Genomic DNA, 115,343 nt, shown 5'->3' on the forward strand with positions numbered 1-115,343 from the left:
GGCTCCGCCCTGGCAGGCGCAGGCGCAGGCGCAGGCGCAGGCGCAGGCAGGGTTGCAGGCACTGGCGCGGGGATCGGAGCCGGGACCGGCGCTGCGGCCACCGGGGCCGCGACCACGGCGGCCTCCGAGGGGGCTGCGCCCTCGATCGCGATCTCGATCAGGGCCGATCCCACACGCATCACCGTGCCGGCTTCCGCGCCCAAGCGTTGGACCACGCCCTTGACCGGAGAGGGGATCTCCACCGTCGCCTTGTCCGTCATCACGTCCGCGACGACCTGGTCCTCGCGCACCACATCACCCGGCTTCACATGCCAGGCCACCAGCTCGACTTCGACGATGCCTTCGCCGATATCGGGCATCTTGATCGTATGAATGCTCATCAAACCTCCTGCCGGGCCGCCACATCGCGACCCTGCTGCGCCCTGCGGCGCGATTGCTCTTGGGGGACAGCGCGGGGGCTGTGCCGCTCGACTCGATCCATGCTCAGGACTCCATGACCCGGCGCAGCGCCGCCGCCACGCGGGCTGGCCCGGGGAAGTAGTCCCATTCCTGGGCGTGCGGATAGGGCGTGTCCCAGCCGGCAACGCGCTCGATGGGCGCCTCCAGATGGTAGAAGCAGTGCTCCTGCACCAGGGCCGAGAGCTCTGCGCCGAAGCCGCTGGTGCGGGTCGCCTCGTGCACGATCACGCAGCGCCCCGTCTTGCGCACCGACTCCACAACGGTCGAGATGTCCAGCGGCCACAAGGCGCGCAGGTCGATGATCTCGGCGTCCAGCCCCGTCTCCTTCGCGGCGGCCTCGGCAACGTAGACCATGGTCCCGTAGGCCAGCACCGTCAGCTGCTGCCCGGGGCGGTACACCGCCGCCTTGTCCAGCGGCAGCGTGTAGTAGCCCTCGGGCACCTGGGCCTTGGGATGGCCGCTCCAGGGGGTAGCCGGGCGGTCGTGGTGACCGTCGAAGGGGCCGTTGTAGAGGCGCTTGGGCTCCAGGAAGATCACCGGGTCGTTGCACTCGATGGCGGCGATCAGCAGGCCCTTGGCGTCATAAGGGTTGGACGGCATCACCGTGCGCAGGCCGCAGACGTGGGTGAACAGGGCTTCCGGGCTCTGGCTGTGCGTCTGCCCGCCGTAGATGCCGCCGCCGCAGGGCATGCGGATGGTCAGCGGCGCGGTGAAGTCCCCGGCCGAGCGGTAGCGCAGGCGTGCCGCTTCCGAGACGATCTGGTCGGACGCCGGATAGAAGTAGTCGGCAAACTGGATCTCCGCCACGGGGCGCAGGCCATAGGCACCCATGCCCACGGCCACCCCGACGATGCCGCCCTCGGAGATGGGCGCGTCAAAGACACGCTGCGAGCCGTACTTGGCCTGCAGGCCGTCGGTGCAGCGGAACACGCCGCCGAAATAGCCCACGTCCTGGCCGAAGACAACCACGTCCGGGTCGCGGGCCAGCATCACGTCCATGGCCGAACGCAGGGCCTGGATCATGGTCATGTTGGCGGACACTCCCTGCACATCGGCAGCGTCCGCCATGGGTAGTTGTTCAGCCTTCATTGACGGCCTCCAAACGCTTGGGCCTCAGCCATCTGCTCGCGCAGGTGCTGAGGCATGTCTTCGTAGACGTCCTCGAACATGGAGGCGATGCTGGGGATGTGGCCATCGGCCAGGCTGCCGAAGCTCTCGGCATGCTTCTGCGCGGCCAGCACCTCGGCTTCCAGCTCCTCCTGCTGGGCGGTGTGCTGTTCCTCGGACCACAGGCCGCGGCGGATCAGGTGCTGCTTCAGGCGAGCGATGGGATCGCCCAGGGGGAAGCGGGTCCAGTCGTCCGAGGGGCGGTACTTGCTGGGATCATCCGAGGTGGAGTGAGGCCCGGCGCGATAGGTCACCCACTCGATCAGCGTGGGGCCCAGGTTGCTGCGGGCGCGCTCGGCGGCCCAGCGGGTCACCGCGTAGACGGCCAGGAAGTCATTGCCGTCCACGCGCAGGGAGGCAATGCCTGCGCCCACGCCGCGCGCGGCGAAGGTCGTGCCCTCGCCACCGGCAATGGCCTGGAAGGTCGAGATGGCCCACTGGTTGTTGACCACGTTAAGGATCACCGGCGCGCGGTAGACGTGGGCGAACACCAGGGCGTTGTGGAAATCGCTCTCGGCTGTGGCGCCGTCGCCCACCCAGCCCGAGGCGATGCGGGTGTCGCCCTTGATGGCGCTGGCCATGCCCCAGCCCACGGCCTGCACGAACTGCGTGGTCAGGTTGCCGGAGATGGAGAAGAAGCCGGCGCGCTTGATGGAGTACATCACCGGCAGCTGGCGGCCCTTGAGCGGGTCTTTCTCGTTGGAGAGCAGCTGGCACATCAGCTCGGACAGCGGCACGTCGTCACGTCCGACCAGCAGGCTCTGCTGGCGGTAGGTCGGGAAGCACATGTCGCCCTCGTCCAGGGCCATGCCGTGTGCGCTGCCGATGGCCTCCTCGCCCAGGCTCTGCATGTAGAAGCTGAGCTTCTTCTGGCGCTGCGCGATCAGCATGCGGCCGTCGAAGATGCGGGTCTTCATCATGGTGCGCAGGCCACGCTTGAGCTGGGCCTCGCTGAGCTCGGGGGCCCAGGGCCCGCAGGCCTCGCCGTCCTGGTCAAGCACACGGATCAGCTTGTGGGCCATGTCGCCGGTATCCACCGGCGCCACGTCCACCGCCGGTCGGGGCACCTCGCCCGCCGCGCTGATCTTGAGATAGGAAAAATCGGTGTGGCAGCCCGGCCGCCCCGTGGGCTCCGGCACGTGCAAGCGCAGCGGTGCGCGCACGGCACCGGGCTCGTTCTTGTCGCTCATACATCGCTCCCGCATGGTGATGCCATGCAGAAATTCAGGCAGTTGGCAGCCACCGGGTCGGGCGCTGCCACCCACACCGGACAGGCCTGGGATCGCCAGACGCCGGTGCGCCTGGGCAGCGTACCGCATCCATCGGCCATTCCCCATGATCCAGGCTATGAATCAGGGAAAGCCTGGAGCGCCGCAGAGGCCGGGATGCGACGCCCGTCTGCGCTACCCTCGCCCCATGAAAGACCGAGCCCCCTTCCCTCGCACCACCTGGCCGCGCCGCGGCGCCATCGCTGCCCTTGGCCTTTGCCTGGCCACCGGGCTGCAGGCCCAGACCCTGAAGCTGCGCCTGCTGGAGACCAGCGACATCCACATGAACCTGCTGGCCTACGACTACTACCAGGACCAGCCCAGCAGCACCCAGGGCCTCTCGCACACCGCCCGCCTGATCGCCCAGGCCCGCGCCGAGCAGCCCAACCACCTGCTGCTGGACAACGGCGATCTGATCCAGGGCTCGGCCATGGGCGATGTGGTCGCGAAGCAGGGCCTTGCGGCGCAGGCGCATCCAGCCCTGCAGTCCCTGCGCCTGCTGGGCTATGACGCGGCCAATATCGGCAACCACGAGTTCAACTTCGGCCTGCCTTTCCTGAAGCAGGCCTATGCCAATGCCGGCTTCCCCGTGATCAGCAGCAATCTGCGAGAGGCCCGCAGCGGCAAGCCGGTCTTCACGCCCAGTGTGCTGCTGCGACGGGATTTCACGGACGAACACGGACGGCCGCAACGCCTGCGCATCGGCGTGCTCGGCCTGCTGCCACCACAGATCCTGCAGTGGGACCGCCAGCACCTGCAGGGCCGGGTCGTCGCCGAAGACATGGTGGTGGCGGCCCGGCGCGAGATCCGCCACCTGCGCGCGGCAGGAGCAGACCTCGTCATCGCCCTGGCCCACACCGGCTACAGCGCCGAGCCCCAGCCCGAGGGCGCCGAGAACCGCGCGGGTGACATCGCCCGGCTGCCCGGCCTGGATGCCCTGCTGCTGGGCCATGCCCATGCCGAGTTCCCCGGCCCCGCCTTCGCCCGGCACGCGGGGGCAGATCTTGCCCTTGGCCGCATTCATGGCGTGCCGGCGGTGATGCCCGGCAGCTGGGGCAGTCACCTGGGCGTAATCGACCTGCGCCTGGAGAAGCAGGCCGGCCGCTGGCGCGTGGTGGACAGCCGGGGCAGCCTGCGCCCCCTGCGCGACGCCCGGAGTGCGCAGGCCCCGGCCGAGCCCGACACCGCCCTGGAAGCCCTGCTACAACCCGCGCACCAGGCCACGCTGACGCTGATCCGCCAGACCGTGGCCCAGGCGCCGCGACCGCTGCACAGCTATTTCGACCTCGTCCAGCCCTCCGAGAGCCTGGCCTTGGTCGCCCGCGCCCAGCGCGCCTACGCCCGCGAGGCCCTGCGCGGGACGCGCTGGCAAGACCTGCCCCTCCTGAGCGCCGCCGCCCCCTTGCGCAACGGCGGGCGCCAGGGCTGGAGCAGCTATGTGGACATCACGCCCGGGCCCATGTCCATCAAGCATGTGACCGAGCTCTACCCCTACCCCAACACCCTCAAGGTGCTGCAGCTGAGCGGCGCCGAGGTGCGTGAGTGGCTGGAGCGCTCCGCGGCGCAGTTCCGGCAGCTCCAGGCCGGCCTGGACGAGGCTCAGGCCCTGATCGACGAGGCCCAGCCCAGTTTCAACTACGACGTGATCCTGGGCCTGGACTACGCGATCGATCTCGCCCAGCCCGCCCGCTACGGCACGGACGGCAAACGCCTGCCGGCCGTCAGCACCCATCGCATCGGCGAGCTGCGCTACCGCGGCCAGCCCGTGCGGGACGATCAGCTTTTCCTGCTGGCCACCAACAGCTACCGGGCCGGCGGCGGCGGCAACTTCCCTGCAGCAGGCCCGGAGCGCATCGTGCTGGACGCCGCGGTCGAGAACCGCGAGGCTCTGCAGCGCCTGCTGCAATCAGGCCATGCCTTCGAGGCTGAGGCCGACGAAGGCCGGTGGACACTGACGTTGCCAGAGGGCACGCGCGCACAGTTCCGCTGCGGCCCGGCCGCACGAGGCCAACTGCCCGAGGCCGGCCGACTGCGCTGGGTGCAGGACTCGCCCGAGGGCTTTGCCGTGTTCGAACTTCGCCCCTGAGCCCCGCGCACTGGGGCAGCAACGGAGGGGCAGCGCGGGCCTGGAGCGCTATGCTGCCGCCTCGCGCCCGAACGGGGCGCACGACTTCCAGAAAGCCCCCATGCGCGCTGCCCAGCCTTCCTCCTGCTCGCCTCTCAGCTCTTCGTGGTCCCGCCTGGGACTGCAGCTGGGCACGCTCAGCGCCGCCCTGGCCCTGGCCTGGGCGGCGCCCGCTCTGGCCGCTTCGGCCGCTTCGGCCGCTTCGGCCAAGAGCCCTCCCCATCAGGTCAAGGCGGCCCACGCCGGGACGCAGCAGGCCGCCGACCGCGCCTTCGACCGCCTGTCGCACCAGTTCATTGAGGCCCTGTGGACGCTGGACCCCGATGCCGCCCTTATCGCCGGCCGCTATGACGGCGCCGCCCGCCTGCCCACACCGGATGCCGCCGGCCGCCAAAAGGCCCTGGCTTTCGCCCAGCTGTGGCAGGCCCGCTTCGCCGCGGTGAAGCCCGAGGCGCTGTCCGACCGCGCACGCACCGACCTCGCCCTGCTTCAGAACAAGGTCGCCTCCGACGCCTGGTCCCTGCAGACCCTTCGCGAATTCGCCTGGAACCCGTCCAGCTACAACGTGGCCGGCGCCATGGACCTGATCCTGAACACCGACTACGCACCCAAGCCGCAGCGCCTCAAGGCCCTGCTGTCGCGACTGAAGGCCGTGCCCGCCTACTACGAGGCCGCCTATGCCAGCATCGAGACGCCCACCCGCGAGCACACCCAACTGGCCGTGAGCCAGATCGACGGCACCCTGGCCGTGTTCGACGAGATCGACAAGGCAGCAAAGGCTGAGCACAAGCTCGCTGCAGCCGACCGCAAGGCCCTGGCATCGGCACTGGCCGCCGCGCGCAGTGCCGTCAAGGGCTACCAGCAGCGCCTGCAGGCCTTGGACGAGAAGCTGGCCGCGGCCCATGGGAAAGAGGGCCAGGCCCGCTCCTTCCGCCTGGGCCGCGAGCTCTACGAGCGCAAGTTCCAGCTGGACATCCAGTCCGCCAGCAGCGCCGAGCAGACCTACCAAAAGGCCCTGGCCACGCGCGAGCAGCTGCTGGCCAAGATGGAGGAACTGGCCGACCAGCTCTGGACCAAGACGCAAAGCGATGCGCCCCGGCCTGCGGACCGCATCGAGAAGATCGACCGCGTGATCAAGGCGCTGTCGGTGAAGCATGTGAAGGCCGAGAACTTTCTGGCCGAGATCCGCCAGCAGATCCCGCAGCTGCAGGCCTTCGTGCAGGACAAGGACCTGCTCACCATTGACCCGAAGAAGCCCCTGCAGGTGCGCGAGACCCCGGCCTATCAGCGCGGCGTGGCCGGCGCCAGCATCGAGGCGCCCGGCCCCTACCGCCCGCAGGACCGCACCTACTACAACGTCACCCCGCTGGACGACCTCAAGCCCGAGCAGGCCGAGAGCACCCTACGCGAGTACAACCACTGGATCCTGCAGATCCTGAACATCCACGAGGCCATCCCGGGCCACTACACCCAATTGGTCCATGCCAACAAGTCGCCGTCCCTCGTCAAGGCCCTGTTCGGCAACGGCGCCATGATTGAAGGCTGGGCCGTGTATGGCGAGCGCATGATGCTGGAGGCCGGCTACGGCGAGCACGCGCCCGAGATGTGGCTCATGTACTGCAAGTGGAACCTGCGAAGCGTCACCAACACCATCCTGGACTACAGCGTGCACGTGCTGGGCATGACCCAGGACGAGGCCATCGCCCTGCTGACCCAGCGCGCCTTCCAGACCGAGCAGGAGGCGCGCGAGAAGTGGCGCCGCGTGCAGCTGACCTCGGTCCAGCTCACCAGCTACTTCAGCGGCTACAGCGAGATCATGGCCCTGCGCGAGGAACGCCGCCAAGCCCTCGGCGAGCGTTTCGATCTCAAGGCCTTCCACGACCAGTTCCTGAGCTACGGCAGCGCGCCGGTGGCAGTGATCCGCGAGCTCATGCGCTGAGCCACCCCCAAGCGTCCACAGCTTCTGTGGACAAGTCTGGGGACGGTCCTTGGAGCGCCTGCCGCAGCCCCGATGCCTACGGGGCTGAGCCTAGGCTGCTGCAAGATGAGGCAGCACCGCCGTCGGCGGCCTGCCTAGCACGGAACAGTGCCGCCAAGCGCTGCGCCCATGCGACTGAGGCTGGCAAGCGACAGCGGGCTGGATCAGTTCGAGATCCCTCCCTTCGGTCCGCCTGGTCCGCCCGCCCCTTCCCCCGGCAGCGCTCACTCCCCTGTTGACGCCCTGATTGACGCCCTGAGCGGGGCCTGTCAGCGCTTACAGATTCCCTCCCTGCCACCGTATGCGAGCCTGCGGACCGCGGGCACGGCTCAGCCCTGCCGCAGCGGCCGGGATGGCCTCCCCGTGCGCGCTGGCATCAGGAAGGCATGCATGCTGCGCCCTGGTGTTCGCCCGCAGCGGGAGCGCCTATCAACAAAGCGTCTGCTGTCATCACTTGGGAGACCCACGATGAACCTCATGCAAGCCTTGTCGGCGCACTCGCGTGCCGCTCGCCGTCCGAGTCCGTCGATCGCCTGCGCCGCGCTGGCCGCAGCGGCGGCTGCGCTGTGCCATGGACCTGCGATGGCGCAGACCGCGCCGGCCGCAGCCTCGGCAATGCCGGCCGCCTGCAGCCTGCCCATGAAGCCGGCCGCCACACAGGAGGAAACCGCCTGGCAGCTTTTCGTGGCCGCCCACTGCACGGTCAACACCCCGGGGGGCCAGAAGCTCAACTGGGAGACATGGACCGAGCAGACCTGCTGGCTCAACCCCGGTGCGCCGGGCTGCAAGACCGGCGAGCAGAGGAAGCGTTTCAGCCACGCCATGAGCCTGCTGGCGACCCGGGGCAAGCTGCACGCCCCTGCCGCAAGCACCGCCGCCACCGGCCTGCCGGGCTGCCAGCCCATGACGGCCAAGTCCAGCCAGACGCCCAAATCCCTGCTGCCCTTCGTGCCCGGAAACCTCAGCGCCAATCCGCAGTTCTGCGAGGAGGTCTACGTGAACGCCTCCGAGGCCGCCTTCGTCACCTCGCCACCGGGCGGCAAGCCGGGGGGCCACGCTGACCACGCGCACCGGGCAGGCCGACTACATCGCCACGACGGGCAAGCCGCTGGACTTTCCCAAGGAAGCGGTGGAGATCAAGGCTGACTGGATTGCCGCCAGCTCGCTCAACGCAGCCAGCTTCTTCAACTGCAGCGACAAGAAGCCGGCCGGGGTCTACGTGCAGACCATCGATGGCGTCTGCTACGCGCTGGTCGGCGTGCACATCTCGTCCAAGCTGTATCCCAACTGGCTGTGGGCCACCTTCGAGCCGCAATCGCCCGTGACCAACCCCAACCGCTGCAAGCCCTCGCTCTACTCGCCCTGCAACGATCCCTGGGGTTCCAACCCGGCGCTCAGCACGGGCCAGGCCACCGCCGCGACGAAGAACCTGACGAACCTGATGGACCAGGCCGGTCTGCCGCCCGAGTTCCGCAACTACCGGCTGGTGGGCACGCAGACGCAGTACGAGCAACCCCTGGCCAGCAAGGGCATGCTTGGCAACTCCTTCGTCGAGTTCAACGCCCTGGTCCTGCCCCAGCAGGCCTCCTGCATCACCTGCCACGGCTATGCCGCCATCAACGTGGCCCTGAATCCTCCGGGCACCGGCAATGGCAGCCCCATCGGCAATGGGCCGTCCATCGGCAAGCCCGTGATCCCGCCCACCATCCCCGGCCGCCATTGGGAGCCGGTGGATTTCTCGTGGATGCTGGGCTTCATGCCGGGGAAGTAAGGCTGGCTGTCCGGGGGCGTGTCGCGGCGGCTCATGCTTGCTTCGCGCCCCTGGAGTCCGCATCCGGCTCAAGCGCTTCCTTGACCTGATCTCTGACTCGAGCCGGCGCTCGCGCAAGGGGCGCCAACAATACCTGGGTGGCTCTCCCGCGAAGGTGAGCTCGTGGATCCGTCACGTGGCCGCCAAGCGGCTACCGACAACGATCAAGGGCGCCGCTCCTGCAGCCGCCCACAGCATGGCCATCAACGTCGCGCAACCAGGCCAACTGCCCGGCCACCGCAAGGCGCCCCGCAAGGCCTTCAGCCCACCCCGCCGTGGAGCGGCCTGGCGGCACGCCGACGCATCCCCCGGCTGTCTGGCGCGACAGCGCTCGACGAGGCGTGTTTCAGCCCGTCAAGCCCCCATCGGCCACGATCACCTGGCCTGTGATGTAGCTGGCTTCATCACTGAGCAGGAAACGCACGATCTGCGCAATTTCCCCGGGATTCCCGAAACGGCGCAGCGAGATTCGGTCCACCATCTCATCGACATAGTCTTCCGAGAGAGATGCTGTCATGTCGGTGTCGATGAAACCGGGGGCAAGCACATTGACTCGGACGCCCCGTGGCCCCAATTCCTTGGACAGGGACTTCGTCAGGCCGATCAGGGCGGATTTGCTTGCAGCGTAATTGCTCTGCCCCGCCACCCCGACAATGCCGGAAATCGAGGCGACATTCACGATGGAGCCTTGCCGTGCCGACGTCATACCGGGCACCAGCATTTTGCAAGCCTGGTAGACACTGTTGAGATTGCAGTTGATCACGTCCGCCCAGGCTTCGTCACGCATGGCGGCGAAGGACTGGTCCTGGCGGATGCCGGCCGAATTCACCAAGCCTTGCACGGTGCCCAGTGTCTCCTGGAGCGCGCCCAATGCTGACTTGATCGACTCGGGAGAGCGCAGCTCCATCTTCGCGCAGCAGACGCGATGCTTTCCAAGCTCCTCGACCAGGGCCAGGGCTCGCGATTCGCTTTGAAAGTAGGTGAAGCCCACGCGGTAGTCATGGCGGACCAGCTCCCTGACCACGGCCTCGCCGATACCTCGCGCACCGCCGGTGACGATTACATTTCCTCGCATGAAGGCTGCTCCAGTTCCATGGTTTCTCGGTTGCTGATGGTCCCGTCCACCAGACCAAAACCAAAATAGGCTTTGAATTCGTCAACGCCCTGCACCGGCACGCCCGATTCCCTTGAAAGCACCGTCTGCATGACCTGCGCAGGGAGCGGCACAATGGATGCGCCCGGCGCGACATGCACGGCGGATGCGCCGGCGGCAAGCGCAATGTAGGCGCCGCCCGACACCGTGGATTCAAAAACCACCTCAATAGGCAGACCGGCGTGCACCAGCTTGCGCATCACCGCAGCCAGTTGCACCAGGTACTGCGACTGGGCAACGGCCTCGTCACGCAGGTCAAAGCTATGGCTCGGACAACGGACCCTTAACTCTGCGACCGTACCGGCATGATCATGGGCGGCGTCGAGGCAACTGATCAGTCGCAGGCAATGGGTCGGCGTCAAGCCCGACGGCGCGTTCACCGTAATCCGCAGCACATTGCCGACGCGCCTCACGCTGATGTCGTCGTCACTGACACCACTGCCTGGCCGATAGCCCTGCAAGCGATCGTGGAGCAGCTTCCTGCAGTAGAAATCGCCGGTTGACGCTCCATCCGCGGCGCGAAGGACCGCGCTCCGGGCCAGGGCGAGATAGTCGTCCACCCCGCCCCAGTTGACGGCGTCGGCGCGGTTGAATTCGTACCGCCGACTGTCGATGACCGCGTAGCTGGCCTGCGCCAAGGTGACGCCTTGGGGCGCACCCGCCACCAGCGCCTTCGGACCGGTCATGGCGAAAGCGGAGCTCCGTTCGAAAACGCGGACATCAGCGGCATAGGCCAGCATGCTCGCTGAGCCGAACGCATGTTTGCCGACCAGTGCGACGACGGCCCCACCCCCCGCCTTGATGTCGCACAGGGAGCGAAATGCCTTGCGAATGGCGCCGAGCGCTTCAATGCCCTCGGAAAGCCGGGTTCCAGCGGAATCCAGGCCGAGAACCATCACATGCCCCCCTTTGCTGGCCCGCAGGGCAGCAGCCTCCAGCGCATCGCATTCTCGACAGCCCAGGGTCCCCAGCTTGGCTTTCGAATCGGTGAACACGGCGGTCACGGCCCGCCCTGAGACCAGGCCTTCAGCAATGAGAAGGTCCGACTTTGAATCCAGCCTGCGTACATCTTGGCCGCCGAACAGCAAATGCAGCTGCCGGCTTGCCGGCAAGTCCATAAAGTTCATGAGGAGATGAAAGTAAAGAAAGGTTTGGTAGACCTTGGAGAAGCCCTACCCTGCAAGCGGCCGTCACGTCTGTGGATCCACGACCTTCATGGGGTTGAAAAGCCATTTCGGATCGACCGCCTTTTTGATGGCACGCATCAGGTCGATGCCCCGATCACCGACTTGGCGACGGAGAAATTCCTTCTTGTGCAGACCTATGCCGTGCTCACCGGAACAGGTTCCTCCCAGGCGGATGGCCCGGTAGACCATCGCCTCGTTGAGGCGCTCGGCTGCCAGACGCTCAGCGTGAGAGGCTGGGTCGATCAAATAGCCGAAGTGGAAATTGCCGTCGCCCACATGACCGACTAGGAAATATGGAATGCCCACCTGTCGCGCGTCGTTCTCGGATTCGAGAATGACCTCAAGAAGCTTGCTGATCGGGACGCAGACATCCGTTGAAATCGCCCTCGCGCCAGGGCGACTCTGGATTGCCGCGAAGTAGGCGTGGTGACGAGCTTCCCACAACTTCGTTCGGTCTTCTGGCCGCGTTGCCCAGTCAAACCCCAGGCAGCGGTTGTCCGTGGCGATTTCCCTGAACTCCGCCACCTGGCATTCGAGCTCCTCCTTGCGGCCATGGAATTCCACAAACAGCGTGGCGGCCTCGACATAATCTGCCTTTCGATAGCGATTGACCATGCCGATGGTCTCTGCATTCAAAAGCTCCATTCTCGCGATGGCAATGCCAGCCTGTTTGACCTGGATGGCCACGTTCACCGCATCTTCAAGCGACTGGAAGGTGCAAACCGCCGCCGCCACCTCATTGGGCAGGGGGTGAACGCGCAAGGTGACCGAGGCGATAATCCCCAAGGTACCCTCACTGCCGATGAACAGCTTGGCCAGGTCGTAGCCGGCGCTGCTTTTGCGAACTCCGCGTCCCAGTTCCATCGCCTGCCCATCTGCCAGGACGACCACCATGGCCAGGACGTTCTCCTTCATGGTTCCATACCGGACCGTGGTCGTGCCGCTGGCAGAGGTGGCGCACATGCCGCCAATGGTGGCATCGGCGCCGGGATCAACAGGGAAGAACAGCCCGGAATCCCTGAGCGCCGCATTCAGTTGCTTGCGCGTCACCCCGGCCTGCACGGTCACCGTCATGTCCTCCGCGCAAATATCGAGGATTTGATTCATGCGCGTCAGGCTGACGGTCACCCCCCCCCGAACCGGCAGGACGTGGCCCTCAACAGACGAGCCTGCCCCGAAGGGAATGATCGGCATGTCGCGCTCGTAGGCGAGGCGCACCACCTGTTCAATTTCCTCGATTGACTCCGGAAACACCACCACATCCGGCATGCCGATCACGCCATAGGAGGATTCGTCTTGCGCGTGCTGCAAGCGCACCGCCTCTGAAGCGTCACATCGCCCGCCAACGATCGCTCGCAATTCATCAAAGATTCGTGGTTTCATCGGAAACATGAAAAAGAGTCATGGAAGAGACGGGGCCTACACCCCATGTCGCCACGTGGGCATGCGCACGCTGCGTCCGGCCTGCACGGCCAGCAGCTCTTCTCTGATCTTTTCCGTCACCGAACCGGGCTTGGTGCCGATCCGATACTCCCGACCTTTGAATACCAAGGTACCCACAGGGGTGACACTTGCCGTCGTCCCACAGCTGAAACACTCGACCTGCTGACCGGACTCAATGGCAGAGAGGAGTTCCTGGATGGCGATCTTCCGCTCTACCGTTGGCACGCCAAGCTCCCTGGCTAGATCCAGGACACTGGCGCGTGTGATGCCTGGCAGGAAGGCGTCATTGAGCGACGGCGTCAGCAATTCGTCTCCCAGCACAAAGAACACATTGCTGGTACTGAATTCCTCGATCCATTGCTGTGTGGGCCCGTCGAGCCAGAGCACCTGATCGCAGTCCGCGCCCGCAGCATTCTCTTGGGCAAGAATGGTCCCGGCGTAGTTGCCGGCGCACTTGGCAAACCCAACGCCACGAGGGAAGGCCCTGCTGAATTCGTCTTGCACCAGAACTCGCAGCATTCTCGTGCGGTCTCCGAAATACTGCTGCATGGGCAGTGCCAGCACCATGAACGCAAAATCGCTGGATCGGCCGTAAAAGCCGAGGCTGGGCTCGGTGGCGACAATAAATGGCCTCAGGTAGATGCTTTCGGGCCGCGCAGGATCATCCAGGGCGTCAAGATTTGCTGCCACGACACTCGTCACGGCGTCGATAAAGGACATCGTCGGCAGCTCGGGAATAGCCATGCGCGCACAGGAACGCTGGAACCTCTTGGCGTTTTCATCCGGCCGAAATACAGCGTATCGCCCATCGTCCTGCCGGTAGGCCCGAACCCCTTCAAACACGGCCTGCCCATAGTGGAATACCTGCGCCGCCGGACTTACTTCAATGTTCCCATAGGGAATCAAGGCTGGCCTTGACCATCCATCCCCAACGCTCCAGTCCATGCGAAGCATGGTGGGAAGCATTTGGCTCCCGAATCTGCTCATGTTTTCCTCCCTTGCATCACTTATTTATCAACTGACCTGCGATCAGAATCACGAAACGCCCAGCAAGCGCAGCCCTGCGGTGACGGCAGCCGCCGTCACCACCACGGTCATGAACCCAAAGCCCCGAAGCGCCAGGCCACCGCCCGCAGCGACGCCCACGACGCGCGCCCAGCCGGCAAACTCATGAGATTCCACCAAGGTCGAGAGCGCCACCAGGGCAAAAAGAAGGGCGGCGATTGTCGCGGACAGAATGTCCTTCCCTCTTTCACTGAGTGCCGTCCTGTTGCCGAAAATGCTTCCGGACAGACGCAGCAAATACGTCCCAGCAGCAAGAACAACAATTGCAATCGCGAAATTCATGCGGCCTCCTTCGTGGGGGTGATCCTGCGATACCAAGCAAACACCAGCACAGGCAACAGGGACAGCAGGACTGGTACACCACCAGGCAAGTGCTTCTCAAGAATCACCGCAATAGCAGCACCTGTGATAGCGACGGCCGCAAAATCCTTGCGCTTCAAGTAACTGATCACTAGAGCGAGCAGAACCATGGGACCTGCGGCATCGAGGCCATAGGCGTTCGGATCGCCAATCAGCGCACCTGCACTGACGCCGACGATCGTCCCTCCCACCCAGCAAAAATACATGAGCCAGCAGAAAAAGGCATACACGGCGCGCTTCATTTCCAGCGTCTTCTGCCCCACGATGAAAGCGACCGACTCATCAGTCAGCGCAAAGGGGGCCAGATATTTCCATGCGCGGCTGACAGTGAATATCTCCGCCATGCCCGCACCATAGACGAAAAGTCTCAGATTGAGTGCAAGAGCCGTCAGCACGGCAGACCAGATTCCACCCCCTGCCATGAAAACACCGACGAAAGCAAACTGCGCCCCTCCCGCAAACACGATCGACGAAAGAAGGATGGGTACCCACCATGGCAGTCCATTCGCTATCGCGACGGCACCAAATGAGGCTCCGATCAAACCATCGGTGAGGCACACCAGCACCACACCTCGCTTCACGGACGCTTCCAAGCTCAGGATGTTTCTGTAGATACTCATTCGCGCTACCTTGGTGAAAATGCCATTCAACCTTCCATGGCCTCGCAGACCAGCTTCTGCATGCCAAGCCCGGTAATGCCGCTTTCAAGAACATCGCCGGATTGAAGATAACTCTGCCCCGGCCGCCCCAATGCGACACCCGCTGGACTTCCACAAAAAATGGTGTCGCCCGGCGCCAAACTCATGAAAGTTGCAATGTAGGTGATGAGCGCATGCGGCGTGAAGATCATCTCGGAGGCTCGGGCTGATTGCATCAGCTGCCCGTTTACCGAACAAGTCAGCGTCATCTCATGCAGCGGAAGTGCGCTCTGCGGGGTCACAAGCATTGGCCCCAGCCGACCGAATCCATCAGAAGACTTTCCCTTGACCCACTGCCCCCCACGCTGCAACAACCAATCTCGATCAGAGATGTCATTGGCAACGCAATAGCCTGCCACATGCTCGTCAAAGGAAATCTCTGTACTGCCTTGGCGAATTGCTTTTCCAATTACAAGCGCCAATTCGACCTCCCAATCCACGCGTGCACTACCCTTGGGGAGTTTCAGTACTCCATAAGGTGGCGCCGCAGCACCCATGGACTTCATTGCCAAAATGGGCTCAGGTGGCAGGGGTATGCCGACCTGCTCCGCATGACATCGGAAGTTGCCCCCGACCGTGATGAGCTGCCGTGGCTGATAGGGAATATCGAGCTGCTCAGGGACATAGGGCACGACAGCCAAGGATTGCCAGCGCTCCTCAAACCTCTCGCCCGCCGGCCTTAGCAATTCCGGCGCCATCCAGGTTCGGTCATCGCGAACCTCCAGCATCGCCGAGATGTCACGAAGCGTCCCGTCCTGCGCCATCGCGCAGGTCAGCAACTCGCCCTCATGCCGCGTTCGCAACAGCTTCATCTTCGCTATGCAGGTAACGTTCGAAAAATGCCGACTCCTGTGGGGTCAGGCGTCGCGGGCGACGGGATGCATAGTCGTAGGGCGCCATCCGCGTCGTGGCCCGGGACACCACGTCCTGTCCGCATCGGATGACACATTCAATCGTCACCACTGCTGCCTGGATGCCTGACACCCACATGTCAATTGGCACCGGTTCATGCTGGTGGACCAGAGGAGCGATATAGCTGATCTCATGGCTGACAACCACGGACCCACCTGCGAAGAAGGCGTCGCCATCCTGCCTGCCAAGGCGCCATATAAAATCAACTCGGGCTTCTTCCAGCAGTCGCAAATGGGAAACGTTGTTGACGACGCCGTAGACGTCCATATCAGACCAGCGTACCGGGCAGAGATAGGTATGTTTCAACATTTGTCTTTTTCGTTGTCGCTTGCGTCCTGAAATCCGGCAGTACAACCCGGCTCAGTTGTACAGGTATTCCGGCTGGCCACATGCCCGCGTAAAGCTAACGGCATAGTTGGACGCCGCCAACGGCGCACGCAGGAGTTCCTCACTGATCCCGAAGCCATCAATGATGCCTTCATAAGAAGTCAACAGCAGGTCATAGCATTCCAGAATCTGCCGCTGGATGGCGTTCAGGTCTGCCGCTTGCAAAAGACCGTTTGCAATGCAGAAGACAGCACTCCGCTCGATTTCCACCAGGCCAAACAGCTTGATGAGCGCCTCCAGCCCCTGCCTTGTCTGGGCATCCCTGACACGCGTGCAGGCCTCCACCATTTCTCGGCTGCCCAAGGACTTCGCCATGGAAGTGCCCAGGTCGATGGCGTCCTCGATGGCACTGTTCCAGAGTGAGGTGAAGTCGGCGTCCTCGTCCTGCCGCAGTTTGTTTCTGAGCGCGACCTTTTTGTGTTCCTGGATGAGATCCAGGAGGACCGGAACATCGCCTGCCGAGATGTGACCCACCGCCTTGAGTTTGGCCGGCGCCTCAGGGCTTGAGTCCCCGAGCAACTGGCTGATCGCCGTGGACATGAGTACCGCGTTGTCTCCCTCCGCGGTCACGAGACCTTGCAGCAGGGAAACGTAATCGGCAATGCGATTGACACTGAATATGCCCTGCGCACCGCAACGCTCCCGGCAGGTATTGATGATGCTGGTGGCCTCCCAGGTGGCGGCGCACTTCACGACCGAAATGAGCGCGGAGAGCTTGGTCGGCACATGGCTGGTGTCCGTCACATACTCCCTCTTCACGCGATTGAGCAGCGCGGTCATGCCGACGCCATTGGCAAGCGCGCGGAACAAGGGGCCATGATGGCTGCGATAGGCGATGATGGGCGCGTCGCCCTGTGCAGGAAAATTGGTCAAGCGGCGCCCGGCATATTTCAGCGCCAGATAGACCGAGGCGCGTGCCGAGCCGAGACCGGCACTTGCCACGCAGAGTCGCCCGGGAACGATGCGCGACATGGAGCTCAGAAACCTCGTGCGGGAATTGTTGGACTTCAGGTGCAGTTGCCCATCCTCTCCCACGTATTCGCCCTGACCCAGCAGTGCATTGCCAGCGGGGATCTGGACGTTGTCAAACCAGGTCAGACCGTTGTCCAGCCCTTGTACAGGCTTCTCCGGACAGGGGCTTGCGATAATGCCGGGCCGCATGCCGTCTTCATTGCAGAGTGGCACTGCAAAGGGGTAGACGCCATGGTCCTTGCCGGCATACTTTAGGCGGGCCATGACGACTGCGGTTTTCTGGATGTCTGAAAACCCGGAATACGACATGTACTTCTGAGCCAGTACGTCGGGCGTATTGATCCTGAACGTGCGGGTCGCCGGATCATATTCAGCCGTCGTGCGCAAGGCAGCGACGTTGTTGCCATAGCCGAGCTCCGTCGCCATGAACGGCCCGAAATGCTGGAGTTCGTTCAGATTCTTGATGTGCGGTGCAAGGCCCGGCCGATCCAGGCCATGGTCAAAGAAAGAGCCAAGCGTCAGGTTGTAATGCACCATCAGAACGGAAAATGCCGCCACATCCATGAGGGCCGGCCATTCCGCGAGCGCGAACAGACGGTAAGGCTGGCTCAGCACCTCCAGCGGAGACTCAATCCGGGCATGGACGAAGCGACTGCGCTCGTAGGTCAAATGGCCGGCCTGGCTCTGGTTGAGACCTGCCTGATAGTTGAATATTGGGTCTTCAAGCAATTTTGCCAGGTCCGCGTGATACCTTTCGAATTTACCATCAAAAACAAAGTCCAGCACCTGACCGCGGACATCTTCCCTCGATTCCATAATATTCACCAATATTGTTCGTTACCAGAAGCGCCTGACACACAAACCCTTAAAGGGTTGCATGCTCAGCAAACAGAAGAGAGACATTCTGACCACCGAAACCGAATGAGTTCGACAGGGCGTATTGCACCCGACTGCTACGGGCCTCGCCGCGTACGAGGTCAATGGAAATACTCGAATCCGGTTTCTTCAGATTGGCTGTGGGGGGAATGACCCCATGCTGAATGGTGAGCGCAGTGAAGGCGGCCTCAATGGCACCCGCCGCACCCAGGAGGTGGCCCGTGACCCCCTTTGTGGAGCTCACAGCGACCTTTTCTCCGAAAACGGAATGGATGGCTGCCGCCTCGATGACATCATTTCCAATCGTGGACGTGCCATGGGCATTGATGTAATTCACGGAACCCGCGGAAATACCGGCGTCGCGCAGGGCGCCCTGCATCGCCAGCTTGGCACCACGCCCATCGGGATGGGGATTCGTGACATGATGGGCATCCGCCGAAGCGCCGTAGCCGATCAACAGGCTGCGCACGCGAGCGCCGCGTGCCATCGCATGCTCAACGCTCTCAAGGACCAGGATGCCGGCCCCCTCGCCGATCACGAAGCCATCACGATTGGCATCAAAGGGACGTGAAGCCGTGTCAGGATCGACGCACCGGGACAGCGTGCGCATCCGCGCAAAGGCGGACACATACAACGGCGTGATGGGCGCCTCTGCACCTCCAGCAATCACGATATCCGCGACGCCAGAACGAATCAGCTCACGGCCGATGCCGATGGCTGACGCCCCGGAGGCGCAGGCCGAGCAAGGCGCGAAGCAGGGGCCCCTTGCGCCTGCATACATGGCCACCTTGCCGGCGGCCATGTTCAGCAGGCCCATCGGCAGCGTGGACGAGGACACGCCATTGGGTCCATCCTCCAACAGCGCCGCATGCTGCTCCTCGAGGGTTGCCGTGCCCCCTGCCCCTGAACCGATGACCACGGCCACGCGGCTTTCATCTGCCCACATGTGAGGCCGCAGGCCGGCATCCGCAAGAGCATCCGCCGCCGCAACGGCAGCGAACTGGCTGTATCTGTCCCACTGCCAGGCATTCTCGATGCCGAATTCCGCCAGATCCGTATCTGGCGCCTGGCACGAAATCCTGACGGGCAAGTCGGCCAACTTCTGATCGAAGCTGGCAACAGATCGACCCGACAGTATTCTCGCAAGGCTATCGTCGATCCCTCGCCCAGCAGGAGAGATCAGCCCGATACCGGTGACCGCGGCCGCCCTATTCACACCAGCTCCGCATTTGCAAATTGCAGAATGTCGCCGATGGAGTTGATTTTTGCCAACTCAGCATCGGGAATCTTGATGTCAAGCTTCTTTTCCAGCAGCAGTGCCAGATCCACCTGGGACAGGGAATCGAAACCCAGCTCTTCCAGCGTGGCTTCTTCCACGATGCGTTCGATTTTGAGCTTAAACCTCTTGGCAACGACTTCAGCCACTTGCTCCAGGGTGATCGCCCCCACCTTGTTTTCAACATTGCTCATTTCACATCCTCCTATTGAAGTTAGTTCCAAATCATGGCAAAAGTGCCCCAGGAAAGGCCAGCGCCAAAGGCACTGACAAGAATCCTGTCTCCAGCCTTGAAGGCATTCGATTCATGCAGTTCGTGAAGCAAAGCAGGAATTGATGCCGCCAAGGTATTCCCGTAATGCTGGATATTCAGAGCCATCCTGGATGGCGGAATCCCCGTCTCATAAGCAACCGCCTCAAGGATCCGCCGATTGGCCTGGTGCCCGACAAAGTGCTGGATCGACTCGGGAGACCAGTTGCAAGCAGCCATCACCCGGCTTGCCGACTCGGTCATGCGGGCAACCGCCTGGGTGTAGATCGCTCGACCATCCATGTGCAGGAAGAAGTCTTCGCGTGGGGTGGCGGCCAGATCGTGAGCCATGCGCGACCGCTGCCGGGATCCACCAGCATCCACAGCCAGCAGGTCCGCCTTCTCACCATCCGAGCCCAAGTCAAAGGCCACCAACTCGCCAAACCCCTGGCCCGGACCGTCTGCGACGAACAGGGCAGCGCCGCCGCCATCGCCAAAGATGGGCCGCGTGGTCCGGTCAAGCGGATTGACAAAGGTCGAAAACGCTTCGGCGCCGATCAGCAGCACGGCTTTGGACGTTCCAGCACGAATCAAGCCATTGGCGATCGCCGTCCCGTACACAAATCCGGAGCAGGCCGAGGTGATGTCGAAGGCTGAGATGTTGCCCAGGTTCAGGCGCGCGGCCACTTCCGGTGCGCCGGCCGGGCAGGTTCGGTCCGGGGATGTTGTCGCCAGGATGAGTGTGTCGATCGCAATGCCCTTGGCGCGATCCAAGACGCTTTCCCCTGCCTTGACGGCGATGTCGACAGTCGATAGACCATCGCTCACGAACCGACGCTCACGAATGCCGGTTCTCGCCTCGATCCATTCAGGACTCGTGTCCAAGCCCACCGAGATTTCTTCATTGCTGATGCGAAGTGAGGGAAACCAGGATCCCAATCCGACAAGTGCAGTCACCGTGCGCTCCAGAGGCCAATACAGACGAACTCCCGCACCGAGGCGCAGATCCAGCCGCTGATTTCGCGAGTGAACCGCCCCGGCAGACAGGGATACCAACGTTGTCAACATGAACCCGACTTAGGCGGGTACCTCCGGCGTCTTTCGACCAAGAAATTCGCCAGGAATCTCAGCGCATCCACCGTGTTAGTTACGCACCACAAGCGGGAGACCCATGCACCAGAATGGGCTACCACAACTGCGCCACTACGGCTTGGCTGAGATCAACATTTGTTTGACAACGCGGACTCTAACGCTCTGAACATGCGCACGTGTTCGCATTCGGGCGGAATACGCACCGCAACCGCGAACCTGTCAGGGTTTACAGGTCACCTCTCCTGCAGATCTCATCCATCCCCACACGGGTCGCGGTTTGGCAAAGCTGTGGGGCGTCACGCTTGTCCAGCGGACACGGCGCACTGCGCAGGCAGGGCCGGGAGACGCAATGCATGAGGGCAGAACCCAATGCAATGCCGGACGCCCCCCCGAAGCAAGCAAGCTACGGGGCGGGCCGCCACATGCACTTGATCACGCCGCCACGGCCAGGTGAAAAGAGCACGCGGCGATCCGCCTCGGCAGTTCAGGACTGAGCTGGCCGCACCCCGGCGTCGCCCCCCAGCGCCCGATACAGCGCCGCATGGTTGAGCCAGGCCTGCAGCTGCAGCTGCACGAGCGATTGCTTCGCTTCCAGCAGGGCCACGCGAGCCTGCAGCCAGTCGTGGCGGCCGATGGCGCCGACTTCCAGGCGCAGCGCGGCCAGGCGCTCGTTCTCCTGGGCCTCGGCCACGCGCCGGGCCTGGGCCTCGGTCTGGCGCTGCAGCTTCTCGCGCTGGGTCCACTGGGCTTCGGCATCGACCAGGGCCTTGTGCACGGTGTCGCGCAGGCCCAGGGCGGACTGCTCCAGGGCATTGCGGGCGCCGTCGCGCTCCAGGTTGAGGCGGCGCCAGTCGATCAGCGGGATCAGCAGGGAGGAGCTCAGGGACAGCACGGGCTGGCTGAGCCAGTCGCCCATCTTTGACCCGCCGGTGCCCACCGAGGCGCTGAAGCTCAGGCTGGGATAGCGGCTGGCCTCGGCCACGGAGAGCTGGGCCAGCGCAGCATCCACCTGCAGCCGGGCCTTCTGCACATCGGGGCGCGCGCCCAGCACCTGGGCGGGCGAGCCCAGGGTCCAGGCCGGCGGGCTCATATCAGGCAAGCGGCCGCGCGCGGCCGGCGAGGCGCCCTGCTCCAGCTGGTCCATCAGCAGGGCACGCTGCTGGGCCTGCAGCTGCTGCTCGGCCTCGAGGTCGGCCAGGCGATGCTGGGCCGCCAGCACGGACTGCGCGGCGCGGTCGGACTCCACCGGCAGCAACTTGCCCTCGCGCACCCGCAGCTTGACGATGCGCAGCAATTCCTCGGCCGCCTCCAGCTGATCGCGGGCCAGGGGGCGCAGGCGCTCCTGGGCGCCGAGCGTCCAGTAGATCTCGGCCGCGCGGGCCTCGATCACCACGCGGGCCGCGGCCACGTCGGTCTGCACCTGCTCGCGCTGAGCCAGGAGGCCGCGGTCACGCGCGGCCAGGCGGCCCCACAGGTCCAGCTCATAGCTGGCCGAGAGCGAGGCGCTGTAGCTGTGGCTCCAGCCGACCCGCGTCTCCACCGGCACTGGCCCGCCGCGGACGTCCACCGTGCGACTGCTCCCGCCGGAATCCAGCGGGCGATTGGCCGATTTGCTCAGCGAGGCCGAGGGCTGAAGGCGCAGGCCCTGCTGCTCCAGCTGGCGCTGGGCGTCCTTCAACCGCAAGGCCGCCAGAGCGATGTCGCGGTTGCGGGCCAGGGCTTCGCGCTGGAAGGCGCGCAGCTCCTCGTCCATGGCCTGGGACCAGGCTCCGGCCTGCGCCGAGGCTTCCGGGCTGTGCTGCCACTGGGCCGGCAGCGTGGGCTCGGCCGGACGCTGCAGATCGGCAGTCGCGGCGCAGCCGCCCAGCAAGGCCAGGGTCGCGGCGGCCAAGGCCAGCGCGGACAGGCGCAGGCCCTTCGTCGTCATCAGGGGATTCGTCTTCATGGTTTGTGCCTTCATTCACTCACGCGCCAGGGCGTCGACCGGGCTCAGCGCCGCCGCGCGGCGGGCCGGCAGCGTGCCGAAGAGCAGGCCGATGCCGCCCGAGACCGCGAAGGCCAGGGCCACCGCCTTGCCGCTGACATCCAGCGTCACTTTGTCCTGCGCCGCATTTGCGCCCTGTGCGGCCAGCCACGACAGGCCCAGGCCGGCCAGGCCGCCCAGGCAGCACAGCATCACGGCCTCGATCAGGAACTGCATGCGCACGTCGCTCTGCCGCGCGCCGACGGCCATGCGGATGCCGATCTCCCGCGTGCGCTCCGACACCGAGACCAGCATGATGTTCATCACCCCCACCCCGCCCACCAGCAGGGCGATGGCGCCCACGCCGGTGAAGATGCCCGCGATGATGCCCATCACCTGCTGCACCTGGCGGAACATGGCGTCCCCGTTCCAGAGCCCGAAGTCCTGCTGCCCATGCAGGGCCTTGAGCCGGTGCCTGACCTGGGCCTCGATGCTGGCAGGATCGAAGCCCTTGGCCACCAGCACGCGGAAGCTGCTCACCGCCGGCTTGGCGTCGATCTTGCTCAGGTAGGTGCTGACGGGCAGGTAGAGCGTGGCGGAGCGTCCGTCGTCCCCGTCGCCGTCGCGCTTCTCCTTGAGGATGCCGATGACCTGCACGGGCAGCGCCGCGCCCACCTGGGGCTGAGCCGCCGCGCCCGGCAGGGCGCCTTCCATGGGGGCGGGCAGGGTGTCAATCAGCATCGTGGCGCCCATCGCGGACGCCCGCCCCTTGAACAGGTCCTGCCACAGCCGGTGACTGATCACCACCACCTGCGCGCGGGCCTGGAGGTCGGCGCTCGTGAAGTCGCGTCCCAGGGCCAGTGTCAGCTGGTTGCTCTTGAGCGTGTCCGTCGTCGCGGCCACGGTCTGCCCGTTGACCTGCTGGGTGCCCTGGCGCAGGCCGCCCATCATGCGGCGCTCGCCCTGCACGTCCTGCACGCCCTCGATGGCGCGGATGGCGTCCAGCTCGTAGGGGCGGAAGTCCCGTGGCAGAGCGCCTGGTGGCAGCTTGCTCGGGTCGGACCAGACCCACAGCTTGCTCGCCACCGCCGCGCCCAGATTGCCCTCGATGCCCTGCCGTGCCGCATCGCCCAGCGCCGCGGTACAGACCACCGCCGTGATGCCGATGCAGATGCCCAGCATGGACAAGCTGGAGCGCAGCCGGTTGGCCGAAAGCGCGCCCAGGGCGGAACTGACGGCCTCGCGCAGCTGTCCGCGCCAGTGCGCCCAGAAGCTGCCGGGGCCGGCGGCCATGGACAGCGCCTCGGCGGGCACGGCATGGTCGGCAGGCGTACCGCTGTCGCGCAGCACCCGGCCATCGGACAGCTCAATGACGCGGCGTGCGTGCGCCGCCACCTTGGCATCGTGGGTCACCAGGATGATGGTGTGCCCTGCCGCATGCAGGGCGTCCAGCTGGCGCAGCATTTCCTGGCCGCTGGCCGAATCCAGCGCACCGGTGGGCTCGTCAGCGAGGATGATCTGGCCGCCGTTCATCAGCGCCCGTGCAATGCTTACCCGCTGCTGCTGGCCACCAGACAGCTCGTTGGGCTTGTGGTGCATGCGTTCGCCCAGGCCCAGGTCCGCCAGCAGACGGGCGGCACGGCCCATGCGCTTGCCGGTGGCGATGCCGGCGTAGACCGCGGGCAGCGAGGCATTGGCCTGCGCGTCCATGCCGGGCAGCAGGTGATAACGCTGGAAGATGAAGCCGAAGCGCTCGCGGCGCAGGGCGGCGAGCTCGTCGGCATCCAGCTCGCTGGCGTCCTGGCCGTCGATGAGAAACTGGCCTTCGCTGGGATTGTCCAGGCAGCCCAGGATGTTCATCAGCGTGCTCTTGCCTGAGCCGGACTGGCCGATGATGGCCACATACTCCCCGGCCTCGATGCGCAGGCTCACGCCCTGCAGCGCCGGCACGATGACGGCGGCCGGGTCGTCCGCCTTGCCCATCACGTAGCGCCGGGCGACGCCGCGCAGCTCGATCAGGGGCGGACCGTCTTGGTGCGATGTGCTCATGGCGGCCTCAGTCGATGACCACGCCGAAGTCGCCATCACCCGTCTTCTTGGCAACGGGCGCCAGCAGCAGCTTCTCGCCGGGCTTCACGCCGTCCAGCACCTGCGCCTTGCCGCCGTCCTGCAGGCCGATGCGCACCTTGCGCGTCTCCGGCTTGTGGGCCGGGTCCTGCTCGCTGCCGGGCTTGTGGATCTGCACCTCGTAGCGGCCTTGCGCATCACGTTCGCCCAGGGCGACCATGGGCAGGGTCGGCACCTGCTTCGCGCTGCCGGTCTCGATGTTCACCTGCACCGTCATGTCGGACAGCAGGCTGCGGTCCCTGTTGTCCACCTCGAAAAGCACGTTGTAGTAGACGGCATTGCCCATGCGCTCCGGCACCGGCTGGATGACGCGCACACGGCCCTCATACTGACGCCCTTCGCCGGACAGCGTCGAGAAGCGCGCCACCTGCCCCACCTTCACCGAGGAGACGTCGGCTTCGGGCACGCGGGCGCGGACGGTGATGGTGTCCAGCTGCGCCAGCGTCACCATCACCGGGGTGATCTGCACGGCAATGACGGTCTGGCCGGCCTGCACCGGGATGTTGACCACCGTACCGTCGATGGGCGCGGTGATGCGGGTGTAACCCAGGTTGAGCTGGCGCTTGGCCAGGTCCGCCTGCAGGCGCTGCATGCTGGCCTGCTGGCCGCGGTAGTCTGCCTGGAGCTTGTCCAGCTGGGCCTGGGCGTTCTCGGCCTCCTGGCCTGCGGTGGCGCTGCCGGCCAGCAGGCGCTGCTGGCGCTGGACTTCGCGCTGGGTCTGCTCGATGTCCACCCGCATGCGCTCCAGCTGCGCCTTCTGCTGCGCGACGGCGGCCTCGGCCTGGGCGAGGTCGCTGCGGGCGATCTCGGGGTCCAGGCTCACCAGCAGATCGCCCTTCTTCACGTTCTGGCCCAGCTCCACGTGCAGGGTCTGCACCTGGCCGCTGACCTGGGCGCCTACGTCCACCTTGGTGCGGGCCTGCAGGATGCCCGAGGCCTGGACGACCTGGGTGATGTCCGCCAGCTTCACCTCGCCCACGGGCGGCGGGGCGGGTGGCTTGGGCGGGTGCGTCAGGCGCCAGCCGCCGGCCACCACCGCCAGCACGGCAGCGACGATCAGCGGCGTGCGCCAGCGGCGCCAGCGCGAACGCCCCCTCTTGGGCGCCGATGCCGGCCCCTGAGGCCCGGAGGGGCTGACGGCAGGGCCGGCCGGCGGATCAACGGAATGGCTGGATGGCGCATCGGTGACGCGCGTGGTGGCAGGATGGCTGCCCGGTGGGATCACCAGGGTGTTGGAGGCGCAGTCGCTCACGGTCTCTCCCGTCGTTCTTGTCCGAATGGCGGGCAGCCGAGTAAAGGTGCCCGAAGTGGGCGAAGTCTAGAGAGCGGACGCGAGCAGCGCGGGTGCCAAAAGACAGGGTCGGGATGACCCGTCGATTCGATGGGACGAGCGGTGCAGGCGCCCGATGGATGAGCCGGTCATTGCCGTAGCAAGACTTGACCCCTCACTTCACCCGCTGCTTCTCCAGCTTCCTCGCCAGTGTGCGGCGGTGCATGCCCAGGCGGCGGGCGGTCTCGGAGATATTGAAGCCGGTTTCGGCCAGGGTCTCGTGAATGCGCTCCCACTCCAGGGTCTTGATGGAGGTGGTGCGCTCGGTGAGCTCGACCTCGGCGTCGCCCTCGGCCTTGTCGAAAGCGGCCTCGATGTCGTCGGTGTTGGCGGGCTTGGCGAGGTAGTGGCGGGCGCCCAGCTTGATGGCCTCGACGGCGGTGGCGATGCTGGCATAGCCGGTCAGCACAACGATGACCATGGTCTCGTCATGCGCATGCAGGGCCTGCACGCAGGCCAGGCCGGAGTCGCCCCCGGCGAGCTTGAGGTCCACCACCGCGAAGGCCGGCTGGTACTGCGCGAGCTTGGCCTGCACCTCCGCCAGATTGGCCGCGCGCAGCACTCGATAGCCGCGCCGTTCGAAGGAGCGGATCAGGGTGCGGGCGAAGCTGTCGTCGTCCTCGACGATGAGCAGCAGGCGGTCTTCAGCGTTCACGCTGGCCTTTCTTGGAGGAACTCGGGCGCTGCACACTGAGGCTGGACAGGGGCAGGCGCATGCTTACCTCGGCCCCGCCCTCCCAGCCGTTGCGGGCCTCGATCTTGCCACCCAGGCTGCGGGCGACGTTGACCGAGAGGAAAAGGCCCAGGCCGCCGCCGGGCTTGCCCTTGCTGCTCTGGTAGGGCTTGCCGAAGCGTTCCAGCATCTCGGGGGCAAAACCTGGCCCCTGGTCCAGCACGGTCAGGGCGAGGACTTCGCCGTCCTGCTCCAGCGCGGCGCGCAGGGTGATCTCGCCGTGCGGACAGGCTTCCAGGGCATTGTCCAGCACGTTGTCCACCATCTGGCGCAGAGCGAAGTCCGAGTACATGGGCACATCGGGCAGGTCCTGCGACTCGAAGTGCAGGGCCCTGGCCGGCCGCGTGCGGCGCCACTGAGCCACCAGCTCGTCGAGAAAGGCGTGCAGATGCGTCTGCGCCGGCGCCTCGCCGCGCGCCTCGCCGGCCGAGAGCAGGATGCCGCTGACGATGGTCTTGCAGCGCTTGAGCTGCAGCTGCATCTCCTCGATCTCCTCGCGCAGCTCGGGGTCCCCCGCGAAGGGTGCCATGCGGGCCCAGTCGCCCAGGATCACCGACAGCGTGGCCAGCGGCGTGCCCAGCTCGTGCGCCGCGCCCGAGGCCAGCAGGCCCATGCGCACGATGTGCTCCTCCTCCGCCGCGCGCTGGCGCAGCTTGGCCAGACTAGCATCGCGCTGCCGCAGATTGCGCACGATGCGGTGCATGAAGACCACCAGCAGCACCGCATTGAGCAGGAAACACAGCAGCAGCCCGCCGATGAAGTGCACCGAGAGCGCCGGCACGTCCACATCGGGCAAGGCCACGGGACGGTACACATGGGTCAGCGTCATGAAGCTGACGCTGGCGATGAAAACCATGGCCCAGATGTAGGCCGGCCGCAGCAGCACCGTGCCCACCGCGATCTGCAGCAGGAAGAGAAAGCAGAAGGGATTGGTGATGCCGCCGCTGTAGTAGAGCTGGCCGCTGAGCACCGCCACATCGATCAGCACGCCGCCGAAGAGCGCGCCATTGCTGACGTCCCGCCCGCTGCGGCTGTGCAGCCAGCTGGCCACGTTAAAGAGGGCCAGGGCACCCAGCAGGGTCAGCATCTCGGCCAGGGGCAGGCGGATGGCCAGCAGGAAGTGCACGGCCAGGATGGTGGCCAGCTGCCCCGCGACGGCCAGCCAGCGCAGCTGGATCAGCTGCAGCAGGTTGCGACGCCCAGCCAGGGTCTCCGAGGCACGGCCGGCTGCACCGAGGTGGGCGACCTCGGCCTGCTCCTGCGCTTCAAGCGTCGGGTTCAACAGCGGCCGCTCCAGGGACTCGGCGCCTCTCGAAGCGCCACACGAACACCAGGGCCCCGATCACCATGGCCGCCAGGGCGAACCAGGTCAGGGCATACATGAGGTGATTGTTGCTGAAAGCCAGAATGGTCAAGCCGGCACGCGGCCACTGGCCTTCGCTGCCCTCGCTGGCATCCACGAAGAAAGGCGCCACCTCGCCCGGCAGTTGCTGCGCGGCGGCGATGCCCTCGACGTCGCGGGAATACCAGCGCCCCGTCCCGGGATCGTTGTGCTGCCAGAGCCGGCCTTCGGGCTCGGTCACGCGCAGCAGGCCCAGCAGCGTCACCTCGCCCTGCGGCTCGGGCCGGGTGGCGGGATCGCGGTGCTCGGCATCGACAAAGCCCCTGTTGACCAGCACCCAGCGGCCGTCCGAGGTTCGCAGCGGCGTCAGCACCCACCAGCCCGTGCCCAGCACGGTGCTGGCCTGGACCCGGGTCTCGCGGCCATGATCGAAGTGACCGGACAGCTGCAGGCGCTGGTACTCGTGCGTGTCACGCTGGACACGGGGCCAGTCCTGCGGCGCCGGCAACGGCTGGGGATCGCTGCGCTGGCTGGCCTCGATGCGGGCCAGCAGCGCCTCCTTCCAGGCCAGGCGCTGGACCTGCCAGAGGCCCAGGGCCAGGAAGACGCCGATCAGGACGAAGCCGCCCAGCGTCACCGCCAGCAGCCGCCACAAGGGGCGGTGCGGGGCGACGAAGGTGGGCGGCTTGTTCATGGCAGCTGGATCGGCGGCAAGGCTCCGATCCTCTCGCATCAGGGCAGATTGCGCATGTCGTGCACGGGCATCATGTTGGCGTTCATGTGGTACATGACCCAGATGGAGCCCGCCAGCATGATCAGCACCAGCGCGGCGGTGAAGATCAGGGCCAGCAGGGACCAGCCGCCCTCGACCTTGCTGTTCATGTGCAGGAAATAGATCATGTGGACGACCATCTGCACGGCCGCGAAGGCCAGGATCACCAGCGCGGTGGTGTTCTTGCTCGGCAGCACCTGGCCCATGACCAGCCAGAAGGGAATCGCCGTCAGCACGACGGACAGCAGGAAGCCGACCACATAGCCCTTGACCGTGGCGTGGTAGGCCAGGTCATCGTCGTGGTGGCCGTGATCAGCGTGTTGATCGTGATGTTGTTCGCTCATGTGACTTCTCAATCAGTCTTAGCAGTAGGCCTCCCAAGCCCAGCGGCGCTTGTAGATCCGGCTTTGCCGGGCTGCCAAGCGCGCCCCCTCGAGGGGCGGCCGCAGGCCGTAGGGGGTGGGTCACATCGACCCCATGAGGTAGACGAAGGTGAAGACCCCGATCCACACCACGTCCAGGAAGTGCCAGAACATGGACAGGCAGATCAGGCGGCGCTTGTTCTCCTTGATCAGCCCGTGCTTGCCGACCTGGATCATCAGCGTGACAAGCCAGATGATGCCGAAGGTGACGTGCAGGCCGTGCGTGCCCACCAGCGTGAAGAAGGCTGACAGGAAGGCGCTGCGCTGCGGGCCGGCGCCTTCGTGGATCAGGTGCGCGAACTCGTAGAGCTCCAGGCCCAGGAAGGCCGCGCCGAAGAGGCCCGTCACCGCCAGCCACATCAGCAGGTGCTGCTTCCTGCCGTGGTTCATCGCGATCATGGCCATGCCGTAGGTGATGGAGGAGAACAGCAGGAAGCCCGTATTCACCGCCACCAGGGGCAGGTCGAAGAGGTCGGCGCCCGAGGGGCCGGCAGCGTAGGACTTGCCCAGCACCGCGAACACCGCGAACAGCACGGCGAAGATGAGGCAGTCGCTCATCAGGTAGAGCCAGAAGCCCAGCAGGGTGCCCTGCTGCGGGTGATGCTCGCCCTTCAGGTCATAGAAGCGCGGCGCGCCGTCGGCTTCGGTCAGGGAAATGGTGTGACTCATGATTCGGTCCTCCAGGCGATCAAGGGGCGGCCAGCGCCGCCAGATGGGCAGTACGGGCGTCCTCGCTGCGCTTCACGGCATCGGCCTGGATGTAGTAGTCGCGCTTGTAGTTGAAGGTATGGACCAGGATGGCCACCAGTGTCACGAGGAAGCTCAGGCCGGCCACCAGCCACATGTGCCAGATCATCGCGAAGCCGAACAGGGTCGACAGGCCGGCGATCACCACGCCTGCGGCGGTGTTGGCGGGCATGTGGATGTCCACGAAGCCGCTGGTGGGGCGCTTCACGCCCAGCTTCTTCATGTGGTGCCAGGCGTCCAGCTCGTGCACCACGGGCGTGAAGGCGAAGTTGTAGTCCGGCGGCGGCGAGGCGGTGGACCACTCCAGGGTGCGGGCATCCCAGGGGTCGCCGGTCTCGTCACGTAGCTGGTCGCGGCGCAGGTAGCTCACCACCAGCTGGATCAGGAAGCTGCCGATGCCCAGGGCGATCAGCACGGCGCCCAGGGCCGCGATCTGGAACCAGATCTGCAGCGAGGGATCCTCGAAGTGGCTCATGCGGCGGGTCACGCCCATCAGGCCCAGGACGTACAGCGGCATGAAGGCGAGGTAGAAGCCCACGAACCAGAACCAGAAGCTGCACTTGCCCCAGAACGGGTCCAGCTTGTAGCCGAAGGCCTTGGGGAACCAGAAGGTGATGCCTGCCATCAGGCCGAAGAGCACGCCGCCGATGATGACGTTGTGGAAGTGAGCGATCAGGAAGAGGCTGTTGTGCAGCACGAAGTCCGCCGGAGGCACGGCCAGCAGCACGCCGGTCATGCCGCCGATCACGAAGGTGACCATGAAGCCCACCGTCCACAGCATGGGCACCTCGAACTGGATGCGGCCACGGTACATGGTGAAGAGCCAGTTGAATATCTTCGCTCCCGTCGGGATGGAGATGATCATGGTCGTGATCCCGAAGAAGGAATTCACGCTGGCGCCCGAGCCCATGGTGAAGAAGTGGTGCAGCCACACGAGGTAGGACAGGATGGTGATCACCACCGTCGCGTACACCATGGAGGCATAGCCGAACAGCTTCTTGCGGCTGAAGGTGGCCACGACTTCCGAGAAGATGCCGAAGACCGGCAGCACGAGGATGTAGACCTCGGGGTGGCCCCAGATCCAGATCAGGTTCACGTAGACCATGGCGTTGCCACCGAGGTCCGTCGTGAAGAAGTTGGTGCCGATGTAGCGGTCCAGCGAAAGCAGCACCAGCACAGCGGTCAGCACCGGGAAAGCGGCCACGATCAGCACGTTGGTGCACAGGCTGGTCCAGGTGAAGACGGGCATCTTCATCATCGTCATGCCGGGCGCGCGCATCTTGATGATGGTCGCGATCAGGTTGATGCCCGAGAGCGTGGTGCCCACGCCCGCGATCTGCAGGGACCAGATGTAGTAGTCCACCCCCACGCCCGGGCTCGCCAGGATGCCGGACAGCGGCGGGTAGGCCAGCCAGCCGGTGCGGGCGAACTCGCCCACGAACAGCGACATCATGATCAGGATGGCGCCGCTGGCCGTCATCCAGAAGCTGAAGTTGTTCAGGAAGGGGAAGGCTACGTCACGGGCGCCGATCTGCAGCGGCACCACGTAGTTCATGAAGCCCGTCACCAGGGGCATGGCCACGAAGAAGATCATGATCACGCCGTGGGCGGTGAAGATCTGGTCGTAGTGGTGCGGCGGGAGGAAGCCGACCTGGTCCCCGAAGGAGATGGCCTGCTGGGCGCGCATCATCAGCGCGTCGGCGAAGCCGCGCAGCAGCATCACAAGGCCCAGCACGATGTACATGATGCCGATCTTCTTGTGGTCGATGCTGGTGATCCAGTCACGCCACAGCACGCCCCACAGGCGGTACTTGGTCAACAGGAAGAGCATGGCCAGCCCGCCCAGCACGACGCCGGCGAAGGTGGCGAGCAGGATGGGTTCATGAAGGGGGATCGCGTCCCACGAGAGCCGCCCGAACACGAGGCGGCTGAGGTCTTGAGCGTCAGACATCTTGGTACTTCAGCGGGTCAGTCTTGGCGGGCCGCGGCGGTCGCGGGGAGGAACTTCTCGGCATTGGCCGGCGTGCACTGAGCCGTCACGAAGGACTTCTCGCCCTGGCCCCAGCGCTTGCGGGACACACCGTCCACGCCGCCCTTGCCTTGGCCGCCAGCGGCGTCGATGGCCATCATCTGGCCCATGCACATCTTGGCGCTGTCCACGCAGCGGTTCAGGATGGCGTCGTACAGGCCGTCGGCCACGCGGGCGTAGCGGCGCACGGGCTCCTTCTCGCTGGGCTGTTCCAGCTGCAGGTAGGCGGCGCGGCTCAGCTCGCCACCTTCGCTCTTGTTCTTCGCGACCCAGGCCTGGAAGTCCGCTTCGGAAAGACCGTGGAACTGGAAGCGCATGTGCGAGAAGCCGTCGCCGCTGAAGTTGGACGAGAAGCCCTCGTACTCGCCGGCCTTGTTGATCACGGCGTGGAGCTGGGTCTGCATGCCCGGCATGGCGTAGATCTGGCCGGCCAGCGCGGGGATGTAGAAGGCATTCATCACCGTGGAGGCGGTGATCTTGAAACGGATGGGGCGGTCCACCGGCGCGGCCACCTCATTGACCGTGGCGATGCCCTGCTCGGGGTAGAGGAACAGCCATTTCCAGTCCAGGGCCACCACTTCCACCTCCAGGGGCTTGACGCCTTCGGGCAGGGGGCGGGACTCGTCCAGACGGTCCAGCGGGCGGTAGGGGTCCAGCTTGTGGGTGCTGATCCAGGTGATGGCACCCAGGGCGATGATGATCATCAGCGGCGCGCCCCAGATGATGAGCTCCAGCTTGGTGCTGTGGTCCCAGTCTGGGCTGTAGGTCGCGCTGGTGTTGGACTGGCGGTAGCGCCAGGCGAACAGCAGGGTCAGCAGGATCACCGGAACGATGATCAGCAGCATCAGCAGCGTCGAGGTGGTGACCAGGTCGGCCTGCTGGCGGGCGATGTCACCCGAAGGGTTCATCACCACCGTGTTGCAGGCGGCCAGAGGCAGGAGGGCCAGGGCCAGCAGGGAGCGGCCAAGGACAGGGGCCAAGACGGCCGGGGACTGCAGGGGTTTTCTATACATCGGGATAACCAGCGCCGGGTTAACGAGCTTGCGTTTCGGGCGCGAATGTATCCTGATTGACCCATGTCAACGATTGGACATTTTGTCCCAGGCCCCATGGTTACCAGCAGTGCCCTGCCCCTGAATTCCTTGAGCGCGATCAGCCCCGGCGGGGCCGATTCGGAGCAGCAGAACGTCGCCCCGGGCGACATCGCCGTGGGGGTCGTGATCGGTCGGGCGTCCGAGTATTTCGACTTTTTCGTCTACGGCATCGCCTCGGTGCTGGTCTTCCCGGCGCTGTTCTTCCCCTTCGCCGACCACCTCACGGGCACGCTCTACGCCTTCGCCCTCTTCGCGCTGGCCTTCGTGGTGCGCCCCATCGGCTCGCTGCTGAGCATGGCCATCCAGCGCCGCTGGGGCCGCAGCGTCAAGCTCACCGCCGCCCTCTTCCTGCTGGGCGCCTCCACCGCGGGCATGGCCATGCTGCCGGGCTACGCCAGCCTGGGCTCCACGGCCATCTGGCTGCTGGCCGCCTTCCGCCTGGGGCAAGGCCTGGCCCTGGGGGGGTCCTGGGACGGTCTGCCTTCCCTGCTGGCCCTCAATGCGCCCGAGCACAAGCGCGGCTGGTACGCCATGTTGGGTCAGCTGGGCGCGCCCTTGGGCTTCTTCGTGGCCAGCGGGCTCTTTGCCTACCTCTGGACGCACCTCAGCAGCGCAGACTTCCTCTCCTGGGGATGGCGCTACCCCTTCTTCGCCGCCTTTGCCATCAACGTCGTCGCGCTCTTTGCCCGGCTGCGCCTGGTGGTCACGCATGAGTACGAGCGCGAGCTGGAGGCCCACGAACTGGAGCCCTGCAACGAAGCCGAGCTGATGCGCCAGCAGGGCCACAACGTGCTGATCGGCGCCTTCGCCTCGCTGTCCAGCTACGCCCTCTTCCACATCGTGACGGTGTTCCCGCTGTCATGGATCCTGCTGTTCTCCAAGCAGGATGTGGGCGACTTCCTCGTGGTGCAGGTGGTGGGCGCCCTGCTGGCGGCCGCGGCCATGCCGCTGTCCGGTCTGCTGGCCGACACCTTCGGCCGCCGCCGTACCCTGGGCGCGGTGGCCGTGGGCATCGGCCTCTTTGCCCTGGCGACGCCGGCCCTGCTCAAGGGCGGCGCCTTGGGCCAGGACATGTTCATCCTGGTGGGCTTCATCCTGCTGGGCTTGTCCTATGGCCAGGCCGCCGGCACGGTGACCTCCAACTTCCTGCCCCAGTTCCGCTACACCGGCGCCGCCCTGACGGCCGACCTGGCCTGGTTGCTGGGCGCGGCCTTCGCCCCGCTGGTGGCCCTGGGCCTGTCGGCGGAGTTCGGCCTGATCTCGGTGAGCCTCTACCTGCTCTCGGGCGTTGCCGCCACGTTGCTGGCCCTGCGCGTGAACCGCCGGCTGCAGACCATCAAGGACTGAGCCCCAGGCGCCCCACGTCAAGACGGACGCCTCGGCGTCCGTTTTTCATGGGTGGCGGAGCCTTCAGCCGCGCAGGGGCAGCGCAGCCCCCAGCACCATGAAGATCCCGCCGCAGCCCTTGTTGAAGCGCCGCCCCACCCGCTTCAGCCAGGGGCTGACGCGATGCGCGGCGCTGGCAAGGCCCCACTCGGTGAGGAACTCCACCACCGCGAAGGTACCGGCCAGCAGGGCGAACTGGAGCCAGAGGCTGCGGGCCGGGTCGATGAACTGGGGCAGGAAGGCCGTGAAGAACAGCAGGCCTTTGGGATTGGTCAAGGCCGAGAGCGCCCCCTGGCGAAACATTGACCAGCCGCTGCGCGGGACCACCGCCTCGGGCAGATCCACCCCGATGGGCGGCGAACGCCAGACCTGCACGCCCAACCAGAAGAGATAGGCCCCACCGATCCATTTCAGCACCGTCAGCCCCAGCAGCGAGCTCTTCAGCAGGGCGCCGATGCCGAACAGCGACAGCGCGATCACCCCCACGAAGCCCAGAGCGCCGCCCAGGATGGTCCACATCGCGCGGCGACAGCCATGCAGGGCGCCATGCGTCAGCGCGAGCAAGCCGTTGGGCCCCGGAGAAAGGGACAGGCCGGTCGCGGCCAGCAGGTACAGAAGCCAGGTGTCGAATGCCATGCGGCGACTGTCGCGGCAGGCCCGCAGACCGTCAAGCGCCGACCAGACAGCCCCTGGCCTCAGGGCAGGCCATTGGCCCCATGACGCAGGAAGGCCGGACGCTCGCACAATCGCTGGTGGTACGCCTCGATGGCGGGAAAGTCCGGCCGCTGCGCCTGCGGCGTTCGCAGCCAGCGTTCCACCGACAGGCCCAGCACCACGTCCGCCAGCGTGAAGCGCGGCCCGGCTGCATAGGCGCCGGTATGCTGGAGCTGGGCTTCCAGCACGGCCATCTGGGCATTCCAGCCCTGCAGGCCCTGGGCGATCAGTGCCGCGTCCTGGTGCGCGGGGCTCTTGCGAACCAAGCCCATGAAGGCATAGCGCCAGCTGTTGTTGAGCTCGGTCGCTTGCCAGTCCATCCATTGCTCGACCTGCGCGCGGCCGCGGGCGTCCTCTGGCAGCAGATCCTGGCGGGCCGCGCGCATGGCGACATAGCGGCATAGGGTGTTGGACTCCCGCAGCACCAGGTCGCCATCGACCAGCACCGGCACCATGCCCAGCGGATTCAGGGCCAGGAACGCCGGGCTCTGCAGAGACAGCGCCCCCTCGCCCCAGGGTTCATGCTCGTGCGACAGCCCGCATTCATCGAGGGTCCAGAGCACCTTTCGGACATTGATGGAGGAGGCGCGCCCCAGCAGGCGCAGACGCTGACTCATGATTCTCCCGGGCCCGGCCCTGGCAGCGGTTGATGGCCCGAGGCTAGCGCAAGTCCGCCGGGACGGCAGCCTTCAGTCACCCAGTTCAATGCGCGAAGCGAACAGGGATGCATCCAGGCCGGCAGGCGCGGCGTAGTCGGCCATCACCCAGATCTGGCGAGGCTGTGCCGCGGCCTCCGCCAGCACGTCCAGGAGCACGCGCCGGGAACGCCCGTCCAGGGCCGCGAAGGGCATGTCCAGCAGCACCAGCGCCGCCCCACTGGCCGCCGCTGCCAGCAGGCCCAGCTTGCGCCTGCTGCCGGCGGAGAGCATGTGCATCTGCTTGGCGATGTGAGGCCCCAGCTGCCAGGCATCCTGCAGGGCCGCAACCACGTCAGCATTCCAGTCGGCATGCCTTGCGCGCTCCTGAGCCAGCCAGTCGGCGGCCTCCTGCGCGTCGCATGCGGGATCCAGCGGATTCGGCCACGCCAGGCTTGCCAACTGCCGATCCAGATGGCCGGCGTCCGGCTGCAGAGGACCGGCCAGGAGGTGCAGCAGCGCGGTCTTGCCCCGGCCCTCCCCGCCCTGGACCAGATGCAGCCCGGGCCCCAGCTCGAAGTCCAGCCCGGCCAGCAGGCGCGACGGCGATCCAGCGCCCGGCGCGCCCGGCGGATGCCAGCCCAGGCCCCGGGCCCGCAGCCGCGGCGTCAGACCCGGGGCCGGATGCCGGTGATCGTTTTCAGTCATGGCGGCCATGGTAGTGCCCGCCGCCACCCATGCAAGACAAGGCACTGTCGGCATTCTTGACAGATCCAGAGCCTGATGTTCGTCATACGATCAAACACCCTTTGCAAGTCCTTGATTTCCCGTCACTTCAGGGGAGTAGGCACGGCCTATGCATGCTTTGTGGCTGACGAGGATGGGTCGGCATGATTCGTCGCGATCGCAGGACAGGTCCGCCAGTTGACCTCCGCCCTCGCAGGACTGTCATGGAAGGGAAGACATCATGGAGTTGCCATGGACCGCCGTCTTCACCTTGCTTCCAAGCTGTGTTCCACCCTTCTGGCTTGCTTAGGGCTGAGTGCCAGCCCATTGGCGCTTGCCGGTCCCGGCATCAACCTGAGCAGCGTTCAGTATGTGCAGTACGGTGACGGGCAGTCCTATTCCCTGCCCTTCGCCGTGATCGATCAGTGCGGCGGCACCAAGGCTGGCTGCCAGTACTACGTGCCCTCGTCACCCGGGCAGATCGACAGCCTGGTGGTGCTGGCCACGGGAACCGAGAACGGGCCGACGACGACCAACTTCCTGGGTATGGACAACGCCTACCGCACGCCGGATGGCGCGGGCGGCGCGCCCTTCTTCCGCCCGGATGCCGGCAACTCCCGCGGCTCGCAGGGCAGCATCAACGGCAATCTGTCCAACACCTGGGACGCCTCCTTGACCTCCCTGAAGTCCTTCCTGGCTTCGGACCAGATGGTCTTCTTCTTCAACAACAACCAGACCAAGAGCGGCGGCACCGCCACCGAGAGCCTGGCCGCCTGGGCGCGCGTGTGGATCACCGACGACCAGGGCATGAACCTCGGCTACTACGACTTCACCAACCGCGCCGGCCGCTACGCCCTCTTCACCGAGGGCGGCGGCGGCACCTTCTTGGGCGACGTCGGCACCTACACCTCACCGGGCGGCGGCCCGCTGGCCGGTGACAACAGCAGCACCGATTACGTGCTTTCCGGCGGCGCCATCTGCCGCAACAACTTCGGCATCCCGGTCTCCTGCAGCACCACCAGCAACAAGCCGGTGGACCACAACTTGGGCGCCAATGAAGCGGCCTACGCCATCCTCTTCCCCGAGCTGAACGCGCAGATGAACACGCTGTTCGCGACGGTGCTGGACGACACCGTCCTGGCCAAGTACACCTTCCACGCGGACATCCGCCTGGGCTGCGATGCGGCCACCACACCGGGCAATTGCACGGGCGACCTCAAGGGCGGCGTGCCCTTCGGCCGGGACCTCAACAACGGCTACGAGCAGATCTTCATGGGCCGCGCCGCACAGTTCGCCTGCACGGCCAGCACGCCTGGCTGCTCCGAGGTGCCTGAACCGGCGTCCGTGTGGCTGGCACTGGGCGGGCTGGGCGCCCTCGGCCTGCTGACGCCAGCCGCGCTGCGCCGCCGCTCACGCGCCGCCTGATCGGCACCATCGTCCTGCGCTGCGGTGCCGCCTGCCGGGCGCCACTCCAGCGTGCCGTCCACCCGCTGCGCCATCGCATCCACCGCCCGCGCCTCCTCGGCGCACATCTTGCGCTGCGTGCGCGCCACGCGCCCCGTCACGGGGTCGCGCAGCGTCCATTGCCAGAATTGGATTTGCTTCATGGGAAGCATGTTCGATGGCAGGTGGCTCATGGCGTGAGCCAGCTGGGTGGCTGGCACCACACCAGAACGGGTGGTACCTCGAGCCAGCAACTCCGAGCGTCCCAACTGTCGGCCTACAGCGCCGCAGCCGAGAGCAGCACGGGCTGCTGGTGCCTCAGAGGCTCGCCCAGGGCACCGGCCATCTCTGCCGTCACCCCGCCGCCAAACCCTGCCATCGCCACCACCAGGGACTGCACCTGCGCATTGGTCAGTACGTCTCCGTTGCTGAAGCGGAACTCCTCCACCTGGTACTGCGTGCCCAGGTACCAGTCCTGCACCGTCAGGCTGTCCGACGTCCCGTTGATGCTGGCCACCAGGTTGTTGCCGCTGCGGGTGAACTTCATCTCGCTCTTGGCCACCCCTGCATTCATGCTGACAACGTCCTTGACGCCGGTCGCGCTGTCGTTCTCCACGATGCGGTCCGCACCATAGCCCTTGCCGAAGACATAGGTGTCAGCACCGGCGCCCCCTGCCAGCGTGTCAGCCCCTGCCCCACCGTCCAGGCGGTTGGCACCGACGTTGCCCGTCAACGCATTGCCGAGTGTGTTGCCGGTGAGGCTGCCATTGCCCGTCCCCAAGAGCGTCATGTGCTCCACATTGAGGTCCAGATTGCGGCTCGTCGAGGTGTAGATGGTGTCCGTGCCCTCGGCTGCGTTCTCGGTCACCACATCGGTGCTGGCATCGACGTAGTAGACGTCATCGCCGGCCCCGCCTTGCAAGGTGTCTGCACCCGCACCACCATCCAGCGTGTCATTTCCTCCGTTGCCGATCAGCTTGTTACCTCCAGAGGTCCCCACGATCCGGTTGGGCAGCTCATTGCCGGTTCCAGAGTTGCCCACATTGCCCAGCAAGGTGAGGTTCTCCAGGTTGGCTCCCAGAATCCAGGACACGGAGGACTGCACGGTGTCCGTGCCTTCGCCGACGTTCTCCGTGATCTGGTCGCCGAGAACATCCACCACATAGACGTCATTGCCCGCACCGCCCACCAGGATGTCGCTGCCAGCCCCGCCATCGAGCCGGTTGGCTCCGGCATTGCCCATCAGCACATTGCTGAGCCCATTGCCGGTGGCGCCAAGGCCTGCGGAGCCCATCAGCGTCAGGTTCTCCACATTGGCCTCGAGTGACCGGGTGACCCAGCTCTGCACGGTGTCCGTGCCCTCGCCGAGGTTCTCCGTGATGGCATCACTGGCGTTGTCCACCACATAGACATCATTGCCTGCGCCACCGACCATGGTGTCCGCTCCGGCCTTTCCGTCCAGCGTGTTGGCGGCCGCATTGCCCACGAGCTTGTTGCCCTGGTCGTTGCCGGTGCCATTGATCGGCGTGGTGCCTTGCAGTTCCAGGATTTCCACCTGGTCCGGCAGCACGTAGCTGACGGACGCCCGGATCGTGTCCTGGCCTTCCCCTGCCAGCTCCTTGACCACATCCCCCGCGTTGTCCACCAGAAAAAGGTCGTCCCCCGCACCACCGGCCATGGTGTCGGCACCCTGGCCGCCGTCCAGCGTGTCATTGCCGGCCAGGCCGTTCATGACGTCGCCAGTCGCGGTGCCGGTCAGCTTGTCCGCCCCGGCCGTGCCATTGATGCCTCCACTCACATACGGGAGCGGGGCCAGCAAGCGATCCGGCTGGTCGAAGAAGGGTAGCAGCGACGCTGCATCAGCAAGGGATGACTGCTTGCCCGCTGCGTAATCCATGGCCATCTGGCCCCCATAGGCCTGGTTGGCGGGCAGGCTCAACTCGTGGGCCAGCAACTGCGCATGTGCATCCCAAGGCCCACTCTCTGCCCCGCCATTCAGCAGCCAGGACTGGTAGTCCTCCGCCACGGCCGTCAGGTCGAACACACGGACCACGCCCTGGTCGATCACCTGCAAGCGAACCGGCGCGCCCCCGGTCAAGGACCAGCCCAGGCCGATTTCATCCTCGGAGCCCAGGTTCAGCCGCCAATTGCCGTCCTCCGTGGCCTCAATCTGGAGGTCGGACACATGGATCCCGCCGCCCAGGGACAACACCCGGATGCTGACCTCAGCCTCGCCGGTCGATGCGTAGAGCCCGCTATCGACAATCCGGTCCTGGCCGTCCCCTCGATTGAAAGCCACGATGGCCACGGCACCGCCGACAGTGAGCTCGTCCCGACCTTTGCCGCCGATGACGAACAGCTGGCGGTGTTCCGTCACGCGGATCGTGTCGTCGCCGGCCCCCGCGTCGATGAACCCGTCGGCGCTGCCCGAGATGACGTCGCTCCCCTCGCCCGCCCATACGCGGACCAGAGGCTTGCCGCTTTCCGTGCTGTAGACGTCCACGGTGTCATCGCCCGCGCCGGCATCCAGCACCTCGCGCCCAGGCCCTTCCACATAGAGACTGTCATTGCCTTGGTCACCAATCAGGACGTCGTCTCCTGCCTGACCATTCAGGTAGTCATCCCCCAGGCCGCCGACCAGGGTATCCGCCCCTTCGCCGCCAATGAGCTCGTCATTCCCATCTCCACCTGTGAGGCTGTCGTTGCCATCGGCACCATCGGCACGGTCGTCGCCGGCCAGGAGGTTGACGACATCCGCACCGGCCGTGCCGCGCCAATAGTCCTTGCCTGCGGACACCTGACTCATGTCCAGCTTGCTGAGGAGTTGCGCCTGCGCCCAGACCGTGCCATCGGCAAAGCTCACACTCTGCAAGCTGGGCACTGTTCCTGCGGAACTTCCACGTTGCCAATCGAGCAGCTGGAGCTCTGCGCCATCTGCTGATCGGTACAACACCAGGGATCCGTACCATTCGGCCACGCGCAGGTCCTTGGCCTGCAGCCCCTCCAGCTTGAGCGAGGATGCCGTGCTGGCGTCACCCCAGTCGTCCTCGATCGTGACGGACTGGAGCCTGGCGCCATCGATCACGTAGCGGTCGGCCCCTGCGCCACCGGCCAGCCAATCCCGTCCTCCGCCATGCAGCGTGTCCGCGCCGTCGAAGCCCCGCAGGACTTCGTCATGCACAGTACCCACTACATCGTCATTCCCGTTCGTGCTCTGGCCAAACGCAGCGCTCCACAGACTGTCACCCGTGAGCACCGTGCCATCAGGCAGCGTGATGGCATTGATCGGCAACTGAGCCGGCGCGTCAGCGTACAGAAATCCCTGCACCTGCACCCGCTGCTGCCCCGCCTGCTCGATGGACAAGGCGCCATCCAGGCTGCTCACCCACAAGCGAACCGGTGTGCTTGGCGACGCAGCGGAGAGCACCAGCGCACCGCCCGCATCGGGCCCATTGCGCTCCTGAATGACCGTCAGCCCGGCATCCAGGCGCACCTGGTAGCTGTCGTAACCGCCCCCGCCGGACAGTCGGTCACTGCCCCCATTGCCGATGAGCGTGTCATTGCCATCCCCACCGGAGATCAGGTTGCTGTCGGCGTTGCCCACCAGCATGACCGGCCCATTGCCACCGATGCTGATGGAGGCATGGCTGCCCGCCAGCAATTCCACCCGCGCCGCCGAGGAGGTGGAGAAGTCCATGCCAGCGGGCATGTCGGCCGAGAGAAGGATGATGCTGTTCGCGTCCGGATCGATGATCTGCTCACGCCCGCTGCGAATGACGTAGGTGCCTTGCCCGGCCCCTCCATGCAACGTGTCGGCCCCACCCATGCCGTCCAGGCGGTCCGCGCCGGCCGTGCCGAACAGCTCCTCGTCTCCTGCCGTGCCGGTCGTCGGCACCAGGCCGGCAACCGCCGCCCGATCCAGCACCTGACCGTTGGGCAACGCCACCGTCATGGCGGAGCCATCGGCAAAAAAGCCCTCCACCGTCAGCCGCTCCTGCGTGCTTTTGATCAGCACCTGCAGGTCCTCCCCCTGCTCGCCAACCCCACGGAAGCTCAGGTCGGCGACGAGCAGCGCGCCGGAGATCTGCACCCGATCCTGCAAGTCCGGGTCACGGGCAATGCGATCGTCGCCATCACCCGCACCCCAGATGAACAGATCGCGGCCGGCACCGCCGCGCAACTCATCGTTCCCCAGGCCGCCGGCCAGGGTGTCGTCGCCTGCTGCCCCGAGCAAGGTATCGTTGCCGGCCCCTCCGCGGAGCACATCGGCCCCCTCGCCGCCGTCCAGTGAATCGTTGGCGCCACCGCCGTCCAGGGTGTCGTCGCCGGCCATCCCGCTGAGGGTGTCTTGCCCCGCTCCCGAACGGATGTCGTTGGCCAAAACATTCCCCTGCACGTTCTGCGCGCGCGTGACCTGGCCTGCGTAGTTCTCGACGTTGTCCTTGTCACCCAGGTTGAATGAGAAGGGCTCGACGCCATCGGCGCTGAGCAAGACGGTGTCGATCCCGGCGTTCGCGTCCTCGAAGATCCTGGGCATGCGCTTGCCGTTGGTGATGACGTAGGTGTCATTCCCTGCGCCCCCGAACAGGCTGTCGCCCAAAGCGCTGTCCGCCGTGCCGGCCACCAGGGTGTCATCGCCATCGAAGCCATACAGGAAGACGGAGCTGGTGGTGTTGGTCGCCACCAGCCGGTTGTTGAGGTAGTTGCCTTCGCCCGAGGTGTGGTAGTCGGCCAGGACGAGGTTCTCGATGTTGGCAAAGCCGGTGAGCTTGTCCGCGTTGACCAGCGTGTCCGAACCGCCATTGGCCTCTTCGACGATCAAGTCGGCGCCGTAGTAGAGGTAGGTGTCGTCTCCCTCCCCGCCGATCCGGACGCCGTGGCCATCCAGCGTGTCATTGCCGGCGCCGCCCATCAGCGTCTCGTTGGCCGTGCCCACCAGAGAGTCATTGCCTCCCCGCCCTTCCACCAGGCCGCCGGCGCTGCCCGCGTTCAGCGTGTCATTGCCCTCGGTACCCACCTTCCAGCGTGCCAGCCCTGCGAACTGGCTGGCAGTCCAGCTCGTTCCGTTGCTGGTGAAGCGGATGGTGCTCACCGGCAGCGTGGCATTGGACCAGTCCTCCCGGGCAAAGTAGTTCTCGATGTACAGCACGTCAGCCGTCCCCTTGATCGAGAGCTTGAGTGCGGACCCGCCCGGTGCTGTCACCGAGGGGTTGGACAGGTTCACACGCGTGAACTCGATGTCCGTCGGCTTGATGCCGGCGCCGAATTCGATGGTGTTCGATTCCCCCGGCTGCACAGACCCCATGATGGTGTCGGCACCGTCTCCCAGCGCAAAGACATAGGTGTCATTGCCTGCGCCGCCCACCAGAAGATCGCTGCCGGCGCCACCGGCCAGAGTGTCCACCCCGGCCTCCCCAAAGAGGCTGTCGTTCCCGGAGCCGCCGGTGACCTTGTCAGCGCCGGCACCCGCCAGCACCAGGTCATCGCCGGCCTGGGCATCCAGCGTGTCATTGCCGGCGCCGAAGGCCAGTGCATCGTTCCCAGCGCCGAACACGCCCGTCGTTCCAAGCCCCAGCAGGCGATCCAGGGCAATGCTGCCGCCGTCCACCTGCACGCCCTTGATCCGGGTGCTGTCCAGGGCGCTGGTCGTGGCGTTGAACACGCCCAGCAGGGTCAGTTGATCTCCGCCAGGCAAGGACAGCACCAGGTCCAGGCCATTGCGCACGGCCTTGAGCTCTGCACCGGTCAGATCACCCTCCAGCGCAATCCAGTTCTGGCTGCCGCCTTGCCAGCGGTCCTTGCCCATGCCCCGGCTCAGCAGCACCGTGGACTCGGTGCCGTTGATGTAGAGGTCATCGCCCGCATCGCCAACCACGGTGTCGCGCGTACCCGCGGTGATCGTGTCATTGCCGGCGCCGCCCTGCACCAGATTGCCAGAGCCATTGCTGATGAGACTGTCATCACCAGCGCCGCCGTTGAGCGTTGAGCCGCGGGAGCTTGCCGCCAGCACCACGCTGTCGCCAGCCGCTCCCAGTTCCACGCGATTGGCCGTGCCGGCGATGCTGACCGTGCCGCCCAGCACACTGCCGCTCAAGACACTGCGGGACGTGCTCAGATTGACCGTCTCGATGTTCAGGATGTCATCGAGATTCCAGGCGCCTGCGCCCAGGCTGGCCTCCAGGGTGTCGCCCCCTTCGCCCGGCAGTTCCTGGAACACCTGGTTCAGCGAGGTCCCTGGTGCGAGCTCACCCCAGAACTTCAGCGAGTCATTGCCGGCTCCTCCCACCAGGCGGCCATTGCTCTGCAGCGAATCGTCACCCGCCCCCCCGATCTGCAAGACACCGCCCACCAGCGTGTCATTGCCCTCGCCACCATCCAGGGTGTCCTGCCCACCCAGGTGCAGATCAGGCACTTCCAGGCGGTCGTTGCCGGCCAGGCCCTGGATCCAGTCCGTGCCCGACGTAGCCATCAGCGTGTCAGCCCCGGCACTGCCCGTGCGCCGCACCTGCTGCAGCTTCTCGACGAACTGGCTGAAGGTCATGTCCCGCCCGTCGGCCAGCTTCACGCGCTCGACGCCAAGCTGAGCCGTCCAGATGGCCGGGCTCTTCGTCCACCAGTGCGTCAGCGTGATGGAGTTCTGTTCGTCCACAATGAGCTTCAGACGGCCATCCGGGCCGATCTCGGCGCTCATGGCCTCCGGACGGATCCCCTCGCCCAGCATCAGAACGTCCGTCACCGATTCCTGCGTGTCCTCGGTGATCGTGTCATTGCCGTCGCCCAGCCCGAAGCGGTACTCGTCCGCCCCCGCGCCGCCCATCAGCAGGTCGTCACCCGTGCCGCCGGTCAGGGTGTCGTCCCCAGCGCCGGCGTTCACGGTGTCATTGCCACCCTGCCCGTTGATGGCATCGGCGGAGTCGAAGCCGGTGATGACATCGGCCTCCTCCGATCCGGCCCTGAGCAGGAACTGGGCCCGCAGGTCCTCGGCCGCCCAGTTGGTGCCATCAGCAAACTGCACGCGTTCGATGCGCGTCGGGCTGCCGGCATCAAAGGTGAACGAGACCCGTGAGTCCGTTCCCTTGATGCGCAAGGCCATGCGGCCAGCCCCTTCGTTGATGAGCTGCACGTCCTCCGGCAGGATGCCTTCATCCAGCTTGATCACGTCCACGGCGCTGTCCGTGCCGGAATCGGAGATCACGTCGCTGCCGTTCTCGGTGCCCAGCAGGTACACGTCCGCGCCATTGCCGCCATCCAGCGTGTCGCCACTGCCATCCATGCGCCCGTCCAGGGTGTCGTTGCCGGCATCGCCAAAGAGCTGGTCCGCGCCGGCACCGCCGAACAGGCTGTCCTCGCCCGTGCCACCGCGCAAGGTGTCCGAACCGGCTTCGCCATGGAGAACGTCGTTGCCGTCCCCGCCCAGCAGGGAGTCGTCCCCACCCAATCCCAGCAGCGTGTCGATACCTGCGCTGCCCGTCAGCTTGTCCGCGTCCTCGCTGCCGACCTGCAGGGTGGTGCCCGCCGGCAGCGTCGACAGCTTGCTGCCCAGCTCAGCGGCGCTCCAGCTGATGCCGGCGTCGAAGCGGATCTGCTCCACCCCCGTGCCGCTGAACTGCCCACGCACCACCAGGCGCTCGTTGCTGAGCGTGTTGAGCACCACCAAGTCATTGCCAGCCCGCAGGAAGCGATAGCTCTCGGGGGCCTGCCCCGGCTGAAGTTGCAGGGCATCCACCGATGCGCTGGCATCGCCATCCGCGATGACGTCATTGCCTGCGCCGATCTGCCAGTTGTAGACATCTGCGCCCGCCCCGCCCTTGAGCGTGTCGTCGCCCTCGGTCGCGGCAAACCGGTCGCTGACGGAGCTGCCGCGCTGGGTCTCCCCTTTCACCGAGCCCGCGAGGTCCAGCCCCTTGGCCAGCAGCTCCGCCCGGCTCAGCACCGTGCCGTCTCCCAGCACGAACTTGTCAATGGTCAGCGACCCTTCGGCATCGGCCGCGTTGAAGCCCGTGATGACCACGCCCTCAGTGCCGCTCGCATCCGTGTCGATCTGCAATTCACCCGCCGCATTGAGCCCCAGCCTCAGCGAGGTGATGCCGGCGCCGAACTGCAGCGAATTGTCATGAAAGACACTGCCGCTGGCCCCCATGCCAGTCCCAACCTGCAGCGAGCTCTCTTGCAGACCACGGCTGCCGGCCGTGGAAACGCCCGTGCTGAGATCGGTGATGCGATCGCGCCCGTCGCCAGCGTTGAAGACGAACTTGGTCCCCTGGTAGGTGGACTTCAGCTCGTCATTGCCGGCGCCGCCATTCAGGCGCATGTTGTACCAGTCGCCATTGACGACATCATCCGACTTGCCGCCTTGGCGCACCCATTCGCCAGCCGAGTTCTGGAAATAGCTGACGCCTTGGGACAGGTTGGCGAGCAACTGGCTGGCTGTGTAGCTGCCGGTATCATCGACAAACTCGAAGCCGGCGCCCGCACCGCCCTTGACCGCGATGAAGTCCTGACCCGTGGTGCCGACGAACAGCGAGCCGTCCTTCCAAAACACCTCCTTGAATGTGCCCGTGACCTGGATGGTGCCTTGACCGTCGCTGTCATCGACCACCTCCACCTTGCCATCGACCAAGGGCGAGTCCCCTGCATTGAACAGATATTTGTCCTTGCCAAGCCCACCCTTGAGCAAGTCCAGGCCGGCGCCGCCGATCAGCAGATCGTCCCCGCCGCCGGCATCCAGCAGGTCGTCGCCCGCGCCACCATCGAGCACATCGTCCGATCCGGTGATGACATCGTCCGAGCTGCCGTCGCCCAGCAGGCCGTCATTGCCGGCGCCGCCGACCAGGGTGTCGCTCTTGCCACCGCCCACCAAGGTATCGTTGCCGGCACCGCCGTCCAGCAGGTCGGCCCCGTGCAGCGACACAGCCAGCTCATCGCTCGCGGCGTCGCCGGACAGGTAGTCGTCGCCCTCGCCGCCGCTGATCGTGTCCGCATCGCCAGCGCCCCAGACGGAGTCGTTGCCCGCCCCGCCTTCCAGCACATCCTGGCCCTGATCCGCCGCGCTCGCCCCCTCGTCGGTGTTGTCGCCATAGAGCTGGTCATTGCCGCTGCCACCCCGGATCAGGTCGCTGCCGGCTTCGCCGCGCAGGCTGTCGTTGCCGTCGCCGCCGTCGATAAGATCATCCGCGTCGGTGAGCACCGTGGCCTGCGGCAGCATATTGCGGTCACCGAAGACGATGTCGTCGCCATTGCCGCCCAGCAAGGTATCGCCGCCTTGCTGGCCGTAGATCACGTCCTCGTCGTCGCCGCCGTCGATCAGGTCGGCGCCCGGCTTGGCGGCATATTCGATATTGGCCCCCATGCCGCTGGTCGGTTCCCTGAAGCCCCAACCGTCACCCAGTATCACGTCCTTTCCGGCACCGCCTCCCAGGTTGTCATGTCCGCTGCCGCCCTGGATATCGTCATCGCCCGCGCCGCCCTCGACCCGGTCGTCGCCAGCGCCGGCCAGCACGGTGTCGTCACCATCGCCCGCGTCGATCGAGTTGCCCGGCACGACCTCCTCGCCCGTGTCTTTCAGCTGGAAGCTCTCGCCGACCACGCGGCGCCAGGTGCCGTCGATCTTCTTGTAGCCGATGACGCTTCCCACCATCAGCTGGCCGAACACCCAGGTCGAGCTGTCCGTGCCGACGGATGGCCTGACCCGACCATCGGCCTGCTCCACAGACCACGAGTAGCCATGGCTCACGAGCACCGTGCCGGGGCGCGGCGCACCGACGCCAGGGTCAGCATTGAGTGCCGTGAACTTGCCCGTGGTCGCCGACTCGGAGCCCCCGTCCGTGAAGCGCAGGTCTCCGCCGTAGATGAAGTCCTTGCCGTCTCCGCCCTTGATCGTGTTGCTGCCCTTGCCGCCGATCAGCAGGTCATCGCCAGTGCCGCCCTCCAGCACATCATCGCCATCACCGCCGGTGAGGCCGTCATTGCCACCCTTGCCGAGCAGCAGGTCGGCATCGTTCGTGCCATTGAGGATGTCCGCGGCGTTCTCCTGCGGGGCACCGGGCAAGTAGCGGCCGTTGACATCGATGAGCACATAGGCCGGGTCCGTCGGCGAGGTCTGCTTGGCGAAATCGCCCGTCTGGACCGCTGCGGGGAGCGGGGGCGGGGTGTCGTCGAGGGTGATGCCGAAGGAGCGGTCGCCCGCTGTGGCTTCTGCGGCCGTGCGCTTCGCCGCTGCGCCCGCCATCGCCGCGCCACGACTCCAGTCCTTGATTTGGACGTTGCGCGAGCCTGCGCTGGACTTGTAGGTCAGCATCAGGTCGGTCTTGCCGTCGGCACGATTGATGATTTTGTAGGTGATCGACTCGCTTTCCGAGATTTCCGCCAGATAGGTTCCGTCAGCTTGCCGCTTGCCGGTGACCAGCGCCTTGCCGCCGACGCTGATCGAGCTGAACCCGTCGGCATCGATGATCACATCCTGCCCGGTTTGCGCACTGAGCTCATACTGGTCGGCGCCTTGACCGCCCACCAAGGTGTTGTTTCCGTCGCCACCCACAAGGACATCGTCACCTTCATTGCCCTCGAGGTAGTCGCTGCCGTCACCGCCCTCGATGCGATCAGCGCCCGCCCCTCCGAAAAGATGGTCACCTTTGCCAAAGCCAACAATGGTGTCTGCGCCCTCGGTGCCGAACACGACGTTCTGCACATGGGCCTGAGAAGGCACTACGCGAGCAGAACCAGTCAGGACTACGGTCTTTGACGCACGGTCCTCAAAGTAGGCCTCGCGCCCGCTGAGCACAGCCTCCTCGGGCGAGTTCAGGTTCTTGGCATTGCGCTGCAGCAAGGCATCCAGCAAGGCCGAGCGGTCATCCATCCATTGGCTCGTGTAGGTGAAAGCCACCGACTCCGCAGCCCGCGTGCGATCTTGAGTCCACTGCGTGTAGATGCTCCCCCATTGCTTGCCGATCTCCTCGCCGACACCGCTGCCCGAGACGTACACCGGGCTCAAGGCATAGAGGCTGGCAAACGCGCTGAAGTCCTTGCTGGCCGGGGAAGACAGCCCTGAGGACAGATTGATCTTGGCCGTTTTCAAGGCCGCCAGATTCTTGTAGCCCGGCTCTGTCGCAAGCCGAATGGCGTTCTTGTCCAGCGACTCTCGCAATGCCGGGTTCCACCAGGTATTGCCGTTGCGGGCATTGACGGTCCCGATGCTGGTCAGGGTGGGGTCCGCTTGAACAGGCGCCGGGCCCAGGACCACGGCTCGCAAGCCATCCAGGAATTTCTCCAGGGTATCCCCGTCCGCCGTGCCCTGATCATTGCCCGGTAACTGCCCCTTGGCCTTGGCATTGGAGGAAAGCTTCAGGATTTGCTCGATCGTCGCGCGGTCCGCCCCCGGAGCCAGCCCCTCCACCAGCGCCTGGACGCGCGAGGAGTCTGTCAACAGCAGGAGGCTATGGGTGTCACCGAAGTCGTTGATGGAGAACTTGTCGGACAGCAGGGACGGCCGCAGCTGGCTGAACCCCAGGCCTTCGACGAGCATGGTTCCGAAGGCTGTCGTCATTGCACCGATGGAGTTCCCTAGCGCATCACCCCGGAAGAGCGGCTGATCCTCGATGAACACAGGGGTGGGGGCACCTGAATGGAACTGTGAGAAGGCGACGGCGGACGGCGGCTCCTCTGCATACACGTCATAGCAGTTGTCCAGGCGCTCGCCTTCAGCCCGGCTCTTGCCAATGGATGTCGGCCCCGCTTCCGTCTTCCCATAGGTTCGAATCACAGCGATTCGGTACTTGAAGTCCAAGCCCGCAATATTGGCCATGGGCACATTCGCAGGGTTGGGGCTGGCGCCGCCAGAACTGAGCGTTGGGGCCTTTTGCGATTCCAGGAAGACGTACTTCATCTGGAGCAGCGCCAGACGCAGCTTCTTCAGTTCTTCCTGACGCTGAGTCAACCTGTCATGTCCGCTCGCTTCATAGCCATTCACCTGCGAAGCAATGTCAACGGCTTTGATGTCTTTCTCAAGCTCGGCCAGGTCCCAGCTCGCTCCCTTGACGTACTTGTCGGCCAGGCGCTGGTACTCCCGCCGCGCCACCGGATCCGTGAACCAGTCGGCCGAGCCGTTCTTGCGCCAGCCATTGAAGTCCTGGATCACCGCGCCCAGTTGGCTGGTGCTGCCACCTTTCACCCTTCCTATGCCCGCGCCGTTGAAGGTGTAGACCTCCCTCACAGCGACCGGATTCTTCGTGCCCTCGCCCTTGCGCAGGAAGGCAAAGCTGGTGGCCAGGTTGCCGCCCAGGCTGTAGCCCGTCACGCTGACCGAGCTCATGTCCGGGTAGCTGGCCTTCAGGGTCTTCCACCACTCCTCCATGTCCGCGATCTGCCCATAGGCAAAGCCGCCAGCCTTCACCTCCAGCGTGTTGGTGGCCGCGTTGTCCCGCGCGTAGTCGTCGATGAATTCCGTCGACCGGAAGCTCAGCACATATTGATTGGTCTTCAAGCCGCTGGCCGGATCGTCCGGGCCGATGTACTTGAACAGCGTGCCGCTGAAGCCCGTGCTGGTGCTGGCTTTTTGCTCTATCAATTCCCATTGGCTGGCGAATTCCTTGGCGGCGGATTCTGTGAATTTGCTAGCTCGACGGTTCCCGTCAACCAGCACCGAAACAAGGTCAGCCCCTCGAATTTCGTACTTAACTTGTCCATTGGCATCAGCTGCAGTGACTTGAGCCAGAGCTTCTGAGGCAAGTTGCACTTGCGAGAATTTTGACACCACAACAGACACCATATCTTTGGAAGAACCCATCACTCCTCCACCTTGATTATATTATTCAATGACATCCAGAAAAACCCACCAAGATCAGACAGAACCATTCTTGGGCACGAGTTATTCCCTTCAGAAAATCTCCAGGGACTTCTCCCCCCAGCCTGATCTCCCTGCCCAGTATCTATAATATATCGACGAATCACACCAAGTTGCTGCCTTGCACGACTGTCACTGACAACAATATCAACACCCGCTATCCAAAGCCGCCTATCCTCCACATTTTCAATAGAATTATAGGATACCGAATATGGCGCCAAATCATACTCAGACACTGGCTTCGAAACCATATCCATATAGCCATCATTTAATACGACTATTGAATAGCGGCGCCACTTGCCACCCTCTGCCTTGGCATCCACAAAGTCAAAGCCAGCATCGCCATCAGAAGCCCTGCTAGATACCCCCCCATCCAGCTCACCAGTTGAGCTGTCCCTAACCCGCCTCAGAAGTAGCCGTCTAATAAATACGTCCCCCCCAAGGCCGTCAGACAGCGCCGCCTCCGCCCACATCGGATCCGCCCAATCCTTCCAATTGCTCTTGGGCGGCACCTTCTCCAACCGAATCCCCTTCACCCCCGTCACCCGCCTGTTCACCGTGATCCCCGCGGTCTTGCACAGTTCCTCGAAGCGGGCCTTTGCCTTCTGTACCTTGTCCAGGTGGGCTTGCCGTGCCTGAAGCTCTTCCGGGCTGGGCTGGGGCTTCATGGCACAGGCGCCGAGCAGCAGCGCCACCCCTACCGTCACCGCCCCCAAGCTGCATGCACGCCGCCAGGTGGCGGCCATGGAGCCTGCAAATTGCTTGTTGTCGTGCATCTCTGATGTTCTCCAAAACGAGCGCCGCTTCAGCGCTGGATTCCAGGCTTGCCCTGTTGACCGCCTGGGTAAGGTCCTGCGTCGGCAGGTGGCGAGCCAGTCGAGTCAGTGAGCGTACCTGCCGGTACGAGGGTTCCGGTTAGCAGACCGCATGATCTGGCCAGGTATGTCCTCAGCCTTGATGTCTTTTTCAAGCTCGGCCGGATCCCAGCTCGCGCCCTTGACGTACTTGTCCGCCAGGCGCTGGTACTCCCGCCGCGCCACCGGATCCGTGAACCAGTCGGCCGAGCCGTTCTTGCGCCAGCCATTGAAGTCCTGGATCACCGCACCCAGTTGGCTTGTGCTGCCCCCTTTCACCCTTCCTATGCCCGCGCCGTTGAAGGTGTAGACCTCCCTCACAGCGACCGGATTCTTCGTGCCCTCGCCCTTGCGCAGGAAGGCAAAGCTGGTGGCCAGGTTGCCGCCCAGGCTGTAGCCCGTCACGCTGACCGAGCTCATGTCCAGGTAGCTGGCCTTCAGGGGCTTCCACCACTCCTCCATGTCCGCGATCTGCCCATAGGCAAAGCCGCCGGCCTTCACCTCCAGCGTGTTGGTGGCCGCGTTGTCCCGCGCGTAGTCGTCGATGAATTCCGTCGACCGGAAGCTCAGCACATATCCCAAATTTTCCCTATTCGCTCCAGGCCTCAACGCCTTATCGAGGTCCACACCACCCAACAGCACCACATTACCATTGACATCCTTGAATTTTATATATGATTCTGCAGTCACCTGCGCCTACTATCGCAGATAGTAATATTTTGCATCACTCACTTCTCACCCCCTTGAAATTCTTTCGGATATGCATCAACAAACAAATTAGCCTTAGCCCCAGTCACAGACCTAATAGATATGGCTGCAATTCTGTTAGTGCGCTCCTGATAATTTGGGCCACTGTAAATTCGATTGCAAACATCCGGGGCACCAAAAGTTGGCCGCCCACCATGCGGCATCATCCTGGCAAACTGCCGACGCAGCGCAATGACTACCCCCGTCTGCAAGTCATATGCCATTTGCTCGTAACCGGATATTCTGTACTCTCGATCCTCCACTCGCCTCAGGCCTCGCCAGGTGATGCCATACCGTGCCGTCAGCTTCTGTATGCCCTTCACCTGCATGGACTTCTCCGGAATTTGTGTCGGGTTGATCACCATCTCATGATGCCCCCACAGATGAAGATAAGGCGCCTCAAACTTCTTCTGCCAAATTCGACCCACATTGGGAATCTCAACAAAGCGGTAGTGTGACTTCTTATCATCACCTGCCCAGCCAATATATGAGCCGGGACCATCTTTAAATACAACATGCCTATTAGCCGCATCTTCCGGCACGTCTTGGGGAACGTTCCAGCTTTTTTCCAGCAGGGGAGCTTCGTAATCCCAAACCTTGTATAGACCATCGTCTGGCATGTATTCAGCCGTCCTTGCGATATAAATCCCCTCCTGCGGCTCCGTCACCTTGAATACCCATTCCCCCGCTTCATAGGTACACAGGTGCTCCAGGTACTGGTCCCCTACGCTCTTGCCATGCGGTAGCCAGGCCTTCCAGCGCGCCGCTTCAAAATCAAAGGGCACCATCAACTGGCCCAGGTTCTGCGGCAGCACCAAGTCATGCGCTTTGCGGGCTTCCTCGTCCGCCAGCCACTGCTTGGGCACCGGCAGCGCTTGCCCCTTCACAGCCACGAACTCCGTCCAGGGCGACGGTTCCGTCACCAGGCGCTCATTCAGCCGCCGCTCATACAAGGAACGCACTTTGCAACTGCCCACCAGCACCACCACAGCGGCCAGCAGGAGCTTGGTCTTCAAGGGAATCGTCATGGTCTAACACTTTCTATGCATGCCATTGCCTGCCCCGGAGTTTCCACCATCGATGCCGCCACAGAGGCCCGCCTCGGGAGCAGCCGAGCCCTCTCTGCCGGCTCGATCAACGGGTCTAACTGACGCAGGCCCTCCGCCTTTCCATAGCGATGGCGAACATCGCGGCACGTCGCTTGGAGGAGCTCTCGCTCCTGCGAAGGCCCTGACCAGGACGTTGAGGCCTGGGACAGCGCAGTCACCAAGGCCCCGGCATCCAACGGCCTGCACATCGCCATCCCCTCCGGCACCACCTCTCGCACTGGCGCCGCCTCACTCGCCACCAACCGACACCCCGTCGCCATCGCCTCCAAACACGACCAGCTCAGCACAAACGGGTACGTCAAATACACATGCGCTGCAGACACCTGCAGCACCCGCTTGTAGTCCGCATAAGGCACTTTCCCGACGAAGTGCGTGCGCGTCGGGTCCAGCTGGCTCCCCACCTCGGCGAGCATCTTTTCGCGCCAGTTCTTGGCGTCCTTGGGCCTCGCGCCATAGCTGACCTCATCCCCACCCACGATCACCACATGCGCGTTCTTGTGCTCCCGCTGCACCGCCGGCAGCGCCCGCATGAAGGTGTGGAAGCCTCGGTAGGGCTCCAGGTTGCGGGCCACATAGGTGATGACCGGTTTGTCGGGATCGTTGGCACGTAGAACCTCGCCGCTGGGGGTCTTGATGACGGCGTTGGAAGGAAGGACCCAGGCTTTTTTGCAGCCGCCAGACTCGGCGCACCAGCTCGGCAGCCACCCCTTGCACCGCTGCTGGAGCAACCGGCGACCCGCACGGGCTATGGCCCCCTTTCATGTTGGGCAGTAGCGAAAGCTCGCGGTCATCGCGCCCACTGCATCAAAGCGGCAGATGGGATCCAGTGCGTGATCACCTGCAGCCAGGCCAGGCAGGAGCAGCACCCGATCCCTGCCAACACAGCGCCCGCATCTGTGCGGCCGAGTTGGGGCAGGCAGACCGTACCGTTAGACCCTGTGCCACTTGGCGGCACCGCTCGCGCGGGCTATGGCTCGCGGCCCGGCTTGAGCTGCTGGCGCACTAACTTTGCAATTAGCTGCGCGAATGGATGCCCCGGCGCCACCGCCCCTCGCGGCCATGAGAAAAGGGGCCTGAAGCCCCTTTCAATACACACAGCGAGTGCGGCGCCGAGCAGCCTGCAGACTATGCCGCCTTGCCCTTAATAGGCACCACCTCAGCCCCTTTGCGCAGGCAGTCAAGGTAGTCCGCCCAAGCCTGCATCATGGCCTTGCGTTGATCCAGGTACTGCGTGCGGTTGTAGGCGCGGCCGAGCGAGTCGGCCACGGCATGCGCCAATTGCGCCTCGATCACCTCGGGGGCAATACTCAGGCGCTCGGCGATCATCGTGCGGGCCGTCGCCCTGAAGCCATGGGCCGTCATATCGTCGTTGCCATAGCCCAAGCGCCGCAGCGCGCTGCGCACCGTGTTTTCGCTCATGCAGCGCTGTTTGCTCGTCAGGGCCGGGAAGACATAGCGGCCCGATCCGGTCAACGGGTGCAAGGCTTCCAGGATCGCAACCGCTTGCGAGGCCAGGGGCACCAGGTGCGGCGGACCGTCTGCCTTGTCGGCCTTCTTGCGCTTCATCACTTCGGCAGGCACGGTCAGCATTGCCGCGTCCAGATCGAGCCATGCCCATTCCATGTGCCGCAGTTCGCCGGGGCGTAGCAGCAGTAACGCCGACAGGCCCAGGGCCGCACGGGTTACGGCGTGACCTTGGTAGTCGTGCATATCGCGCAGCAGTTTGCCGACCTGCACCGGGTCCACGATGGCCGCATGGTGGCTCGTCTGCACCGGCTGCAATGCGTCGCGCAGATCGGCAGCAGGATTGCGCGAGCACGCCCCTGTGGCGATGCCATAGCGGAAGACCTGGCCGCATGCGTCTTTGATGCGGTGCGCAGTCTCTACGGCCCCGCGAGCCTCGACCTTACGCAGCGCCTGCAGCAACTCGGGTGCCTCAATTTCAGCGATCGGGCGCCGACCAAGCCAAGGGAAGGCGTCTTGCTCCAGGCGAATCCGGGTGCGCTCGGCGTGGCCAGCACTGACCTTCACCTCGTGAACCGTCTTGAGCCATTCACGGGCAACGGCTTCAAACGAGCCTTCGGGCGGCAAGCCGGCATCGGCAAGACGCTCGGCCTGGCGCTTGCGCTGGGCTTCGGCCTTGGCCTCCTGGCGCACCGCGCTGGGGTCTTGCCCATCGGCCACCAAGCGGCGGGCTTCATCGCGTTTCACCCGAGCCTGCGCGAGCGAAGTGTCGGGATACGTTCCGAGGGACAGCATGCGTTCTTTGCCCTCCAGCCAGTAGCGCAGCCGCCACCAACCGGCGCCAGTCGGACGCACATCGAGCACCAGGCCTCCCCCGTCGCTGATCTTCCGCGCCTTGGCCTCCACGGCTGCCGCCTTGAGGGCCGCCCGAATGGCCTTGTCTGTGAGTAGATCGCTTGCCGCCATATCACCTCCAAGCCCGGCACCGCACCGGGTAACTCTGCGCGGCATGTTACCCGGCTGGCCCCGGTTACCCGGAAAGTTACCCGGTCAGAGACTGGATGGTGACGGACTTACCCGGAAGTCTGCGGACAAAGAAAAAGGCCCAAGTCGTTGATTTACTTGGGCCTTTTGGGCTTCAGCGAACTTCGCTGAACGCTGTGTTGGTGGAGCCGGCGGGAATTGAACCCGCGTCCGCAAGCCATCACCGGGCAGTTCTACATGCTTAGCTCTCTGATTTGATTCTCACGGTGCCAACGCGCAGGAGCACGCTTTGGACGCCGCCAGCTGAATAATCTCGTCGCCTGCCGTACAGCCCGGCCGGCGACCAGCCTATGTGAATGACTCCGCAGGTGTTGCCACCCCAGCCCATAGGCCAACTGTTGCGGAGCCTCGTGCTAATTAAGCAGCGAGGGCAAACTTTTCGTCGTTTGCAGGTAGTTTTTTCCAGTGGATTTACGAGCGAACTGGTGCTCGGCATGCCCTACTCCGGATCCGCACCCACGTCGAAACCAGGTCGGCCCCTTTCAGAACTTCAGATTATGCCAGTTGCAGAGACTTCAAGAGGGCATCCGGCGTCTGGACGATGAAATCAGCCCCCCAGGCCTCGATCGGATCGCCCTGCCCCAGATAGCCCCAGGCCACGGCCACGGTGATCATGCCGGCGGCGCGGCCGGCAACGATGTCGCGCTCGTCGTCGCCCACATAGGCACAATGCTCGGCTGCCACGCCCAGGCGGCGAGCGGCCTCCAGCAGGGGCGCGGGGTGCGGCTTGGCATGCGGCGTGGTGTCCCCGCCAATCACGGTGCCCGCACGGGCGGCCAGGCCCAGGCCCAGGGTCACCGGCAACGCAAAGCGCTCGGCCTTATTGGTCACGATGCCCCAGGGCATGGCCGCCTGCTCCAGCGCGTCCAGCATGGGATGCACCTGCTCGAAGACGGCCGTCTCCTGAAGCATGCGGGCCTCGTAGCGTGCCAGGAAATCGGCGCGCAGGGGCTCGAACTCCAGGTGCGCAGGCGTGACCTGCAGGGAGACCGCCAGCATGCCCCGCGCGCCAGCGCCCACCATGGGCCGAAGCTGGGCGTAGTCCAGGGGCGGCAGACCGCGCGCGGCGCGCAGCTCGTTGGCGGCCCCGGCGAGGTCGGGGGCACTGTCGATCAGGGTGCCGTCCAGGTCGAACAGCACGGCGCGCAGTCCGGCCAGGCGGGTTTGCAGGGCGGCGCCCACATCGGGGCTCATGCAGGTGTCCATGGGCAGGCGCATCAGACCGGGCGACGCAAGGCGAACAGGTAGTTCACGTCGGTGTCGCTGCCCAGGCTGTAGCGCTGAGTGAAGGGGTTGTAGCCGAGGCCCTTGCTGCAATGCAGCTCCAGGCCGGCCTCGCGAGCCATGCGGGCCAGCTCGGCGGGCTTGATGAAGCGCGCGTATTCATGGGTGCCGGCCGGCAGCATCTTGAGCACGTACTCGGCCCCCACGATGGCCAGCAGGAAGCTCTTGAAATTGCGGTTCAGCGTGGACATGAAGACCCACCCGCCCGGCTTCACCAGCGTGGCCAGGGCCTTCACCACGGAGGCGGGATCGGGTACGTGCTCCAGCATCTCCATGCAGGTGACGGCATCGAACTCGCCCGGGCGCTGCTCGGCCAGCGCCTCAACGGCGATCTCCTGGTAGCTCACGTTGGGCGTGCCGGCTTCCATGGCGTGCAGCTGGGCCACACGAAGGGCCTTGGTCGCAAGGTCGATGCCCAGGGCCTCGGCGCCCTTGCGCGCCAGGGAGTCGGTGAGGATGCCGCCACCGCAGCCCACGTCCAGCACCTTGAGGCCGGCCAGCGGGCAGAGGCTGTCGATCCAGCCCAGTCGAAGCGGGTTGATCTGGTGCAGCGGCTTGAATTCGCTCTCGGGGTCCCACCAGCGATGGGCCAGCTCGCCGAATTTGGCCAGCTCTTGGGGGTCGGCATTGATCGTCATGGGGCGCTATGGTAAGTCAAGCACCCCGGCGCCGGCTTGACGCAGGCCCTGCTGGAGGCGGGGTCAGCTCAGCGATGGCGAGTCTTCCCAGCGTCGGCCCTCGCCCAGCCAGATCTCGTTGTGGGCGGCGCCCGCGGGGATCATGGGGAAGCAGTTCTCCTGCGCAGCCACCGCCACGTCCAGGAAGAAGGGGCCGGGCGAGGCGATGCACTCGGCCAAGGCCTCGTCCAGCGCCGAGCGCTCGCTCACGCGGCGAGCCTGCCAGCCAAAGGCTCGGGCCAGGGCCACGAAGTCCGGCAGCGCCTCGGTGTAGCTGTGGCTCAGGCGGTTGCCATGGATCAACTGCTGCCACTGCCTCACCATGCCCATATAGCCATTGTTGGACAGCACCAGCTTGACCGGCGTGCGGTGCTGCACGGCGGTGGACAGCTCCTGGATGTTCATCAGCACGGAGGCATCGCCACTGACACACACCACCAGGGCCTCCGGATGCGCCACCTGCGCCCCGATGGCCGCAGGCAGGCCAAAGCCCATGGTGCCCGCGCCGCCCGAGCTGAGCCAGCGCCCGGGTGCCGCCGGGGCGAGGTATTGCGCGGCCCACATCTGGTGCTGTCCCACGTCCGTTGCAACGATGGGCTCGCAGCCCCGCGCAAGAGCCTGCGCTCGCAGCTGTCTCTGCAGCGTGCGCATCAGGGCCTGGGGCAGGATGGCGTCCTGCCGGTCCTCGAAGTCCAGGCACCGGCGGGCCTGCCAGCTCGCGATGCGACCCCACCAGGGCGCGAGGCGTTCGCGCCGCGCTTCGGCGCTGCCCGGCTGGCGCGCCTGCCAGCCCTGCAGCAACAGGCTCAGGCTCTCGCCACAATCGCCCAGCAGGGCTACGTCGGCCTTGATGACCTTGTTGATCGAACGCGGGTCGATGTCCAGGTGCACGATGCGCGCCTGCGGGCAGAAGCCCTTCAGCCGGCCGGTGACGCGGTCATCGAAGCGGGCGCCCACGCAGACCACCAGGTCGGCCTCATGCATGGCCAGGTTGGCCTCCAACGTGCCATGCATGCCCAGCATGCCCAGGCTCTGTGGATCCTGCGCTGGGAAGGCCCCCAGACCCAGCAGGGTCAGGGTGCAGGGGGCTGCGGTAGCGCGGACCAGGGTGGCAAAGCGCTCGCAGGCCGCCGGGCCGGCGTTGATCAGCCCGCCGCCGCCATAGAAGACAGGGCGCCGGGCCTCCAACAGCAGGTCCAGCGCCGCATCCACGCCGGCCGTGTCGATCGCTGGTCCTTGCGTCTGCTGTTGGGGCTGCCGTTCGGCCCGCCACGGTGCGCTGCGGGCCGGCCCCTGCCAGTGTGGCAGCGGGGTCAGCTGCACGTCCTTGGGCAGGTCCAGGAGCACCGGGCCGGGCCGGCCGCCCAGGGCCACCTCATGCGCCTTGACCACGGCGGCACTGACGGCCTCGGCGCTGCGGATCTGGTGGTTCCACTTCGTGACAGAGCGTGAGATGCCCAGGGCGTCGCATTCCTGAAAGGCATCCGTGCCGATGGCTGAGGTGGCCACCTGGCCGCTGATGCACAGCACCGGGATGGAGTCGCACAGCGCATCCAGCAGCCCCGTGGTGGTGTTGCTCATGCCGGGACCAGAGGTCACGAAGACCACGCCCACCCGCCCAGTCGTGCGTGCATAGCCCTCAGCCGCATGCACCGCCGCCTGCTCGTGGCGCACCAGTACATGGCGCAGGCGCGGCTGGGCATGCAGGGCGTCATAAAGCGGGAGGACGGCACCACCGGGGTAGCCGAAGACTGTGTCCACGCCCAGGCTCAGCAGGGTTTCGATCAGGGCTGCCGCCCCGTTGAAAGCGGGAGGCGGCGCTGGGTCGGCAGCGGGCAGGAGGCGGGAGGAGGCAAGCGGCGCATTCATGGGCCCCAGTGTCGGCCAGGCACGCCGGGAATACTTTCTGAATTTTCGCCAAACAGCGCTACATTCAGAAAATCTTCCTGCAATAAACTTTATTTACAGAATGAAGCTGGACAAATTCGACCTCGCCATCCTGTCCGAGCTGCAGAAGGACGCCCGCAAGAGCCTGCAGGACATCAGCCAGGCCGTTGGTCTCAGCACCTCCCCCTGCTGGACTCGCATCAAGCGCATGGAGGAGGCCGGTGTGATCGAGGGCTACGCCGTGCGAGTGAACCCGGCCGCCGTGGGGCTGGGAGACACCGTCATCGTGCACGTCACCCTGGACAGCCACTCCGATGAGGCGCTCTTCGAGTTCGGCCGCGCCCTGGAGCAGATCCCCGAGGTGCTGGAGGCCTTTCTGGTCTCTGGGGACTACGACTACTACGTGCGCATCGCCGTGGCCGACACGCGCGACTACGAACGCCTGCTGCGCGAGCGGCTCTACAAGATCCCGGGCATCCGCCACAGCAAGTCCAGCTTCGTGCTGCGCCAGCTGAAGCAGAGCCAGTTGCCGCTGCAGCGCTGAATCGTCCGCCCAGGCAGCAAAAAGCCGCCGGACCCGTGCGGGCGGCGGCGGCGGAGGGGCGCGGCGCAGGAGCGCGAAGCCAGATTCAGTGCATGGCCTTGCCGTGCTTGTGGCTGGCTTTCATCTTGGACGAGGTCGAGGCCTTGTGCGGCTTGCCTGCGGCCTTCTTGCCCGTCTTCTTGCTGGCCTTCTTACCGGCGGTAGCCGACTTCTTGTGGGCCTTCTTGGCCCTCACGGCTGGCTGCTGCGCCACCGGCTGCTGCAGGGGCTGAGCTGCCACGGCGGGTGCCACGGCGGGCTGCGGCGTGACCAGGGGAGCAGCAGGCTGCACAGTGCCCTGGGCTTGCTGGGCCAGGGCCGGCAAGGCCAGCAGGCTGGCAAGGCTGAGGGTCAGAATGCTTTTCATGTGCGGGATTCCAATCGAGGGACTGCTGCGAAGTCTAAGCGCTGCTCTTCACTCGAACACGCCTTGACGCAGCCATTTTGTTGCCACCCATTTCTCCCCTTCCAGCACTGGAGAACCACCGTGCAGGGTGAGGGTCGAGGGGTCGGGCTGGCCGTAGCTGAAGAACACGGCATTGCCCTTCACCGGCGCCACTTCCAGGCGGCTGTCCGGGAAGATGGTGCCACCGCCGCGACGCGGCGTATTGAGGTACATCACGAGGGTGCCCACCCGCTGCCCGCCGCGCTGGAGGATGGCGGGCGTACTGGCGTGGTAGGGGTCGAAGTAGTCGTAGTGCGGCAGGTACTCGGCGCCCGGCTTGTAACGAAGCACCTGCAGGCCCTCGCCGTTCTCGAGGGGCCAGTTCAGGAGCGCGGCAATACGGGCCTCGATGCGCCGGCACAGCTCGTTCTCGCCGCGTTCGAAAAACATGCCGTCGCTGGTGCGCGCGGTGTTGACCTCGCTGCCGTCAACCTTCACGGCCACGGTCTCCGAGCGGCTCAGGCGGTCGCGGCTGAAAGCCACCAGGGCGTCGCACTCCTCATGCGAAAGCAGGTCACCGAAGAGCACGATGCGGGGATGGGCCAGGGTCAGCAGCACCTTGACGTCGCGGTCCAGGGCACGGATCACCGTGGGCTGCCCCGCCACGTCTGGCTCCGGCAGCGACTCGGTGAAAGGCTTGCCGGCACGCCGGGCCTCTTCCTTCTGGTGCGTCTGGAAGACCTGGGCGAAGGCTGTCTTCGCCACCTTCTCGTCCCAGCCACTCTGCACCATGGCCTGAAGGATCTTGTCGCCCGACACGCCGGCGTTGATCTGCTCCGTGATCCAGCGGCACAACTCGGGAGATGCAGCCTGCCCCATCGTCCTCTCCTCGCTTCCTTCGCTCTTCAGCGCCTGCGGCGGAATACCAGGCGCTCCAGCGTGGAGACCTCAGCCGCGAAGGCATAGTCGTCCACGGCAAAGTCCTTCAGCCCCTCGGGGCGGTCCACGCCCTGCTCGATGCAGTAGCGGGCCATCAGGCCGCGCGCCCGCTTGGCGAAGAAGCTGATGATCTTGTAGCCGCTGCCCTTCCAGTCCTCGAACTGGCACTCGATCACGCGCGGGTGCAGCACCATGCGGTCCGCAGCCTTGAAGTACTCCTGCGACGCCAGGTTGACGACCACCGGCACCTGCGAGGCCGCGGCACGCGCATTGAGGTGCTCGGCGATGCTGTCGCCCCAGAAGCCGTAAAGATTGCGCCCCCGCTTCGTGGCGAGCGGGGTGCCCATCTCCAGGCGGTAGGGCTGCATGCGGTCCAGCGGCCGCAGCACGCCATAGAGGCCCGAGAGGATCAGCACATGCTCCTGCGCCCAGCGCAGTTGCTTCAGGCTGAGGCTTTTCGCGTCCAGCCCGTCGTAGACGTCACCGTTGAAGGCCAGCACCGCTGGCTTGCTGTTCGCGGGCGTGAAGTGCGGCTCCCAAGCCTGGTAGCGCGCCACGTTGAGGGCGGACAGCGCGTCGGAGAGGTCCATCAGCCGCGCGATGTCGGCAGTCGTCTGCCGGCGCAGCACCTCGATCAGCTCGATGGACTCGGGGATGAACTGCGGCTCGGTGGCCAGAGCCTCGACGGCCGGCGAGACCGGGCTGTCGTAGTCCAGGGATTTCGCGGGCGAGAGCAGGAACAGCATGGATCGAAGAATGCTCGGACGAAGTCAGGCGGGGTCAGGTGATGCCCCCATTGTGTCGCAGCGCCAATGACAAGGCCCGCTGCACAGAACAGCGGGCCTTCCGGTGATACCGGGCTGCGCCCCTGCCGACTACTTGGCCAGCAGCGCGTTGACGGCAGCCAGATCCTCAGGACGCAGCTGGCCCGCGGCCTGGCGCAGCTTGAGGCTGTTCAGCACCACGTCGTAGCGGGCTTTGGCCAGATCGCGCTGGGTTGAGAAGAGCTGGGTCTGGGCGTTCAGCACGTCCAGGTTGACTCGCACGCCCAGCTTGTAGCCCAGTTGGGTGGCTTCCAGGGCCAGCTTGGTGGAGGCCTCGGCGGCCTCGTAGGCCTTGACCTGGGCACGCAGGGACTGCACACCGAAGAAGGCACGCTTGGTGGCCTCCGAAATGCTGCGGCGGGCGAAGTCGAGGTCGTTGCGCGACTTCTCTTCCAGCTTCAGCGTTTCCTTGATGCGGTTGTCGTTGTAGCCGCCGGTGTACAGCGGGATGTTGAGCTCCAGGCCCACCTTGGCCTGGCGGGTGCTACCGGGGATCTGCACATCGCCGCGGTTGTTCACCACGCCCAGCGAGCCGTTGGCCTCCACCGTCGGGCCGTTGGCGGCCTTGGCCTTCTCGGTCTCCAGGCGGGCGACTTCCAGGCCCAGCTGAGCCTTGCGGATGACGGGGTGCTGCTCGGACTGGCTGACCCAGGTCTCGACCTGGTCAGAGGCCAGGGCCGGCAGGGCCACGGGCTGCGCCAGGGGTTTGGGGTCCACGCCCACGCGACCGACGATCTGGTCCAGGGTGACTTGCTTGACGCGCAGGTCGTTGTCGGCGGCCAGCTCCTGGGCGGTGGCCAGGTCGTAGCGGGCCTGGGCTTCGCGGGTGTCGGTGATGGTGGCGGTGCCCACCTCGAAATTGCGCTTGGCCGAGGCCAGTTGCTCGGCCACGGCCTTCTTGTTGCCCTGAGCGGTGGCCAGGGTGTCGCGTGCGTTCAGCACATCGAAGTAGGCCTGGGCCACGCGGACGATCAGGTCCTGCTCGGCCGATTCCAGATCGGCACGGGCCACGCCCAGGCCGCGCTGAGCCTGCTCGATGGTCACGCTGTTGCCACGGTTGTAGACCGAGTACTTGGCGCTGAGACCGATCTGCGTGGCCGTGGAGTTCATGGTGGCGGCCGGCACAGTCACCGGACCGGCGGCCGACACCGCGCCGTAACTCGGCGTGTGCGTCTGGGTCTTGTAGACGCTGGTGCCGGCGCCGAGCGTGGGTCGCGCCAGGGCATCTGCCTGCCCTGCCTTGAACTCGGCCGACTCGGCCTGCGCGCGGGCGGCCAGGTAGCTGGCGTCATAGGCACGGGCTGCGTCGTAGAGCTCCTGCAGGCTCTGGGCCTGCACCATCGACACCCCACCGAACAACAGGCCCAGGGTGGCGGCCAGGACGCTGGCCCGCGGACGCAAAGAGGAAGAGATTCGATCAGCAGCCATGAAGCTTCCTTGCAGCAATGGTTTTGATGGTTGTTCGGTTGGCAATCAGTATCGAGGCAACGAGGGGTCCACCTGCAGGGACCAGGCATCGATGCCGCCGGCGAGGTTATAGACGGAATCAAAGCCTCGGGCCGAAAGAAATGCGACGACCTGCAGACTTCGCACCCCATGATGGCAATAACAGACGATGGCCCGTGAAGCCTCCAGCTCGCCCAGGCGGGCCGGCACTTCATTCATGGGGATGTGCAACCAGTCCGTCCCCTCCTGGCGCAGGGCCACCTGCGCCACCTCCCAGCCCTCACGGACATCCAGCAGCAAGGGGCGCCCCTCGGGCGCCACCTCGGCCAGCCAGGCCTGGAATTCGGTCGGGGGCAACTGCCAGGCCATGCCGCTCAGAAGGAGAACGCCGGGCGCGACTCGAAGCCCGGCAGGCGCTGGGCCACGGTGTCAAAGAGCTCGGTGGTCTGGAATTCCTTCTCGCCGACGCGACGCACCTGCACGGCACGCATCATGGGCTCGTCACCAACAATGCCCAGCAGGCGTCCGCCCACCTTGAGCTGGTCCAGCAGGGCCTGCGGCAGCTCGGCCACGGAGCCAGACAGCACGATGACGTCAAAGGGGGCCTCGCCCGGCGCGCCCTGGCGCCCGTCGGCCTCGCGCACCTGAACATTGGACAGGCCGGCACGCCGCAGCTTCTCTGCGGCGGAGCGGGCCAGGCCGGCGTCGGCCTCCAGGCTCACCACGGACTGGGCCTTGTGCCCCATCATCGCGGTGAGGTAGCCAATGCCGGTGCCGATCTCCAGCACCTTGTCGCTGCGCTGCAGCTGCATCTCCTGCAGCAGGCGGGCCTCGACGCGGGGCGCCAGGGCACGGCGGCTGCCGCCCAGGGGCAGCTCGGTGTCGGTGAAGGCCAGAGCGCGCAGCTCGGCCGGCACGAAGTCCTCGCGCCGGACGCTGCTCAGCAGGGCCAGGACGCTCCCGTCCAGCACATCCCAGGGGCGGATCTGCTGTTCGATCATGTTGAAGCGGGCTTGTTCGAAATTCATGGCAATGCTCGGCGTTTCATCAGGAAGGGGCGCCGGGGGCGTCCGGCGCAACCCGGGCATTCTATTTCCCGGACGAGGGGGCGGCCTGCGGCGCTGAGGCCGCGGAGCCACGCCAGCGCCGCCGCGCCCATTGCGCCAGGTCATCCAGCAGGCAATAGACCACCGGCACCACCACCAAGGTCAGCAGCGAGGAGGTGATCACCCCCCCGATCACCGCCTGCCCCATGGGCGCGCGCTGTTCCGAGCCTTCGGACATGGCGAAGGCCAGCGGCACCATGCCGAAGACCATGGCCAGGGTGGTCATCAGGATGGGCCGCAGCCGCACGCGGGCAGCATGCAGCAGGGCCTGCTCGCGCGTCATGGGCTCGGCGTCCACGCCGTGCGCATGCACGCCCTCGCGCGAGCGGATGGCGAAGTCGATCAGCAGGATGGCGTTCTTGGTCACCAGGCCCATGAGCATCACGATGCCGATCACAGAGAACATGTTCAGCGTGGAGTTGAAGCTGATCAAGGCCACGGCCACGCCGATCAGCGTGAGCGGCAGCGAGGTCATCAGCGCCAGGGGCTGCAGGAAGCTCTTGAACTGGCTGGCCAAGATCATGTAGATGAACACGATGGCCAGGGCCAGGGCGCCCACGGCGTACTGGAAGGACTCGGTCATGTTCTTGGTCGAGCCACCAAAGCTGTAGCGGTAGCCTGGCGGCATGGGCGTGGCCTGCAGGATCTTCTGGATGTCGGCCGATATCTCGCCGGGGCTGCGGCCCAGGGCGTTGGCATCGATGTTGATCTCGCGGTTCATGTCGCGGCGGTTGATCTGGTTGGCGCCGAAGGACTCACTCAGATGCGCGACCTGGCCCAGGCGCACCACGCGGCTGCTGCCGTCCGCGGCGGAGGCGATGTTCAGCGGCATGCCGGCCAACTGCGCCATGTTGTCGCGCAGGGCCAGGGGCAGGCGCACGACGACGTCGTAGTTCTCGCCGTCCGGCGCGCGCCAGTTGCCCACCGTGGTGCCCGCCAGCAGGGTGCGCAGGCTGGTCGCCACGGCATTGACGTTGAGCCCAGCGTCGGCCAGGGCCTCGCGCTTGAGTTCCACCGAGGCGGTGGGCTTGTTGGCCTTGAGCGTGCTGTCCAGGTCCACCAGGCCGGGGATCTTGCGCATCTGGGCCATCACGCCGCTGGCGATGCGCTCCAGTTCCTTGAGGTCCGGCCCCTGCAGCGAGAACTGCAGGCTCTTGCTGCCGCCGAGGTCCGTCTGGCCGATGTTGGTGACGGTGATGCCGGGAATCTGGTCCAGCTTCTGGCGCAGCGGCGTGGCCATCTCCACCACGCTGCGCTGGCGGTCCTTGCGATCGACCAGCCGCACGTAGATGGCGCCGTAGTTCTTGCCTGCGGCGAAGCCGCTGTTGATGGTAGTGACGGTGTACTGCACCTCGGGCAGGCTGCGCAGGGCCTCATCAACCTGGCGTGCGCGGGCCTCGGTCAGCTCCAGCGAGGAGCCCACGGGCGTGTAGAAATTGACCTGGGTCTCGGAGAGGTCGGCCTTGGGCACGAACTCCTTGCCCATCACGCCGAACAGCGTGCAGCCGCCCAGGAAGCAGGCCAGGGCCAGGGCCAGGGTCTTGCCCTTGTGCTGCAGGGCCCAGGAGAGGATGGTCTGGTAGCCGTCGGACAGCCAGTCGGTAAAGCGGTCGAAGGCGCCTGTGACGCGACCCAGGGTCCTGTCGTAGAGCGTCCTGGGCTCGCCCTGCCCTGCTGCGTGGCCGTGGATGGCCGGGTCGTGCCAGACGCTGGACAGCATGGGGTCCAGCGTGAAGCTGACGAACATGGAGATCAGCACCGCCGCGACGATGGTGATGCCGAACTCATGGAAGAACTTGCCCACGATGCCGCCCATGAAGCCAATGGGCAGGAACACGGCCACAATGGAGAAGGTGGTGGCCAGCACCGCCAGGCCGATCTCGGCCGTGCCGTCCAGGGCGGCCTGGCGCGGGTTCACGCCCATGGCGACGTGGCGCACGATGTTCTCGCGCACCACGATGGCATCGTCGATCAGCAGACCCACGCAGAGGCTCAGCGCCATCATGGTGATGGTGTTGATCGTGAAGCCGAAGGCATACATGAACAGGAAGGTGCCGATCAACGCGATCGGCAGGGTCAGGCCAGTGATGACCGTCGAGCGCCAGGAGTTCAGGAACAAGAAGACGATCAGCACCGTCAGCGCCGCGCCCTCGATCAGGGTGCGCTTGACGTTGGCCACGGAGACGCGGATGCCGCGGGAGTTGTCACGGTTGACCTCCAGGCGCACGCCGGGCGGCGTGAGCTTGCGGGCCTCCTTGAGCGCTTCCATGAGGCCATCGACCACGGCGATGGTGTTCTCGCCCTGGCTCTTCTGCACCGAGAGCAGCACCGTGCGCTGGCCGTTGTAGAGGGCCAGGCTGTCCTGTTCCTGCGGGCCATCGACCACGCGGGCCACCTGGGCCAGCCTGACCGGTGAGCCGTTCCTGCGGGCCACGACGATGGATTCGAAATCCCCCGGCCGCTTCATGCGGGCATTGACCTGTACAACGCGCTCCTGCTCGGCCGAGCGCAGCGCGCCCATGGGCAGCTCCTGGTTCTCGCTCTTCACGGCGGCCAGCACCTGGTCCACCCCCACGCCCAGGGATTCCATGGCCGCGGGCTGGAGCTCCACGCGCACCTGGCGCTGCAGGCCGCCTACCACGGCCACCGAGCCCACCCCGCGCACGTTCTCCAGCTTCTTCTGCAGCACCTGGGTGGCCCAGGTGGTCAGCGCCTGTGGGCTCTGGCGGTCACCCTCGGACAGCAGGGCCACGTTGAAGATGGGGACGGACTGCGGGTCGAAGCGCGAGATGCGCGGCTCCTTGACCTCCTCGCGCAGGCTGGGGCGGATCAGGGCGACCTTCTCCCGCACGTCATCGGCGGCCTTGCGGCCGTCGATGTCCAGGTTGAACTCCACGATGACCACTGAGGTTCCCTCGTAGGAGCGCGAGTACAGCGAGTTGATGCCCGCCACCGTGTTGACGGCCTCCTCCACCTTCTTCGTGACCTCGGCCTCGACGATCTCGGGCGAGGCGCCCGGATAGTCCATGCTGATCACCACGGTGGGGAAATCGACGTTGGGGAACTGGTCGACCGAGAGGCGCTGGTAGCTGAACAGGCCCAGCACGACAAAGGCCAGCATGACCATGGTGGCCATGACCGGGTTGTGGATGGAGACGCGGGTGAACCACATGGGGCGCTCCCGGGCTCAGTGCGAGGCTGCCGACGCAGAGGCCGAGGCGGATGCCAAGGCGGGGGCCGCACCCGGCAGCACCAGGCGCGTGCCCGCCACCACCGTGCCCGCCGCGCCGGAGAGCAGGCGCTCACCGGCCTGCACGCCCGACTTCAACTCCACCGCAGCCTGCAGCCGCCCCTCGCGCAAGACCTGACCCTGTACGCCCAGGACCACGGTCTGCCACTGGGCCTCCGCGCCCTCCTTGCCTTGCGCGATCCTGATCACATAAGGCTCGCTGCGGTCCACCCGCACGGCGCTGAGCGGCACGCTGAGCGTCTCGCGCTCGTCCATCAGCACGCTGCCGCGGGCGAACAGGCCGGCGCGCAGGCCCGGCTGCGCGCTGGGCAGGCGCAGGTAGGCCAGCACCGCGCGCGAGCCACTCTGCGCTGCCGGGTTGATGCGCTGCACCTGCGCCGTCACCGGCTCGGCCAGGCCGTCCACCGTCAGCTGCGCGGTCTGGCCCACGGCCAGACCGGCGGCCTTCTCGGCGGGGATCGCGGCTTCCAGCTCCAGCTGGCGCAGATCGACGATCTCCAGAATGCGACCGTCCAAGGCCACACGCTCGCCCGGCTGGGCCAGGCGCTGAGACACCTGCCCGTTGATGGGGGCGATGAGCCGGGTATCGGCCAGGGCCTTGCGTGCCAGATCCACTGCGGCGGCAGCGGCCTGCCAGTTGGCTGCAGCCGAGGCCTCGGTGGATACGGCGCTCTCCAGGGCCGTCGAAGAGACAAAGCCCTGGCTCACCAGGCCGCGGCTGTTCTCCAGGTTGCGGCGAGCGATGTCCAGCTGTGCCCGGGCGGCGGCGGCCGTCTGCTCGGCCTGGCGCAAGCGCATCTCGTATTCGGTCGGGTCCAGTTGGCCCAGCGCCTGGCCGGCCTTGACGGCATCGCCCTCGCGCACAAGCAGGGACTTGAGTTCAGCGGCCACCTTGGCCTTCACCACGGCGGAGTCCACCGCCCGCAGGCCACCGGAGACATCGACCGAACGCGACAGCCGGCCGGACTGCACCTGCAGCAGGTCGGCCTCGGCCAGCCTGAGCTGGGGCGTGGCGCTCGGGGCCACCGGCACCGCCGCCTGACGGGCCGCACGCGCACGATAGATGCCCGCGACGATCAGCACGGCCAGCAGCACCAGCAGCCACACCGACCAATGCAGGCGCCCCTGCTGGAAGCGCTGCGGGCGAGAACAGTTCAGGCGAGACTGGGGCATGGCACTGGGGGATGTAGGGTGGATGGGAAGGGTGGCCAGGTCGGGCGATGTCAGACTGGCGTCTCAGCCCGGGCCGGGCCGCGGGCACAGCCCGTGCAGCAGCAGGTCGATCTCCAGCGCGAGCACGTCGGCCGGGTTCTCGCAGGGCAGGTGCAGGGCGCAGGCGCCGAAGGAATGCTGGAAGAGCACCAGGTGCAGCATGGGCCCGATCAGGACCTGCACCGTCATCTGGGGCGAGACCGGGCGGAACTCGCCACTGTCGATGCCGCGCTGGATCACCTGGGCCAGCAGGGCCTGGGTGGGCGCGATCACCTCCTCATGGAAGAAACTGGCCAGCTCGGGGAAGTTGCGGGCCTCGGCCATCATGATCTTGGTGATGCCTCCGGCCGGACTCAGGCCCACCTCGGCCCACCACATGTGCATCACACGGTGCAGCAGTTGCGGCGTCGGGCCCTCGAACTGCGCGATCATCACGCTGGCCTCGGCGATGCGGGAGGACAGGCTCTCGCGCACCATGGCCTTGAACAGCTCTTCCTTGGAGGGGTAGTAGAGGTACAGCGTGCCCTTGGACACGCCGGCCCGCTGCGCGACCTCCTCGGAACGGGTGGCGGCAAAGCCCTTCTCCACGAAAAGCTCCAGGGCCGCGGCCAGCAGCTCTTGCGGGCGCGCCTCCTTGCGCCGCTGCCGGGGAGCGGGCGCTTTGCGGGCCGGCGCCTCCTGCGCGGAGGGCACGGCAGGCGCTGCGACTACTAAAGGGGCGTTCTTGCGTGGGCTCATGGTGTACTGACTGACCGGTCAGTACTGTATGCACTGCCCCGCCAGGGGTCAAGGCGGCGGAAGCCGGGCTTTACCTGGCATTTACAGGAGTTGCGCGCCTTGACCGGGGACTGCAAGGCGCAGCGCTTATCATCCGCCGCTTCAATTTCCAGCCCGAACCGACGGAGCCCTTCTTGGATCTTCTCCTGCTCATCAAGGCCGCGATCATGGGGATCGTGGAAGGCCTGACCGAATTCCTGCCCATCTCCTCCACGGGCCACCTGATCCTCACCGGATCCCTGCTGGGCATGACGGACGACAAGAGCAAGGTCTTCGACGTGGCCATCCAGACCGGCGCCATCTTCGCCGTCATCCTGGTCTACTGGCAGCGCCTGCGCGACACCGCCGCCGGCCTGGGCCACGACGCTCGGGCCCGGCGCTTCGTGCTCAATGTCGCCATCGGTTTTCTGCCGGCGGTGGTGCTGGGCCTGCTCTTTGGCAAGGCCATCAAGGCGCACCTTTTCACGCCGGTGATCGTGGCTTCCAGCTTCATCGCGGGCGGCTTCGTCATCCTGTGGGCCGAGCGCCGCCCGGCCAGCGCCGTGCGCGTGCAGGACGTCGATGCCATGAGCCCCCTGGACGCCCTGAAGGTGGGCCTGGTCCAGTGCCTGGCCATGATCCCGGGCACCAGCCGTTCCGGCGCCACCATCATTGGCGGCATGCTGCTGGGCCTGTCGCGCCAGGCGGCCACGGACTTCAGCTTCTTCCTGGCCATCCCCACCCTGATCGGCGCCGGGCTCTACAGCCTCTACAAGGAGCGGGCCCTGCTGTCCATGGCGGACCTGCCGCTGTTCGCCGTGGGCCTCGTCTTCTCCTTCCTCTCGGCCTGGATCTGCGTGCGCTGGCTGCTGCGCTACATCGCCAGCCACAGCTTCGTGCCCTTCGCCTGGTACCGCATCGCCTTCGGCATCGTGGTGCTGGCCACGGCCTGGACGGGCGTGGTGAAGTGGGCGGACTGACGCGGTCACTGAAGCCCGCCCCGCCCTGCCTTCGGCCCTGCGCCCTGCAGGGCCGGGCGACTCGGCCATAATTTCGCCCCATGACGATCACCATCAAGAGCGCGGCCGACATCGCCGCCATGCGCATCGCCGGCCGCCTGGCGTCTGAGGTGCTGGACTACCTGACGCCCCATGTGAAGCCCGGTGTCAGCACTGAGCATCTGGACCAGTTGGCCCACGACTACATCGTCAACGTCCAGCAGGCCATTCCCGCGCCGCTGAACTACTGCCCGCCGGGCTACACGCCCTACCCCAAGTCCATCTGCACCTCGATCAACCATCAGGTGTGCCACGGCATTCCCAATGAGCGGCCGCTGAAGAACGGGGACATCGTCAACATCGACGTCACCGTCATCAAGGACGGCTGGCACGGCGACACCAGCCGCATGTTCGTCGTCGGCGAGGGCTCCATCGCCGCCAAGCGCCTGTGCAACTTCACCTATGAAGCCATGTGGAAGGGCATCGCCAAGGTGCGGCCCGGCGCGCGCCTGGGGGACGTCGCCCACGCCATCCAGACCTTCGCCGAGAACGCGGGCTTCACCATCGTGCGCGAGTTCTGCGGCCACGGCATCGGCCAGAAGTTCCACGAGGAGCCCCAGGTCCTGCACTACGGCCGCCCCGGCACGCTGGAGGAACTGGTGCCGGGCATGGTCTTCACTATCGAGCCCATGATCAACGCCGGCCGGCGCGAGATCAAGGAGACGGGCGACGGCTGGACCATCGTCACCAAGGACCGCTCGCTGTCCGCCCAGTGGGAGCACACCATCGCCGTCACCGAGACCGGCTACGAGGTGCTCACCGTCTCGGCCGGCAGCCCACCGCCGCCTGCCTTCGTCAATACCTGACCCTCACGCGCAGGCTAGCTGCCTGCGCGCCTTCTTTGCATCCCATGCGCCCGGAGTCTCACGCATGAGCGATCTGCCCGTCCTGGGCGTGGCTGAGCTGCGCCAACATTTCAAGTCCGGCAAGCAGAGCCTGCTGGAGGCTTTCCGTGCCGCCGAGCCCACCGTGGCCGCGGCGGGGCGCCTGATGCGCCAGTTGGCCGGGCATGTGGACCGCACCCTGGCCATGCTGTGGTCGCAGGCCGGCTTGCCGCCAGGTGCCGCCCTGCTGGCCGTGGGCGGCTACGGCCGGGGCGAACTCTTCCCCTACTCCGACGTCGATGTCCTCCTGCTCCTGCCCGAGGGGCTGGACGCCTACCAGCCTGGCCCGCTGAAGAGCGCCATCGAGGGCTTCATCACCGCCTGCTGGGACGTGGGCCTGGAGATCGGCTCCTCGGTGCGCACGCTGGAGGAATGCCTCAGCGAGGCCGCCGCAGACATCACCATCCAGACCGCCCTGCTGGAGGCCCGCTGCCTGGCCGGCGAACGCGGCCTGTTCAAGCGCTTCGAGCAGCAGATCCTGCAGGCCCTGGATGCCCGCGCCTTCCTGCGCGCCAAACAGTTGGAAGCTCGCCAGCGCCACACCAAGTACGACGACACGCCCTACGCCCTCGAACCCAACTGCAAGGAAAGCCCCGGCGGCCTGCGCGACCTGCAGGTGCTGATCTGGGTGGCCCGTGCCGCCGGCCTGGGCAAGACCTGGCCCCAGCTCGCCGCCAAGGGCCTGATCACGCCCTTCGAGAGCCGCCAGCTGCAGCGCAACGAGGGCGTGCTGAAGCTGATCCGGGCTCGCCTGCACGTGGTGGCGGGCCGGCGCGAGGACCGCCTGGTCTTCGACCTGCAGACCGCCGTGGCCCAGAGCTTCGGCTACGAGGGCAGCAAGGGCCAGCGCGCCTCCGAGGTGCTGATGCGGCGCTACTACTGGGCGGCCAAGGCCGTGACCCAGTTGCACCAGATCCTGATGCTCAACCTCGAGGAGCGCATCAACGGCTCGCAGGACGCTGCGATGCACCCCGTCAATGAGCACTTCCTGGACCGCGGCGGCATGCTGGAGGTGGCCAGCGATGACCTCTACCGGCGCGAGCCCCACGCCATCCTGCAGACCTTCCTCGTCTACCAGCAGGCGCCGGGCATCAAGGGCCTCTCGGCCCGCACCCTGCGCGCGCTCTACAACGCCCGCGGGCTGATGGACAGCCGCTTCCGCAGCGACCCGGTCAACCGCCAGACCTTCATCCGCATCCTCCAGGAAGGCAAGGGCCAGACCCACGCTTTCCGACTGATGAACCAGACCTCGGTGCTGGGCCGCTACCTGTGGGTCTTCCGGGCCATCGTGGGCCAGATGCAGCACGACCTGTTCCACGTCTATACCGTGGACCAGCACATCCTGATGGTGCTGCGCAACGTGCGGCGCTTCTTCATCCCCGAGCATGCCCACGAGTACCCCTTCTGCTCCCAACTGGCCGCTCAGTTCGAGCGGCCTTATGTGCTCTATGTCGCCGCCCTCTTCCACGACGTGGCCAAGGGCCGCGGCGGGGACCACAGCGAGCTCGGCGGCGAGGAGGTGAGGCGCTTCTGCCGTGCACACAAGCTGCCCAAGGCCGATGCCGAGTTGGTGGCCTTCCTGGTGCAGCAACACCTGACCCTCTCCCGCGTGGCCCAGAAGGAGGACCTCTCCGACCCCGAGGTTGTTGAATCCTTCGCCCAGCTCGTGGGCGACGAGCGCCACCTGACCGCCCTGTACCTGCTCACCGTGGCCGACATCCGCGGCACCAGCCCCAAGGTCTGGAACGCCTGGAAGGGCAAGCTGCTGGAGGACTGCTACCGCCTGACACTGCGGCGCCTGGGCGGCGCGCAGATCAACCGCGAGGCCGAGATCGAGGCCCGCAAGCAGGAGGCCAGGCAAGACCTGGCCCTGCACTCCCAGCTGCCCGGCACCGAGGAGCCGCTGTGGAAGACGCTGGACCTCAGCTACTTCGCCCGTCAGGAGGCCGGCGAGCTGGCCTGGCATGCGCGCGCGCTGTGGCGTTATGTGCAGACCACCGAACCCGTGGTGCGCGCCCGCCCCTCGCCCGTGGGCGAAGGCCTCCAGGTGCTGGTCTACTCGCCGGACCGGGCCGACCTCTTCGCCCGCATCTGCGGCTATTTCGACGGCGCAGGCTTCAACATCCTGGACGCCAAGGTCCACACCGCCCGCAGCGGCTATGCGCTGGACACCTTCCAAGTCATCGCCCCGGACCTGGACATGCACCACCGCGACCTCGTCTCCCTGGTCGAGACCCGGCTGCTGGCCGCGCTGATGGCCGAGGGCCCCCTGCCCGAGCCACGCCGCGGCCGGCTCTCGCGCCGCGTCAAGAGCTTCCCCTACACGCCGCGCATCTCCCTGCGCCCGGACGAGCGCGCCCAGCGCTGGCTGCTGTCCATCAGCACCAGCGACCGCGCCGGCCTGCTCTACGCCATCGCCCGCGTGCTGGCCCGCCACCACATCAATCTGCAGCTGGCCAAGATCTCGACCCTGGGCGAACGGGTGGAAGACACCTTTCTGATCGACGGCCCGGCGCTGCAGCAGAACAAGCTGCAGTTGCAAATCGAGAGCGAGCTGCTGGACGCGATCTCCATCAGCGCCTGAAGCCCGCGGGAAGCATCCGGCTCGCTTATGCTTGCCCCATGCAGCCCGACGACACGCCCCGCCCCGCCCAGATCCACCCGCTGTCCGACGTCCAGAGCAGCGCCATCGGCTCCGGCACCCGGGTCTGGCAGTTCTGCGTGATCCTGCCCGGCGCCCGCATCGGCGCGGACTGCAACATCAATGCCCAAGTGCTGATCGAGAACGATGTGGTGCTGGGCGACCGCGTCACCGTCAAGAGCGGCGTGCAGCTGTGGGACGGCCTTCGGGTGGCGGACGATGTCTTCATCGGCCCCAACGCCACCTTCACCAACGACCCCACGCCGCGCTCCAAGCAGTACCCGACCAGCTTCCAGACCACACGCATCGAGCGCGGTGCCTCCATCGGCGCCAATGCCACCATCCTGGGCGGCATCACCATCGGCGAAGGGGCCCTGATCGGCGCCGGCAGCGTGGTCACGCGGGACGTTCCGGCGGGCGAGTTGTGGGTGGGCAACCCGGCCCGCGCACGGGGGCTGGCACCCCGGCGCTGATCGCCTGATCAGGCGCTGCGGCGCACCGCCTGCACAAGCTGGTCCACCTGCTGCTCGCTCATGCCCGGCCACAGGGGCAGGCTCAGCACCTGCTTGTGGATGGCCTCGGCAACGGGGAAGTCACCCGCGCTGTAGCCCAGCTCGGCATAGGCCGGTTGCAGATGGGGCGGCACGGGGTAGTGGATGAGCGTGCCGATGCCCTGCTGGGCCAGCGCGGCCTGCAGGCGGTCGCGGGCCTCATGGCGGACCACGAAGAGATGCCAGGCCGACTCCAGCCCCTGCGGCACCTGGGGCAGCTGCAGCGGCACGCCGGCCAGGCCTTCGAGCAGGCTGGCGGCCAGGCGGCGCCGCTCGCGGGTGGCCGCCTCCAGCTGGGGCAGCTTGGCGGCCAGCACCGCGGCCTGGATCTCGTCCAGGCGCGAGTTCACGCCCTTGCATTCGTTGTGGTACTTCTGACGCGAGCCGTAGTTGCGCAGCACGCGCACCTGCTCATCGACCGCGGCCAAGTCGGTGGTCACGCCACCTCCGTCGCCCATGGCGCCGAGGTTCTTGCCCGGATAGAAGCTCCAGGCCGACACATCCGCCAGGCTGCCCACCGGCCGGCCGTGGTAACGCGCCGCATGGGCCTGCGCGCAGTCGTCCAGCACCTTGAGCCCGTTGCGGCGGGCGATGTCCATCAGCGGGTCCATGTCCGCGGGCAGGCCGTAGAGGTGCACCGGCAGAATGACCCGGGTGCGCGCCGTGATGGCGGCCTCCACGCGGGCCGGGTCGATGTTGAAGGTCAGGGGATCCGGCTCCACCGGCACAGGCCTCGCGCCGCACTGGCTGACGGCCAGCCAGGTCGCGATATAGGTGTTGGAGGGCACGATGACCTCGTCCCCCTCACCCACGCCCAGGGCGCGCAGGCCCAGGCTCAGGGCGTCCAGGCCGTTGGCCACGCCCGCACAGTGGGTGGCGCCCACGGACTGCGCATAGGCCTCCTCGAAGGCCGCCAGCTCCTGCCCGAGCAGAAACCAGCCGCTGCGCGCCACACGCAGCAGGGCGGCATCGATGGCGGGCTGGCTGGCCGCGTAGGCGGGCTGCAGATTCAGAAAAGGCAGGCTGGCTTCAGCCATCACGCATGCTCCTTGCCGGAGGTCGCCTCCGGACCTCGAATGCTCAGGCCCCGGTGCGGCCCAGGGCGGCGAGGAAGTCCTCGTACTTGCGAATGTAGTCATCCGCGGCATAGGTGTCCGACGCCAGCACCAGCAAAACGGCGTCCGGCGAGAACTGGTACTGGATTCCCCAGACCATGGGCGGGATGTGCAGGCCCATGCGGGCGCTGTCCAGGGTGATCTCGTCGCGCGCATGCCCGTCGTCCAGCACTACGCTGACGCTGCCCTTCACGCAGACCAGGAACTGGTGGCAGGCCTTGTGCGCGTGCTCGCCACGCACTTCCTTGCTGGGCACGTCGTAGACCATGAAGAAGCGCTGCGGCGTGAAGGGCAGATGGGTGCCGATCTCGCCAAAACTCAGCGCGCCGCGCAGATCCACGATCTTGGGCAGGGCCACCAGGCGTGCAGCGGCCACATGCAGGGCCGGCGGTGCCTCCAGCTGGCTGGCGGCGCGTGGCGTGGCCGGCAGGTCCAGGTGCGGCGTATCCACATAGCCCACGATATGGGCCGGATTGCCGCTGACGATGGCATTGGGTGGCACGTCGCGCGTGACCACGGCGCCGTCCTGCACCTGGGCGCGCGGGCCGATGCAAAGGCCGCAGCGGATGGTGGCATTGGCGCCTATGGTGGCGCCGGCGCCCACCCGCGTCACCACCCCGGCCCGGTCGGCGCCGGAGGCCCCGCTGAAGACCGTGTTGGGGCCAATGCTGACGTCCGCCTCCACCACCAGAGGCGACCACAGCTGCGCGCCCGGCCGCACACGGACCCGTGCGCCCAGTTGCACCTCGCCATCGATCAGGGCGTGGTCGCCGATCTCGGCGTCCTCGCCCAGACGCGCGCCGGGCAGCACATGGGCGAAGGCGCCGATGCGGCTGCCCGGCCCGATGAAGGGCGATTCGACCAGGGCATGGCTGTGGATGAAGACATCCGGGCACGATGCGGCGGCAGTAAGGCTCATGGTCTCGTGTGTAGGGCAGGCGGCGATGAGGCATCCTATAGCGTCAGGCGCCGGCTCATCGCCTTGATTGACGGGTCCGCGCCGCCCTGTTCCGCCGCACGCGGCGTCGGCGCCACGGCACCACTCGGCGCAGGCACTCTCAGCGCAGGTACTGCAGCAGCGAGGGCGAATCGGCCAGGCGCTGCGCCACGCGCGCATGCTGGCGGCGCTGGAAGTCCCACTGCAGCTGGGGATCGCGCCACCAGGTGTCCAGCTCGTCCAGGCATTCGCCAAGAGGCAGACAGGGCACGACGTCCCGGTCCAGCAGGGCCTTCTCCTCCCACACGAGGGAACGCAGCTGGCAATGCAGCATGGGTACGGCGTGCATCAGGGGCTCGATGGCGGCGCTGGTGGGGATGTCGTAGCCCAGGCAGGCGTCGCAGCCCTGGACAAAGGCCACCAGGGTCTGGGCGACGCCGCGCTGCAGGCTCTCCGGCGTCAGGCCCAGCGACTCCTGAAGCAGCAGGGGGAAGCCTTCCGTGGGCTTGTAGCGCAACAGCACCTCCACCCCGCGGCGCCGGCCCCAGTCCAGCAGCTGACGCAGTCCATCGAGGTAGGCGTGGATGTCCGCGGTGCTGAGCCCGTTGTGTGAGAGGCCACTCAGCAGCACACCCAGCGTGCGCAGGGGCTGCGCCGCGGCACGCTCAGGCACCGGCTGGTGGCGCTCGCCGAAGCGCAGCAGGGCGCCAGGCACGCGGCGGTCGTCGGTGTCCCGGCAGTCCGCCCCCTGCACGGGGTGGTGCAGGCATTGCATCTGGCCGCCCAGCTTGGGCAGCGGGATGTTCTGGAACTTGGCATGCGGCAGCATCAGCACCTGCAGGCGATGGCGGCGGGCCAGGCTCAGCAGGCCACCCTGCAGGCCTGAATCGTGGTTGGACAGCAGCAGCTGCTCGGGCAGCGCCCGCGCCCGCTGCTCGACGTCATGGAACAGCGTGAACTGCAGCAGCAGAGCATCGACGAGGGCCTGGACCTGCAGCTGGATGAAGGCCTCGTTGCGCAGCTCGGCCGAGAGCAAGTGCAGCACGACAGGTCGGACCCGCGCCGCCAGCTCCTCGCACTGCCGCTGATGCGCTGCCCCCAGCGCGGCGCGCACCTCGCCCAGGGGCCGCAGGGGCAGGCGCTCGATGCCGGACAGCTCGACGTCGTAGAACTGCGCAGGCACCTGCAGACAGTCGCCCTGAGCGGCCAGGATCTGGGCGGCCAGGTAGTCCTTGTCATAGAAGCAGGTGGGCAGGTGGGCCCAGCGCCTGGCCGCCGGACGCTGCTGGAGCGAGCGCCAGTCCGGCAGCTCCGGCCCGGGCAGTTGGCCGGCGTCATAAAGATAGCTGCGGTGCTGCACGCCCCCGCCCTGCAGCGCGGCAGCCATGGCCATGCAGGCGGCGCCCGAGGGCTGGCCGTAGCGATAGGGAGCGGCCGCACCGAGCAGGTGGACCACAGCGCCAGCCGGTGCGTCCTCGGCCAAGCAGCGCCCCAGGGCTGCATAGCCCCGCAGGTTCAGCAGGGCGTAGAAGGCGTTGAAGTAGCCCCACTGGCAGCCCTCGGCCTCGGGCAGCAGCTCGGCGAGCACCGCATCCAGGCGCGCCTGGTAGACCGCCATGTCCGACCGCGCCCGTCTGAACACCTCGCTCATGAAGCCGGGGCCCACGGTCCTGGCCAGCCGCGCGTTGCCGAGGCCCAGGCTGCGGGCCTGGTCAAAGAGCTGGGGATCAAAGAGCAGCAGCTCGGCGCCCTCCAGCTGCGTCTGCAGAGTGGCCGCCGCCGGCAGGTCCAGGCGATGGGTGACCGTGATCAACGGCTTCATGCCCCGCCCCCGCTGTGCGCAGCCTGGAAGGCCAGCAGCGCCTGGACGCAGTCCTGCGCAGGGCTCTCCAGCGAGAGGCCGGCCTCGTCCACCAGGGACTGCAGCCGCTCCAGGTGCGCCGGCTCATCGACATCGAAGCGCAGTTCAGGGAAGGCCAGCGCCGCCGGGGCGCGGGGGCAGGTCTTGCGGCAGTCGCGCGCCCAGGGGCCGGTCTCGTCCCACAGGGCGATGGTCACGTGCTCGCGGTGGCGTGGGTCGGTGCAATCGGCGGCAAGCCGGTGCAGCAGCGCGGCCGGAAGGATCTCGGCGCCGAAGCCGTCGGCATAGCCACTGCCCATACGGTCCAGGTGGTTGCAGGCGTAGTCGCAATCACGGGCGGCGTAGAAGTCCACGAGCTGATCCACCACGGCGCCGTCGATGAAGGGGTTGTCGGCGCAGACGCGCACCACGGTGTCCGCCTCGAACTGGCGCGCCGCGCCGCTGAAGCGGCCCAGCACATCGGATTCGCTGCCCGTGAAGGTGGCCACGCCCAGCGCCTGCGCGAGGCCCAGCAGGGCCGCATCGCGCGGCTGGTCGGTGGTGGCCAGCACCAGGGCATCCAGGCGATGGGCGCGCTTGAGGCGCTCCAGCACCCAGGCCAGCAGAGGCCGGCCCGCCAGGGGGGCCATCATCTTGCCGGGGAAGCGGCTGGAGCCCATGCGCGCCTGCACCAGGGCCACCACGCGGCCTGGCCGTGCGGGTCGGCGGTCGCTCATCGGCTCAGGCGCCCTGCCCCAGGTCGGCCCATTGCAGCACGTGGTCGGACTCCAGCGCGCGCAGCACCGCCCGGCCCAGCACATCATCCCAGTGCAGGGGGCTGATGCCCGTGCCGGGGCGCTTGTAGGTCAGGTGGGCCTCGCTGAGGACTTCGCCTGCGGCCACGTCGCGGGTCAGCACGATGGAGCGGCGCGCGTTGGCACGGGCCGGGCCCTCGGTGGGCGTGGGCTGCTTGTGGTCGCTCTCACCCAGCAGCTCGTGCACGGTGTCCAGGGCCAGCGTGAAGCGGCGCAGGTCATGCACGTCCATGGCATGGTAGTGGTCGTTGCCCGGCAGGGTCTTGTCGTGGGTGAAGTGCTTCTCCAGCACGACGGCACCCAGCAGGTGCGCGCTCATCAGCGGGTACATGGCCTCGTCCGGCAAGGTGTGGTCGGAGTAGCCGATCAGCAGCTCCGGATAGGCTCGCTGCAGGCCCTTGATCATGCGCAGATGGGCCTGCTCGTTGGGCGTGGGGTAGTTCAGCACGCAGTGCAACAACACCAGCTCGCTGCAGCCCGCGGCGCGCAGGGTCTGCACGGCCATGTCGATCTCGCCCAGCGTGGACGCGCCGGTGGACAGCACCACCGGCTTGCCCTTGGCCGCGATCTTGCGCAGGAACGGGGTGTTGGTGAGGTCGGCCGAGGCGATCTTGTGGAAGGGCATCAGATCGTCCAGAAACTCCACCGCGGCATCATCAAAGGCGGTGGAGAGGAAGTCGATGCCGACCTGCTCGCAATGCCGGGCCAGGGCGCGGTACTCATCCGGGCCGAAGCGGTCGTATTTCTTGAACAGCTCGAACTGGCTGCGCGTCGCCTCCTTGCTGGTGTCCCAGTAGGACGGCGAATGCCTGGAGGCGAGCGTCTCGGCCTTGTAGCTCTGGAACTTGGCGGCGTCGGCCCCGCCCTCCTTGGCCAGCTCGATGAGGCGGCGTGCCTGGTCCAGGGAGCCCTCGTGGTTGACGCCAATCTCGGCGATCACATAGGGGCGGCTGTCGGGGGTGAGGCGGCGCTTGCCGAGGGTCACCGTGGGGGTCATTGCATGCTCCTGCGTGCCGAGGCACTGGCCGATGAGCCATCGATGCCATGCTTGCTGATCAGGCGCTGGCGGTGCAGCTCCATGGCGTCGAGGTCGTTGGTGATGTTGTGATCGTGGCGGCGGTAGCGGTAAAGCGGCAGCTCCAGCCGGGCGATGTGGTGCTTCTGTTCGAAGCGGATGCGCAGCTCGCGCTCCTCGTGGCGGTGGAAGCTCTCGTCGTAGAGCCCTGTCTCCAGCAGGTGGGCCTTGCGGAACATGATGCCGCAGGCGATGGGTTCGTCCATGCAGTTCACACGCTCCAGCACTTGCTCGTGGTCGTCCACCAGGAGGTAGTCGCAGGCCACGGCGTCGTGCAGGGGGTTCTGGTCCAGGAAGAAGTGCAGGATGTTGAGGAAGTTGGCGTTGACGTAGTCGTCGGAGTCCACCCGCACGATGAAGTCGCCGCGCGCGGCGCGGATGCCGCGGTTCAGCGAGGCCGGCAGGCCCATGTTCCGCTCGTTGCGCAGGGGCACGATGGCGTCGTGGAAGAGCTCCAGCGCATAGGGCGTGCGATCGGCACTGCCGTCGTCGATGACGATGATCTCGTACTGGTCCCGCGCCAGGGTCTGGTTCAGCAGGGAGCGCAGGCAGCGGCCGATGAAGCGCTCCTGGTTGAAGACCGGCACGATGACCGACACCAAGGGCTTGAAGTTCATGCGTCCACCTCCTGCAGCTGCAGGGCCTCGGTCAGGGCCTGGCGGGCCAGTGCCGGCGCATCCTCGCGCAGCTTGACACCCACCGGCAGGGACACCGCCCGGGACAGCCAGGCTGCCGATTGCGGGAAGGCCGTGGCCAGCTCCCCGCCGTGGGCCGCAGCCAGCTCGGGCATGTGGGTCCAGGTGCCGGCGAAGTGCCAGGTGTAGGCCTCGGGCAGGATCTTGGTCGCGAGGCCGCGGGCCAGCAGGGCCTCGCGGCAGCGGCGGGCCGTGGCGTTGTCATGGACGAAGAAGACCAGGGCGTCGGCTGTCTCGTAGCTGCCGGCCGGCACCTCGCGCGGCGTGATGCCGGGCAGGTCCTGGATGGCCTGCCACAGCAGCTCGCGGTTGCGGCGCTGGGCGCTGACGATGTCCGGCAGCTTGCGCAGCTGGGCCAGGCCCACGGCGCCCTGCAGCTCCATCATGCGGAAGTTGAAGCCGCTGCTGGCGCGGGTGTCCTCCCAGCGCGGCACGGCGGGATTGTTCTCGTGCCCATGGTCATGCCAGGCGGCGCCGCGGGCCCAGTCGGCCTGCTCCTGGAACAGCACCAGGCCGCCCTCGCCCGTGGTCATGGTCTTGGCGAAGTCGAAGCTGAAGGTACCCAGGCGGCCCCAACTGCCCAGGGCTCGGCCATTGAGCGAGCCGCCGCAGCCCCAGGCCGCGTCCTCGATGAGGGCGATGCCATGGGCGTCGCAGATGGCCTTGATCTCGGGCAGGTGCGAGGGCGTGCCCAGCATGTGGACCACGATGACGGCCTTGGTGCGCGGCGTGATGCGGCGCTTCAGGTCTTCGGGATCCATATTGAGCGTGGCATCGATCTCGGCACAGACCGGCGTGGCCCGCGACTCGATGATGGCCTCCACCGTGGCCACGAAGGTGAAGCTCTGGGTGATGACCTCATCGCCCGCGCCCACGCCCAGCGCAGCCAGGCCCACGCGCAGTGCGGCGGTGCCGGATGACACGGCCAGCGCATGCGGCGAGCCCATGGCCTTGGCGAAGGCCTGCTCGAACTCGCGGACCTTGTAGCAGTCGCCGCGCAGGGCGTCGAAGCCGTGGCGGAACAGGATGGCGCCGCGCGCGAAGATGTCCTGGATCTCGGCCAGCTCCTCTGGGCCCATCACTTCATAGCCTGGCATGGTGTCTCCCGATTCTTGTGGTGCGGTGGGGTGCGGAGGCAGCGATGTCTGTTTACATCATGCGGAAGAGATCCGCCACCTTCGCCGGCGTCAGCAGGGACTTGAAGTCCTCGCCCAGCGCGTTGGTCAGGGGCTTGGCGTGCACGATGGAGGCCTTGTAGAGCGCCTCGAAGCCGCCCTCGTCCAGGCCCAGGCACACGCCCTTGGGAATCTCCACGCCCTGGGCATCCACCATGCCCCAGAACTCGTCGTAGGCCTGCGGATAGAACTCGGCCATGGCCCGCATCACGATGCAGTTGGCCACGCAGTGGTGCAGACCCAGCACGACCGAGAGGCCGGCGGACAGCGGATGCACCAGGCCCACATAGCTGGTGGCAATGGCGCACCCGCCGAGATACGAGGCCACCATCAGGCGCTCGCGGTTCTCGGGCGCCATCATGTCGCCCTCTGCGAAAACCTGGCGGCAGAGGCTGATGGTCTCGCGCGAGTAGGCATCGCCGATGGCATTGCGGTAGCTGCCGGCCAGGGACTCGATGCAGTGGATATAGGCGTCCATGCCGGTGTAGAAGTACTGGTTGCGCGGCACCGTGGCCGTCAGCTGCGGGTCCATGATCACATGGTCGAAGACCGTGTAGTCGCTGTTCATGCCCAGTTTCAGGCCCGTAGCCTCGTTGGTCATGACGCAGGTGCGCGTGGCCTCGGCGCCGGTGCCCGAGACGGTGGGGATGCCCACCTTGAAGATGCCGGGATGCTTGAGCAGGTCCCAGCCCTGGTAGTCTGCCGCATGGCCGCCGTTGCCCAGCAGATTGGACACCGCCTTGGCCGTGTCCATGGTGATGCCGCCGCCCATGCCCACCACGGCCGCGGGCTGGCTCAGGCCGCGATCCAGCAGGCTGGCCACCAGCGCGTCGATGCCCTCGGTCTTGGGCTCATGCTCGGTGCGCACGAACTGCAGCACGTCGTCCGGCCCCACGCCCAGGCGGGCCGCGAGCTCTGGCTGCGCGGCGAAATACTCATCGACCAGGAAGACGACCGCGCCCCCCTGCCCTTGCGCCCGCGCCTGCGCGCGACGGCCGTCCAGCAGGCCGCACAGCTCGGCCAGGGAGCCGGCGCCGATGTTGTAGCGGCCGACGTTCTTCACGAGCTTGACGCCGGTATCGAGGATGTTTGCCATGGTGTGTCTGTGAGCTTTCGGGAGACGGGAGCTGGGCCGGGAATCAGCGCAGCGGCGCCATCACGCCCCGCCCCATGGACCACAGCATGGCCACGGCCTGCTGCCCGTCGAACAGGGCGTTCACGTGCGCGATACGCAGCGAGTAGTAGTCTGACTCCGAACCCATCACGTCGAACAGGGAACGGCGGCCCAGTTGCTGCCACTGTTGCAAAGTGGCAGTGCGCAGCTGTGAACTGTTGCGCAGGATTTCGGTGATGCGACGCGCCCGGTCAAAGGCCGAGCTGGCGGACTCATGGATGTCGATCAGGCGGTAGCGCCGGGCTTCCAGCGCGTCCTCGCGCTGCAGCCGGGCGGCCTCGGCACGCTTGCTGGCCGCGTTGACCGAGGCGTCCTGGCCTGGCGTCATCAAGGGCACGTTGACGCTGAAGCCCACGGCCCAGTCGCGGGTGCGGGTGACGCCAGCACTGGCGCTGGTGCCCACGATGGCATTGACCTGGGGCTTGGCATTGGCACGCACGCTCTCCACATAGCTGCCCTGGGCGCGTGCCTGGGCCTCAAGCTGGGCCAAGTCCGGCGCACTGAGGGCGTCACGCTGCATGTCGTCGAGCTCGGGAACGCGGGTCAGCAGGTTGGAGAAGCTGGCGCTGGGCGGCAGCTCGTCGCCCACGAAGCGCTTGAGCCGGGTCTCGGTCTGGCGCAGGGCCGACATGGTGGACTCCACCGCCAGGTCAGCCTGCAGCAGGTTCTTCTGGGCCTGCACCAGCTCGCTGGCCCGGCCCTTGTCAGCCTTGACGATGGTCTCCAGCGAATCCACCAGGCAGGCCATGCGGCGCACGTACTGGCTGTAGACCTGGGCCTGCAGCAGGTAGCGGCCTCGGTCCAGGGCCAGGGACACGGTCTGCAGGGCCAGTTGTTGCTCAGCGCTGTAATAGCCCTGGCGCGCGGCCTCGGCCAGCTGCGAGCGCCAGCCGGCCAGCTGCCGATTGCGTCCGAAGTCGAAAAGGGTGGCGCTGAGGTTGAAGGCCACCCGCCCCTGCACGCCGTTGCCGCTGCTGGCACCCTCGGTGCTGGTGCCCATCTGGTTGCCCTGCATGTCCAGGCTGGCGCGGGGCTTGTTGGCCTGGCTGACCTCTTCCCAGTCGTCGCGGGCGGCCTGGGCCAGCAGCTTCACCATGCCCACCGACTGGCTGCGGGCAAGGGCCCGGTCCACCAGGATCTGGATCTGCGCACGCGGGTCGGCATCGCTGATCACCAACTGGCTGGCAGCCTTCTGGGCAGCCGGCGTGTTGGCGTCGTCCTCATTGCAGCGGCCCTGGGCCTGGGCGGCCGAGGCGGCGCCCAGCAGCAGGCTCAGGCCGAGTTTGCGCAGCATCGCCATGGCCTTATCCCCTAGCGTACAGACAGGTCTTGCTCATGCCTGTACTGGACCACAGGGCGGCCGGGAACTTGAGCGGGAAAAGGCGGCGCCAAACCCTGCTTCTTCGCGGCTCGGGGCCCGCGGAAAGCGGCCGGCAGACTCAGCGCTCGCGCAGGGCCTCGCGGGAGCGCATCATGGGCCGCATCAGGAAGCTCAGCACCGAGCGCTCGCCGGTCTTGATCTCGACCGAGGCCGTCATGCCGGGAATGATGGCCAGGGTCTCACCCTTGTAGCGGATGTTGTTCTGCTCGGCGCGGATGAGGGTGCGGTAGTAGCGGCCGTCATTGCCCAACGGGTTGGCCTCGCCGATGGCGTCCGGGCTGATCTGCTCGACCTTGCCCTCCAGGCCGCCCAGGGCATTGAAGTCGATGCCCGAGAGCTTGATCACGGCATGCTGCCCCACCTGGATGAAGCCGACGTCCGCCGGGCTCACCCGGGCCTCCACCAGCATGCGTGTGCCGATGGGCACGATCTCCATGATGGGCGAGCCCATGGCCACGACGCCGCCGATGGTGTTCATGCGGATGTTCTTGACCAGGCCCCGCACCGGCGAACGCAGCACGGTGCGGTCCAGAGCGTCCTGGCGGACCACCTGCTGCTGCTTCATCATCGCCAGGTCGTTCTGCAGCTTGACCAGCTCGCTCATCGCCTCCTGGCGGAAGCGGCCCAGGCGCTCCGTGCGGGACTGGCGCATCTCATTGACCTGGCGGCTCAGGCGCATGACCTCCACATCGGACATCAGCCCCTTGGCCGACATCTCCTGGGCCACCTTGAGCTCCTTGCCCACGAGGGCCGCGCTACGGTCGATGCCGGCCAGCGCCTCCTCCAGCAGGCGCTGGCGTGCCTGGAAGGCCTGGGCCTCGGCCGAGGTGAGCGCAGGGGCGGCCTTCAGCTCCTCGGGGAACTTGAGCGCCGTGCCATGGGCCTCGGCCTGCAGCCGGGCGGCCTGAGCCATCATGGCCAGCTCGCGCAGCTGGCCCTCGTTCTGCTGAGCCTCGACCCGCGTGGGATCCAGGCGCACCAGAGCCTGGCCGGCCTCGACCTGCTGGCCTTCCCGGACCAGCAGCTCGCGCAGCAGGCCGGAATCCAGGCTGGCGATGACCTGCTCTTTGCCTTCGGGCACCACCCGCCCCTCGCTGCGACTGACCATATCGACCTGGGCGACCGAAGCCCAGACGACGGCGGCCACGACCGCGGCCAGCATCAGGTAGACGGCCCACATCACGCGCGGCAGCGGCTCATCGACCTGGGCGGCCGCCAGGCTGCTCAGGAACAGACCTTCATCACGGGAGGAAGAAGCCACTCAGCGCCCTCTTTCGATGTTCAGACGGAGGGCGAGCGCTGCACTGGCTGAGCGGCCGGGTGCATGTGCAGATTGGACGCCGCGGCCGTGGTGGCGGTGTCGGGCGCCGCCGGCCGCACGCCGGACAGGGCGGCCAGGACCTGGTCGCGCGGGCCGTCCATGACCATGCGGCCGCCGTCCATCACCACGATGCGCTGCACCAGCTCCAGCACGGCCGGGCGGTGGGTCACCACAAGCAGGGTGCACTGCTGGGCGGCGTCGCGCAGCTGGCGCAGGAATAGGATTTCAGACTGGGCGTCCATGGAGCTGGTCGGCTCGTCCATCAGCAGCAGCTTGGGACGGTTCACCAGGGCGCGGGCCAGGGCCACCATCTGGCGCTGGCCGCCGGACAGCAGGCTGCCCATCTCGCCCACGGGCAGGTCCCAGCCCAGGGGATGGCCGGCGACCACGCGATCCAGGCCCGTCAGCTTGGCAACCTCGACCAGGCGGCCTGCATCGACGTCGGCGCGGCCCATGGCGACGTTGTCGCGCAGCGTGCCGTGGAAGAGCTTGGGCTCCTGCGAGACGAAGCCCACATGGGCGCGGAACTCGGCCGGGTCGATCTGGCGCAGGTCGATGCCCTCGACCTCCACCATGCCCTCGGTGGGCTGGTAGAGCCCGGCCAGCAGGCGCAGCACCGTGGACTTGCCACTGCCGATGCGGCCCAACACCGCGATGCGCTCGCCAGGCTCAATGCGCAGGTTCACACCCTTGAGCACCTTGGGCGCCTGGTGCTCGCCGGTCATGGGATAGGAGAAGCCCACCTCACGCAGGCCGATGCGGCCGCTGAACTCGCTCATGGGCACGTAGTTGCGGTCCGAGGCGCGCTCGACGGGCTTCTTCATGACCTCATCCAGGGAGAGCATGGCCGCACGCGCGCTTTGGTAGCGGGCCGTGAGACTCACCACGCTGCCCAGGGGCGCGATGGCACGGGTGGCGAACATCACCGCGCCGATCAGGCCGCCGGCGGAGATCACCCGGTCCTGGATCAGGTAGACGCCCCAGACCAGCATCACCAGGGTCACGGCCTGCTGCATGGTCATGGTGAGGTTGTTGGTGAAGGCATGCATGGCACGCATGCGCAGGCCGGACTCGGCGGCCACGGCGTTGCTGATCTCGTAGCGATGCAGGAAGCGGCCTTCCGCGCCGGAGGTCTTGAGGTCTTCCAGGCCCTCGACCACCTCGACCAGGGATCCCTGCAGCTCGGCCTGCTCCGCCATATTGGCCCGCACCACGTTGCGCAGGTACTTCTGCAGCGCGAAGGTCAGCAGCACCAGCCCCGGCACCGCCAGCGCCACCACCCAGCCTAGTGGCCCGCCCAGCACGAAGGTCATGGCCACGAAGAGCACGATGAAGGGCAGGTCCGACACCACCGACATGCTGGCCGAGGTGAAGAACTCCCGCACGGTCTCCACCTGCCCCAGGTAGTGGGCGTAGGAGCCGGCCGAGGCGGGCTTGTGCTCCATGCGCACCAGCAGGGTCTGCTTGAAGAGCATGGAGCCGATGATGAGGTCCGCCTTGCGGCCGGCCAGGTCGATCAGGTGGGCGCGCAGCTGGCGGGCGAAGAGGTCGAAGATCAGCGCCAGCGAGGCCCCGATGGCCAGGGTCCACAGCGTGGCCATGGCGTCGTGGTGGGGAATGACCTTGTCGTAGATGACGCTGGTGACCAGGCCGCTGACCATCATGAGCAGATTGCTCAACAGGGCCGCGGTCATGGCGCCGCGGTAGTAGGGGATAAAGCGCTTGAGCGTGCCCCACAGCCAGTGGCTGCCCTGTCCCGCCAGCAGCGCATGGTGGCGCGGGTCCGCCTGAGAGACCTCTTTGGGCGTGGCCACCAGGGCGAAGCCGCTGTACTCGCCTTCCAGCTCGGCCTGGGCCACGACGCAGGCCTTGGCCTCGGGGCCGGGGAAGACCACCTCGAAAGCCTGCTGGCCCTCCACCTCGCGGCGGGACACCAGCACGCAGGCATCGCCCCCATGCAGCAGCAGCACGGCGGGCAACACCAGGGGATTGATCTCGCCCAGGCCCTTGGAGAGCATGCCAGCCTCGTAGCCGGCCTCGCGCATCATGCGGATGGCCTGGTTGGGCGCCAGCGGCCCCTCGGTGGGGACGCCGGCACGCAGGGAGGCCGGCGAGCGGGCCTTGCCGTGGTGCTGGGTCAGCCAGACCAGGGCCTGCAGCAGTGGGTCGCCGATGTCCCCTTCAGGCACGGCATGCTCGCGCCCGGCCTGCGGCTCAGGCGCCGCGGCCAGGTGCAGCGCAGCCCCGCGAGAGGGCTTGGCACCGTCGAAGAAGGAATCGTTTCGCTGGTTCACGCAGGCTCCCTACCGGGCATCAGGCAGGCATCAGGCCCCCGGGGCCTTGCGCCGGTGCTCCAGCACCAGGCGCTCGAATTCATGCTCAAGATCGCGCACCAGGGCGGGAATGTCAAACAATGGGGTCTGCCGCCCCTGCTCTCGCAGGTAGCGCTTGTAGGATGCCGCACGCAGGGGTTGGCGTCCGATCTGCACGGCGCGCTCGATGTACTCCGGCAGGGAATAGGTCACGAGTTCGGGCAGTCCGGCGGCTGTCAGCAGGCTGCCGGCCATGCGCGAGATGTAGCAGCGGCCAGCTCGGGTCAGGATGGGGGTGCCCATCCAGAGGCAGTCGCTGGCGGTGGTGCCGGCGTTGTAGGGAAAGGTGTCCAGCACCAGGTCGGCCAGCTGGAAGCGCGCCAGGTACTCCGGCGGCGCCACGCGGGGTGCGAAATGCAGGCGCTCCGGGGCCACGCCCCGGGCCTGGGCGGCGGCCCGCATGTTCGCCTCAGCCCAGGTGTTGTCCGCCAGCAGCCACAGCAGGCTGCCAGGCACCTGCTGCAGGATCTGCATCCAGGCCGAGAACATCTCTTCGGTGTACTTGTGGTTGTTGTTGAAGCTGCAGAAGACGAAGGCCCCCTCGGGCAGGCCGTATCGGGCACGGTCCGGCGTGGGGCCCACCTCCCGCTGGCGATCGCTGACCTGGTAGCAGTGCGGCAGGTAGATGGGCTTCTCGGTGCACAGGGGCAGGTACTCCGGAGGCATCGTGAAGCGGTCCGCGATGATGTAGTCCTCCCCCGGCAGGGCCGAGGTGGCGGGCAGCCCCAGGTAGCCCACCTGCACCGGCGCCGGGCGGTAGGCCAGGATGCTGGGGCGGGCGCCGCTGGTGAGGCCCTGGAGATCGACCATCACGTCGATGCCAGCCTCGGCGATCTGCCGCGCGGCCTGCTGGTCCTCCACGCCGGCCAGGGGCATGAAGCGGTCCATGGCCTTCAGGATGCGGGCGCGCTGGGCCGTGCCGTCCTCCTTGCTCCAGCACAGCGCATGGACCTCGAAGCGGCTGCGGTCGTGCAGCTCGAAGAGCTCGGGCGTCAGCAGACCCACGGCGTGCATGCGCAGGTCACCCGAGAGATAGCCGATGCGGATCTTCTCCCCCGCCGGCCCGCCGTGCAGTTGGTGGAAGGGCTTGCCCTTGTACTTGACCACCCGCTCGTTGACGAAGCGCTGGGCCACCATCAGCTGGATGGCCGGATCATCGGTGGCGCTGAGCGTGGCCAGCAAAGACGTGTTGACCAGCAACTGGTTGTGCGTCACCTCACCCACGGGCTGGTAGATGGGCCACTCGCACTGCTTCTGACGAATGTGCACATAGTGCTGCTGCACATCCCCCTGCTCGGGCTTGAGCAGCAGGCTGCGCTTCATCAAGGCCTCGGACTCGTCCAGGCGGCGCTCGCTCTCCAGCAGGCGGGCGGCGTTGTTCAGGGCATGCAGGCGCAGCTCGACGGGTTCGGCACCGATGGCCATCAGCTCGCCCGCGTCATAGACAGCCTGCCACTGCGCCAGGGCCTCGGCCGTCTTGCCCTGGTGCTCCAGCTGGTGACCCAGGTTGAGTTTGGCCTGCGCGAAGTCCGGGTTCAGTGCCAGGGCACGCAGGTAGACGGCCTCGGCCTCGGCATGGCGGCGCATCTCGCCCAGCACCGTGCCCCAGTTGAAGAGCGCCAACAGGCGCTGGGGGCTCTGGTTGCTATCGACCCAGGCCTCGTACAGCGCCAGGCAGTCGGCCTGTCGGCCTCCCGTTTGCCACTGGTGAGCCAGGCTCATCAGCTCCTGCAGAGGCATGGCGCCGGCACGGGCGCGGTCGATCGAGGCCTCGGCCGAGGTGGCCTGATCCAGCAGTGCGGCAGCGGGTTGTGACATATCCATGGCGAGGCGCCTGCTTCCGCGAGGGCAGGCAAACAGTTGCGCTTGCCAGCCATCTTAGGGAGAGCCCTCGGATTCGATCCCGCCAATTGAGCGGTATTCACCCGCCATCACGGCTTGAACCATGACCGGTGTCACGGTGTGCGACGGGCAGCCAAAAATCTAATGAATTGCTCGCAGTCTCATGCCCAATGCCTTGATTTAGAAGGCACAATGCCACGAGCATGCCATGAATATCATCATTCTCGACGACTATCAGGATGCGGTGCGCAAGCTGCGCTGCGCCAGCAAGCTGGATCCCTTCAACGCCAAGGTCTTCACGAACACCGTGAAGGGGATTGGGCAATTGTCCGTCCGCCTGCGGGATGCCGAGGTGCTGGTGCTGATCCGCGAGCGCACCCACTTCCCCCGCCAACTGCTGGAAAAGCTGCCCCGACTCAAGCTGATCGCCCAGACCGGCCGGGTGGGCCCCCACATCGACGTCGAGGCCTGCACCCGCCTGGGCATCGCCGTCGCGGAAGGCGTGGGCTCGCCCATCGCCCCGGCCGAGCTGACCTGGGCCCTGATCATGGCCTCCATGCGCCGCTTGCCGCAGTACATCGGCAATCTCAAGCACGGCGCCTGGCAGCAGTCGGGCCTCAAGGCAGCCTCCATGCCACCCAATTTCGGCGTAGGCATGCTGCTGAGGGGCAAGACACTGGGCCTCTGGGGTTACGGCCGCATCGGCCAGTTGGTGGCCGGCTACGGCCGGGCCTTCGGCATGCAGGTGCTGATCTGGGGCAGTGAGCAGAGCCGGGCCCGCGCCGTGTCCGACGGCCATGCCGCTGCCGAGAGCCGGGAGGCCTTCTTCGCTCACTGCGACGTGCTGAGCTTGCACCTGCGCCTGTGCGACAGCACCCGTGGCATGGTCACCCTGGACGACCTCAACCGCATGAAGCCCACGGCCCTCTTCGTCAACACCTCGCGCGCCGAGCTGCTGAGCGAAGGCGCGCTGGTCTCCGCCCTGAACCGCGGGAGACCCGGCATGGCTGCCATCGACGTCTTCGAGAGCGAACCCATCCTGCAGGGCCACCCGCTGCTGCGTCTGGAGAACGCCGTGTGCACGCCGCACATCGGCTATGTCGAGCAGGACAGCTACGAGCTCTACTTCGACGCCGCCTTTGACAATGTGCTGAACTTCGTGCGCGGCGAGCCCAGCAATATCGTCAACCCGGATGCCCTGAAGGCGCTGCGCTGATGCACCCCGAGGGCCTGCGCCCGGCTCCCGCCCGCCCCTGGGACCTGTTCCTCGCCTTCAACCGCCTGGCCCTGCAGGGCTTCGGCGGCGTGCTGGCCGTGGCACAGCGGGAGCTGGTGGAGCGCCTGGCTTGGCTCAGCAAGCAGGAATTCGTGGAGATGCTGGCCGTGGCCCAGGTCATGCCGGGCCCCAATGTGGTCAACATCTCCCTGATGATCGGCGACCGCTTCTTCGGCTTGCGCGGCGCCTTCGCTTCGGTGATGGGCATGTTCACCGTGCCCTGCCTGATCGTGCTGGGCCTCACCGCCCTGGCCGGGCAGTGGCTGCACGAGCCCGTGGTGCAGGGGGCTCTGCGCGGCATGGGGGCGGTATCGGCCGGGCTGATCCTGGCCACCGGGGTCAAGCTGCTGGAGACCCTGAAGAAGCACCCGCTGAGCCGGCTGGCGGCCCTGGCCTTCGCCGCGCTCGCCTTCGCGGCCATCGCCCTGCTGCGCTGGCCCCTGGTCTGGATCGTGCTGGGGCTGGGCGGCCTGGGCATGGCCCTGGTCTACCACCGGCTGGGCCGGCCGCAGGGCTGAGATGCTGCTGGACCTCTTCCTGCACTTCCTGGCCCTGTCGCTGCTGGCCATCGGCGGTGCCATCACCACCGCACCGGAAATGCACCGCTACCTCGTGGGAGACCGCGGCTGGCTCAGCGATGAGAGCTTCACCCAGTCCATCGCCCTGGCCCAGGCGGCGCCGGGCCCCAACATTCTCTTCGTCGCCGTGCTGGGCTACCAGGTCGCCGGCCTGCCGGGCGCGCTGGCGGCCATGGGCGGCATCATGCTGCCCTCCGCCACTCTGGTGCTGCTGGCCACCCGCTGGGCGCGCGCCCATCAGGAGGACCGCCTGGTGCGCTCGTTCACGCTGGGCCTGCAGCCCCTGACGCTGGGCCTGATCATCGCGACCGGCTGGCTGCTGGCGGCGCCCTATCTGCAGCAGGCGGACCGCAGGCTGGCCACGCTGGCCCTGGTAGCCGGGACCCTGGCATTGGCCCTCAGAACACGGCTGTCGGTGGTCTGGATGGTGCTGCTGGGGGGCGTCGTCGGCGCTCTGTGGATGCGCTGACCCGCATGAACGCGAGGCCGCCGCCGAGGTGCCCGGGATACGTGAAAAGGGCGCCCGTTGCCAGGGGTGAAGCCGCGCTTCAGCCTTCCTTGGTGCCGAAGATCTTGTCGCCCGCGTCGCCCAGGCCCGGGATGATGTAGCCGTTGTCGTCGAGATGGCTGTCGATGGCCGCAGTCCAGCAGCGCACGTCCGGGTGGGCCTGGGTCAGTGCGGCCACGCCCTCGGGCGCGGCGACCAGGACCAGGGCGCGGATGTCCTTGCAGCCGCGGCGCTTGAGCAGGTCGATGGTGGCGATCATGGAACCGGCCGTCGCCAGCATGGGGTCCACCACCAGGGCGGTGCGCTCCTCCAGGTGGCCGACGAACTTCTCGAAGTAATGCACCGGCTGCAGGGTCTCGTGGTCACGGGCCAGGCCCACCACGCTGATCTTGGCATTGGGGATCATGTCCAGCACACCATCCAGCATGCCCAGGCCGGCGCGCAGGATGGGCACCACCGTGACCTTGCGGCCGGCGATCTGGTCGACCTCGGTCGGGCCGCTCCAGCAGTTGAGCGTGGTCTTCTCCAGGGGGAAGTCGGCGGTGGCCTCGTAGGCCAGCAGCCGGGCGACCTCGCCGGTCAGCTCGCGGAACTTCTTGGTGGAGATGTCGGCCTCACGCATGAGGCCGATCTTGTGCTTGACCAGGGGATGACGGACTTCAATGACAGCCATGATGCTTGGGGTCTCGTGAATCGTTGAAGGGCTGGATTATCGCGAGCCGGCCCGGCGCTGGCGCAGGGCTTCGTAGAGGCACACCCCTGCCGCGACGGACACGTTGAGGCTCTCCACCGCCCCCTGCATGGGGATGCGCACGAGCTCGTCGCAGGTCTTGGCCGTCAACTGGCGCATGCCTTCGCCCTCGGCACCCAGCACCAGGGCGACAGGCCCCTGGAGGTCCAGCTCATAGATGGACTTCTCGGCCTGGTCCGAGGTGCCGACCACCCAGATACTGCGTTCCTTGAGCTCGTTGAGCGTGCGCGCCAGGTTGGTCACCATCAGGTAGGGCACGGTTTCGGCCGCGCCGCTGGCCACCTTGGCTACCGTGGCGTTGAGGCCCACCGCATGGTCCTTGGGGGCCACCACGGCATGGGCGCCCGCGCCGTCGGCCACCCGCAGGCAGGCGCCGAGGTTGTGGGGATCGGTGACGCCGTCCAGCACCAGCACCAGGGGCGCGCCCTCCACGCCGTCCAGCACATCGTCCAGGGAGTGCTGCTGGGCCACGGCCGTGCAGCGGGCCACCACGCCCTGGTGGCGGCTGTTGCCCGCCAGCGCGGCCAGGCGCTCGCCATCGCTCTCCACCAGCTTGGCACCGGCCTCGCGGGCACGGTCCAGGAACTGGCGCATGCGCTGGTCACGGCGCGAGCCCTCGAAATGGATCTCGCTGATGGACTGGGGCGCGGTCTTCAGCCGCACGGTGATGGCATGGAAGCCGAAGAGGATTTGTTTGGCGCTCATCCCCGCATTGTCGCCTGCCACAGCATCAGCCCGCCGATGAGCACCGGCTGGTGCACCATGTAGTAGCTGAGGCTCCAGCGACCCAGCGAGGCCAGGCCCCGGCGCAGAGGCCCCGGCGCCCTGGCCGGCCCCAGCCGAGGCATCAGCCAGCGCGCCAGGGCCGCGCCCAGCAGCATCATGCCCAGCCAGGGCAGGACGGGGACGTAGTCCTCGGTCACGGGCTTGTGCGTCACCAGGCCCACCCAGTTGGTCCAGCGGGTGTCGAAGAAGGGATGCTGAACGAAGGCCGGCAGCAGCATGCAGGCCAGGGCCAGGGCCAGCAGCGCGCCCTGCCCAAGGCGCGGCAGCCCCCAGCGCAGCAGAATGAGCATCAGCGCCATGCCATGCAGCACGCCGAAGCTGATGAAGGAGCGCGGGAACATGAACCAGGACCCCAGGCTGACCAGCAGAGCGCAGCCCGCCACCTGCGCCCAGCGCCGCCAGAAGCGCGGCCAGCCCTGCCCCTGTGCCAGGGCCACCGCCTGCCCCATGCCGGCGCACAGCAGGAAGAGGCTGACGATGCAACTGCGCTGCCAGGTCCAGAAGGGATCGGCGTAGAAATCGGCCCTGAAGAAGCCGTAGTGCTGGAGGTCGAAGCTGAAATGGAAGACCGTCATCCAGACCATTGCCAGGCCGCGCAGGGCGTCAAGGCGGTCATCGCGGACGGACGGAGGCAGTGGGCTGAGGCGCATGGAAGGCAGGGAGCGGCAAGGGGCGCAGTCTAAGTCTTGAATAATGAAGCCCTGCTCTCATTCTCGGACCTGAACGTACCCGCCCGCCACGGAAATGCCTGCCCTGCCCCGCCTCATCCCGCGGACCTCCGCCCTGGTCCTGCTGCTGGCCGCCTGCCTGGCCTGCATGGCGCAAGCCCAGCCCCGCCCCATCACCCCGCGCGGCCCGCTGGACGCCGCCGAGCAGAACAACATCGGTGTGTTCCGGCGCGTCTCGCCCTCGGTGGTGCACATCACCACCCTGGACGTGCAGCGGGACTTCTTCTCGCTCAATGTCGAGCAGGTCCCGCGCGGCACCGGCACCGGCTTCATCTGGGACGAACAGGGCCATATCGTCACCAATTTCCACGTGATCCAGGGCGGCGACGCGGCCCGCGTCACGCTGGCGGACCAGAGCAGCTACAGCGCGCGCCTGGTCGGCGCCTTCCCCGACCGCGACCTGGCCGTGCTGCGCATCGAGGCCCCGCGTGACAAGCTCCAGCCCATCCCTGTGGGCAGCAGCCGCGACCTGCTGGTGGGCCAGGGCGTCTATGCCATCGGCAACCCCTTCGGCCTGGATCAGACGCTCACCCGCGGCATCGTCTCCGCCCTCAACCGCGAGATCGAGTCCGTCAACCGCCGAGCCATCCGCGGGGTCATCCAGACGGACGCGGCCATCAACCCCGGCAACTCCGGCGGTCCCCTGCTGGACTCTGCCGGCCGCCTGATCGGCGTCAACACGCAGATCTACAGCCCCAGCGGCGCCAGTGCGGGCATCGGCTTCGCGATCCCGGTGGACGAGGTCAACCGCGTGGTGCCCCGGCTGATCAAGGACGGCCGCTTCATCCGCCCGGCCCTCGGCGTGAGCGCCGGCCCTGCACAACTGCACCAGGCCCTGCAGTTGCCCCGGGGCGTGGCCATCGTGGGCATGGGCCCGCGCAGCCCGGCCGCCGAAAGCGGCCTGCAGAGCTTCCACCGCGGCCGCGACGGCCGCATCGTGCAGGGCGATGTGATCACCGCGCTCAACGATGAGCCCATCAAAGACCTGGACGACATGCTCGCCCTACTGGAGAAGCGCCAGGTCGGCGAGCGCGTGACCCTGACCCTGTGGAACAAGGGCAGAACGCGCAAGCAGGCTGTGGTGCTGGGCGCCTCCACTGACTGAAGCCCCCGTGCCGTCGGCGCGTCCTGGGGTCAGGTCTTGACGCCACGGGAAAGCCCTGATCCCCCGAACGCAGCCCTGTCTATCTGTGGGACAGCGTGGGCGACGACGCGCGTGGCCACTACCGCCGCAAGGGCATCAGAATGCCGCCGGGCCATGTGCTGCAGGTGCTGATCCGCTGAACCGCCCGCCGCGGCCGGGGCCATGGCCCCGGCACCGCCTCGGCGCCCGCTACTCCATCGTGAAGCGCAGCCCGGCCATAAGCCGCCAGTCGGACTGGCGGTAAGCCGGCTGACTGACCGCCAGCAGGCGCCCGGAATCCAGCTTGACCGCGACCGGCGCGCTGATGCGCGTGCGCAGGCTTTCCCAGCGCCAGCCCAGCCAGGGCTGCCAGCGCCCGGCCCGGGATGCGGGACCCAGGGTCCAGGCCAGGGCGAGGGACTCCCAGCGGCCTTCGTCCAGGCGCACAGTGCGGGAGCCAAAGGCCTCGCCGTCCAGACTCAGGCGGGCACGCGGACCGCTGTCCAGCCAGGCTTCCCAGCGGCCTTCCCAATCGGACGGCAAGGCATGGCGCCAGCGGGCGCCCAGGCCGAGGCGCCAGCGCTCGCGGCTCTCCTCATAGCCCTGCACTGCCCCCACGGAGGCCAGGGCGCGGCGACTGTCCGGCTCCCAGGCCAGGCGGGCACCCAGGGCCCAGGCACTGCCTTCGATCGGATGCCACGCCTGCAGCTGCAGGCGCTGCGAGCGCACACGGCTCAGCGTGCTCAGAGGGGCGCCGGCGGAGCTGCGCCCCTGGTAGTCGCGCGTGCCGGACTCGAGGTCCAGCTGAGCCACCCAGTGCAGCCCGGCACAAGGGCCCGAGACGGCCAGGGACCCGGCACGCAAGGTGCCGCGTTCCTCCAGCAAGCGCTCACCGGTGCCCCCCTCCTCATGCCATCGGCTGGCCTGGACGCCCAGGCCCAGGTCCAGCTGAGCCGGCACACAGGCGGCCTGCGCCGCCGGTGCCAGGCAGGCAAGACCTGCCCCCAGCAGCCACCAGCTGGCGGGTGATCGGGGCAGCATGCCGGCCCTCATCCTTGCAGATCGGCCCAGTTCTTGGTGATGCTGGTCTCGAAGACGTTGTCGCCATTGGCGTCCAGCTCGACCAGCGCCTTGCCGCCACCCTGCACGGTGACGCGCACCTGGCTGCCGCCGGCGCCCTTGACCAGGACCTGGCCGCTGCTGGGGTAGCTGAGGGAAGACTCCTTCACCAGCGCCACAGGCGTGGACACGGTGATGTCACGCGATTCCAGCGCCGTGCTGTTCACGGTGCCGCCGTAGGTCAGCGTGGAACGGTAGCCAGAGCCGCTGGGCGTCGTGCTCACGTTCAGGTTGAAGCCGGTGATGGTGGACTGGAAGCTGCTGCCGGCCGCCGTGCCACTGGTGGAGAAGGACGGGATGCTCATCGCGACCGAGGTGCTGCCGACACCGGTGGCGGCGACGGTCATCTGGAATTCACCCTGGCCGGTCATGGTGCCACCCGCATTGGCAACGCGCAGATTGCCCAGCTTGACGGCGATGGTGGCGCTGTACTGGCTGCTGCCGAAGCTGCCGGTGACGGACTTCAGCGCGTAGTCCATGGTGCCGTCCAGCGTGCCCTCGGACTCCCGGCAACCCGAGGCCTTGATGGCCATGCTGTCGCCCGAATCCAGGATCTGGTTGCCATTGGCATCGTTGACGGTGACCTCGACGCTGCCGCCCAGGCGGCAGTTCTGCATCACGGTGGTCGTGGCGCCCAGCACCACGGCGGTCCCCTGAGCCTGCTTGAAGCGCTCAGCCAGGCGCTGGGCCTGCTGCTGCGCAATCCACAGTGGCTGCGGCAGCGCCTGCGCATCAACGCCCAGCACATTGCCAGCGCCGGCGCTCATCATGTAGGTGCCGGCGCCCACGCCCTGCGCGGCCGCCATCTGGTAGTTGCTGCTGGTAATGGCCAGCGGCTGGCGCAGCGGCTGAACGTCCGGGCCAGCGCTGCCGCCACCACCGCCGCAAGCGCTCAGCAGCAGGGCCGTCGTCAGGAGGGAAAGGCTGGAAGGCAAGACGCGATGGGTATTCATGGGATCCTCCCTGGATCAAGGGCTTGTTGAAGAAAACTTTCAGTGAAAGGGGCGAGGCAGTTTAGGCGGCCGGCCGAGTCGCGGGCGGCCCCCCGATTGGGGGCCCTGGCCCGCATCGGAGTGGGTGTCCGGCCCCTACGCAAACGGCGCTTGACACCCCGCAGCGCAACGCCGGCCGGGCTGCCTGCGATGACCCCGGAGTACCGAGCGTTGCAACGCCTGTGCGACTGCCGCACACCAGGAAGCCGGCAGCTGGAGCAGGGTCAGGTCTTGCCTGTTCCGATGCGGCTCACTCACGCCAGCGGAAGCGCCAGATGGCCAGACCGGTGAGCAGGAGTGCGCTGCCGAACAGCACCGCCGCCGCGAGAAGGGCCGTGGCCAGGCCCTGGCCGCGCCAGGTCATGGCGTCCAGGCCATCGACGGCCCAGCGCAACGGCACCCAGAGGGTCAGGTCTTGCAGCCAGGCCGGGAAGACGAAGCTGGGAACCCAGGCGCCGCCCAGCATCACCAGCATCAGCGAAGCCATGATGGCCAGGCCGCGCGTGGTCTCCGGCGAGCCACCCAGCGCCGCCAGGGCCAGGCCGAAGCCCGCCGTGAACGCGCCCATGCCCAGCACCACCAGCACGAAGCCTGGCAGGCTGCCCTGCACGCGGAAGCCGAACACGGCCATGCCCGCGGCCAGCACCACCAGCAGCACCGCCGAGGCGATGATCCAGATGCTCAGGAAGTGGCTGCCCAGCAGCAGCCCCTTGGACAGGGGCGCGGCGCGCAAGCGCTGCCACATGCCGCTGCGCCGGGCCATCAGGAGGCCGACGCCCAGCTCCACGCCCAGCATCAGCACGAACTGCACCCCCATGCCCGAGAAGCTGTGCGCATAGCTGTTGTAGCCCGCCTGGCCGGCGCTGAGGGCCTGGGTCTTGAGCGCGTACGGCAGGCTCAGCACCTCGCCGGGCGATCCTGCAGCCGCGGCGGCGCCCGAGGCCGGCGCTTCACCGGGCTGCGGCGTCTGCAGATCGTTCACCGTGCGAGCCAGCGCCTTGAGCTGCTCACGGCGCGCGGCGGGGAGGTCGCTGCCCTCGATCTCGGATTCCACCGTGGCCAGCCCTGCCCCAGCCTGCCCATGGCCGAAGCCCTGGGACAGGGTCTCACGCATCGCATGCTGGGCGAGCAGACCCTCCAGTATCTGGGCCGACATCGACTCGCTCGGGTCATACCAGAGCTGCACCTCGGGCAACTCGTGGCGGTCCCACCAGCGCGAGGCCCGGGTGCCGAAGCCGGCCGGCATCAGCACAGCCGCCCGGCGCTCGCCCTTGCGGACCGCGGCCTCGGCCTCAGCGCGTGTCATCGCCAGCACCGCCAGCTTGCCGTCCTGCTGCAGTTGCAGGCCAATGCGCTGGCTCAGGGCCGAGCCGTCCTCATCGACCCAGGCGACCTTCAGCCGCGCCGTCTCCTTCGCACCGCTGTCGCCGAAGAGGCTGCCGAAGAAGGCGGCGATCAGGATGGGCATCAGCAGGTGGGTGATCAGGGCCTTGCGGTTCTTCAGGTACAGCTGCAGCTGGGTACGCACCAGGGCGATCAATGCATGTGTCATGTTCGTCCCCTCGCTCAATCGCGCAATTGGCGCCCCGTGAGGGACAGGAAGAGCTGCTCCAGGCTGGGCCGCTCGGTGTGCAGTCCCTGTAGGCGCACCTCCAGGCCGGCCAGGCGCTGCAGCACGGTCGGCAGGACGGCCAGCGAGGCCAGCTCCAGGCGCAGCTGCTGCGGGCGCTCACCGCCGGCCAGCGGCTGCACGCCCGGCAACTGACCCAGGGCTTCGGCCAGGCCTGCCTTGATCGGCCGGTCCAGATCCAGGCAGACGGTGGTCGCCAGCACCGCTGCGTCCAGCAGTTCGCGGGTGCGTCCCGAGGCCACGATCTGACCGTGGTCCACGATCAGCAGGCGATCGCACAGGCGCTCGGCCTCCTCCATGTAGTGCGTGGTGTAGAGCAGGGCCTTGCCTGCATCCCGCAGGGCCAGCAGGGCCTCGAAGATGGCATTGCGGCTCTGCGGGTCCACGCCCACGGTGGGCTCGTCCAGGATCACGATGGCCGGGTCGTGCAGCAGGGCGCAGGCGATGTGCAGCCGGCGCTTCATGCCGCCGCTGAATTCGGCCACGATGTCGCCGGCTCGGTCGCGCAGGCCGGCGATGTCCAGGGCGGCATCCACCCGTTGGGTCAGGCGCTGGCCAGCCAGGCCGTAGAGGGCCCCGAAAGCCCGCAGATTGCTCGCCGCGCTAAGGGTCTCGTGCAGGGCCAGCTCCTGGGGCACCAGGCCCAGCAGGCCCTTGCGCGGGTCGGCATCACCCCGCATGGGCTGGCCCTCGATCAGGCAGTCACCGCCATCCGCATCGATCAGGCCGGCGATCATGGAGACCGTGGTGCTCTTGCCCGCGCCGTTGGGGCCCAGCAGGCCTAGGACCTCGCCACGCCGCAGGCTCAGGTCCATGGAGCGGACCACTTCCTGCGCCCCGTAGCGCTTGCGCAGGCCGCGTGCCTGCAGGATCACCGACGCATCGTTCATGCCCTCGCTCCCGATGAAAAGGACTGGATGGGCGGAGTCTAGGCAAACGCGCTGCCGCCGGCACCCGGCACAGAGACAAACGGACAGCCCGCGCGACGAATCGACAGCGGCGCGGCGCCGATAAAATCGCCGCCATGAGCGCCTCGCCCAAGCACCTCGAACTCCTGGCCCCGGCCAAGACCGCCGACATCGGCATCGAAGCCGTCAACCACGGCGCCGACGCCGTCTACATCGGCGGCCCCGGTTTCGGCGCCCGCCACAACGCCAGCAACGAGATCCAGGACATCGAGCGCCTGGTTCGCCACGCCCACCGCTATGGCGCGCGCATCTTCATCACCCTCAACACCATCCTGCGCGACGACGAACTGGAGGACGCACGCCGCATGGCCTGGCAGGTCTACGAGGCTGGCGCCGACGCGCTCATCGTGCAGGACATGGGCCTCACCCAGATCGATCTGCCGCCCATCCAGCTGCATGCCAGCACGCAATGCGACATCCGTACGCCGGAGAAGGCCCGTTTTCTGCAGGACGCCGGCTTCTCGCAGGTCGTGGCCGCCCGCGAGCTGACCCTGCCGCAGATCCGCGCCATGGCGGGCGCGCTCACCTCCGCTCAGCTGGAGTTCTTCATCCACGGCGCCCTGTGCGTGGCCTACAGCGGCCAGTGCTTCATCAGCCACGCCCACACCGGCCGCAGCGCCAACCGTGGCGACTGCTCCCAGGCCTGCCGCCTGCCCTACGAGGTGCTGGACGCCCAGGGCCGTATCGTGGCCCACCAGAAGCATGTGCTGTCCATGAAGGACAACGACCAGAGCGCCAATCTGCGTGCACTGATCGACGCTGGCGTGCGCAGCTTCAAGATCGAGGGCCGCTACAAGGACATGGGCTATGTGAAGAACATCACCGGCCACTACCGGCGCCTGCTGGACGACATCCTGGAGGAGCGCCCCGGCCTGGCCCGCGCCTCCAGCGGCCGCACCCGCCTCTTCTTCACGCCGGACCCCGAGCGCAGCTTCAACCGCGGAAGCACAGACTACTTCGTCACCGGCCGCAAGGAGGACATCGGCGCCTTCGACACCCCCAAGCATGCCGGCCTGCCGCTGGGTTGGGTCAGCAAGGCCGATGGCGAGGGCTTCGAGCTGGAACTGGAGCCGGGCGTGAGCCCCCTCAACAATGGCGACGCCCTCACCTACCTGGACCTGAAAAAGGAGCTGGTGGGACTGCGCGTCAACGTGGCCACGCCCCTGGATGCGCAGGATCGACGCTGGCGCGTCGAGCCCAACGAGGCCATGGACTCGCTGAAGGACCTGCGCCGCGGCGTGGCCCTGTCCCGCAACCGCGACATGGCCTGGGACCGGCAGTTGGAGAAGAAGTCCGCCGAGCGCCGCATCGCCCTGGACCTCAGCCTGATGGAGACACCCGAAGGCATTGCCCTGCAGCTGACAGACGAGGACGGCCACGCCGCCTATGTCGAGCTGCCCCTGGACAAGCAGGCCGCCCAGCAGGCCGAGCGGGCCGAGGCCGGCGCGCGCGAGGCCCTCGCCAAGCTGGGCGCCACGGTCTTCGAGACGCGCGAGCTGCACCTGCTGTGGTCGCGCCCCCTGTTCGTGCCGGCCAGCCAGCTCAATGCCCTTCGCCGCGAGGCCGTCGAGCAGCTCGAGGCCACGCGCCTGGCCGCCCTGCCCCGGATGCCGCGGGCCCGGCCGGTGGAGCCCCCGGCGCCCTATCCGGAAGACACCCTGTCCTACCTGGCCAATGTCTTCAACCACCCCGCCCGTGACTTCTACGCCCGCCACGGCGTGCGCGTCATCGAGGCCGCCTACGAAAGCCACGAGGAGCAAGGCGAGGTCAGCCTCATGATCACCAAGCACTGCGTGCGCTACTCGCTGTCCCTGTGCCCCAAGCAGGCCAAGGGCGTGACCGGGGTGCAGGGCACGGTGCGCGCCGAGCCCATGCAGTTGGTCAACGGCAAGGAGAAGCTCACCCTGCGCTTCGACTGCAAGCCCTGCGAGATGCACGTGGTTGGCAAGATCAAGAAGAGCGTGCTGCAGCAGCTGCCGGCCGCGCCCATCCAGTTCTACAAGGCCCGGCCCAACGCTGCTCACTGAGCGCGGCCCGCAGCGGCGCGGCGGACCTGTGGCCAATGCCACAGCCCCGCACTGAAGCCATGCAAGGCCTGCCCGGGCTGTGATACCGTGGAGCGGATCCAGCCTCCGCTGCAGCCCGGCATGCCGCCACCCGTCCCCCATCACGCGCGCCTGAAAGGTCCCGGCCATGGCTGAGGCTGTGCGGCACCGCCCCCAGCGTGACTGGTGGGCCCTGGGCCTGGGCTACTGGCCGGTGGCCTTGAGCCTCCTGCTGAGCCTGCTGGTCTGCGCGACACTGGCGCGCCTGGATGCGCGGCATTCAGCCGAACAGGAGCGCCAGCGGGTGGCCGAGCAACTGGACCTGCTGCGCAGCCGCCTGGAGCTGGTCGCCCGCAACACCTTCGCCCCCAGCCAGTCTCTGGAGGCCATGATCCAGCTGGACGGCGCGATCAGCGAAGCCCGCTTCGCCATGCTGACCGAGAAGGCGATCAAGCTTTACCCGCAGGTGCGCAGCATCGCCATCGCACCAGATGATGTGGTGCGGCTGGTCTACCCCCTCCCCGGCAACGAACGGGCCCTGGGACTGGACTACCGCAGCGTGCCAGCCCAGTGGCGCCAGGTTCAGCAAGCCCGGGAGAGCCAGGCCGCGTTGCTGGTTGGCCCGGTGCAGCTGGTGCAGGGCGGTCAAGGCTTGATTCTGCGCAACCCCGTCTTCCTGCCCTCGTCACCGCCCGCCGCGCCCCGCTACTGGGGCATGGTGTCCGTGGTGGCAGACCTGGACCGCTTCATGGCCGATGCAGGCCTGGGCGCCCATCCGGAACTCGGCCTGCTGCTGACCGAATCCAGGGGCGGCAAGGAGGCCGGCCCTCTGATCTGGGGCCAGTCCGCCCTCCTCAAGCTGCCGCCGCGGGACTTGGTGCAACAGCGGGTGCAGGTGCCGGGCGCGCAGTGGCTGCTGGCGGCCCAGCCCACCGACGGTTGGCAGGACCAGCCTTTTCGCTGGCAATCGGCGGAGGTGCTGGCTGCCGCCGTAGCCGGCGGCGTTTTGAGCCTGCTGCTGGCCCTGCTGGTGCGGCAAAGCCGGGTGCTGCAGCAGCGCAACGAGACCCTCGCCCGAGAAATCCAGGAAGGCCAGCAGATGCGTGAGCAGCTGGAGGAGTCGCAGGCCCGCTTCCGCAGCATGGCGGCCCTGGCCTCCGACTGGGTCTGGGAGCAGGACGAGCAGCTGCGCTTCACCTACATCTCGCGCATCGCCGAGGAAGCCACGGAAGTGCAGAGCAGCTCGGTGCTGGGCCATCACCGCTGGGACTCCCCCGCCCTGCTGCCCGGCATCGACTGGGAGGAGCACAAGGCCCAGCTGGCCCGGCGCGAGCCCTTCCGCGACTTCGAATATGCGCAGCGCACGCCCGATGGCAGCGTCCGCCATGTGAGCATCTCCGGCGTGCCCTTCTTTGATGCCGAGGGCCGCTTCAAGGGCTACCGCGGCACCGGGCGCAGCATCACGGAGGCCAAGGAGGCCGAGGTCGCGCTGCGCCGCTCGCAGCAGGAGCTGACGGTCGCACGCGACCGCCTGCAGGCCGTGCTCGACGCGGCGCAGGAGGTGGCCATCATCGCCACCGACATGGTCGGCCACATCCTGCTGTTCAACCGCGGCGCCGAACACATGCTGGGCTATGCCGAGGCCGAGCTGCTGGGGCGCTCGCCGGCCTGCCTGCATGATCCCCAGGAGGTCGTGCAGCGTGCCGCCGAACTCAGCCGGCTGCGCGGCACGACGGTCGAGGGCTTCGAGACCTTTGTGCTGCTGGCCCGCGAGCTGGGCAGCGAAACGCGGGAATGGACCTACCTGCGCAAGGACGGCCGACGGCTCTGGGTCTCGCTCAGCGTCAGCCATGTGCGTGGGCGGGATGGCCAGGCCATCGGCTACCTGGGCGTGGCCCGCGACATCACCGCCCAGCGTGCGGCCGAGTCGGAGCTGCGGCAGCTCAATGCCGAGCTCGAGTCCCGCGTGCAGCAGCGCACGCTGGAACTGCGGGCGGCCCTTCAGCACCTGAAGGACGCGCAGGATGGCCTGCTCCGCTCCGAGAAGCTGGCCGGCCTGGGTTCCATGGTGGCCGGCGTGGCCCATGAGCTGAACACGCCGCTGGGCAACTGCCTCACTACAGCCTCGACGCTGCAGGAACGCACCCGGGAAATCCGGCATGAGTTCGACAGTGGCCAGATGCGTCGATCCACGCTGGACGGCTATCTGCAGGAAGCCGGCCAGGCCTGCGACATCCTGCTGCGCGGCCTGGACACGGCCAATGACTTGGTCAGCCACTTCAAGCAGCTCTCGGTCGACCAGACCAGCATGCAGCGGCGCAGCTATGCCCTAGATGCCGTCGTGGGCGACGTGATCAGCCTGCTGCGCGCACGCTGGAAGACCACACCCTACCTGCTGGAGGCCGAGCTGGCTGTCGAGGGGCCACTGGAGGGCTATCCCGGGCCGCTGGGCCAGGTGCTCAGCAACCTGCTTCTCAACGCCCTGCTCCATGCCTTCGAGGGCCGCGAGCAGGGCCGCGTGAGGATCAGCGCCCGCAGCGTTTCCGCCAGCGACTACCTGCTGGTGGTGGAGGACGACGGCATCGGCATGAGCGAGGAGGTCCGGCGCCGGGCCTTCGACCCCTTCTTCACCACCAAGATGGGACGAGGCGGAACAGGCCTAGGCCTCAACATCGTCTACAACCTCGTGTGCACCGTGCTGGGCGGCAGCATCAGCCTGCACAGCGAGCCGGGCCAGGGCAGCCGCTTCGAGATCCGCCTGCCCAAGGTGGCGCCCATCCTGACGATGGTCTGAGCGGCCAGTCGGGCGCGCAAGACCTGGCCCCACCGGGTCCGCCCAATGGTCCCGGCCAAAGAACGGGGCCCCGCCGCATCAGCTGCGGGGCCCGTCCGCGGAAGGATCAGCCTCCACTGTCCCTCCCTCAGCCCGCATCCAGGCCGACGCCTTGGTCTCGTCAGCCGGACTGCCCCTGCAAGCCGGGGCGGCGGGACTCCTCTCGCCTGAGCTACGACTGCCGTCGTGCGCGCATTGCAAGGCCTGCCGCGCGGGCGCGCAAGCAAGATGCCGGTGCGGGTATGAGCTTCATGCCTGGACGGCATGGTCCTCAGGGAGGGGCTGGGCGAAGTGCTGCGCCACCAGAGCCCGCAGCCAGCCGACGGCCGGGTCCTGGTCCAGGCGGCTGTGCCAGTACTGGTGGACGACGATGGGCGGCAGCGGCAACGGGCAAGGCAGGAGCCGCAGGCCGGGCAGCTGCGCCATCTGCTGGGCAATCTGCTCGGTGGCGGTGAAGATGTGGTCGGACTGGGCCACGATGAAGGGCGCGATCAGCAGCGAATGCACGCGCAGGCCAATGGCGCCCTCGCCTGCCGCCTGGACGATGGCCTGCTCCACGCGGCGGTAGGCGTGCTGGCTGTCATTGATCGAGGCCACCACATGCTTCTCGGCGCAGAAGCGCTCCAGGGTCAGGTCTTGCCCGATGCGCGGATGCCCCTCGCGCACCAGGCAGCGATGGCCCACGCTGTACAGCGCCTGCGAGCTGAGCCCCGGCCGCTGAGCCTGGTAGGCCGTCAGCACCAGATCGATCTCGCCCGAGGCCAGCAGGCTGCCCAGGGCCTCGCCGGCCAGGGGCACGACCTCCCAGCGCACGCCCGGGGCCTTGTCGCGCACAGCGGCCAGCAGGCGCGGCATGAAGTGGATGGCGCCGACCTCGGTGCAGCTGATGCGGAAGGTGCGCGAGGAACGCGCCGGATCGAAGCCCGCCTGCGCGCGCAGGCGGTGCTCGAACAGGCCCATCAGCTGCTGCACGTCCGGCACCAGCCGGCGTGCCAGGGGCGTGGGCCGCATGCCCTGCTTGCCGCGCACGAAGAGCTCGTCGCCATAGTAGCGGCGCAGCAGGCCCAGCACCTTTGACAAGGCAGGCTGGCTGATGCCCAGCTCCTGCCCCGCCGCCGTCAGGCTGCCCAGGCGGTGGATGGCCTCGAAAGCCCGGAAATGCTGGAGTTCGGGCGAACGGCCACCGCCCTCGGGCATCGAAGGCAGCAGCGCGCGAGCCACCCCGATCAGCCCAGCCAGCGGCGAGCGTTGCGGAACATGCGGGCCCAGGGGCTCAGGGCGCCCAGGTCACCGGAGGTCCAGCTCATCTGCACGTTGCGGAAGACGCGCTCGGGGTGCGGCATCATGACTGTGAAGCGGCCGTCGGCGGTGGTCACCGAGGTCAGGCCGTCCGGGCTGCCGTTGGGGTTGAAGGGATAGGCTTCGGTCGGCTGGCCGTGGTTGTCCACAAAACGGGCGGCCCGCACCACCTGGGCGGCATTGCCACGCTGGGCGAAGTTGGCAAAGCCCTCGCCGTGCGCCACGGCTACGGGCAGGCGGCTGCCGGCCATGCCCTGGAAGAAGATGCTGGGCGATTCCAGCAGCTCCACCATGGCCAGGCGGGCCTCGTACTGCTCGCTCTGGTTGCGGGTGAACTTGGGCCAGGCCTCGGCGCCGGGGATGATGGGCGCCAGGGCGGCCATCATCTGGCAGCCATTGCAGACGCCCAGCGCGAAGCTGTCGGAGCGGGCGAAGAAGGCCTGGAACTGCTCGGCCAGCACCGGGTTGAACATCACCGAGCGGGCCCAGCCTTCGCCTGCCCCCAGGGTGTCGCCGTAGGAGAAGCCGCCGCAGGCGATGAAGCCCTTGAATTGCTCCAGGCTGACCTTGCCGGATTGCAGGTCGCTCATGTGGACGTCAAAGGTGTCGAAGCCGGCCAGCGCGTTCACATAGGCCATCTCGACGTGCGAGTTGACCCCCTGCTCGCGCAGGATGGCCAACTTGGGACGGGCACCGGTGGCGATGAAGGGCGCTGCCACGTCCTCGCTGGGGTCGAAGCTCAGCTGCACATGGCGGCCCGGGTCCTCGGCGCGGCCCACGGCCTCGTGCTCGGCATCGGCACAGGCGGGGTTGTCACGCAGGCGGGCGATCTGCCAGGACACGCCGTCCCATTCCTTGTGCAGCATCTCCAGCGGGGCGTCGAAGACCTTCCTGGCGTCGCGCCAGACTTCGACCACGCCGCGGTCATTGGGCTTGCCAATGACATGCGAATGCCTCGACAGGCCATGCTGGCGCAGCACCTGCAGGACAGCGTCGCGGTCCTCGGTCTTCACCTGCAGCAGCACGCCCAGCTCCTCGTTGAACAGGGCCTTGAGCGCCAGTTCCTCGCGACGGGCGCCGACCTGGCTGGCCCAGTTCTTGGAATCGCCGACATCGGCGCGGCTGTCACCGATGCCGTCGCCCTCGGTGATCAGCATGTCCACATTGAGGCTCAGGCCCAGATGGCCGGCGAAGGCCATCTCGCAGGCCGCCGCCCACAGGCCGCCGTCCGAGCGGTCGTGGTAGGCCAGCAGGCGGCCCTGGCCGCGCAGCTCGTTGACGGCCGCGACCAGTGCCTTGAGCTGGGCCGCGTCGTCCACATCGGGCACGGCGCCGCCGAACTGCTGCAGGGTCTGCGCCAGGATGGAGCCGCCCATGCGGTGCTGGCCCTGGCCGAGATCGACCAGGATCAGGCTGGTGTCGCCGGGCTGCAGCTGCGGGGTCAGCGTGCCGCGCACATCAGGCAGCGTGGCAAAGGCCGAGACGATCAGCGACACGGGCGCGGTGACCTGGCGCGTTTCACCGTCCGCCGTCCACTTGGTGCGCATGGACAGGGAGTCCTTGCCCACGGGGATGGACACGCCCAGGGCCGGGCACAGCTCCATGCCCACGGCCTTGACGGTGTCGTAGAGCGCAGCATCCTCTCCGGCTTCGCCGCAAGCGGCCATCCAGTTGGCGGACAGCTTCACGCGCGAGAGTTCGATGGGTGCGGCCAGCAGGTTGGTGATGGCCTCGGCCACGGCCATGCGGCCGGAGGCGGGGGCATCAACGGCCGCCAGCGGCGTGCGCTCGCCCATGCTCATGGCCTCGCCGCGCAGGCCCTTGAAGTCGGCCAGGGTGACGGCGCAATCGGCCACCGGCACCTGCCAGGGGCCAACCATCTGGTCGCGATGGTTCAGGCCGCCCACGGTGCGGTCGCCGATGGTGATCAGGAAGCGCTTGGAGGCCACGGTCGGGTGGCGCAGCACCTCGACGGCCGCCTGCTGCAGCGTGGCCTGCGAGAGGTCCAGCACGGCCGTGCTACGCTGAACGCGGTTCACCACGCGGTGCATCTTGGGCGGCTTGCCCAGCAGGGTGTCCATGGGCATGTCGATGGCACGCTCGCCGCCGGGGCCGTCTTCCAGGATCAGCTCACGGGCCTCGGTGACCACGCCGACGACGCCAAAGGGGCAGCGCTCACGCTCGCACATGGCCTGGAACATGGCCAGGCTCTCGGGAGCGATGGCCATCACATAGCGTTCCTGGCTCTCGTTGCACCAGATTTCCTTGGGCGCCAGGCCGGACTCCTCCAGCGGGACCTTGCGCAAGTCGAAGATCGCGCCGCGGCCGGCGTCGTTCACCAACTCGGGGAAGGCGTTGGAGATGCCGCCCGCACCCACGTCATGGATGGCGAGGATGGGGTTCTTGTCGGCCAGGCCCCAGCAGTGGTTGATGACCTCCTGGGCCCGCCGCTCGATCTCGGGGTTGCCACGCTGGACGGAGTCGAAGTCCAGGTCGGCCGTGTTGGTGCCCGCCGCCATGGAGCTGGCCGCGCCGCCGCCCATGCCGATGCGCATGCCCGGGCCGCCCAGCTGGACCAGCAGGGTGCCGGCGGGGAACTCGATCTTCTTGGTCAGGTCCGAGCGGATGGCACCGATGCCGCCGGCGATCATGATGGGCTTGTGATAGCCGCGCATCACGCCATCGACGTCCTGCTCGTAGACGCGGAAGTAGCCGCCGAGGTTCGGGCGGCCGAACTCGTTGTTGAAGGCGGCGCCGCCGATGGGGCCGTCGATCATGATCTGAAGCGGGCTGGCGATGTGCTCGGGCTTGCCCACGCCGCCCTGCTCCCAGCGCTCGGGCAGGCCGGGCAGGTGCAGGTTGGAGACTGAGAAGCCCGCCAGGCCCGCCTTGGGCTTGGCACCGCGGCCGGTGGCGCCTTCGTCGCGGATCTCACCGCCGGCACCGGTCGAGGCGCCCGGGAAGGGCGAGATGGCCGTCGGGTGGTTGTGGGTCTCGACCTTCATCAGCACGTGCGAGGTCTCGGCGCGGGCGTGGTACTTCGGAGCGGCGTCATAGCCCTCCGGGATCCAGCGCTCGAGCTCATGGCCCTCCATCACGGCGGCATTGTCCGAGTAGGCGATCACCGTATGCTGGGGTGAGAGCTTCTCGGTGTTGCGGATCATGCCGAAGAGGCTGAGGTCCTGCTCCACGCCGTCGATGGTGAACTTCGCATTGAAGATCTTGTGGCGGCAGTGCTCGGAATTGGCCTGCGCGAACATCATCAGCTCGACGTCGCTGGGGTTGCGCTGTGCGGCGGTGAAGGCGTTCACCAGGTAGTCGATCTCGTCATCGGACAGGGCCAGGCCGAAGCGGCTGTTGGCCTCGTCCAAGGCGGCGCGGCCACGGCCCAGCACGTCCACGTGCTCCAGGGCCTCGGCGGTCTTCTCGTCGAAGAGGTGGGCGCAGTCCTCGCGGCGCAAGAGCACGCTCTCGGTCATGCGGTCGTGCAGCAGCGCGGCGCAGGCGCGCAGCTCGGCCTCGCTCAGCGTCTTGGTGCCGCCCAGCAGGCCTGACTTGAGCGTGATGCGGAACTCGGTGACGCGCTCCACGCGGTGGATGTCCAGGCCGCAGTTGTGGGCGATGTCGGTGGCCTTGGAGGCCCAAGGGCTGACGGTGCCCAGGCGCGGGGCCACCACCACCAGTTGCCCCTCGGCACTGCCGGCGTATGCCTCACCGTAGCTCAGTAGCGCGGCCAGCTTGTCCTGCAGGCCGGCCTCCAGCGCGCTGTCCGTCCAGACCCAGTGCACATGGCGGGCCACCAGTCCCGTGATGCGCTCATTGATGGCCTGCAGGCGCGGCAGCAGGGCCTGGGCGCGGAAGGCGGAAAGAGCGTTGCCGCCCTCGAAGTGGGTCAGGTGCTTGGAGGTGGATGCCATGGATGCAGGACTTGCGCGCCGAGGCGCGTGAGGTTGGGGCGCATCCGCCGGGCAGGCGGACGGCTTGAAGCGCGAGATTTTACCGAGGCTTGGGCCGGATTCCTCCCGGGGCCAGGGCCAAATCAACGCGCAAACGTTGGCGCCTTCATGCCTCCCCTGCCCTGGTGTCCGGCCCGACGCCCCGGTGCTAGGCCCAGTTGGCCGGACGCCGCGCGCCTTGCAGCGCAGGCGCCTGCAAGCCAGGCGCCCCACCTTGCCTCCTGCGCCTTGGAGTGCCCTGTCAAGAACTGACCCCCTCCTGATGCGGACCAGAAAGCACGAGGCCCCGGGCTCCATCGCTGGAGTCCCCGGGGCCTTTGTCATGCAGGCCTTAAGCGGCCGCGGTGATCAGCGGCCGGCCTTCATCTGCGCCACGATGGCCTCGCTGCGGTCCAGAAGGGCCGGCACGTCGATGGTGGTGAGCTGGCGCTGCTGCAGCACGCGGCGGCCATTGACCCACACGTCGGAGACATGCTCGCGCCCGGCCACATAGACCAGCTGCGCGTCGGCATGGTAGACCGGGCGGCATTCCAGCGCGTCGAGCGACACGGCCACCACGTCGGCCAGCTTGCCCACCTCCAGCGAGCCCAGGTCCGCCTCGCGGCCCATGGCCCGGGCGGCACGGATGGTGGCCATCTCCAGCGCAGTGCGGGCCGAGACGGTCAGCGGATCGCCCGTGACGCCCTTGGCCAGCAGTGCCGCGGCGCGGATCTCGGCGAACATGTCCTGGCGGTTGTTCGAGGCCGCGCCATCGGTGCCCAGCACGGTGTTGACGCCCGCGGCTTCCAGGGCCTTCACCGGCGCCACACCCGAGGCCAGCTTCAGATTGGAGCTGGGGTTGTGGACCAGGTGCGTGCCCTGCTTCGCGATCAGTTCGATCTCCGCCTCATTGAGGTGAACCATGTGCACGGCGATCATGCGCTCGTTGAGCAGGCCCAGCTCATGCAGGCGTGCCAGCGGCCGCTTGCCGTACTGCTTCAGGCTGCCCTCGATCTCGTCCTGGGTCTCGTGGATGTGGCAGTGCATCTGCAGGCCGTGCTGCTCGGAAAGCTGGCGCAGCTTGACGAAGGTTTCGTCCGACACCGTGTAGGGCGCGTGAGGCGCGCTGGTCCAGTCCAGCAGCGCTTCGCCCTTGTACTGCTCATAGGCTTCCAGTCCCTTGGCAATGTAGTCGTCCGGGCCCGAGCCGTAGCCGGTGGGGAAGTCGATCACATTGATGGACACGCCGGCTCGAATGCCTGCATCCAGCGCCGCCCTAGCCATGGCCTTGGGGAAGAAGTACATGTCGTTCAGGTAGGTCACGCCGCCGCGCAGGGCCTCGGCGGCCGACAGCATCGAGCCCTGGTAGACCCAGTCGTCGCTGACCCACTGCTTCTCCAGCGGCCAGATGTGGTTCTGCAACCAGTCCATCAGGGCGCGGTCGTCGGCCACGCCGCGCAGCAGGGACATGGCGCTGTGGGTATGGGCATTGATCAGGCCCGGGATCAGCACATGCTGGCCCAGGTCTACCTGCTCGGCGTCCGGGTAGGTGCTCGCGGCCTGGCCGTGCGGCAGCACGGCGGCGATGCGCTCGCCCTGGATCACGAGGGCGTGCTGCTCCAGCACCTGGCAGCCCGGGGTCATGGGCAGGATCCAGCGGGCCTTGAGAACGGTGGTGTGGCTCATCGGGGGTCTCCGGAAACGGCCGGGGGTGCGGCCTTGGACGTATCGTCGAACAGTTGCATGAACTCGTCGCGCACGCGCTGGGCGTCCACGTCGATACAGACCTGCTGGGCAGGGCACCCGCGCCAGGGCGAGCCCGGGCTTTCGGTGTGCAGACCCAGATGGTCCTGGATGGTCTGACCGCGCGCAATGCCCTCCAGAGCCACGCGGACGGGGCCGCTGCGCAGCTGGAAGGCGTCGGGCGCGACGCAGTAGACAACGGCACTGGCGTCGTGCGCATAGAGGCCGCCGATGGCGTCGCGGCCGTCGTAGTAGCGCTGGTAGTGCCGCGTGATCTGCCAGAAGAAGTCACCCACGGCCCCCTGGCGGCCGCGCAGGGACTGCAGCAGCGCCTCGGGCATCACCACCTGCTGGGTGACGTCCAGCCCCACGGTCACCACGGGCCAGGGCGCCGTGAAGACGAGGTCGGCGGCCTCGGGGTCATTGATGATGTTGGCCTCGGCCACCGGCGTCACATTGCCGCCATGGCCGTGCAGACCGAAAGCGCCGCCCATGAGCACGACCTCGCGCACCTTGCGGGCAATGCCGGGATCGTGGCGCAGGGCCAGAGCCAGGTTGGTCAGCGGCGCCACGGCCACGAGAGTGATCTCGCCGGGTGCCGCATTGACCTCGTCGCAGATCAGCTGCCAGGCCGGCCGAGGGTCCGCCTGGCGGGTGCTGGCCGGCAGCAGGGCCGCACCGCCGCCCAGCCCGTCCTCATGGTGGACCTGGGTGGGGAAGAAGCGCTCGGTGCGCAGCAGCAGGGCGTCGTCCGCACCGGCGGCCACCGGCACGTCCAGGCCGAAGAAGTCGATCAGGGCCAGGGCATTGCGCGTGGTGGTCTCCACCGGGGCGTTGCCGTGCACGGTGGTGATGGCGCGCAGGTCCAGCCCGGGGTGGCGGGCCAGCATCCACAGGGCCATGGCGTCGTCGATGCCCGGGTCCGTGTCGAAGATCACGGGCCGGGACTGCAGGGCTTGGCTCATGCGGACCTCAGACAGTGGGGGCGGCGAATTCGGGGCCGAGTTCCTCGCGCCGGGGCATGGCACCCTGCACGCCCACGCGGCTCACGGCCAGCGCAGCGGCGGCCTGGCCCAGGCGCACGGCCTCGTCCAGCGACTGCCCCTCGGCCCAGGCGGTGGCCACGCCACCGACAAAGGTGTCTCCGGCACCGACGGTGTCCACCGCCAGCACGCGCCGGGCCGCCAGCAGGCGCTGGCCCTGCTCATCGGCCACCAGCACGCCTTGCGCACCCAAGGTGATCAGCAGGCGCGGCAGGCCCTGGTCCCTCAGTACGGCAGCAGCGGCGCGCGCGACAGCCTCGGCGGACTGCACGGCATCGGGCAGGCCGGCCAGTTGGGCGGCCTCGGTCTCGTTGAGCACCAGGCAGTCGGTGAGGGCCAGCAGGGCGGGATCGACCGTCAGGGCCGGTGCTGCATTGAGGATGGTTCGCACGCCCTGCGCCCGCGCCAGGCGGAAGGCCTCAAGGATGGCCGGCTGCGGCACCTCCAGCTGCGCCACCATCACCCGGGTCTGCTGCAGCGGCGCCGCGGCCAGGCGCACATCGGCCGGTGTCAGTTGCGCATTGCTGCCCGGCACGTAGACGATGCTGTTCTCCCCGCCCTCGCGGCCCACCATGATGACGGCAATGCCGGGCAGCGCGGACTCGTCCTCGATGACATGGGTGGTATCCACGCCCTCGGCGCGCAGGGCCGCGATCAGCGCACAGCCATGCACGCGAGTGCCCACGCGCGAGACGAAGCTCACCGAGGCCCCAAGTCGGGCCGCAGCCACGGCCTGGTTGGCGCCCTTGCCGCCTGGCGTCATC

General features: G+C 67.0%; 87 protein-coding genes and 1 other RNA gene (1 of these 88 running past the window's edge). 17 read left to right on the top strand and 71 right to left on the bottom strand.

The window, feature by feature from the left end; translation table 11 throughout:
* The 3 genes from H5407_RS10670 to H5407_RS10680 all read right to left on the bottom strand — a co-directional run.
* Nucleotides 1–380 (bottom strand): biotin/lipoyl-containing protein (locus H5407_RS10670; RefSeq protein ID WP_310737637.1); only part of this gene is annotated, 380 nt, incomplete at its 3' end.
* 103 nt (nucleotides 381–483) lie between these two features.
* On the bottom strand, nucleotides 484–1,527 hold the full coding sequence (locus H5407_RS10675) for an alpha-ketoacid dehydrogenase subunit beta (RefSeq protein ID WP_183104558.1): 1,044 nt from the start codon (nucleotides 1,525–1,527) through the stop codon (nucleotides 484–486).
* A 17-nt stretch (nucleotides 1,528–1,544) separates the two neighbouring features.
* Nucleotides 1,545–2,816 (bottom strand): 3-methyl-2-oxobutanoate dehydrogenase (2-methylpropanoyl-transferring) subunit alpha, encoded by a 1,272-nt coding sequence (locus tag H5407_RS10680; protein ID WP_183104431.1) that lies wholly within the window; start codon nucleotides 2,814–2,816, stop codon nucleotides 1,545–1,547.
* A gap of 226 nt (nucleotides 2,817–3,042) precedes the next feature.
* On the opposite strand from H5407_RS10680, the gene H5407_RS10685 reads away from it, so the two are divergent.
* The 4 genes from H5407_RS10685 (at nucleotide 3,043) to H5407_RS10700 (ending at nucleotide 8,768) form a co-directional block, all read left to right on the top strand.
* On the top strand, nucleotides 3,043–4,980 hold the full coding sequence (locus tag H5407_RS10685; RefSeq protein WP_183104432.1) for a bifunctional 2',3'-cyclic-nucleotide 2'-phosphodiesterase/3'-nucleotidase: 1,938 nt from the start codon (nucleotides 3,043–3,045) through the stop codon (nucleotides 4,978–4,980).
* A gap of 100 nt (nucleotides 4,981–5,080) precedes the next feature.
* Nucleotides 5,081–6,958: a DUF885 domain-containing protein gene (locus H5407_RS10690; protein ID WP_183104433.1), complete on the top strand. Its 1,878-nt coding sequence runs from the start codon at nucleotides 5,081–5,083 to the stop codon at nucleotides 6,956–6,958.
* Between the two features lie 507 nt (nucleotides 6,959–7,465).
* A complete protein-coding gene (locus H5407_RS10695) occupies nucleotides 7,466–8,143 on the top strand; it encodes a hypothetical protein (RefSeq protein ID WP_183104434.1) in 678 nt (225 codons plus the stop codon).
* Nucleotides 8,127–8,768 (top strand): hypothetical protein, encoded by a 642-nt coding sequence (locus tag H5407_RS10700; RefSeq protein ID WP_183104435.1) that lies wholly within the window; start codon nucleotides 8,127–8,129, stop codon nucleotides 8,766–8,768. Before H5407_RS10695 ends, H5407_RS10700 begins: the two co-directional genes overlap by 17 nt.
* A 385-nt stretch (nucleotides 8,769–9,153) precedes the next feature.
* On the opposite strand, the gene fabG is transcribed toward H5407_RS10700, so the two are convergent.
* The 22 genes from fabG to cyoA form a co-directional block, all read right to left on the bottom strand.
* Nucleotides 9,154–9,882 carry a 3-oxoacyl-ACP reductase FabG gene (gene fabG / locus H5407_RS10705; RefSeq protein ID WP_183104436.1) on the bottom strand — a complete coding sequence of 243 codons (729 nt, stop codon included), beginning with the start codon at nucleotides 9,880–9,882 and terminating at the stop codon, nucleotides 9,154–9,156.
* Nucleotides 9,867–11,087, bottom strand: a complete 1,221-nt coding sequence (locus H5407_RS10710; protein WP_183104437.1) for a hypothetical protein — start codon at nucleotides 11,085–11,087, stop codon at nucleotides 9,867–9,869. The genes fabG and H5407_RS10710 overlap by 16 nt, the downstream gene beginning before the upstream one ends.
* Before the next feature lie 63 nt (nucleotides 11,088–11,150).
* Nucleotides 11,151–12,539, bottom strand: coding sequence for an FAD-binding oxidoreductase (locus H5407_RS10715; RefSeq protein WP_183104438.1), 1,389 nt, complete (start codon nucleotides 12,537–12,539; stop codon nucleotides 11,151–11,153).
* A gap of 27 nt (nucleotides 12,540–12,566) precedes the next feature.
* Nucleotides 12,567–13,577 (bottom strand): branched-chain amino acid aminotransferase, encoded by a 1,011-nt coding sequence (locus H5407_RS10720; RefSeq protein WP_255501189.1) that lies wholly within the window; start codon nucleotides 13,575–13,577, stop codon nucleotides 12,567–12,569.
* Between the two features lie 48 nt (nucleotides 13,578–13,625).
* Nucleotides 13,626–13,937, bottom strand: coding sequence for an AzlD domain-containing protein (locus tag H5407_RS10725; protein ID WP_183104440.1), 312 nt, complete (start codon nucleotides 13,935–13,937; stop codon nucleotides 13,626–13,628).
* A complete protein-coding gene (locus H5407_RS10730) occupies nucleotides 13,934–14,635 on the bottom strand; it encodes an AzlC family ABC transporter permease (protein WP_183104441.1) in 702 nt (233 codons plus the stop codon). The genes H5407_RS10725 and H5407_RS10730 overlap by 4 nt, the downstream gene beginning before the upstream one ends.
* A gap of 26 nt (nucleotides 14,636–14,661) precedes the next feature.
* Nucleotides 14,662–15,525, bottom strand: a complete 864-nt coding sequence (locus H5407_RS10735; protein WP_183104442.1) for a fumarylacetoacetate hydrolase family protein — start codon at nucleotides 15,523–15,525, stop codon at nucleotides 14,662–14,664.
* Nucleotides 15,500–15,934: a thioesterase family protein gene (locus H5407_RS10740; protein WP_183104443.1), complete on the bottom strand. Its 435-nt coding sequence runs from the start codon at nucleotides 15,932–15,934 to the stop codon at nucleotides 15,500–15,502. Before H5407_RS10740 ends, H5407_RS10735 begins: the two co-directional genes overlap by 26 nt.
* A gap of 51 nt (nucleotides 15,935–15,985) precedes the next feature.
* On the bottom strand, nucleotides 15,986–17,800 hold the full coding sequence (locus H5407_RS10745) for an acyl-CoA dehydrogenase (RefSeq protein WP_255501192.1): 1,815 nt from the start codon (nucleotides 17,798–17,800) through the stop codon (nucleotides 15,986–15,988).
* A gap of 49 nt (nucleotides 17,801–17,849) precedes the next feature.
* Complete coding sequence (locus H5407_RS10750) at nucleotides 17,850–19,076, bottom strand: beta-ketoacyl synthase (protein WP_183104445.1); 1,227 nt, start codon at nucleotides 19,074–19,076, stop codon at nucleotides 17,850–17,852.
* Nucleotides 19,073–19,330: an acyl carrier protein gene (locus tag H5407_RS10755; RefSeq protein WP_183104446.1), complete on the bottom strand. Its 258-nt coding sequence runs from the start codon at nucleotides 19,328–19,330 to the stop codon at nucleotides 19,073–19,075. Before H5407_RS10755 ends, H5407_RS10750 begins: the two co-directional genes overlap by 4 nt.
* 20 nt (nucleotides 19,331–19,350) lie before the next feature.
* Nucleotides 19,351–20,343 (bottom strand): beta-ketoacyl-ACP synthase III, encoded by a 993-nt coding sequence (locus tag H5407_RS10760; protein WP_220800554.1) that lies wholly within the window; start codon nucleotides 20,341–20,343, stop codon nucleotides 19,351–19,353.
* A 619-nt stretch (nucleotides 20,344–20,962) separates the two neighbouring features.
* Nucleotides 20,963–22,423, bottom strand: a complete 1,461-nt coding sequence (locus tag H5407_RS10765) for a TolC family protein (RefSeq protein ID WP_183104448.1) — start codon at nucleotides 22,421–22,423, stop codon at nucleotides 20,963–20,965.
* A 15-nt stretch (nucleotides 22,424–22,438) separates the two neighbouring features.
* Nucleotides 22,439–24,490 (bottom strand): ATP-binding cassette domain-containing protein, encoded by a 2,052-nt coding sequence (locus H5407_RS10770; protein WP_183104449.1) that lies wholly within the window; start codon nucleotides 24,488–24,490, stop codon nucleotides 22,439–22,441.
* Nucleotides 24,491–24,497: 7 nt separating this feature from the next.
* Nucleotides 24,498–25,820, bottom strand: a complete 1,323-nt coding sequence (locus H5407_RS10775) for an efflux RND transporter periplasmic adaptor subunit (protein ID WP_183104450.1) — start codon at nucleotides 25,818–25,820, stop codon at nucleotides 24,498–24,500.
* A 193-nt stretch (nucleotides 25,821–26,013) separates the two neighbouring features.
* A complete protein-coding gene (locus tag H5407_RS10780; RefSeq protein WP_183104451.1) occupies nucleotides 26,014–26,553 on the bottom strand; it encodes a response regulator transcription factor in 540 nt (179 codons plus the stop codon).
* A complete protein-coding gene (locus H5407_RS10785) occupies nucleotides 26,543–27,913 on the bottom strand; it encodes an ATP-binding protein (RefSeq protein ID WP_183104452.1) in 1,371 nt (456 codons plus the stop codon). Before H5407_RS10785 ends, H5407_RS10780 begins: the two co-directional genes overlap by 11 nt.
* On the bottom strand, nucleotides 27,897–28,667 hold the full coding sequence (locus H5407_RS10790; RefSeq protein WP_183104453.1) for an SURF1 family protein: 771 nt from the start codon (nucleotides 28,665–28,667) through the stop codon (nucleotides 27,897–27,899). Before H5407_RS10790 ends, H5407_RS10785 begins: the two co-directional genes overlap by 17 nt.
* Before the next feature lie 38 nt (nucleotides 28,668–28,705).
* On the bottom strand, nucleotides 28,706–29,089 hold the full coding sequence (gene cyoD / locus H5407_RS10795; RefSeq protein WP_183104454.1) for a cytochrome o ubiquinol oxidase subunit IV: 384 nt from the start codon (nucleotides 29,087–29,089) through the stop codon (nucleotides 28,706–28,708).
* A 120-nt stretch (nucleotides 29,090–29,209) separates the two neighbouring features.
* Nucleotides 29,210–29,836, bottom strand: a complete 627-nt coding sequence (gene cyoC, locus H5407_RS10800) for a cytochrome o ubiquinol oxidase subunit III (protein ID WP_183104455.1) — start codon at nucleotides 29,834–29,836, stop codon at nucleotides 29,210–29,212.
* 19 nt (nucleotides 29,837–29,855) lie between these two features.
* Nucleotides 29,856–31,865: a cytochrome o ubiquinol oxidase subunit I gene (gene cyoB / locus H5407_RS10805; RefSeq protein ID WP_183104456.1), complete on the bottom strand. Its 2,010-nt coding sequence runs from the start codon at nucleotides 31,863–31,865 to the stop codon at nucleotides 29,856–29,858.
* Nucleotides 31,866–31,882: 17 nt separating this feature from the next.
* Nucleotides 31,883–32,956, bottom strand: a complete 1,074-nt coding sequence (gene cyoA, locus H5407_RS10810; RefSeq protein WP_183104457.1) for a ubiquinol oxidase subunit II — start codon at nucleotides 32,954–32,956, stop codon at nucleotides 31,883–31,885.
* 96 nt (nucleotides 32,957–33,052) lie between these two features.
* On the opposite strand from cyoA, the gene H5407_RS10815 reads away from it, so the two are divergent.
* A complete protein-coding gene (locus H5407_RS10815; protein WP_183104458.1) occupies nucleotides 33,053–34,384 on the top strand; it encodes an MFS transporter in 1,332 nt (443 codons plus the stop codon).
* A 63-nt stretch (nucleotides 34,385–34,447) separates the two neighbouring features.
* On the opposite strand, the gene H5407_RS10820 is transcribed toward H5407_RS10815, so the two are convergent.
* The 3 genes from H5407_RS10820 to H5407_RS10830 all read right to left on the bottom strand — a co-directional run bounded on the left by H5407_RS10820 (nucleotide 34,448) and on the right by H5407_RS10830 (nucleotide 36,480).
* Entirely contained in the window at nucleotides 34,448–35,059 is a 612-nt protein-coding gene (locus H5407_RS10820; RefSeq protein WP_183104459.1) for a LysE family translocator, read from the bottom strand.
* 59 nt (nucleotides 35,060–35,118) lie between these two features.
* Nucleotides 35,119–35,754, bottom strand: coding sequence for a glutathione S-transferase family protein (locus tag H5407_RS10825; protein ID WP_183104460.1), 636 nt, complete (start codon nucleotides 35,752–35,754; stop codon nucleotides 35,119–35,121).
* Between the two features lie 72 nt (nucleotides 35,755–35,826).
* Entirely contained in the window at nucleotides 35,827–36,480 is a 654-nt protein-coding gene (locus tag H5407_RS10830) for an ATP-binding cassette domain-containing protein (protein WP_183104461.1), read from the bottom strand.
* A 270-nt stretch (nucleotides 36,481–36,750) separates the two neighbouring features.
* Here H5407_RS10830 and H5407_RS10835 point away from each other — a divergent pair, with 270 nt between their 5' ends.
* Nucleotides 36,751–37,923 carry a PEP-CTERM sorting domain-containing protein gene (locus tag H5407_RS10835; protein ID WP_183104462.1) on the top strand — a complete coding sequence of 391 codons (1,173 nt, stop codon included), beginning with the start codon at nucleotides 36,751–36,753 and terminating at the stop codon, nucleotides 37,921–37,923.
* A 295-nt stretch (nucleotides 37,924–38,218) separates the two neighbouring features.
* Here the strand turns inward: H5407_RS10835 and H5407_RS10840 are convergent, their stop codons facing one another.
* The 10 genes from H5407_RS10840 to ilvB form a co-directional block, all read right to left on the bottom strand.
* The gene (locus H5407_RS10840) at nucleotides 38,219–50,503 is read right to left on the bottom strand and encodes a calcium-binding protein (RefSeq protein ID WP_183104463.1); all 12,285 of its coding nucleotides are present in this window, start codon (nucleotides 50,501–50,503) and stop codon (nucleotides 38,219–38,221) included.
* A gap of 218 nt (nucleotides 50,504–50,721) precedes the next feature.
* The gene (locus tag H5407_RS10845; RefSeq protein WP_183104464.1) at nucleotides 50,722–51,555 is read right to left on the bottom strand and encodes a hypothetical protein; all 834 of its coding nucleotides are present in this window, start codon (nucleotides 51,553–51,555) and stop codon (nucleotides 50,722–50,724) included.
* A 105-nt stretch (nucleotides 51,556–51,660) separates the two neighbouring features.
* Complete coding sequence (locus H5407_RS10850; protein ID WP_183104465.1) at nucleotides 51,661–52,206, bottom strand: hypothetical protein; 546 nt, start codon at nucleotides 52,204–52,206, stop codon at nucleotides 51,661–51,663.
* A 155-nt stretch (nucleotides 52,207–52,361) separates the two neighbouring features.
* The gene (locus H5407_RS10855; protein ID WP_183104466.1) at nucleotides 52,362–53,396 is read right to left on the bottom strand and encodes a hypothetical protein; all 1,035 of its coding nucleotides are present in this window, start codon (nucleotides 53,394–53,396) and stop codon (nucleotides 52,362–52,364) included.
* Nucleotides 53,397–53,404: 8 nt separating this feature from the next.
* Nucleotides 53,405–54,217, bottom strand: a complete 813-nt coding sequence (locus H5407_RS10860) for a glycosyltransferase (protein WP_220800555.1) — start codon at nucleotides 54,215–54,217, stop codon at nucleotides 53,405–53,407.
* Between the two features lie 397 nt (nucleotides 54,218–54,614).
* Nucleotides 54,615–55,919 carry a phage integrase central domain-containing protein gene (locus H5407_RS10865; RefSeq protein ID WP_183104467.1) on the bottom strand — a complete coding sequence of 435 codons (1,305 nt, stop codon included), beginning with the start codon at nucleotides 55,917–55,919 and terminating at the stop codon, nucleotides 54,615–54,617.
* Between the two features lie 198 nt (nucleotides 55,920–56,117).
* Nucleotides 56,118–56,477, bottom strand: a transfer-messenger RNA (tmRNA) gene (ssrA, locus tag H5407_RS10870).
* Between the two features lie 15 nt (nucleotides 56,478–56,492).
* Complete coding sequence (gene gph, locus H5407_RS10875; protein WP_183104468.1) at nucleotides 56,493–57,191, bottom strand: phosphoglycolate phosphatase; 699 nt, start codon at nucleotides 57,189–57,191, stop codon at nucleotides 56,493–56,495.
* 23 nt (nucleotides 57,192–57,214) lie between these two features.
* Nucleotides 57,215–57,919 (bottom strand): bifunctional 2-polyprenyl-6-hydroxyphenol methylase/3-demethylubiquinol 3-O-methyltransferase UbiG, encoded by a 705-nt coding sequence (ubiG, locus tag H5407_RS10880; protein WP_183104469.1) that lies wholly within the window; start codon nucleotides 57,917–57,919, stop codon nucleotides 57,215–57,217.
* Between the two features lie 63 nt (nucleotides 57,920–57,982).
* The gene (gene ilvB, locus H5407_RS10885; protein ID WP_183104470.1) at nucleotides 57,983–59,827 is read right to left on the bottom strand and encodes a biosynthetic-type acetolactate synthase large subunit; all 1,845 of its coding nucleotides are present in this window, start codon (nucleotides 59,825–59,827) and stop codon (nucleotides 57,983–57,985) included.
* 100 nt (nucleotides 59,828–59,927) lie between these two features.
* Here ilvB and H5407_RS10890 point away from each other — a divergent pair, with 100 nt between their 5' ends.
* Complete coding sequence (locus H5407_RS10890) at nucleotides 59,928–60,389, top strand: Lrp/AsnC family transcriptional regulator (RefSeq protein WP_183104471.1); 462 nt, start codon at nucleotides 59,928–59,930, stop codon at nucleotides 60,387–60,389.
* A gap of 85 nt (nucleotides 60,390–60,474) precedes the next feature.
* Here the strand turns inward: H5407_RS10890 and H5407_RS10895 are convergent, their stop codons facing one another.
* The 9 genes from H5407_RS10895 to H5407_RS10935 all read right to left on the bottom strand — a co-directional run bounded on the left by H5407_RS10895 (nucleotide 60,475) and on the right by H5407_RS10935 (nucleotide 70,328).
* Nucleotides 60,475–60,795, bottom strand: a complete 321-nt coding sequence (locus H5407_RS10895; protein ID WP_183104472.1) for a hypothetical protein — start codon at nucleotides 60,793–60,795, stop codon at nucleotides 60,475–60,477.
* A 48-nt stretch (nucleotides 60,796–60,843) separates the two neighbouring features.
* On the bottom strand, nucleotides 60,844–61,692 hold the full coding sequence (locus tag H5407_RS10900) for a 2OG-Fe(II) oxygenase (protein WP_183104473.1): 849 nt from the start codon (nucleotides 61,690–61,692) through the stop codon (nucleotides 60,844–60,846).
* A gap of 26 nt (nucleotides 61,693–61,718) precedes the next feature.
* Nucleotides 61,719–62,498: a peroxide stress protein YaaA gene (gene yaaA, locus H5407_RS10905; RefSeq protein ID WP_183104474.1), complete on the bottom strand. Its 780-nt coding sequence runs from the start codon at nucleotides 62,496–62,498 to the stop codon at nucleotides 61,719–61,721.
* Between the two features lie 129 nt (nucleotides 62,499–62,627).
* Nucleotides 62,628–64,004, bottom strand: a complete 1,377-nt coding sequence (locus tag H5407_RS10910; RefSeq protein ID WP_183104475.1) for a TolC family outer membrane protein — start codon at nucleotides 64,002–64,004, stop codon at nucleotides 62,628–62,630.
* 45 nt (nucleotides 64,005–64,049) lie between these two features.
* Nucleotides 64,050–64,391, bottom strand: a complete 342-nt coding sequence (locus tag H5407_RS10915) for a rhodanese-like domain-containing protein (RefSeq protein WP_183104476.1) — start codon at nucleotides 64,389–64,391, stop codon at nucleotides 64,050–64,052.
* A 5-nt stretch (nucleotides 64,392–64,396) separates the two neighbouring features.
* Nucleotides 64,397–65,050 carry a protein-L-isoaspartate O-methyltransferase gene (locus H5407_RS10920; RefSeq protein ID WP_183104477.1) on the bottom strand — a complete coding sequence of 218 codons (654 nt, stop codon included), beginning with the start codon at nucleotides 65,048–65,050 and terminating at the stop codon, nucleotides 64,397–64,399.
* Between the two features lie 61 nt (nucleotides 65,051–65,111).
* A complete protein-coding gene (locus H5407_RS10925) occupies nucleotides 65,112–68,300 on the bottom strand; it encodes an efflux RND transporter permease subunit (RefSeq protein WP_183104478.1) in 3,189 nt (1,062 codons plus the stop codon).
* A 15-nt stretch (nucleotides 68,301–68,315) separates the two neighbouring features.
* Entirely contained in the window at nucleotides 68,316–69,551 is a 1,236-nt protein-coding gene (locus tag H5407_RS10930; RefSeq protein WP_183104479.1) for an efflux RND transporter periplasmic adaptor subunit, read from the bottom strand.
* A gap of 63 nt (nucleotides 69,552–69,614) precedes the next feature.
* Nucleotides 69,615–70,328 (bottom strand): TetR/AcrR family transcriptional regulator, encoded by a 714-nt coding sequence (locus H5407_RS10935; RefSeq protein WP_183104480.1) that lies wholly within the window; start codon nucleotides 70,326–70,328, stop codon nucleotides 69,615–69,617.
* Between the two features lie 173 nt (nucleotides 70,329–70,501).
* On the opposite strand from H5407_RS10935, the gene H5407_RS10940 reads away from it, so the two are divergent.
* The 4 genes from H5407_RS10940 (at nucleotide 70,502) to H5407_RS10955 (ending at nucleotide 75,402) form a co-directional block, all read left to right on the top strand.
* Nucleotides 70,502–71,326 (top strand): undecaprenyl-diphosphate phosphatase, encoded by an 825-nt coding sequence (locus H5407_RS10940; protein ID WP_183104481.1) that lies wholly within the window; start codon nucleotides 70,502–70,504, stop codon nucleotides 71,324–71,326.
* An 80-nt stretch (nucleotides 71,327–71,406) separates the two neighbouring features.
* On the top strand, nucleotides 71,407–72,210 hold the full coding sequence (map, locus tag H5407_RS10945; protein WP_183104482.1) for a type I methionyl aminopeptidase: 804 nt from the start codon (nucleotides 71,407–71,409) through the stop codon (nucleotides 72,208–72,210).
* A 64-nt stretch (nucleotides 72,211–72,274) separates the two neighbouring features.
* Nucleotides 72,275–74,872, top strand: coding sequence for a [protein-PII] uridylyltransferase (locus H5407_RS10950; RefSeq protein ID WP_183104483.1), 2,598 nt, complete (start codon nucleotides 72,275–72,277; stop codon nucleotides 74,870–74,872).
* 38 nt (nucleotides 74,873–74,910) lie between these two features.
* Nucleotides 74,911–75,402: an acyltransferase gene (locus tag H5407_RS10955; protein WP_183104484.1), complete on the top strand. Its 492-nt coding sequence runs from the start codon at nucleotides 74,911–74,913 to the stop codon at nucleotides 75,400–75,402.
* A gap of 8 nt (nucleotides 75,403–75,410) precedes the next feature.
* Here H5407_RS10955 and H5407_RS10960 read toward each other — a convergent pair whose 3' ends face one another.
* From H5407_RS10960 to H5407_RS11015, 12 genes are all read right to left on the bottom strand, one after another.
* A complete protein-coding gene (locus tag H5407_RS10960; RefSeq protein WP_183104485.1) occupies nucleotides 75,411–76,517 on the bottom strand; it encodes a DegT/DnrJ/EryC1/StrS aminotransferase family protein in 1,107 nt (368 codons plus the stop codon).
* 43 nt (nucleotides 76,518–76,560) lie between these two features.
* Nucleotides 76,561–77,514, bottom strand: coding sequence for a WxcM-like domain-containing protein (locus H5407_RS10965; RefSeq protein WP_183104486.1), 954 nt, complete (start codon nucleotides 77,512–77,514; stop codon nucleotides 76,561–76,563).
* 139 nt (nucleotides 77,515–77,653) lie between these two features.
* Nucleotides 77,654–79,354 (bottom strand): hypothetical protein, encoded by a 1,701-nt coding sequence (locus tag H5407_RS10970; RefSeq protein ID WP_183104487.1) that lies wholly within the window; start codon nucleotides 79,352–79,354, stop codon nucleotides 77,654–77,656.
* Nucleotides 79,351–80,109 (bottom strand): cytidylyltransferase domain-containing protein, encoded by a 759-nt coding sequence (locus H5407_RS10975; protein WP_183104488.1) that lies wholly within the window; start codon nucleotides 80,107–80,109, stop codon nucleotides 79,351–79,353. Before H5407_RS10975 ends, H5407_RS10970 begins: the two co-directional genes overlap by 4 nt.
* Before the next feature lie 4 nt (nucleotides 80,110–80,113).
* Complete coding sequence (locus H5407_RS10980) at nucleotides 80,114–81,184, bottom strand: N-acetylneuraminate synthase family protein (RefSeq protein WP_183104489.1); 1,071 nt, start codon at nucleotides 81,182–81,184, stop codon at nucleotides 80,114–80,116.
* Nucleotides 81,181–81,879 (bottom strand): glycosyltransferase family A protein, encoded by a 699-nt coding sequence (locus H5407_RS10985; RefSeq protein WP_183104490.1) that lies wholly within the window; start codon nucleotides 81,877–81,879, stop codon nucleotides 81,181–81,183. The genes H5407_RS10980 and H5407_RS10985 overlap by 4 nt, the downstream gene beginning before the upstream one ends.
* Nucleotides 81,876–83,054, bottom strand: a complete 1,179-nt coding sequence (locus H5407_RS10990; protein ID WP_183104491.1) for a DegT/DnrJ/EryC1/StrS aminotransferase family protein — start codon at nucleotides 83,052–83,054, stop codon at nucleotides 81,876–81,878. The genes H5407_RS10985 and H5407_RS10990 overlap by 4 nt, the downstream gene beginning before the upstream one ends.
* A gap of 52 nt (nucleotides 83,055–83,106) precedes the next feature.
* The gene (locus H5407_RS10995) at nucleotides 83,107–84,228 is read right to left on the bottom strand and encodes an iron-containing alcohol dehydrogenase family protein (protein WP_183104492.1); all 1,122 of its coding nucleotides are present in this window, start codon (nucleotides 84,226–84,228) and stop codon (nucleotides 83,107–83,109) included.
* Between the two features lie 43 nt (nucleotides 84,229–84,271).
* Nucleotides 84,272–85,606, bottom strand: coding sequence for a TolC family protein (locus H5407_RS11000; RefSeq protein ID WP_183104493.1), 1,335 nt, complete (start codon nucleotides 85,604–85,606; stop codon nucleotides 84,272–84,274).
* Between the two features lie 139 nt (nucleotides 85,607–85,745).
* On the bottom strand, nucleotides 85,746–86,948 hold the full coding sequence (locus tag H5407_RS11005) for an HlyD family efflux transporter periplasmic adaptor subunit (protein WP_183104494.1): 1,203 nt from the start codon (nucleotides 86,946–86,948) through the stop codon (nucleotides 85,746–85,748).
* Between the two features lie 20 nt (nucleotides 86,949–86,968).
* Entirely contained in the window at nucleotides 86,969–89,302 is a 2,334-nt protein-coding gene (locus H5407_RS11010) for a type I secretion system permease/ATPase (RefSeq protein ID WP_183104495.1), read from the bottom strand.
* 30 nt (nucleotides 89,303–89,332) lie between these two features.
* Nucleotides 89,333–91,204 carry an acetylglucosamine transferase gene (locus H5407_RS11015; RefSeq protein ID WP_183104496.1) on the bottom strand — a complete coding sequence of 624 codons (1,872 nt, stop codon included), beginning with the start codon at nucleotides 91,202–91,204 and terminating at the stop codon, nucleotides 89,333–89,335.
* Nucleotides 91,205–91,430: 226 nt separating this feature from the next.
* Between H5407_RS11015 and H5407_RS11020 the strand changes: the two genes are divergently transcribed.
* Genes H5407_RS11020 through H5407_RS11030 form a run of 3 tightly spaced genes read left to right on the top strand, consistent with a single transcriptional unit; the run spans nucleotide 91,431 to nucleotide 93,545 of the window.
* Nucleotides 91,431–92,438 (top strand): D-2-hydroxyacid dehydrogenase family protein, encoded by a 1,008-nt coding sequence (locus H5407_RS11020; RefSeq protein ID WP_183104497.1) that lies wholly within the window; start codon nucleotides 91,431–91,433, stop codon nucleotides 92,436–92,438.
* Entirely contained in the window at nucleotides 92,438–93,016 is a 579-nt protein-coding gene (locus H5407_RS11025) for a chromate transporter (RefSeq protein WP_183104498.1), read from the top strand. Before H5407_RS11020 ends, H5407_RS11025 begins: the two co-directional genes overlap by 1 nt.
* Before the next feature lies 1 nt (nucleotide 93,017).
* Entirely contained in the window at nucleotides 93,018–93,545 is a 528-nt protein-coding gene (locus H5407_RS11030) for a chromate transporter (RefSeq protein WP_183104499.1), read from the top strand.
* A 79-nt stretch (nucleotides 93,546–93,624) separates the two neighbouring features.
* On the opposite strand, the gene upp is transcribed toward H5407_RS11030, so the two are convergent.
* From upp to H5407_RS11045, 3 genes are read right to left on the bottom strand one after another with little or no spacing between them, the layout of a single operon-like run.
* The gene (upp, locus tag H5407_RS11035) at nucleotides 93,625–94,257 is read right to left on the bottom strand and encodes a uracil phosphoribosyltransferase (RefSeq protein WP_183104500.1); all 633 of its coding nucleotides are present in this window, start codon (nucleotides 94,255–94,257) and stop codon (nucleotides 93,625–93,627) included.
* A 36-nt stretch (nucleotides 94,258–94,293) separates the two neighbouring features.
* Complete coding sequence (gene rlmB, locus H5407_RS11040; RefSeq protein ID WP_183104501.1) at nucleotides 94,294–95,040, bottom strand: 23S rRNA (guanosine(2251)-2'-O)-methyltransferase RlmB; 747 nt, start codon at nucleotides 95,038–95,040, stop codon at nucleotides 94,294–94,296.
* Nucleotides 95,037–95,771, bottom strand: coding sequence for a DUF1624 domain-containing protein (locus H5407_RS11045; RefSeq protein ID WP_183104502.1), 735 nt, complete (start codon nucleotides 95,769–95,771; stop codon nucleotides 95,037–95,039). Before H5407_RS11045 ends, rlmB begins: the two co-directional genes overlap by 4 nt.
* 94 nt (nucleotides 95,772–95,865) lie before the next feature.
* On the opposite strand from H5407_RS11045, the gene H5407_RS11050 reads away from it, so the two are divergent.
* Complete coding sequence (locus H5407_RS11050) at nucleotides 95,866–96,954, top strand: trypsin-like peptidase domain-containing protein (protein WP_183104503.1); 1,089 nt, start codon at nucleotides 95,866–95,868, stop codon at nucleotides 96,952–96,954.
* A gap of 228 nt (nucleotides 96,955–97,182) precedes the next feature.
* Here the strand turns inward: H5407_RS11050 and H5407_RS11055 are convergent, their stop codons facing one another.
* The 4 genes from H5407_RS11055 to H5407_RS11070 all read right to left on the bottom strand — a co-directional run bounded on the left by H5407_RS11055 (nucleotide 97,183) and on the right by H5407_RS11070 (nucleotide 101,603).
* Nucleotides 97,183–98,013 (bottom strand): hypothetical protein, encoded by an 831-nt coding sequence (locus H5407_RS11055; RefSeq protein ID WP_183104504.1) that lies wholly within the window; start codon nucleotides 98,011–98,013, stop codon nucleotides 97,183–97,185.
* An 8-nt stretch (nucleotides 98,014–98,021) separates the two neighbouring features.
* Nucleotides 98,022–99,044, bottom strand: a complete 1,023-nt coding sequence (locus tag H5407_RS11060; RefSeq protein WP_183104505.1) for a hypothetical protein — start codon at nucleotides 99,042–99,044, stop codon at nucleotides 98,022–98,024.
* Between the two features lie 289 nt (nucleotides 99,045–99,333).
* Nucleotides 99,334–100,635 carry an ABC transporter permease gene (locus H5407_RS11065; protein WP_183104506.1) on the bottom strand — a complete coding sequence of 434 codons (1,302 nt, stop codon included), beginning with the start codon at nucleotides 100,633–100,635 and terminating at the stop codon, nucleotides 99,334–99,336.
* A gap of 14 nt (nucleotides 100,636–100,649) precedes the next feature.
* Nucleotides 100,650–101,603, bottom strand: a complete 954-nt coding sequence (locus H5407_RS11070; RefSeq protein ID WP_183104507.1) for an ABC transporter ATP-binding protein — start codon at nucleotides 101,601–101,603, stop codon at nucleotides 100,650–100,652.
* Nucleotides 101,604–101,737: 134 nt separating this feature from the next.
* On the opposite strand from H5407_RS11070, the gene H5407_RS11075 reads away from it, so the two are divergent.
* On the top strand, nucleotides 101,738–103,708 hold the full coding sequence (locus tag H5407_RS11075) for a U32 family peptidase (RefSeq protein ID WP_183104508.1): 1,971 nt from the start codon (nucleotides 101,738–101,740) through the stop codon (nucleotides 103,706–103,708).
* A gap of 166 nt (nucleotides 103,709–103,874) precedes the next feature.
* Nucleotides 103,875–106,520: a PAS domain S-box protein gene (locus H5407_RS11080; RefSeq protein WP_183104509.1), complete on the top strand. Its 2,646-nt coding sequence runs from the start codon at nucleotides 103,875–103,877 to the stop codon at nucleotides 106,518–106,520.
* 288 nt (nucleotides 106,521–106,808) lie between these two features.
* Here the strand turns inward: H5407_RS11080 and H5407_RS11085 are convergent, their stop codons facing one another.
* From H5407_RS11085 to rbsK, 5 genes are all read right to left on the bottom strand, one after another.
* A complete protein-coding gene (locus H5407_RS11085; protein WP_183104510.1) occupies nucleotides 106,809–107,780 on the bottom strand; it encodes a LysR family transcriptional regulator in 972 nt (323 codons plus the stop codon).
* Between the two features lie 5 nt (nucleotides 107,781–107,785).
* Nucleotides 107,786–111,775 (bottom strand): phosphoribosylformylglycinamidine synthase, encoded by a 3,990-nt coding sequence (gene purL, locus H5407_RS11090; protein ID WP_183104511.1) that lies wholly within the window; start codon nucleotides 111,773–111,775, stop codon nucleotides 107,786–107,788.
* Between the two features lie 387 nt (nucleotides 111,776–112,162).
* Nucleotides 112,163–113,479, bottom strand: coding sequence for a TRZ/ATZ family hydrolase (locus tag H5407_RS11095; protein ID WP_183104512.1), 1,317 nt, complete (start codon nucleotides 113,477–113,479; stop codon nucleotides 112,163–112,165).
* Nucleotides 113,476–114,501: a nucleoside hydrolase gene (locus tag H5407_RS11100; RefSeq protein ID WP_183104513.1), complete on the bottom strand. Its 1,026-nt coding sequence runs from the start codon at nucleotides 114,499–114,501 to the stop codon at nucleotides 113,476–113,478. Before H5407_RS11100 ends, H5407_RS11095 begins: the two co-directional genes overlap by 4 nt.
* Before the next feature lie 7 nt (nucleotides 114,502–114,508).
* Nucleotides 114,509–115,343, bottom strand: partial view of a ribokinase gene (gene rbsK, locus H5407_RS11105; protein ID WP_183104514.1) — the 3' portion only. Its footprint extends 107 nt past the window's final position; the window shows 835 of its 942 coding nt (coding positions 108–942); its start codon lies beyond the right edge, outside the window; it ends in the stop codon at nucleotides 114,509–114,511.

Origin of the sequence: Mitsuaria sp. WAJ17 (genome assembly GCF_014174515.1) — a bacterium.
In the GTDB taxonomy this organism is placed as follows: domain Bacteria; phylum Pseudomonadota; class Gammaproteobacteria; order Burkholderiales; family Burkholderiaceae_C; genus Roseateles_B.

What these genes read in the sequence shown, in the direction of transcription:
- H5407_RS10675 (WP_183104558.1), bottom strand. Translation starts at nt 1,527, where the DNA reads ATGGCGGACGCTGCCGATGTGCAGGGAGTGTCCGCCAACATGACCATG.
- H5407_RS10680 (WP_183104431.1), bottom strand. Translation starts at nt 2,816, where the DNA reads ATGAGCGACAAGAACGAGCCCGGTGCCGTGCGCGCACCGCTGCGCTTG.
- H5407_RS10685 (WP_183104432.1), top strand. Translation starts at nt 3,043, where the DNA reads ATGAAAGACCGAGCCCCCTTCCCTCGCACCACCTGGCCGCGCCGCGGC.
- H5407_RS10690 (WP_183104433.1), top strand. Translation starts at nt 5,081, where the DNA reads ATGCGCGCTGCCCAGCCTTCCTCCTGCTCGCCTCTCAGCTCTTCGTGG.
- H5407_RS10695 (WP_183104434.1), top strand. Translation starts at nt 7,466, where the DNA reads ATGAACCTCATGCAAGCCTTGTCGGCGCACTCGCGTGCCGCTCGCCGT.
- fabG (WP_183104436.1), bottom strand. Translation starts at nt 9,882, where the DNA reads ATGCGAGGAAATGTAATCGTCACCGGCGGTGCGCGAGGTATCGGCGAG.
- H5407_RS10710 (WP_183104437.1), bottom strand. Translation starts at nt 11,087, where the DNA reads ATGAACTTTATGGACTTGCCGGCAAGCCGGCAGCTGCATTTGCTGTTC.
- H5407_RS10715 (WP_183104438.1), bottom strand. Translation starts at nt 12,539, where the DNA reads ATGTTTCCGATGAAACCACGAATCTTTGATGAATTGCGAGCGATCGTT.
- H5407_RS10720 (WP_255501189.1), bottom strand. Translation starts at nt 13,577, where the DNA reads ATGAGCAGATTCGGGAGCCAAATGCTTCCCACCATGCTTCGCATGGAC.
- H5407_RS10725 (WP_183104440.1), bottom strand. Translation starts at nt 13,937, where the DNA reads ATGAATTTCGCGATTGCAATTGTTGTTCTTGCTGCTGGGACGTATTTG.
- H5407_RS10730 (WP_183104441.1), bottom strand. Translation starts at nt 14,635, where the DNA reads ATGAGTATCTACAGAAACATCCTGAGCTTGGAAGCGTCCGTGAAGCGA.
- H5407_RS10735 (WP_183104442.1), bottom strand. Translation starts at nt 15,525, where the DNA reads ATGAAGCTGTTGCGAACGCGGCATGAGGGCGAGTTGCTGACCTGCGCG.
- H5407_RS10740 (WP_183104443.1), bottom strand. Translation starts at nt 15,934, where the DNA reads ATGTTGAAACATACCTATCTCTGCCCGGTACGCTGGTCTGATATGGAC.
- H5407_RS10745 (WP_255501192.1), bottom strand. Translation starts at nt 17,800, where the DNA reads ATGGAATCGAGGGAAGATGTCCGCGGTCAGGTGCTGGACTTTGTTTTT.
- H5407_RS10755 (WP_183104446.1), bottom strand. Translation starts at nt 19,330, where the DNA reads ATGAGCAATGTTGAAAACAAGGTGGGGGCGATCACCCTGGAGCAAGTG.
- H5407_RS10765 (WP_183104448.1), bottom strand. Translation starts at nt 22,423, where the DNA reads ATGAAGACGAATCCCCTGATGACGACGAAGGGCCTGCGCCTGTCCGCG.
- H5407_RS10770 (WP_183104449.1), bottom strand. Translation starts at nt 24,490, where the DNA reads ATGAGCACATCGCACCAAGACGGTCCGCCCCTGATCGAGCTGCGCGGC.
- H5407_RS10790 (WP_183104453.1), bottom strand. Translation starts at nt 28,667, where the DNA reads ATGAACAAGCCGCCCACCTTCGTCGCCCCGCACCGCCCCTTGTGGCGG.
- cyoD (WP_183104454.1), bottom strand. Translation starts at nt 29,089, where the DNA reads ATGAGCGAACAACATCACGATCAACACGCTGATCACGGCCACCACGAC.
- cyoC (WP_183104455.1), bottom strand. Translation starts at nt 29,836, where the DNA reads ATGAGTCACACCATTTCCCTGACCGAAGCCGACGGCGCGCCGCGCTTC.
- cyoB (WP_183104456.1), bottom strand. Translation starts at nt 31,865, where the DNA reads ATGTCTGACGCTCAAGACCTCAGCCGCCTCGTGTTCGGGCGGCTCTCG.
- cyoA (WP_183104457.1), bottom strand. Translation starts at nt 32,956, where the DNA reads ATGTATAGAAAACCCCTGCAGTCCCCGGCCGTCTTGGCCCCTGTCCTT.
- H5407_RS10815 (WP_183104458.1), top strand. Translation starts at nt 33,053, where the DNA reads ATGGTTACCAGCAGTGCCCTGCCCCTGAATTCCTTGAGCGCGATCAGC.
- H5407_RS10820 (WP_183104459.1), bottom strand. Translation starts at nt 35,059, where the DNA reads ATGGCATTCGACACCTGGCTTCTGTACCTGCTGGCCGCGACCGGCCTG.
- H5407_RS10825 (WP_183104460.1), bottom strand. Translation starts at nt 35,754, where the DNA reads ATGAGTCAGCGTCTGCGCCTGCTGGGGCGCGCCTCCTCCATCAATGTC.
- H5407_RS10830 (WP_183104461.1), bottom strand. Translation starts at nt 36,480, where the DNA reads ATGACTGAAAACGATCACCGGCATCCGGCCCCGGGTCTGACGCCGCGG.
- H5407_RS10835 (WP_183104462.1), top strand. Translation starts at nt 36,751, where the DNA reads ATGGACCGCCGTCTTCACCTTGCTTCCAAGCTGTGTTCCACCCTTCTG.
- H5407_RS10845 (WP_183104464.1), bottom strand. Translation starts at nt 51,555, where the DNA reads ATGCACGACAACAAGCAATTTGCAGGCTCCATGGCCGCCACCTGGCGG.
- H5407_RS10865 (WP_183104467.1), bottom strand. Translation starts at nt 55,919, where the DNA reads ATGGCGGCAAGCGATCTACTCACAGACAAGGCCATTCGGGCGGCCCTC.
- gph (WP_183104468.1), bottom strand. Translation starts at nt 57,191, where the DNA reads ATGAGCCCCGATGTGGGCGCCGCCCTGCAAACCCGCCTGGCCGGACTG.
- ubiG (WP_183104469.1), bottom strand. Translation starts at nt 57,919, where the DNA reads ATGACGATCAATGCCGACCCCCAAGAGCTGGCCAAATTCGGCGAGCTG.
- ilvB (WP_183104470.1), bottom strand. Translation starts at nt 59,827, where the DNA reads ATGAATGCGCCGCTTGCCTCCTCCCGCCTCCTGCCCGCTGCCGACCCA.
- H5407_RS10890 (WP_183104471.1), top strand. Translation starts at nt 59,928, where the DNA reads ATGAAGCTGGACAAATTCGACCTCGCCATCCTGTCCGAGCTGCAGAAG.
- H5407_RS10895 (WP_183104472.1), bottom strand. Translation starts at nt 60,795, where the DNA reads ATGAAAAGCATTCTGACCCTCAGCCTTGCCAGCCTGCTGGCCTTGCCG.
- H5407_RS10900 (WP_183104473.1), bottom strand. Translation starts at nt 61,692, where the DNA reads ATGGGGCAGGCTGCATCTCCCGAGTTGTGCCGCTGGATCACGGAGCAG.
- yaaA (WP_183104474.1), bottom strand. Translation starts at nt 62,498, where the DNA reads ATGCTGTTCCTGCTCTCGCCCGCGAAATCCCTGGACTACGACAGCCCG.
- H5407_RS10910 (WP_183104475.1), bottom strand. Translation starts at nt 64,004, where the DNA reads ATGGCTGCTGATCGAATCTCTTCCTCTTTGCGTCCGCGGGCCAGCGTC.
- H5407_RS10915 (WP_183104476.1), bottom strand. Translation starts at nt 64,391, where the DNA reads ATGGCCTGGCAGTTGCCCCCGACCGAATTCCAGGCCTGGCTGGCCGAG.
- H5407_RS10920 (WP_183104477.1), bottom strand. Translation starts at nt 65,050, where the DNA reads ATGAATTTCGAACAAGCCCGCTTCAACATGATCGAACAGCAGATCCGC.
- H5407_RS10925 (WP_183104478.1), bottom strand. Translation starts at nt 68,300, where the DNA reads ATGTGGTTCACCCGCGTCTCCATCCACAACCCGGTCATGGCCACCATG.
- H5407_RS10930 (WP_183104479.1), bottom strand. Translation starts at nt 69,551, where the DNA reads ATGCCCCAGTCTCGCCTGAACTGTTCTCGCCCGCAGCGCTTCCAGCAG.
- H5407_RS10935 (WP_183104480.1), bottom strand. Translation starts at nt 70,328, where the DNA reads ATGAGCCCACGCAAGAACGCCCCTTTAGTAGTCGCAGCGCCTGCCGTG.
- map (WP_183104482.1), top strand. Translation starts at nt 71,407, where the DNA reads ATGACGATCACCATCAAGAGCGCGGCCGACATCGCCGCCATGCGCATC.
- H5407_RS10950 (WP_183104483.1), top strand. Translation starts at nt 72,275, where the DNA reads ATGAGCGATCTGCCCGTCCTGGGCGTGGCTGAGCTGCGCCAACATTTC.
- H5407_RS10955 (WP_183104484.1), top strand. Translation starts at nt 74,911, where the DNA reads ATGCAGCCCGACGACACGCCCCGCCCCGCCCAGATCCACCCGCTGTCC.
- H5407_RS10960 (WP_183104485.1), bottom strand. Translation starts at nt 76,517, where the DNA reads ATGGCTGAAGCCAGCCTGCCTTTTCTGAATCTGCAGCCCGCCTACGCG.
- H5407_RS10965 (WP_183104486.1), bottom strand. Translation starts at nt 77,514, where the DNA reads ATGAGCCTTACTGCCGCCGCATCGTGCCCGGATGTCTTCATCCACAGC.
- H5407_RS10970 (WP_183104487.1), bottom strand. Translation starts at nt 79,354, where the DNA reads ATGAAGCCGTTGATCACGGTCACCCATCGCCTGGACCTGCCGGCGGCG.
- H5407_RS10975 (WP_183104488.1), bottom strand. Translation starts at nt 80,109, where the DNA reads ATGAGCGACCGCCGACCCGCACGGCCAGGCCGCGTGGTGGCCCTGGTG.
- H5407_RS10980 (WP_183104489.1), bottom strand. Translation starts at nt 81,184, where the DNA reads ATGACCCCCACGGTGACCCTCGGCAAGCGCCGCCTCACCCCCGACAGC.
- H5407_RS10985 (WP_183104490.1), bottom strand. Translation starts at nt 81,879, where the DNA reads ATGAACTTCAAGCCCTTGGTGTCGGTCATCGTGCCGGTCTTCAACCAG.
- H5407_RS10990 (WP_183104491.1), bottom strand. Translation starts at nt 83,054, where the DNA reads ATGCCAGGCTATGAAGTGATGGGCCCAGAGGAGCTGGCCGAGATCCAG.
- H5407_RS10995 (WP_183104492.1), bottom strand. Translation starts at nt 84,228, where the DNA reads ATGGCAAACATCCTCGATACCGGCGTCAAGCTCGTGAAGAACGTCGGC.
- H5407_RS11000 (WP_183104493.1), bottom strand. Translation starts at nt 85,606, where the DNA reads ATGGCGATGCTGCGCAAACTCGGCCTGAGCCTGCTGCTGGGCGCCGCC.
- H5407_RS11015 (WP_183104496.1), bottom strand. Translation starts at nt 91,204, where the DNA reads ATGGATATGTCACAACCCGCTGCCGCACTGCTGGATCAGGCCACCTCG.
- H5407_RS11020 (WP_183104497.1), top strand. Translation starts at nt 91,431, where the DNA reads ATGAATATCATCATTCTCGACGACTATCAGGATGCGGTGCGCAAGCTG.
- H5407_RS11025 (WP_183104498.1), top strand. Translation starts at nt 92,438, where the DNA reads ATGCACCCCGAGGGCCTGCGCCCGGCTCCCGCCCGCCCCTGGGACCTG.
- H5407_RS11030 (WP_183104499.1), top strand. Translation starts at nt 93,018, where the DNA reads ATGCTGCTGGACCTCTTCCTGCACTTCCTGGCCCTGTCGCTGCTGGCC.
- upp (WP_183104500.1), bottom strand. Translation starts at nt 94,257, where the DNA reads ATGGCTGTCATTGAAGTCCGTCATCCCCTGGTCAAGCACAAGATCGGC.
- rlmB (WP_183104501.1), bottom strand. Translation starts at nt 95,040, where the DNA reads ATGAGCGCCAAACAAATCCTCTTCGGCTTCCATGCCATCACCGTGCGG.
- H5407_RS11045 (WP_183104502.1), bottom strand. Translation starts at nt 95,771, where the DNA reads ATGCGCCTCAGCCCACTGCCTCCGTCCGTCCGCGATGACCGCCTTGAC.
- H5407_RS11050 (WP_183104503.1), top strand. Translation starts at nt 95,866, where the DNA reads ATGCCTGCCCTGCCCCGCCTCATCCCGCGGACCTCCGCCCTGGTCCTG.
- H5407_RS11055 (WP_183104504.1), bottom strand. Translation starts at nt 98,013, where the DNA reads ATGCTGCCCCGATCACCCGCCAGCTGGTGGCTGCTGGGGGCAGGTCTT.
- H5407_RS11060 (WP_183104505.1), bottom strand. Translation starts at nt 99,044, where the DNA reads ATGAATACCCATCGCGTCTTGCCTTCCAGCCTTTCCCTCCTGACGACG.
- H5407_RS11065 (WP_183104506.1), bottom strand. Translation starts at nt 100,635, where the DNA reads ATGACACATGCATTGATCGCCCTGGTGCGTACCCAGCTGCAGCTGTAC.
- H5407_RS11070 (WP_183104507.1), bottom strand. Translation starts at nt 101,603, where the DNA reads ATGAACGATGCGTCGGTGATCCTGCAGGCACGCGGCCTGCGCAAGCGC.
- H5407_RS11075 (WP_183104508.1), top strand. Translation starts at nt 101,738, where the DNA reads ATGAGCGCCTCGCCCAAGCACCTCGAACTCCTGGCCCCGGCCAAGACC.
- H5407_RS11080 (WP_183104509.1), top strand. Translation starts at nt 103,875, where the DNA reads ATGGCTGAGGCTGTGCGGCACCGCCCCCAGCGTGACTGGTGGGCCCTG.
- purL (WP_183104511.1), bottom strand. Translation starts at nt 111,775, where the DNA reads ATGGCATCCACCTCCAAGCACCTGACCCACTTCGAGGGCGGCAACGCT.
- H5407_RS11095 (WP_183104512.1), bottom strand. Translation starts at nt 113,479, where the DNA reads ATGAGCCACACCACCGTTCTCAAGGCCCGCTGGATCCTGCCCATGACC.
- H5407_RS11100 (WP_183104513.1), bottom strand. Translation starts at nt 114,501, where the DNA reads ATGAGCCAAGCCCTGCAGTCCCGGCCCGTGATCTTCGACACGGACCCG.